118 protein-coding genes, 2 tRNA genes, 3 pseudogenes and 1 other annotated feature (2 of these 124 cut by a window edge) are annotated in these 115,343 nt (G+C 41.3%); of the genes and pseudogenes, 16 read left to right on the forward strand and 107 right to left on the reverse strand.

The window, feature by feature from the left end:
• From sufB to parE, 22 genes and pseudogenes are all read right to left on the reverse strand, one after another.
• Positions 1-1,024, reverse strand: partial view of a Fe-S cluster assembly protein SufB gene (gene sufB / locus D8801_RS06255; RefSeq protein ID WP_125848638.1) — the 5' portion only. 389 nt of this gene lie to the left of the window's left edge; only the first 1,024 of its 1,413 coding nucleotides appear in the window; it begins with the start codon at positions 1,022-1,024; its stop codon lies off the left edge, out of view.
• A 57-nt stretch (positions 1,025-1,081) separates the two neighbouring features.
• The gene (gene sufU / locus D8801_RS06260) at positions 1,082-1,522 is read right to left on the reverse strand and encodes a Fe-S cluster assembly sulfur transfer protein SufU (protein WP_125848640.1); all 441 of its coding nucleotides are present in this window, start codon (positions 1,520-1,522) and stop codon (positions 1,082-1,084) included.
• On the reverse strand, positions 1,509-2,735 hold the full coding sequence (locus D8801_RS06265; RefSeq protein ID WP_125848642.1) for a cysteine desulfurase: 1,227 nt from the start codon (positions 2,733-2,735) through the stop codon (positions 1,509-1,511). The genes sufU and D8801_RS06265 overlap by 14 nt, the downstream gene beginning before the upstream one ends.
• A gap of 10 nt (positions 2,736-2,745) precedes the next feature.
• Positions 2,746-4,008 (reverse strand): Fe-S cluster assembly protein SufD, encoded by a 1,263-nt coding sequence (gene sufD, locus D8801_RS06270; RefSeq protein WP_042768928.1) that lies wholly within the window; start codon positions 4,006-4,008, stop codon positions 2,746-2,748.
• A 27-nt stretch (positions 4,009-4,035) separates the two neighbouring features.
• The gene (gene sufC / locus D8801_RS06275) at positions 4,036-4,806 is read right to left on the reverse strand and encodes a Fe-S cluster assembly ATPase SufC (protein WP_125848644.1); all 771 of its coding nucleotides are present in this window, start codon (positions 4,804-4,806) and stop codon (positions 4,036-4,038) included.
• Between the two features lie 150 nt (positions 4,807-4,956).
• Entirely contained in the window at positions 4,957-5,151 is a 195-nt protein-coding gene (locus tag D8801_RS06280) for a DUF3272 family protein (RefSeq protein WP_125848646.1), read from the reverse strand.
• A 27-nt stretch (positions 5,152-5,178) separates the two neighbouring features.
• On the reverse strand, positions 5,179-6,837 hold the full coding sequence (dnaX, locus tag D8801_RS06285) for a DNA polymerase III subunit gamma/tau (RefSeq protein ID WP_125848648.1): 1,659 nt from the start codon (positions 6,835-6,837) through the stop codon (positions 5,179-5,181).
• On the reverse strand, positions 6,837-7,334 hold the full coding sequence (locus D8801_RS06290) for a GAF domain-containing protein (protein ID WP_125848650.1): 498 nt from the start codon (positions 7,332-7,334) through the stop codon (positions 6,837-6,839). The genes dnaX and D8801_RS06290 overlap by 1 nt, the downstream gene beginning before the upstream one ends.
• Before the next feature lie 82 nt (positions 7,335-7,416).
• On the reverse strand, positions 7,417-8,619 hold the full coding sequence (gene rpsA / locus D8801_RS06295; RefSeq protein WP_001001617.1) for a 30S ribosomal protein S1: 1,203 nt from the start codon (positions 8,617-8,619) through the stop codon (positions 7,417-7,419).
• A 163-nt stretch (positions 8,620-8,782) separates the two neighbouring features.
• A tRNA-Gln gene (locus D8801_RS06300) sits at positions 8,783-8,854 on the reverse strand.
• A 9-nt stretch (positions 8,855-8,863) separates the two neighbouring features.
• Positions 8,864-8,944: transfer RNA gene (locus D8801_RS06305), tRNA-Tyr, on the reverse strand.
• A gap of 49 nt (positions 8,945-8,993) precedes the next feature.
• Positions 8,994-9,224 (reverse strand): DUF2969 domain-containing protein, encoded by a 231-nt coding sequence (locus tag D8801_RS06310; protein WP_000037107.1) that lies wholly within the window; start codon positions 9,222-9,224, stop codon positions 8,994-8,996.
• 112 nt (positions 9,225-9,336) lie between these two features.
• Complete coding sequence (locus tag D8801_RS06315) at positions 9,337-10,374, reverse strand: branched-chain amino acid aminotransferase (RefSeq protein WP_311043421.1); 1,038 nt, start codon at positions 10,372-10,374, stop codon at positions 9,337-9,339.
• A gap of 116 nt (positions 10,375-10,490) precedes the next feature.
• Positions 10,491-12,971: a DNA topoisomerase IV subunit A gene (gene parC, locus D8801_RS06320; protein ID WP_125848652.1), complete on the reverse strand. Its 2,481-nt coding sequence runs from the start codon at positions 12,969-12,971 to the stop codon at positions 10,491-10,493.
• Between the two features lie 52 nt (positions 12,972-13,023).
• Positions 13,024-13,758 (reverse strand): CPBP family intramembrane glutamic endopeptidase, encoded by a 735-nt coding sequence (locus D8801_RS06325; RefSeq protein WP_125848654.1) that lies wholly within the window; start codon positions 13,756-13,758, stop codon positions 13,024-13,026.
• Positions 13,739-14,608, reverse strand: coding sequence for an aminoglycoside 6-adenylyltransferase (locus D8801_RS06330; protein ID WP_125848656.1), 870 nt, complete (start codon positions 14,606-14,608; stop codon positions 13,739-13,741). Before D8801_RS06330 ends, D8801_RS06325 begins: the two co-directional genes overlap by 20 nt.
• Positions 14,598-15,110 carry a hypothetical protein gene (locus tag D8801_RS06335; RefSeq protein ID WP_125848834.1) on the reverse strand — a complete coding sequence of 171 codons (513 nt, stop codon included), beginning with the start codon at positions 15,108-15,110 and terminating at the stop codon, positions 14,598-14,600. The genes D8801_RS06330 and D8801_RS06335 overlap by 11 nt, the downstream gene beginning before the upstream one ends.
• 83 nt (positions 15,111-15,193) lie before the next feature.
• Positions 15,194-15,644 (reverse strand): annotated as a pseudogene (locus D8801_RS09840) (Fic family protein).
• 18 nt (positions 15,645-15,662) lie between these two features.
• Positions 15,663-16,037: a GNAT family N-acetyltransferase gene (locus D8801_RS06345; protein ID WP_125848658.1), complete on the reverse strand. Its 375-nt coding sequence runs from the start codon at positions 16,035-16,037 to the stop codon at positions 15,663-15,665.
• 63 nt (positions 16,038-16,100) lie between these two features.
• On the reverse strand, positions 16,101-16,847 hold the full coding sequence (locus tag D8801_RS06350; RefSeq protein WP_125848660.1) for a DUF6261 family protein: 747 nt from the start codon (positions 16,845-16,847) through the stop codon (positions 16,101-16,103).
• Positions 16,848-17,022: 175 nt separating this feature from the next.
• Positions 17,023-18,270, reverse strand: coding sequence for a YecA family protein (locus D8801_RS06355; protein ID WP_125848662.1), 1,248 nt, complete (start codon positions 18,268-18,270; stop codon positions 17,023-17,025).
• Between the two features lie 51 nt (positions 18,271-18,321).
• Positions 18,322-20,271 (reverse strand): DNA topoisomerase IV subunit B, encoded by a 1,950-nt coding sequence (parE, locus tag D8801_RS06360; RefSeq protein ID WP_125848664.1) that lies wholly within the window; start codon positions 20,269-20,271, stop codon positions 18,322-18,324.
• Between the two features lie 134 nt (positions 20,272-20,405).
• Between parE and plsY the strand changes: the two genes are divergently transcribed.
• Positions 20,406-21,047: a glycerol-3-phosphate 1-O-acyltransferase PlsY gene (gene plsY, locus D8801_RS06365; RefSeq protein WP_049519644.1), complete on the forward strand. Its 642-nt coding sequence runs from the start codon at positions 20,406-20,408 to the stop codon at positions 21,045-21,047.
• A 33-nt stretch (positions 21,048-21,080) separates the two neighbouring features.
• Here the strand turns inward: plsY and D8801_RS06370 are convergent, their stop codons facing one another.
• The 9 genes from D8801_RS06370 to D8801_RS06410 all read right to left on the reverse strand — a co-directional run bounded on the left by D8801_RS06370 (position 21,081) and on the right by D8801_RS06410 (position 29,438).
• Positions 21,081-22,037, reverse strand: coding sequence for an ABC transporter permease (locus tag D8801_RS06370; protein WP_125449344.1), 957 nt, complete (start codon positions 22,035-22,037; stop codon positions 21,081-21,083).
• A 2-nt stretch (positions 22,038-22,039) separates the two neighbouring features.
• Positions 22,040-23,098, reverse strand: a complete 1,059-nt coding sequence (locus D8801_RS06375; RefSeq protein WP_000038676.1) for an ABC transporter permease — start codon at positions 23,096-23,098, stop codon at positions 22,040-22,042.
• Positions 23,091-24,626 (reverse strand): ABC transporter ATP-binding protein, encoded by a 1,536-nt coding sequence (locus D8801_RS06380; protein ID WP_125844265.1) that lies wholly within the window; start codon positions 24,624-24,626, stop codon positions 23,091-23,093. The genes D8801_RS06375 and D8801_RS06380 overlap by 8 nt, the downstream gene beginning before the upstream one ends.
• A gap of 136 nt (positions 24,627-24,762) precedes the next feature.
• Positions 24,763-25,818: a BMP family lipoprotein gene (locus D8801_RS06385; RefSeq protein ID WP_038805409.1), complete on the reverse strand. Its 1,056-nt coding sequence runs from the start codon at positions 25,816-25,818 to the stop codon at positions 24,763-24,765.
• 90 nt (positions 25,819-25,908) lie between these two features.
• A complete protein-coding gene (locus tag D8801_RS06390) occupies positions 25,909-26,298 on the reverse strand; it encodes a cytidine deaminase (protein ID WP_000246099.1) in 390 nt (129 codons plus the stop codon).
• A complete protein-coding gene (deoC, locus tag D8801_RS06395; RefSeq protein ID WP_125848666.1) occupies positions 26,285-26,947 on the reverse strand; it encodes a deoxyribose-phosphate aldolase in 663 nt (220 codons plus the stop codon). Before deoC ends, D8801_RS06390 begins: the two co-directional genes overlap by 14 nt.
• A gap of 19 nt (positions 26,948-26,966) precedes the next feature.
• Positions 26,967-28,244, reverse strand: a complete 1,278-nt coding sequence (locus D8801_RS06400) for a pyrimidine-nucleoside phosphorylase (RefSeq protein ID WP_125844269.1) — start codon at positions 28,242-28,244, stop codon at positions 26,967-26,969.
• Positions 28,241-28,831: a class I SAM-dependent methyltransferase gene (locus D8801_RS06405; RefSeq protein ID WP_125848668.1), complete on the reverse strand. Its 591-nt coding sequence runs from the start codon at positions 28,829-28,831 to the stop codon at positions 28,241-28,243. Before D8801_RS06405 ends, D8801_RS06400 begins: the two co-directional genes overlap by 4 nt.
• Before the next feature lie 202 nt (positions 28,832-29,033).
• Positions 29,034-29,438 (reverse strand): hypothetical protein, encoded by a 405-nt coding sequence (locus tag D8801_RS06410; RefSeq protein ID WP_125848670.1) that lies wholly within the window; start codon positions 29,436-29,438, stop codon positions 29,034-29,036.
• Positions 29,439-29,638: 200 nt separating this feature from the next.
• Between D8801_RS06410 and coaA the strand changes: the two genes are divergently transcribed.
• The 3 genes from coaA (at position 29,639) to D8801_RS06425 (ending at position 31,449) form a co-directional block, all read left to right on the forward strand.
• On the forward strand, positions 29,639-30,559 hold the full coding sequence (coaA, locus tag D8801_RS06415) for a type I pantothenate kinase (protein ID WP_125848672.1): 921 nt from the start codon (positions 29,639-29,641) through the stop codon (positions 30,557-30,559).
• 67 nt (positions 30,560-30,626) lie between these two features.
• Entirely contained in the window at positions 30,627-30,863 is a 237-nt protein-coding gene (rpsT, locus tag D8801_RS06420; RefSeq protein WP_001274000.1) for a 30S ribosomal protein S20, read from the forward strand.
• A gap of 52 nt (positions 30,864-30,915) precedes the next feature.
• Complete coding sequence (locus D8801_RS06425; protein WP_125848674.1) at positions 30,916-31,449, forward strand: DNA topology modulation protein; 534 nt, start codon at positions 30,916-30,918, stop codon at positions 31,447-31,449.
• 16 nt (positions 31,450-31,465) lie between these two features.
• On the opposite strand, the gene metG is transcribed toward D8801_RS06425, so the two are convergent.
• The 4 genes from metG to D8801_RS06445 all read right to left on the reverse strand — a co-directional run bounded on the left by metG (position 31,466) and on the right by D8801_RS06445 (position 36,738).
• Complete coding sequence (metG, locus tag D8801_RS06430) at positions 31,466-33,514, reverse strand: methionine--tRNA ligase (RefSeq protein ID WP_125448526.1); 2,049 nt, start codon at positions 33,512-33,514, stop codon at positions 31,466-31,468.
• A 123-nt stretch (positions 33,515-33,637) separates the two neighbouring features.
• Complete coding sequence (locus D8801_RS06435; protein WP_001180412.1) at positions 33,638-34,897, reverse strand: ABC transporter permease; 1,260 nt, start codon at positions 34,895-34,897, stop codon at positions 33,638-33,640.
• A 1-nt stretch (position 34,898) separates the two neighbouring features.
• Positions 34,899-35,600 (reverse strand): ABC transporter ATP-binding protein, encoded by a 702-nt coding sequence (locus D8801_RS06440; protein ID WP_125848676.1) that lies wholly within the window; start codon positions 35,598-35,600, stop codon positions 34,899-34,901.
• Entirely contained in the window at positions 35,584-36,738 is a 1,155-nt protein-coding gene (locus D8801_RS06445; RefSeq protein WP_125848678.1) for an efflux RND transporter periplasmic adaptor subunit, read from the reverse strand. The genes D8801_RS06440 and D8801_RS06445 overlap by 17 nt, the downstream gene beginning before the upstream one ends.
• A gap of 267 nt (positions 36,739-37,005) precedes the next feature.
• Here D8801_RS06445 and gor point away from each other — a divergent pair, with 267 nt between their 5' ends.
• On the forward strand, positions 37,006-38,352 hold the full coding sequence (gene gor / locus D8801_RS06450) for a glutathione-disulfide reductase (protein ID WP_125848680.1): 1,347 nt from the start codon (positions 37,006-37,008) through the stop codon (positions 38,350-38,352).
• Between the two features lie 143 nt (positions 38,353-38,495).
• Positions 38,496-39,032: a biotin transporter BioY gene (locus D8801_RS06455; RefSeq protein ID WP_125848682.1), complete on the forward strand. Its 537-nt coding sequence runs from the start codon at positions 38,496-38,498 to the stop codon at positions 39,030-39,032.
• Between the two features lie 37 nt (positions 39,033-39,069).
• Here the strand turns inward: D8801_RS06455 and D8801_RS06460 are convergent, their stop codons facing one another.
• Positions 39,070-39,288 (reverse strand): YdbC family protein, encoded by a 219-nt coding sequence (locus D8801_RS06460; protein ID WP_125848684.1) that lies wholly within the window; start codon positions 39,286-39,288, stop codon positions 39,070-39,072.
• A gap of 102 nt (positions 39,289-39,390) precedes the next feature.
• Here D8801_RS06460 and D8801_RS06465 point away from each other — a divergent pair, with 102 nt between their 5' ends.
• Entirely contained in the window at positions 39,391-39,711 is a 321-nt protein-coding gene (locus D8801_RS06465; RefSeq protein ID WP_125848686.1) for a hypothetical protein, read from the forward strand.
• A 24-nt stretch (positions 39,712-39,735) separates the two neighbouring features.
• Here D8801_RS06465 and D8801_RS06470 read toward each other — a convergent pair whose 3' ends face one another.
• The 9 genes from D8801_RS06470 to rpsP form a co-directional block, all read right to left on the reverse strand.
• Positions 39,736-40,074 carry an ATP cone domain-containing protein gene (locus D8801_RS06470; RefSeq protein WP_001196053.1) on the reverse strand — a complete coding sequence of 113 codons (339 nt, stop codon included), beginning with the start codon at positions 40,072-40,074 and terminating at the stop codon, positions 39,736-39,738.
• Between the two features lie 11 nt (positions 40,075-40,085).
• Positions 40,086-40,805, reverse strand: a complete 720-nt coding sequence (trmD, locus tag D8801_RS06475) for a tRNA (guanosine(37)-N1)-methyltransferase TrmD (protein ID WP_125848688.1) — start codon at positions 40,803-40,805, stop codon at positions 40,086-40,088.
• Entirely contained in the window at positions 40,795-41,313 is a 519-nt protein-coding gene (rimM, locus tag D8801_RS06480; protein ID WP_125848690.1) for a ribosome maturation factor RimM, read from the reverse strand. Before rimM ends, trmD begins: the two co-directional genes overlap by 11 nt.
• Before the next feature lie 30 nt (positions 41,314-41,343).
• Entirely contained in the window at positions 41,344-42,132 is a 789-nt protein-coding gene (locus D8801_RS06485; RefSeq protein ID WP_125848691.1) for an alpha/beta hydrolase, read from the reverse strand.
• A gap of 98 nt (positions 42,133-42,230) precedes the next feature.
• The gene (locus D8801_RS06490; RefSeq protein WP_000803904.1) at positions 42,231-43,088 is read right to left on the reverse strand and encodes an alpha/beta fold hydrolase; all 858 of its coding nucleotides are present in this window, start codon (positions 43,086-43,088) and stop codon (positions 42,231-42,233) included.
• A 148-nt stretch (positions 43,089-43,236) separates the two neighbouring features.
• Positions 43,237-44,139, reverse strand: a complete 903-nt coding sequence (locus D8801_RS06495; protein WP_125848694.1) for a DMT family transporter — start codon at positions 44,137-44,139, stop codon at positions 43,237-43,239.
• Between the two features lie 330 nt (positions 44,140-44,469).
• On the reverse strand, positions 44,470-44,805 hold the full coding sequence (locus tag D8801_RS06500) for a MazG nucleotide pyrophosphohydrolase domain-containing protein (protein WP_125848696.1): 336 nt from the start codon (positions 44,803-44,805) through the stop codon (positions 44,470-44,472).
• A gap of 43 nt (positions 44,806-44,848) precedes the next feature.
• Positions 44,849-45,088: an RNA-binding protein KphA gene (kphA, locus tag D8801_RS06505; protein WP_000379617.1), complete on the reverse strand. Its 240-nt coding sequence runs from the start codon at positions 45,086-45,088 to the stop codon at positions 44,849-44,851.
• A gap of 19 nt (positions 45,089-45,107) precedes the next feature.
• Positions 45,108-45,380: a 30S ribosomal protein S16 gene (gene rpsP, locus D8801_RS06510; RefSeq protein ID WP_000268760.1), complete on the reverse strand. Its 273-nt coding sequence runs from the start codon at positions 45,378-45,380 to the stop codon at positions 45,108-45,110.
• Between the two features lie 176 nt (positions 45,381-45,556).
• On the opposite strand from rpsP, the pseudogene D8801_RS06515 reads away from it, so the two are divergent.
• Positions 45,557-45,745: pseudogene (locus tag D8801_RS06515) on the forward strand (hypothetical protein).
• 406 nt (positions 45,746-46,151) lie between these two features.
• Here D8801_RS06515 and D8801_RS06525 read toward each other — a convergent pair.
• The 3 genes from D8801_RS06525 to D8801_RS06540 form a co-directional block, all read right to left on the reverse strand.
• Positions 46,152-46,733 (reverse strand): TMEM175 family protein, encoded by a 582-nt coding sequence (locus D8801_RS06525; protein ID WP_000711074.1) that lies wholly within the window; start codon positions 46,731-46,733, stop codon positions 46,152-46,154.
• A 396-nt stretch (positions 46,734-47,129) separates the two neighbouring features.
• Positions 47,130-47,468 carry a Cd(II)/Zn(II)-sensing metalloregulatory transcriptional regulator CadX gene (cadX, locus tag D8801_RS06535; protein ID WP_000711085.1) on the reverse strand — a complete coding sequence of 113 codons (339 nt, stop codon included), beginning with the start codon at positions 47,466-47,468 and terminating at the stop codon, positions 47,130-47,132.
• 11 nt (positions 47,469-47,479) lie between these two features.
• Complete coding sequence (locus D8801_RS06540) at positions 47,480-48,094, reverse strand: CadD family cadmium resistance transporter (RefSeq protein ID WP_000615745.1); 615 nt, start codon at positions 48,092-48,094, stop codon at positions 47,480-47,482.
• 459 nt (positions 48,095-48,553) lie between these two features.
• Here D8801_RS06540 and D8801_RS06545 point away from each other — a divergent pair, with 459 nt between their 5' ends.
• The 3 genes from D8801_RS06545 (at position 48,554) to D8801_RS06555 (ending at position 49,897) form a co-directional block, all read left to right on the forward strand.
• Positions 48,554-48,715, forward strand: a complete 162-nt coding sequence (locus D8801_RS06545) for a hypothetical protein (RefSeq protein ID WP_111466904.1) — start codon at positions 48,554-48,556, stop codon at positions 48,713-48,715.
• 108 nt (positions 48,716-48,823) lie between these two features.
• A complete protein-coding gene (locus D8801_RS06550) occupies positions 48,824-49,630 on the forward strand; it encodes a peptidylprolyl isomerase (RefSeq protein ID WP_125848698.1) in 807 nt (268 codons plus the stop codon).
• Between the two features lie 27 nt (positions 49,631-49,657).
• Entirely contained in the window at positions 49,658-49,897 is a 240-nt protein-coding gene (locus tag D8801_RS06555) for a zinc-ribbon domain-containing protein (RefSeq protein ID WP_000600214.1), read from the forward strand.
• Between the two features lie 42 nt (positions 49,898-49,939).
• On the opposite strand, the gene D8801_RS06560 is transcribed toward D8801_RS06555, so the two are convergent.
• The 7 genes from D8801_RS06560 to D8801_RS06590 all read right to left on the reverse strand — a co-directional run bounded on the left by D8801_RS06560 (position 49,940) and on the right by D8801_RS06590 (position 56,432).
• Positions 49,940-51,481, reverse strand: coding sequence for an ABC-F family ATP-binding cassette domain-containing protein (locus D8801_RS06560; RefSeq protein WP_000025359.1), 1,542 nt, complete (start codon positions 51,479-51,481; stop codon positions 49,940-49,942).
• Complete coding sequence (locus tag D8801_RS06565; RefSeq protein ID WP_125848700.1) at positions 51,478-51,960, reverse strand: VanZ family protein; 483 nt, start codon at positions 51,958-51,960, stop codon at positions 51,478-51,480. Before D8801_RS06565 ends, D8801_RS06560 begins: the two co-directional genes overlap by 4 nt.
• A gap of 1 nt (position 51,961) precedes the next feature.
• Positions 51,962-53,047, reverse strand: a complete 1,086-nt coding sequence (gene rlmN / locus D8801_RS06570; RefSeq protein WP_000804769.1) for a dual-specificity RNA methyltransferase RlmN — start codon at positions 53,045-53,047, stop codon at positions 51,962-51,964.
• 20 nt (positions 53,048-53,067) lie between these two features.
• The gene (locus D8801_RS06575) at positions 53,068-53,598 is read right to left on the reverse strand and encodes a YutD family protein (protein ID WP_001224368.1); all 531 of its coding nucleotides are present in this window, start codon (positions 53,596-53,598) and stop codon (positions 53,068-53,070) included.
• Positions 53,599-53,751: 153 nt separating this feature from the next.
• Entirely contained in the window at positions 53,752-54,357 is a 606-nt protein-coding gene (sodA, locus tag D8801_RS06580) for a superoxide dismutase SodA (protein WP_000974735.1), read from the reverse strand.
• A gap of 69 nt (positions 54,358-54,426) precedes the next feature.
• Positions 54,427-55,464: a DNA polymerase III subunit delta gene (holA, locus tag D8801_RS06585; RefSeq protein ID WP_125848702.1), complete on the reverse strand. Its 1,038-nt coding sequence runs from the start codon at positions 55,462-55,464 to the stop codon at positions 54,427-54,429.
• Positions 55,465-55,496: 32 nt separating this feature from the next.
• A complete protein-coding gene (locus D8801_RS06590) occupies positions 55,497-56,432 on the reverse strand; it encodes a dihydroorotate oxidase (RefSeq protein ID WP_125848704.1) in 936 nt (311 codons plus the stop codon).
• Positions 56,433-56,637: 205 nt separating this feature from the next.
• On the opposite strand from D8801_RS06590, the gene gdhA reads away from it, so the two are divergent.
• Both gdhA and D8801_RS06600 read left to right on the forward strand, forming a co-directional pair.
• A complete protein-coding gene (gdhA, locus tag D8801_RS06595; protein ID WP_125848706.1) occupies positions 56,638-57,984 on the forward strand; it encodes an NADP-specific glutamate dehydrogenase in 1,347 nt (448 codons plus the stop codon).
• A gap of 31 nt (positions 57,985-58,015) precedes the next feature.
• Positions 58,016-58,501: a GNAT family N-acetyltransferase gene (locus tag D8801_RS06600; RefSeq protein WP_125457252.1), complete on the forward strand. Its 486-nt coding sequence runs from the start codon at positions 58,016-58,018 to the stop codon at positions 58,499-58,501.
• A 160-nt stretch (positions 58,502-58,661) separates the two neighbouring features.
• On the opposite strand, the gene D8801_RS06605 is transcribed toward D8801_RS06600, so the two are convergent.
• From D8801_RS06605 to mecA, 11 genes are all read right to left on the reverse strand, one after another.
• The gene (locus tag D8801_RS06605) at positions 58,662-59,030 is read right to left on the reverse strand and encodes an EXLDI protein (RefSeq protein ID WP_125457225.1); all 369 of its coding nucleotides are present in this window, start codon (positions 59,028-59,030) and stop codon (positions 58,662-58,664) included.
• A gap of 62 nt (positions 59,031-59,092) precedes the next feature.
• Complete coding sequence (locus D8801_RS06610; RefSeq protein ID WP_125457226.1) at positions 59,093-59,995, reverse strand: DUF2268 domain-containing putative Zn-dependent protease; 903 nt, start codon at positions 59,993-59,995, stop codon at positions 59,093-59,095.
• Positions 59,996-60,407: 412 nt separating this feature from the next.
• On the reverse strand, positions 60,408-60,776 hold the full coding sequence (rplL, locus tag D8801_RS06615; protein WP_001196964.1) for a 50S ribosomal protein L7/L12: 369 nt from the start codon (positions 60,774-60,776) through the stop codon (positions 60,408-60,410).
• A 74-nt stretch (positions 60,777-60,850) separates the two neighbouring features.
• Positions 60,851-61,351: a 50S ribosomal protein L10 gene (gene rplJ, locus D8801_RS06620; RefSeq protein WP_125848708.1), complete on the reverse strand. Its 501-nt coding sequence runs from the start codon at positions 61,349-61,351 to the stop codon at positions 60,851-60,853.
• Between the two features lie 38 nt (positions 61,352-61,389).
• Positions 61,390-61,525, reverse strand: a sequence feature (ribosomal protein L10 leader region).
• A gap of 61 nt (positions 61,526-61,586) precedes the next feature.
• The gene (locus tag D8801_RS06630; protein WP_125848710.1) at positions 61,587-62,846 is read right to left on the reverse strand and encodes a TRZ/ATZ family protein; all 1,260 of its coding nucleotides are present in this window, start codon (positions 62,844-62,846) and stop codon (positions 61,587-61,589) included.
• A 104-nt stretch (positions 62,847-62,950) separates the two neighbouring features.
• Positions 62,951-64,699: an ABC transporter ATP-binding protein gene (locus D8801_RS06635; RefSeq protein WP_125848712.1), complete on the reverse strand. Its 1,749-nt coding sequence runs from the start codon at positions 64,697-64,699 to the stop codon at positions 62,951-62,953.
• A gap of 1 nt (position 64,700) precedes the next feature.
• Positions 64,701-66,425, reverse strand: coding sequence for an ABC transporter ATP-binding protein (locus D8801_RS06640; RefSeq protein WP_125848714.1), 1,725 nt, complete (start codon positions 66,423-66,425; stop codon positions 64,701-64,703).
• Positions 66,426-66,484: 59 nt separating this feature from the next.
• On the reverse strand, positions 66,485-67,423 hold the full coding sequence (msrB, locus tag D8801_RS06645) for a peptide-methionine (R)-S-oxide reductase MsrB (RefSeq protein ID WP_125848716.1): 939 nt from the start codon (positions 67,421-67,423) through the stop codon (positions 66,485-66,487).
• Between the two features lie 252 nt (positions 67,424-67,675).
• Entirely contained in the window at positions 67,676-68,545 is an 870-nt protein-coding gene (gene thrB, locus D8801_RS06655) for a homoserine kinase (RefSeq protein WP_125848720.1), read from the reverse strand.
• Between the two features lies 1 nt (position 68,546).
• On the reverse strand, positions 68,547-69,833 hold the full coding sequence (locus D8801_RS06660) for a homoserine dehydrogenase (protein WP_125848722.1): 1,287 nt from the start codon (positions 69,831-69,833) through the stop codon (positions 68,547-68,549).
• Between the two features lie 148 nt (positions 69,834-69,981).
• Positions 69,982-70,722, reverse strand: a complete 741-nt coding sequence (mecA, locus tag D8801_RS06665) for an adaptor protein MecA (protein ID WP_125848724.1) — start codon at positions 70,720-70,722, stop codon at positions 69,982-69,984.
• A gap of 122 nt (positions 70,723-70,844) precedes the next feature.
• Here mecA and D8801_RS06670 point away from each other — a divergent pair, with 122 nt between their 5' ends.
• Positions 70,845-72,323: an oligosaccharide flippase family protein gene (locus tag D8801_RS06670; protein WP_000789709.1), complete on the forward strand. Its 1,479-nt coding sequence runs from the start codon at positions 70,845-70,847 to the stop codon at positions 72,321-72,323.
• A gap of 46 nt (positions 72,324-72,369) precedes the next feature.
• Here the strand turns inward: D8801_RS06670 and D8801_RS06675 are convergent, their stop codons facing one another.
• The 16 genes from D8801_RS06675 to D8801_RS06750 all read right to left on the reverse strand — a co-directional run bounded on the left by D8801_RS06675 (position 72,370) and on the right by D8801_RS06750 (position 90,318).
• Positions 72,370-74,895: an MBL fold metallo-hydrolase gene (locus D8801_RS06675; RefSeq protein ID WP_125848726.1), complete on the reverse strand. Its 2,526-nt coding sequence runs from the start codon at positions 74,893-74,895 to the stop codon at positions 72,370-72,372.
• A gap of 36 nt (positions 74,896-74,931) precedes the next feature.
• The gene (locus D8801_RS06680; RefSeq protein ID WP_125848727.1) at positions 74,932-75,744 is read right to left on the reverse strand and encodes a LicD family protein; all 813 of its coding nucleotides are present in this window, start codon (positions 75,742-75,744) and stop codon (positions 74,932-74,934) included.
• Positions 75,745-75,801: 57 nt separating this feature from the next.
• A complete protein-coding gene (locus D8801_RS06685) occupies positions 75,802-77,961 on the reverse strand; it encodes a LicD family protein (RefSeq protein WP_125848730.1) in 2,160 nt (719 codons plus the stop codon).
• A 21-nt stretch (positions 77,962-77,982) separates the two neighbouring features.
• Complete coding sequence (locus D8801_RS06690; protein ID WP_125848731.1) at positions 77,983-78,954, reverse strand: glycosyltransferase family 2 protein; 972 nt, start codon at positions 78,952-78,954, stop codon at positions 77,983-77,985.
• Positions 78,951-79,787 (reverse strand): LicD family protein, encoded by an 837-nt coding sequence (locus D8801_RS06695; protein WP_125848733.1) that lies wholly within the window; start codon positions 79,785-79,787, stop codon positions 78,951-78,953. The genes D8801_RS06690 and D8801_RS06695 overlap by 4 nt, the downstream gene beginning before the upstream one ends.
• Positions 79,788-79,933: 146 nt before the next feature.
• Positions 79,934-81,229, reverse strand: coding sequence for an LCP family protein (locus tag D8801_RS06700; RefSeq protein WP_125848735.1), 1,296 nt, complete (start codon positions 81,227-81,229; stop codon positions 79,934-79,936).
• Entirely contained in the window at positions 81,226-82,074 is an 849-nt protein-coding gene (gene pheA, locus D8801_RS06705; RefSeq protein ID WP_125848737.1) for a prephenate dehydratase, read from the reverse strand. The genes D8801_RS06700 and pheA overlap by 4 nt, the downstream gene beginning before the upstream one ends.
• Positions 82,071-82,547: a shikimate kinase gene (locus D8801_RS06710; RefSeq protein WP_125848739.1), complete on the reverse strand. Its 477-nt coding sequence runs from the start codon at positions 82,545-82,547 to the stop codon at positions 82,071-82,073. Before D8801_RS06710 ends, pheA begins: the two co-directional genes overlap by 4 nt.
• Positions 82,540-83,823, reverse strand: a complete 1,284-nt coding sequence (gene aroA, locus D8801_RS06715; protein WP_125848741.1) for a 3-phosphoshikimate 1-carboxyvinyltransferase — start codon at positions 83,821-83,823, stop codon at positions 82,540-82,542. The genes D8801_RS06710 and aroA overlap by 8 nt, the downstream gene beginning before the upstream one ends.
• 89 nt (positions 83,824-83,912) lie before the next feature.
• Entirely contained in the window at positions 83,913-84,251 is a 339-nt protein-coding gene (locus tag D8801_RS06720) for a YlbF/YmcA family competence regulator (protein WP_125848743.1), read from the reverse strand.
• A gap of 10 nt (positions 84,252-84,261) precedes the next feature.
• Positions 84,262-85,365, reverse strand: a complete 1,104-nt coding sequence (locus D8801_RS06725) for a prephenate dehydrogenase (RefSeq protein ID WP_125848745.1) — start codon at positions 85,363-85,365, stop codon at positions 84,262-84,264.
• A gap of 9 nt (positions 85,366-85,374) precedes the next feature.
• Positions 85,375-86,541, reverse strand: a complete 1,167-nt coding sequence (aroC, locus tag D8801_RS06730; RefSeq protein WP_125848747.1) for a chorismate synthase — start codon at positions 86,539-86,541, stop codon at positions 85,375-85,377.
• Between the two features lie 9 nt (positions 86,542-86,550).
• Entirely contained in the window at positions 86,551-87,618 is a 1,068-nt protein-coding gene (gene aroB / locus D8801_RS06735; RefSeq protein WP_125848749.1) for a 3-dehydroquinate synthase, read from the reverse strand.
• A gap of 18 nt (positions 87,619-87,636) precedes the next feature.
• Positions 87,637-88,491, reverse strand: coding sequence for a shikimate dehydrogenase (locus D8801_RS06740; protein ID WP_125848751.1), 855 nt, complete (start codon positions 88,489-88,491; stop codon positions 87,637-87,639).
• Entirely contained in the window at positions 88,481-89,158 is a 678-nt protein-coding gene (aroD, locus tag D8801_RS06745; RefSeq protein WP_125848753.1) for a type I 3-dehydroquinate dehydratase, read from the reverse strand. The genes D8801_RS06740 and aroD overlap by 11 nt, the downstream gene beginning before the upstream one ends.
• Positions 89,155-90,318 (reverse strand): class I SAM-dependent rRNA methyltransferase, encoded by a 1,164-nt coding sequence (locus tag D8801_RS06750; protein WP_185758510.1) that lies wholly within the window; start codon positions 90,316-90,318, stop codon positions 89,155-89,157. The genes aroD and D8801_RS06750 overlap by 4 nt, the downstream gene beginning before the upstream one ends.
• Positions 90,319-90,588: 270 nt before the next feature.
• Here D8801_RS06750 and D8801_RS06755 point away from each other — a divergent pair, with 270 nt between their 5' ends.
• Positions 90,589-92,037, forward strand: coding sequence for an alpha-amylase (locus D8801_RS06755; protein ID WP_125848755.1), 1,449 nt, complete (start codon positions 90,589-90,591; stop codon positions 92,035-92,037).
• An 87-nt stretch (positions 92,038-92,124) separates the two neighbouring features.
• On the opposite strand, the gene alaS is transcribed toward D8801_RS06755, so the two are convergent.
• The 11 genes and pseudogenes from alaS to budA form a co-directional block, all read right to left on the reverse strand.
• Entirely contained in the window at positions 92,125-94,743 is a 2,619-nt protein-coding gene (gene alaS / locus D8801_RS06760; protein WP_125848757.1) for an alanine--tRNA ligase, read from the reverse strand.
• Positions 94,744-94,764: 21 nt separating this feature from the next.
• Entirely contained in the window at positions 94,765-95,250 is a 486-nt protein-coding gene (locus tag D8801_RS06765) for an LURP-one-related/scramblase family protein (RefSeq protein ID WP_125848759.1), read from the reverse strand.
• 297 nt (positions 95,251-95,547) lie between these two features.
• A pseudogene (locus tag D8801_RS06770) lies at positions 95,548-95,712 on the reverse strand (PASTA domain-containing protein); the annotation flags it as partial.
• Positions 95,713-95,792: 80 nt separating this feature from the next.
• The gene (locus D8801_RS06775; protein ID WP_125848760.1) at positions 95,793-96,617 is read right to left on the reverse strand and encodes a GIY-YIG nuclease family protein; all 825 of its coding nucleotides are present in this window, start codon (positions 96,615-96,617) and stop codon (positions 95,793-95,795) included.
• 158 nt (positions 96,618-96,775) lie between these two features.
• Positions 96,776-97,846 (reverse strand): ABC transporter substrate-binding protein, encoded by a 1,071-nt coding sequence (locus D8801_RS06780; RefSeq protein WP_125848762.1) that lies wholly within the window; start codon positions 97,844-97,846, stop codon positions 96,776-96,778.
• Positions 97,843-98,616, reverse strand: a complete 774-nt coding sequence (locus D8801_RS06785; protein WP_125848764.1) for an ABC transporter permease — start codon at positions 98,614-98,616, stop codon at positions 97,843-97,845. Before D8801_RS06785 ends, D8801_RS06780 begins: the two co-directional genes overlap by 4 nt.
• Positions 98,613-99,419, reverse strand: a complete 807-nt coding sequence (locus tag D8801_RS06790; RefSeq protein ID WP_125424653.1) for an ABC transporter permease — start codon at positions 99,417-99,419, stop codon at positions 98,613-98,615. Before D8801_RS06790 ends, D8801_RS06785 begins: the two co-directional genes overlap by 4 nt.
• Complete coding sequence (locus D8801_RS06795; protein ID WP_084975022.1) at positions 99,400-100,557, reverse strand: ABC transporter ATP-binding protein; 1,158 nt, start codon at positions 100,555-100,557, stop codon at positions 99,400-99,402. The genes D8801_RS06790 and D8801_RS06795 overlap by 20 nt, the downstream gene beginning before the upstream one ends.
• Before the next feature lie 158 nt (positions 100,558-100,715).
• Positions 100,716-101,621, reverse strand: a complete 906-nt coding sequence (gene murB / locus D8801_RS06800; RefSeq protein ID WP_169446276.1) for a UDP-N-acetylmuramate dehydrogenase — start codon at positions 101,619-101,621, stop codon at positions 100,716-100,718.
• A gap of 111 nt (positions 101,622-101,732) precedes the next feature.
• Positions 101,733-102,488, reverse strand: coding sequence for a YhfC family glutamic-type intramembrane protease (locus D8801_RS06805; RefSeq protein WP_125848766.1), 756 nt, complete (start codon positions 102,486-102,488; stop codon positions 101,733-101,735).
• Positions 102,489-102,497: 9 nt separating this feature from the next.
• Entirely contained in the window at positions 102,498-103,229 is a 732-nt protein-coding gene (gene budA, locus D8801_RS06810) for an acetolactate decarboxylase (protein ID WP_125848768.1), read from the reverse strand.
• A 145-nt stretch (positions 103,230-103,374) separates the two neighbouring features.
• On the opposite strand from budA, the gene D8801_RS06815 reads away from it, so the two are divergent.
• On the forward strand, positions 103,375-104,646 hold the full coding sequence (locus tag D8801_RS06815; RefSeq protein ID WP_125848770.1) for an aminotransferase-like domain-containing protein: 1,272 nt from the start codon (positions 103,375-103,377) through the stop codon (positions 104,644-104,646).
• A 20-nt stretch (positions 104,647-104,666) separates the two neighbouring features.
• On the opposite strand, the gene D8801_RS06820 is transcribed toward D8801_RS06815, so the two are convergent.
• The 14 genes from D8801_RS06820 to D8801_RS06885 form a co-directional block, all read right to left on the reverse strand.
• Positions 104,667-105,482 (reverse strand): ABC transporter substrate-binding protein, encoded by an 816-nt coding sequence (locus tag D8801_RS06820; RefSeq protein WP_125848772.1) that lies wholly within the window; start codon positions 105,480-105,482, stop codon positions 104,667-104,669.
• A gap of 158 nt (positions 105,483-105,640) precedes the next feature.
• Complete coding sequence (gene phoU, locus D8801_RS06825; RefSeq protein ID WP_000946469.1) at positions 105,641-106,294, reverse strand: phosphate signaling complex protein PhoU; 654 nt, start codon at positions 106,292-106,294, stop codon at positions 105,641-105,643.
• An 11-nt stretch (positions 106,295-106,305) separates the two neighbouring features.
• Positions 106,306-107,064 (reverse strand): phosphate ABC transporter ATP-binding protein PstB, encoded by a 759-nt coding sequence (gene pstB, locus D8801_RS06830; RefSeq protein ID WP_000138670.1) that lies wholly within the window; start codon positions 107,062-107,064, stop codon positions 106,306-106,308.
• Positions 107,065-107,076: 12 nt separating this feature from the next.
• A complete protein-coding gene (gene pstB, locus D8801_RS06835; protein WP_000049847.1) occupies positions 107,077-107,880 on the reverse strand; it encodes a phosphate ABC transporter ATP-binding protein PstB in 804 nt (267 codons plus the stop codon).
• A 10-nt stretch (positions 107,881-107,890) separates the two neighbouring features.
• The gene (pstA, locus tag D8801_RS06840) at positions 107,891-108,775 is read right to left on the reverse strand and encodes a phosphate ABC transporter permease PstA (RefSeq protein ID WP_000543055.1); all 885 of its coding nucleotides are present in this window, start codon (positions 108,773-108,775) and stop codon (positions 107,891-107,893) included.
• Positions 108,765-109,682: a phosphate ABC transporter permease subunit PstC gene (pstC, locus tag D8801_RS06845; RefSeq protein WP_001070951.1), complete on the reverse strand. Its 918-nt coding sequence runs from the start codon at positions 109,680-109,682 to the stop codon at positions 108,765-108,767. Before pstC ends, pstA begins: the two co-directional genes overlap by 11 nt.
• Positions 109,682-110,560 carry a phosphate ABC transporter substrate-binding protein PstS gene (locus D8801_RS06850; protein WP_125848774.1) on the reverse strand — a complete coding sequence of 293 codons (879 nt, stop codon included), beginning with the start codon at positions 110,558-110,560 and terminating at the stop codon, positions 109,682-109,684. Before D8801_RS06850 ends, pstC begins: the two co-directional genes overlap by 1 nt.
• A gap of 213 nt (positions 110,561-110,773) precedes the next feature.
• Complete coding sequence (locus tag D8801_RS06855) at positions 110,774-112,078, reverse strand: RsmF rRNA methyltransferase first C-terminal domain-containing protein (RefSeq protein ID WP_125848776.1); 1,305 nt, start codon at positions 112,076-112,078, stop codon at positions 110,774-110,776.
• Positions 112,079-112,852 (reverse strand): inositol monophosphatase family protein, encoded by a 774-nt coding sequence (locus D8801_RS06860; RefSeq protein WP_125848778.1) that lies wholly within the window; start codon positions 112,850-112,852, stop codon positions 112,079-112,081. It lies immediately after the preceding gene.
• Positions 112,842-113,120, reverse strand: coding sequence for a UPF0223 family protein (locus D8801_RS06865; RefSeq protein ID WP_125848780.1), 279 nt, complete (start codon positions 113,118-113,120; stop codon positions 112,842-112,844). The genes D8801_RS06860 and D8801_RS06865 overlap by 11 nt, the downstream gene beginning before the upstream one ends.
• The gene (locus D8801_RS06870) at positions 113,121-113,522 is read right to left on the reverse strand and encodes a Spx/MgsR family RNA polymerase-binding regulatory protein (RefSeq protein ID WP_004246303.1); all 402 of its coding nucleotides are present in this window, start codon (positions 113,520-113,522) and stop codon (positions 113,121-113,123) included. It abuts the gene before it with no gap.
• A gap of 196 nt (positions 113,523-113,718) precedes the next feature.
• Positions 113,719-114,339: a TIGR01906 family membrane protein gene (locus tag D8801_RS06875; protein ID WP_125848782.1), complete on the reverse strand. Its 621-nt coding sequence runs from the start codon at positions 114,337-114,339 to the stop codon at positions 113,719-113,721.
• Positions 114,329-115,102 (reverse strand): TIGR01457 family HAD-type hydrolase, encoded by a 774-nt coding sequence (locus D8801_RS06880; RefSeq protein ID WP_044020524.1) that lies wholly within the window; start codon positions 115,100-115,102, stop codon positions 114,329-114,331. Before D8801_RS06880 ends, D8801_RS06875 begins: the two co-directional genes overlap by 11 nt.
• 10 nt (positions 115,103-115,112) lie before the next feature.
• Positions 115,113-115,343: the final stretch of an acyl-[acyl-carrier-protein] thioesterase gene (locus D8801_RS06885; RefSeq protein WP_125848784.1), read on the reverse strand. Its footprint extends 507 nt past the window's final position; 231 of the gene's 738 nt are visible here — the last part of the coding sequence; its start codon lies beyond the right edge, outside the window; it ends in the stop codon at positions 115,113-115,115.

Here is a 115,343-nt window from a genome sequence, read left to right on the forward strand (position 1 = left end):
GTGGAGCGTTGTGGATCATCTTAGCACCTGTATCTTGGTGTTGTCCTGCATTAGCAAAGGCGATAGAAAGCATGGTTCCACGCGCTCCTTCTCCATCAAGGTAAACAGATGGGTATTTCATGGTTGTTTTAGCACCCAAGTTTCCATCGATCCACTCAACAGTCGCATCTTTCATTGCTTTAGCACGTTTGGTTACCAAGTTATAGACGTTATCAGACCAGTTTTGGATGGTTGTATAACGCATGTAGGCTCCGTCCAAAGCAAAGATTTCTACAATGGCTGCATGCAAGCTATTGCTTGAGTATGTCGGTGCTGTACATCCTTCTACATAGTGGACGCTTGCTCCCTCATCAACGATAATCAAGGTACGTTCAAACTGACCAGTATTTTCGTTGTTGATACGGAAGTAGGTTTGGAGTGGGATATCAACCTTGACCCCTTTTGGTACATAGATAAAGGTTCCACCAGACCATACTGCTGAGTTAAGGGCTGCCAACTTGTTATCAGTCGGAGGGACCAACTTCGCAAAGTATTGTTTAAATAAGTCTGGGTATTCCTTGAGGGCAGAATCTGTATCTGTAAAGATAATTCCTAACTTTTCAAACTCTTCCTTCATGTTGTGGTATACGACTTCTGACTCGTACTGGGCAGAGGCACCAGCTAAGTAAGCACGCTCCGCCTCAGGAATCCCGATACGTTCAAAGGTTGCCTTGATTTTTTCAGGAACTTCATCCCAAGAACGAGCTGGTTTGTCAGATGGTTTTTGGTAGTAGATCAAGTCATCAAAGTCAATCTCTGACAGGTCTGCTCCCCAAGTTTGCATAGGCATTTTCTTGAAGGTTTCATAAGACTTCAAACGGAACTCCAACATCCACTCAGGCTCACCCTTAGCAGCAGATAATTCACGAATAACACCTTCGTTGAGTCCTTTTCCTGTCGATAGGACAGGCTCTACATCATCATGGAAACCAAATTTATATTCACCAAGGTCAATTGGTTTTGGTTCTACTCTTTCTTCAGCCATAATATCCTTTCTTTCATTCTTCATTTCTACTGATTCGTAAGACAAAAGAAACTTGTCTTACTGTTTTTCTTGATCTTCAATTGTTTTCTTAAGGGCATTCCAAGCTAGGGTTGCGCATTTGATTCGCTGAGGGAATTTAGCAACACCTGACAAGAAAGCTGCGTCACCGAGACTATCTTGTCTGTCATCTTTTGTCCCTTGAACCATTTCAGAAAAAATAGTCGCAAGTTCTAAAATTTCTTGTTTGGTTTTTCCTAAAACGGCATCTGTCATCATACTAGCAGAGGCAGTTGAGATGGTACAACCCGAGTTTAGAAAAGCAATATCTTCCAAACGATCGTCTGCATCAAACTTGACAGAGAGGTTGATGACATCCCCACAGGTTGGATTGTTGAGACTGATTTGTTCAGCGTCTTCTAACTTCCCTTGGTGATGTGGATTTTTCGAATGGTCTGCTACCACTGCCATATAAAGGCTATCTAGTTTAGAAAGTGCCATTGAAAAACTCCTTTGTCTTTTGTAGGGCATCGACTAGTTTGTCGCAATCTTCCTTGGTATTGTAGATATAAAAACTTGCACGAGCTGTTGCTGGGACTTCCAAATATTGGAGCAAAGGTTGAGCGCAATGATGACCTGCACGAACTGCTACCCCTTCATAATCAAGTGCTGTAGCTAGGTCATGGGGATGAAGATCACCTAGGTTAAAGGCAATAACACCTGAACGTTGGGCTAAATCCTGGGAACCGTAAATGGTCAAACCTTCAATTGCCTGTAATTTTGGAAAGACATATGCAATCAATTCTTGTTCATGGGCTTCAATGACGTCCATACCAATCTTTTCTAGATAATCCACGGCAGCAGCAAGTCCGATTGCACCTGCCATATTTGGAGTTCCAGCCTCGAATTTCCAAGGCAATTCCTTCCAACTAGCAGACTGCTCATAAACGAAATCAATCATCTCACCACCAAATTCAAGGGGTGACATTTGTTCTAGATACTTTTCTTTGCCGTAAAGAACACCGATTCCAGTCGGACCAGCCATCTTGTGACCTGAAAAGGCAAAGAAGTCCACATCCAAGTCCTGAACATCAACCTTCATATGAGGCGTAGATTGAGCACCATCCACCACCATAATGGCTCCAACTTGATGAGCTAATTGAGTGATTTCTTTGATTGGATTGACCACACCCAGAACATTTGAAGCATGAGCTAGGGAGACAAATTTAACCTTATCAGTCAATTTAGCTCGCAAGTCATCCATATCCAAGGCACCGTCCTTGAGATAAACATAGACAAGCTCTGCTCCAGTCTTACGGCAAGCTTCCTGCCAAGGAATAATATTAGAATGGTGTTCCATGACAGAAATCAAAACTTGATCTCCCTCAGTCAGGATTTCCTCAGCAAAGTGTGCCACCCAGTTAAGGCTGGTTGTCGTTCCTCTGGTAAAGAGAACTTCCTTTGTAGAGCCTGCATTGATAAACTTACCAATGGTTTCACGAGCAGCTTCATAAGAAGCTGTTGCTCGCTCAGCCAAGGTATGAACACCACGGTGAACATTGGCATTTTCCTGCTCATAATAGCGGTTGATTGTTTCAAGAACTGCTAGTGGTTTTTGTGTCGTCGCAGCATTATCCAGATAGACCAGAGGTTCATCATTAACAATCTGGTCTAAAATTGGAAAATCCTTGCGAATCGCTTCTACATCTAACATAGGCTTCCCCTTAGCGTTTTGACAATTTTTCTTCGATAGTTGCAATCATTTCGTCTCGAACTTCTTTGACTGGAATCTCAACGATAACGGATCCAAGGAAACCACGAACAACCAAGCGTTCTGCAGTTGCCTTATCCAAGCCACGACTCATGAGATAGTACATATCTTCTGGATCTACTTGTCCGATAGAAGCCGCGTGACCTGCAGTAACGTCATTTTCATCAATCAAAAGAATTGGGTTGGCATCTGAACGTGCTTGGTCTGAAAGCATGAGAACACGACTTTCTTGTTGGGCATCTGCTCCCTTAGCACCCTTGATGATGTGGCCGATACCATTGAAGGTCAAAGTTGCTTTTTCAAGGATAACCCCATGTTGGAGGATATTTCCGATAGAGTTGCAGCCGTAGTTAGTCACTCGAGTATCAATCCCTTGAACTTGGCGGCCGCTTGAAAGAGCTACGACTTTAAGGTCAGCATGGCTACCATTTCCAATCAAGTCACTATCAAAGTCCGCAACGACGTTTCCTTCGTTCATGACACCGATTGCCCAGTCAATGCTTGCATCGTTGCCTAGTTTACCACGACGGCTAATGTAGGCCGTGACATTTTCACCAAGCCGGTCAATAGCAGCAAATTTCACTTGAGCGCCAGAGCGAGCTATTACCTCTACAGTAATATTGGCAGTTGCTTTGGCACTACCTTCGCCACGAGACTCTAAACGTTCAAGATAGCTTATTTTAGAATTTTTACCAGCGATAATCATAATATGCTTGTTAAATGGCACATCGCTATCACTGTCTTGGTAGAAAATTCCTTCGATTGGCTCTGTAATCTCAACATTATCAGGAATATAAAGAACAGCACCACTGTTAAAGTAAGCTGTATGATAAGCTGCCAACTTGTCGTCATCATACTTAACTGATGACATGAAGAATTCCTCGATAAGTTCTGGAATTTCTTCTAAAGCTGAGTGGAAGTCTGTAAAGACTACTCCTTGTTCAGCCAATTCAACTGGTGTTTGCTCAAAAACAGTCTGCGTTCCTACTTGCACCAACTTCAAGTGATTATCTAGAGCCGTGAAGTCTGGAACATTTGCTGAAGGCTCACTTTCTGTGATGGTTCCATCTCCCAGATTCCAACGGTGAAATTTGACACGCTCAATAACTGGTAATTCCAAACTCTCAATCTTATCAAAAGCTTTTTGACGGAGGTCAGCCAACCAGCTTGGTTCAGCGTGCATTTCTGAAAAAAGTTTAATATTCTCTTTAGTCATTTACTTCTCCTAAAAGATACGAGGGAATTACAATTCTTCCTTGTAGTCATAGCCAAGTTCTTCAGCTAGTTTTGCGTATCCTTCACGTTCCAAACGGGCAGCCAATTCTGGACCACCAGAAAGAACCACACGACCTTCCATCATCACGTGGACCACATCTGGTGTGATGTAGTTCAAAAGACGTTGGTAGTGAGTGATGATCATAGCACCAAAACCTTCGCCACGAATAGCATTGACACCTTTCGATACAACTTTAAGTGCGTCAATATCAAGACCAGAGTCAATCTCATCCAAGAGGGCAAAAGTTGGTTCCAACATCAAGAGTTGAAGAATTTCATTACGTTTTTTCTCACCACCAGAGAAACCTTCGTTGAGGTAACGCTCTGCCATTTCTTCTTTCATGTTGAGCAATTCCATTTTCTCGTCCAGTTTAGTGATGAACTCACGAACTGAAATCTTTTCATCATCTTCTTTACCAGCATTCATAGCTGCACGAAGAAATTCAGCATTGGTAATTCCTGGGATTTCTGATGGGTATTGCATAGCCAGGAAAAGTCCCATACGAGCGCGCTCATCCACTTCCAACTCAAGGATGTTTACGCCATCAAACAAGACCTCACCTTTGGTAACCTCATAGTTAGGGTTCCCCATAATAGCTGCAGAAAGAGTCGATTTACCAGTACCATTTGGTCCCATGATAGCTGCGATTTCTCCTGTTTTCAGAGTCAGATTGACTCCTTTCAAAATTTCTTTTCCTTCAATCTCAACGTGAAGATCTTTGATCTCTAATACTGACATGATAGTTCCTTTCTTTTTCAAACATTTTGCTCAATACTTTAGGAAATTGCTTACAATCCCTAAAAAATAGGACAAAAGGTCAATAAATATACTCTACTAGTATAACAAAAAAAAGCCTAAAAGGCTTTGATTTTGTCTAGAAGCTGGGGGCTAATCCTTGCGGTTTAAGTGTTGATCAATAGCGTCTACGATTTTTCCCATCACGTAACTTAACCTAAAATTTCGAAAGAGTAGAATGGCCCAAAAAGCTGCCATAACATAGCGACCAGTCATCAAAGATTCATTGAAAAAATAAGTCTCAGCAGTCGTGAATAATGCTATTATGATAAATTGTTGTCTATTCATAGGATTATTGTACCATGAAATCCACTTTTAGTCTTCTTCGACCATGACTTTATCAGCCAGAAATTCGAATCCTTCTGGAATCAGGCTCTCTTCTTCAACCTCTTGCTCGGCTTGAGAAGACTTGTTTTTAGCTGAAAATGCTGCTCGAACCTCTTTCCATTCCTCTAGGGAAATAGCCAGAATTTCAGGTGAAAATCCCGCAGCTTGGCTAAGAATATTGCCAAACATGGTATTGAGGTTGTCCCTTTTCATGGTTTGCCCAGCATTGAAATTAGACTCAAAGGCTAAAATAGCATGGTGTTTATTGGCCGCAACTGGTTGAGAACCTACGAGAAGAGCTTTATCAGGTCCAGCTAAGCTTTCGATCACTTCTCCCCATGCATTCTGGAGGCGAACCAAGTTTTGCCGTGCCAAATCAGGATTTTCGACGGCTTCTTGCAGAATAGCCTGAACTTTATTGCGATCCACTCGGTAGACTGTCTTGGAAGGGACTGGACGACTAGGAACAGGCGCAACTTGTTTAGGAGCTGTGCCCACATTAGCAAGTTCTTGTTTGAGCCGTGCAACTTCCTGTCTCAGTGCAGAAATTTCACTTTCAACAGCTCCTGAAAGAGCAGATTCAGGCTTGATTTCAGCTAAACGTATGGTCATCATCTCAGCATAAATCTTGGGTTGCAAGCTAGCCTTCATATCTGCCAAGCTTACTGTTGCTAGACGAATCATTTCAAAGAGACTTTCCTGGGAAAGAGCTAGATTGTCCATAAAAACTGAACTATGATGAGTATTTTCGCCACCTGTCTGAACAACTAGTAGATCACGCAAATACTGCAAGAGATCCGTCACAAAACGAGTCATGCTCTTGCCATTTTCAAACAAAAGATTCAAAGAATCAAGCGCTTTTGGAACATCCTGCTGGGACAAGGCAGCTACATAATCATCAAGTGCTGATAAACTAATAGTACCTGTAATCTCCTCAGAGATGGCAGTCGTGAGCTCATTCCCTTGCGTCAAACTCAAGGCTTGATCCAAAATAGACAAGGCATCCCTCATCCCACCTTCAGCCCGTCTAGCTATAATTTCCACAGCCTCTGGTTCAGAACTGATATTTTCTTTTTCTAAAATATGATGAATATGTGCCGTGATATCTTGCGTTCTGATCGATTTAAACTCAAAACGTTGAACACGGGATAAAATGGTTGCTGGAATCTTGTGCAATTCGGTGGTCGCCAAGATAAAGACAACATTCTGAGTTGGTTCTTCCAAAGTCTTCAAAAGCGCATTAAAGGCTCCTGTAGACAGCATATGAACCTCGTCTATGATATAGACCTTATAACGTGCCAAACTAGGAGCATAGGTGGATTTATCACGAATTTCTCGGATTTCATCAACTCCGTTATTCGAAGCCGCATCCATTTCGATAACATCTTCTAAGCTACCTTCTGTCACAGCCTGACAGATATAACAGTGATTACACGGTTCTCCATCCACTTGATTTGGGCAGTTCATAGCCTTGGCAAAAATCTTGGCTACACTGGTCTTCCCAGTTCCACGAGGACCTGAGAAAAGATAGGCATGACTAATCTTTTCCTGCTCGACCGCTTGTTTTAGGGTTTTAGCCACAACTTCTTGACCTACTAGTTGTGAAAAAGTCTGGCTTCTATATTTTCGATAAAGTGCTTGATACATTAGGCTTTCTCCTCAAACATCGTAAAGTCCCATTCTGTCTTCTCAAGCAAAATAGCGACAAGTTGTTCCAAGTAATCACGGTCAACAGCATTGTAATCATCAATAAGTGAAGAATCCAGGTCTAAGACACCCAGCAATCGACCATTCTTAAGCATGGGAACTACGATTTCACTCTTGGCCATACTATCACAAGAAATGTAGTTTGGATAGGTGCTCACATCCCCAACTAAAACAGTCTCTTGAAACTCAGCAGCTTCTCCACACACGCCTTTCCCAAGTGGGATGCGAATGCAAGAAACGCCACCCTGAAAAGGCCCTAAAACCAACTCGCTTCCATCAAACAGATAAAAACCTGCAAATACAGTATTCGGAAAGCGAGATTTTAGGAGGGCACTAGCATTCGAAAGATTGGCAAGAACGTTGCTCTCACCCTCTAGTAAATAAGAGAGTTCCTCGTTTAACAATTGATATTGTGATTGTTTTTCTGAATCTAACATAGAACTATTATATCAAAAATGAGAAAGAGACAAAAGAAAAATCCCTTGTTTTAAACAAAGGATTTTGAGATTGTCAATTTGATTAAAGTTCGATATCACCGAACAAGTCAGCCATTGAGAATCCTGTTTGTGTTTCTGGAAGTTCGAAATCACGTTTTTCTTGACGTTTTGGACGACGTGGACGAGCAGCACGTTTTTCTTCTTTTTGTCCTTCTTCTTGAGCTGGACGTTCTTCAAGAGCTTTGATAGAAAGTGATACGCGTTCTGCGTCAGCGTTAACATCAAGGACTTTAACAGTAACTTCTTGACCAACAGTAAGAGCTTCTTTTGGATTTTCGATACGTTTGTGTGAAATTTGTGATACGTGAACAAGTCCATCGATACCTGGCAATACTTCAACAAATGCACCAAAGTCAGTCAAACGTTTAACTGTTCCTTCTACTACATCACCTTTAGCCAATTTTTGCTCAACACCATCCCATGGTCCAGGTGTTGTTGCTTTAAGTGAAAGTGATACGCGTCCTTCTTCTTCGTTAAGATCAAGGATCTTCACTTCAATTTCTTCACCAACAGTTACAACTGATTTAGGTGAAACGTTACGTTCGTGTGACAATTCAGTCAAGTGAACCAATCCGTCAACACCACCAAGGTCGATGAAAGCACCAAAGCTAGTGATACGAGCAACTTTACCAGTTACGACATCACCAACAGCCAATTTACCGAATACTTCAGCACGAGCTGCTGCAGTAGCTGCTTCAACAACTTCACGACGTGAAAGGATGAAGCGGTTTTCTTTTGGATCAACCTCTTTGATTTTAGCATCAAATTCTTGACCTACAAAACGCTCAGTGTTACGTACGAAACGAGTATCCAACATTGAAGCTGGGATGAATCCACGAACACCTTCAAATTCTACTGAAAGTCCACCTTTAACGGCACGAGTTCCTTTAACAGTAACAACTTCTTCTTCGCGTCCTACAAGTTTATCCCATGCTTTGCGAGCTTCAAGGCGTTTTTTAGATACAAGGTATGTAACTGTATCAGTATCTTTACCAACTACTTGACGAAGTACAAGAACATCCAATACTTCTCCTACTTTCACAAAGTCATTGATATCTGCATCGCGATCGTTTGTCAATTCGCGAAGAGTCAAGACACCTTCAACACCAGTTCCAGAGATTGCAACGTTAGCTTGAGTCGCATCAACTGTCAATACTTCAGCACTAACAACATCACCAGGCTCAACTTGGCTAACGCTATTTAGCAAATCTTCAAATTCGTTCATCTAAAAAATCCTCCAACAATCAAGTATTTTTCAAAACTTGACATACTTATAATTTTTTTCCTAAGCACCCGCAAGAACATGTTCGTATTGTTCACGTCTTTCAATATAAAAATAAAATACCCTAAGATATTTTTCTTTTTATCTTGAATTTATTACCTAAGAACTGGGGTAGCTGGATTCGAACCAACGCATGAGGGAGTCAAAGTCCCTTGCCTTACCGCTTGGCTATACCCCAATGATGAGATGGAGAGAGAGGGATTCGAACCCCCGAACCCGAAGGAGCGGATTTACAGTCCGCCGCGTTTAGCCTCTTCGCTATCTCTCCAATGCTTAACGAAAACTATTATATCATGAAATTTTCAAAAAAACAAGCATTATTTTGTTAAATTATAGTTTTCAATCAAAATTTCCACAGCTTTCTCAAGTTTTTTATAAAAACTATCGACATTTCCATTCTTTATGATGGCAAATTGACTATCTAATTCGGCAATTTCGCCAATGACCTTTTTTCCAATTGTCAAAACGTAACCTTCATAACTGTCTTTTCCAACAGTCACTTTTGCATCTGTTAATTGGATTTCAATTTTCTTATCTTTTTTACTCATACTGTACCTCTTTTCACTTTTTCTATTGTACAAGAAAATGCTCAAACTAGCAAGAAAAAACTCCATTTCAGCGATTACAACTGCTACGGAGTTCTTCTTTACTTCATGTCTTTTAGTCCACTTTGACAATCCATCCCTCTGGGGCTTCAACATCACCGAATTGGATACCGGTCAATTCATCATAGAGTTTACGTGTAACAGGACCTACTTCTGTTTCACTATAGAAAACATGGAAATCATCGCCGTGTTGAATGCCTCCAATTGGTGAAATAACCGCTGCTGTACCGCAAGCACCTGCCTCTACAAAACGATCCAAATTATCGATTGGGACATCGCCTTCAATCGGAGTCAAGCCCAAGCGGTGTTCTGCCAAGTAAAGCAAAGAGTACTTGGTAATAGATGGCAAGATAGATGGACTCAATGGCGTAACAAATTCATTGTCTGCCGTGATTCCAAAGAAGTTGGCTGATCCGACTTCTTCAATCTTTGTATGTGTAGATGGGTCTAAGTAGATAACATCTGAAAATTGACGTGACTTGGCCATTTTACCTGGGAGGAGGCTAGCAGCATAGTTCCCACCTACCTTGGCCGCACCTGTACCATTTGGAGCTGCCCGGTCGTATTCATCCTGAATCAGGAAATTAGTTGGAACTAAACCGCCTTTAAAGTAATTTCCAACTGGCATAGCAAAGATGGTGAAAATATACTCTTCTGCTGGTTTAACCCCAATAATATCTCCAACACCAATCAAAAGTGGACGAAGATAAAGGGTTCCACCTGTTCCATATGGTGGGACGTATTCTTCATTTGCACGCACAACTGCTTTACAAGCTTCTACAAACATTTCTGTTGGAACTTGTGGCATCAAAAGACGGTCGCAGGTACGTTGCAGACGCTTGGCATTTTCATCAGGGCGGAACAGTTGAATACTGCCATCTTTGGTACGGTAGGCTTTTAATCCTTCAAATGCTTGCTGTCCATAGTGGAGACTTGGAGAAGACTCTGAAATATGCAAGGTTGCATCCTCTGTCAATTCTCCTTGATCCCATTGACCATTTTTATAATGAGCGATGTAACGATAAGGTAATTTCATATAAGAAAATCCAAGGTTTTCCCAATCAATTGCAACTGTCATGTGTTTCTCCTTTATACTATTCAAACTATGTGTTCTATTCTACACTTTTCTAGTAAAATTTCAAGTATTATTTGTAATTTTCTGAAAATTTTTTCAACACAAAAGAAATCAGCCCTCTGGACTGATTCTTTTTACGAATTTGTTTTGTCCTCTTTAAAGACTTCTTTGAGGTAAGCATCGAAAACTTCCTCATCTGAAATGGTATCTGAGATAAAGCTTCCATTGCTAGTACGTTCTGACAAGTTGAGGTCTTGCAATCGACTCTCATAGATTGTTCCCTTGTTAGATTTGACAAGTAACGTTTGGTCGTTTTCTTCTACTTCTGTACTAAAAAGATCACCAACGAAACCTTGCTCTGCAACTGCTCCTGCTAAAAAGACACGGTGCGGTTTGTTTTTCAACTCACGCAAGACTTGTAGGCCTCGTTTGGCACGGCTGGTTGCTGGAATTTCGTCGATAGAAACACGTTTTAAACTACCGCGTTGGGTCAAGAGGTAGAAGGATGAGGTGTTACAGATAAAGGCTGCCCGAAGCGCATCATCTGCTTTCAAGTTCATAGCCTTGACACCCGCAGCCTTGGCACCAACAACCGGAACCTCTTCGATATTGAAACGAAGAGCATAACCATTTTGACTAATCAAGAGAACATCATCCAGTTTGATTGGTGCTACTGCTACAATCTGGTCTGTCTCGTCTTTGAGCTTAGCATACTTGACAGACTTAGACTTGTAGGTCCGCCATGGAGTGAATTCTTTGCGTTCTACACGTTTGATTTGACCAAGACGAGTTGCAGCAAAGTAGGTTGTCGCATCATCAAACTGATCCACGACTTCAGCATAAAGGATTTCTTCATTAGTCTCGAAGTTTGTAATGGTCTGGCTCAGATGCTCCCCGATATCCTTCCAACGAATATCTGCCAATTCATGAATTGGTCGATAGATGACATTTCCAAGAGTAGTAAACATCAAGAGGTGCTGGGTTGTCTTGGCAGATTGAACAAAGATCAAACGATCATCATCACGCTTGCCAATTTCTTCTAGAGTGGATGCCGCAAAGGAACGAGGACTGGTACGCTTGATGTAACCTGCCTTGGTCACGCTGACATAGGTATCTTCCTCGCCAATCAAACTAGCTGTGTCAATCTCGATTGCTTTCGCAGTATCTTCCAAAGTACTCAAACGTGGTGTCGCAAATTTCTTCTTGACCTCACGAAGTTCTTTCTTCATGAGATTGTACATAGTCCGTTCATCACCGATGATAGCCGCAAGCATGGCAATCTTTTCACGCAATTCTGCTTCTTCTTCCTGCAAGACAACCACGTCTGTATTGGTCAAACGGTAAAGTTGTAAGGTCACGATGGCTTCAGCCTGCTCCTCAGTAAACTCATAGCTGACCTTGAGGTTTTCCTTAGCGTCAGCCTTGTTCTCAGAAGCACGGATAAGGGCAATGACTTCGTCCAAAATCGAAATCACGCGAATTAAACCTTCAACGATATGGAGACGTTTCTCAGCCTTTTCCTTATCAAAGCGTGAACGCGCCAGAATCACTTCACGACGGTGGGCGATATAGCTAGACAGGATTGGGACAATTCCAACTTGACGAGGAGTGAAATTGTCAATCGCCACCATGTTAAAGTTGTAATTGATTTGTAGGTCGGTGTATTTGAAGAGATAGTTGAGTACGAGCTCGGTATTTGCATCTTTCTTAAGTTCAATAGCGATACGAAGACCGTCACGGTCAGACTCATCACGAACCTCAGCAATCCCCGCTACTTTGTTATTGACACGAACATCATCGATTTTCTTGACGAGATTAGCCTTATTGATTTCATAAGGAATCTCAGTGATAACGATTTGTTCCTTACCGCCTTTTAGCTTTTCAATCTCCGTCTTAGAACGAACAACCACTCGCCCTTTCCCAGTTTCATAGGCTTTCTTGATTTCATCACGGCCTTGGATGATAGCTCCTGTAGGAAAATCTGGTCCAGGCAAGAATTCCATCAGTTTATCAACCTTGGCAGTCGGATGGTCAATCATGTAAACCGTCGCATCAATAACCTCAGCCAAATTATGGGGTGGTATATCTGTGGCATAACCAGCCGAAATCCCAGTCGAACCATTGACCAAGAGGTTTGGAAAGGCTGCTGGCAAAACAGTGGGTTCTTTCTCGGTATCGTCAAAGTTCCAAGCAAAAGGAACTGTCTTTTTCTCGATGTCCTGGAGAAGGTAGCCTGCAACCTCAGACAAACGTGCTTCGGTATAACGCATTGCCGCAGGCGGATCACCGTCCATAGAACCGTTATTACCGTGCATTTCGACTAGAATCTCACGATTCTTCCAGTCCTGAGACATACGGACCATGGCATCATAGATAGAACTGTCCCCGTGTGGGTGGAAATTCCCCATGATGTTCCCGACAGACTTGGCAGACTTACGGTAGCTCTTGTCAAAAGTATTGCCATCTTTATTCATCGAATAAAGAATGCGACGCTGAACCGGCTTCAATCCATCACGAATATCAGGCAAAGCCCGGTCTTGAATAATGTACTTGGAGTAGCGACCAAAACGCTCTCCCATGATGTCCTCTAGGGACATGTTTTGAATGTTGGACATAATAATTCTCTTTTTAGTGTTTTATTGTAAAGTAAATCTATATTTTATAAATTTAACTGTTTCTTTGTAGGTAGTGAGAAAAGAAGAGCAATCCTACTAATCCTAGAATGAATAAAAGATTAATTTTAATAACAAATAAGCTAAGTAGGGTATTAATTAGGCCGTGAAAAATGGCGCAATAAAGGATCGACTTAGTCTTTTTGAAAACAGCCGCTAGAAGAATACTGAGATAAATTGCAAATAGACTGAATAATATAAAAGGCATCCTACTTTGGGAACTTCCAATCACAAACCATAAAGGTACATGCCATATTGCCCAAATACAACCTGTTATCAAACCGGAAATCCAAAAGGAGAATCTAGTTTCCAAAGTTGGTTGCAAGATGCCTCGCCATCCCAATTCTTCTTCGCCACCATAAACACAGACTGCACTCAAAAAAACAACAAACAAATTTCCTAGTGGAAAAGCCGGATTAAGCTCCTTAGATGAGAAAGCAATGACACCTGTCTGCACGAAAATTAGTAAAAGAAATAACAAAATATATTTCCTTGAGTCCCCTAAGATAAAAGAGACTATGCTTTTAATGGATTTTTGAGGCAAACAAGAAATGGCTGCAATGGTTGGGCCGAAACCTCCTAGTAAATGGAGAAAAACTCCTAGTGGACTTGTTAGACTTAAGAGGCTCATTTGCGTCAGAAAAGCGAGCAATCCCCAACCAAATCCCCAAGAAATGAGAAAACTAATCAGTAAAAATTTTGTTGTCTTATTATTTTGTAAATGTTTCATTTGTTTCGAGTCTCTCCTCAGCATACTCGATCATCCTCTCTGCGGTTACTTTGTCATAGTGGAAGCCGGTTTTAAGAGAGAAGGCCTGCGCTTCTCTGTGGAAAAGGTCCATCGTAGCAAACAAAGACTGAGTGATTTTCTCTTTACTTGAAAAATCAAGCAGATTCGAGAATTCCTTCTCCTTCTCTGCAGGTAAATACTGGAAAAGATACTTGTAGTTCTTGCCGATATCGACTGTTCCATTATCACTTGCAACCTGCCAAGCTAAGATCTTCAAGAGTTCTTGTTGACAAATCCCGTAGAGATGGTCCGTCGCATAGATGAGTTGCTTACGACGAATACCCTTAACCACATAGGCTGATACCCACCAAAATTCATTGCAGGCTTTGTCAAACTCTATTGCACTAGCTGGGCTCGTCCAAAAGCGTTGAGGACTCGGTAGATAAGGTTCAAACAAACCCTTAGGATCTTCTAAAACGGTGAACCCTGCTTCACTATCCACCCACTCTTGAATATACTCCGTAGGACAGAGGGTCAAATCAATCCGATTTCCATCTTCAAATAGCATCAGATAAAGTCGACGGTTGCCTAGGACATTATGCTGCTCAATGGTACGAGTGCCAAACTGGTCTAACCAAGAAAGGTCACTCGTCAGATTATCTAAGTCGTCCACGACATAGACCACGTCGTAATCCTGAAACTCATCTTTTGGTGCTTTTGGATTTGTCCGTGAACCAGACATGGCGACAGCCTCGACTTGTAAAGTTTTAGCAGTCTGTGAAATCAACCTCAGCATTTGCGCTTCACTTCTATGTTGTCTGCACATATCTTTTATAGAGTTATTTTTCATTGCCGTCTTGCTCCTCTTGTTTTTGCATGCCTCGTATTCTTTTCTTCTCAAGCTCTCCTACTATCAATTGGATAGTTGAACAAATCCCCAAAACGATTAAAATAAAATAAAACAAATTAATATCGTTTCTATGATATATTTGAAAGCTTCTCCATAATACAAAAGTATTTACTAATGAAAGAAGGAAAAGTAAAATAGCATTGAATAGGAGTGTTATAGCAAACTTACTCTTAAAATACCTATAATGTTTTCCAATCCGATAGAGGGTATATAGTGAGAAAACAATCATCAAAGGTGTGAAGGCAAGTGCATAAAATAAGATAAACCCTATTCCTGAGTATGGTTTACTTTCCATTGGTAGATCTAATAGACAGATACCAATAGTGAGGATGTTCAATATAAACAAGGATACTGTGCGAGCACACTCTTTTCTACTTTTATTGGTCATTAAATCATATATAATTCCAAAAATGGCTAGGAGAACAAGGAAAAAAGGTAACATTAATAACGTAATCAATACCGCACCTCCAATAGTTTTAGCGATTGTTTACCTAAAAAAAGATAATCATCACCTTTACTTGAACTTTATAACTCCCCTCTCTGGTAAAGGTTATCCCCTTCGTAATAATATGAAGCATCCACACCCTTAAAAAAACGGGCCTAAGTGAGGTCTTCAGTTTGATTATTCAAGAGGAGATATTTGAGTTCGCCAGTCGATACCGCGCTACGCTTCGTGGCTAGGAGGTAATCTTCCTTGTCCACGTGAGATCAGTCCACGACTTGCCCCAACTCAGTCTTGAGGAGATGATCCAGCCAGAGCCTCATATTTCTTCCGTTCCCTTCTCGAAAAGGGTGGGCGATATTTAGCTCAAGGTACTTTTCGACAATCTGCTCAAAGGTCTGTTGAGGCATCCTGTCAATATTTTCTAAGGAAGCTGCTTTTCAAAAAGCTCTTTCGCTCGGGTTTTGCTGATTTTTTCTTCCATCTTGCTAGTTCAAGCGAATCCATCAGACCAAGTTTATTGTCAAGCGTCATAAATACAGCTCTTTTCATTTAGATAGATTTTCTAAGCCCTGTTCCCACAGGTTTAAAACCTACTGTCTGATAAAATCCATCCGCTTCTGATATTAATTCTATGCGAGTCAAAGGATGTTTTTGATGAATTTCAGCGATCAATCGCCGTCCCAATCCTTTTCCGCGATAGGCTTTATCAATGATAATCTCAGCTAAAAAGGTCGTCATGACTTCATCTGTCAAGTAGCGGGCAAAACCAAGGATTTTCTGGTGCTCTTCAACTACCAAGTAATGGGACAGATTTGTTGAAAATAATGAAGTCACTTTTTCCTCTGTAAAAGAAATCCATTTTTCATTTTGATAAAGGGAATAAATAGCTTGACAATCTTTTGTGCTTGCAGGTCTGATTATCATTTTCTACTCCTTTCAAATCCGATGCGACCACTAACAATTTTTCAACTCAAATTTAGTTATATTCTAGTTGCTCTCCGTCGCTTCTTCCCTCGCCTTCTTAGCTGGCTTGTTTTTTTTATAGCGACTACGAATAGCGTTGAGATGGTCACGGAGATCGGCATACTGCTTTTTATCTGGATAAGCATAGGCGTTGATTGCAGTAAAATCCACAAGGAAGTCATAGATTTCTTGTAGTTTCGCACGAACTTCCTTGTTTTGACTAGGTGCCTTGCCTTTTTGCTCAGCCAAACGCTCCTTATAGGCTTTTTCAAACTGAGCCTGCGCCTTTGTCAAGGTTTCTACATGAGTTGTCAAATGCAGGGTTGCAAGGGCAGTTTGGTAGTCAGTATCTTTTAGCTCCTTGAGCAAATGGTTAATAGCTTCTGTCTCTTTTTCGTAGCTCATACTCGTTAGCCCAGCATAATGTTTGAAAAGTTTACTGAGTTTGTCGTAAGCTTCCTTGCTACCTGCCTCTTTGACACGAGAGAAGGCCTTGACCAAACCAGTCAAGGTAGAAAGCGCATCATCACGCTCACGATCAGACGCTTCCAGACTAGCCACCGTTTGACTGGCCTTGGAACGGTGCAAACCAGCTTGCAATCTCTCAAGAAGTTTTTCCATATCCCCAAGCTTCGTTGCATAAACCTGCTCAGACTTATTAGCTTTTGTAAAAGCCCCCAACTCGTCCTTGCTCTCAGATAGAAGTTGGAAGAATTCGTTGTTTTCTAAAGCTTTTGTATCTAAACTGCTAATTCCATAAATTTTTTTCATCTGGATAATCTCCTAATTTTTTATTTTAATATACTTTTTACTTCGTCCGATTTTCGAACAAACAGAATTTGCCATGAAAGGCCTCGTCCGAAAATTGGACGTTCTCACTTTAGATTTGGTTAGCTTGTCAAAAAATCTGACGATGGAAATTTGATGAGTCCAATCTCTCTGTTTTTTAAAACAAATCTATTTTTTCCAGTATATTATAAACAATATTACGTACTTCCTCGTTCTGTACTCCTTTAACTTGAATTAATAGACTATTCGCTTGTAAAAGCCATTCATATTGACTGTTTTTTAGAAGTTTACCTTTTTCATTAAAAAAACAAATTTCTTTATCTCTCAATTCATCAATAATATCAGGAGAAATTATAATATTTTCTGAACTATCAAAAATGTAATATTTTATAATATTTTCAAAAGAAGCAGTATCTTTTTCGTTCTTATAACCATCATACTTATCATTAAGTAACTTCAGCAATTTATCTTTCAAATAATCATTTTCTTCGTTTGGTACAACACAATAAAAATATGCTGGAAAATCTCTATTTTGTGGGATTAAACCAAAACTGCAGCCTAAATGATTCATAACCCCAGTATCGTTATAAGAAAACTCTGTACAGCCGGCACCACACCACTGAATATCGTTTTTCAATTTATAACCGTATACTTTAAAATGTTCATCAATTTTAGCATCACTTGGTAGAGTATGATTCATTACTTGATCAAATTTAATCTTTAATACATCTAAATTTGTTATATTTGTTTTAGTATTTGCAATTTTTGTTGCATTAGCATAAATGGAATTTCTTTTATTTCTTGTATCTGAGGAAAGTGATTTGCCTACTCCTTTTTCTGAGGCAATCACATCATGGTAATCTATTAAGGCATATTTTTCTTTAGAAAAATGGTATAAAAAGAAACGATAAGCATATAAAAATATATATTGTTTTTCGGTAGGAATGGGTTTAAAAGTTTCTATTGGCGAAAAAATCTGATTGTCATGTTCTTCACAAAAAAGTGGCATAGTTCCAGCATCATTTATATTGACTTCATAAAATAATTCACTATATGATCTAGGATTTTGTAGATTACTAACAATATTTTTTATATCGGTCGAAAAAACCGAATATCCATTATCAGTTTTTCTTGCAATCTGCTTTTCTAATATATTTCTAGGAAAAGTGTGTGATTTAATCGGTTTTCTATCACAGTTGGAATATAGGCACTCTTTTCCTTTAGAATCGAAAAGTTGCTTGACTCTATTCCTATCGTGGGATTGAAGTTGTTTTCTCTCACTTTCCGAAATATCACGAAGATTATCCCGTTCCATTTGTTTTCGTAACTTCTCTATTTTTAAATGGCAATGTTTGTATTTTTTGCCTGAATTGCATGGACATTTATCGTTTCTACCGATAGACACCTCCCCACCTCCTTTTTATAATGTATATTTATTTTTTATTGCAGCACACTCCTAAAACACCATCTCCCCACTCTCTTCCAGCGTAAACTTGACATTATCCTCAATCCATTTACGGCGTGGTTCGACCTTATCTCCCATGAGGACATTGACGCGGCGTTCAGCGCGTGCTAGGTCTTCGATCGTAACACGGATGAGGGTACGCGTTTCTGGGTTCATGGTTGTTTCCCAGAGTTGATCCGCATTCATCTCACCAAGACCTTTGTAGCGTTGGAGGGTAGCGCCTTTACCGAACTGCTTGCGAAGTTCTTCTAGCTCTCCGTCCGTCCAAGCGTAGGCCACTTCTTCTTTCTTGCCTTTGCCTTTAGACATCTTGTAAAGAGGCGGAAGGGCGATATAGACATGTCCTGCCTCAACTAGCGGACGCATGTAACGGTAGAAAAATGTTAAGAGCAAGGTCTGAATATGGGCACCGTCGGTGTCCGCATCGGTCATGATAATGATCTTGTCATAGTTGGCATCTTCAATGGAGAAGTCTGCTCCCACACCCGCTCCGATGGTATAAATCATCGTGTTGATTTCTTCATTTTTGAGGATATCTGCCATCTTGGCCTTGGCTGTATTGATAACCTTACCACGAAGGGGCAAGATAGCCTGGAACTTACGGTCACGGCCTTGCTTGGCAGAACCACCGGCAGAGTCACCCTCGACCAGATAGAGTTCATTCTTAGCAGGATTTTTAGACTGGGCTGGAGTCAATTTCCCAGACAACAAGCCCTTATCTTTCTTATTTTTCTTACCATTTCGGCTCTCATCACGCGCTTTGCGGGCCGCCTCACGGGCATCACGCGCCTTGATAGCCTTGCGAATGAGATTGGAAGCCAGCTCCCCATTTTCCATAAGGAAGAAGGTCAACTTATCAGCCACAATTCCATCCACAACCGGACGAGCTAGTGGACTTCCAAGTTTGTCCTTGGTCTGTCCTTCAAACTGAAGGTGCTCTTCAGGAACCAGAATAGAAAGAACAGCTGCTAGTCCTTCACGGTAGTCTGACCCTTCAAGATTTTTATCTTTTTCCTTGAGAAGTCCCGTCTTACGCGCATAATCGTTCATGACCTTAGTAATGGCTGACTTGAGTCCTGTCTCATGCGTTCCACCGTCCTTAGTACGAACGTTATTGACAAAGGATAGAATGTTATCTGAGAATCCATCATTGTACTGGAGGGCAACTTCCACTTGGAAACCATTGTCTTCGCCTTCAAAGTATAGGACTGGCGTCAAGGTTTCCTTGTCTTCGTTCAGATAGGAAACAAAGTCCTGAACTCCGTTCTCATAGTGGAACTCAATCACTTCATCTGTTCGCTTGTCCGTCAATGACAAGGTGACATTTTTTAAGAGGAAGGCTGACTCATTGAGACGTTCTGAAATGGTATTGTACTTAAAGTCTGTCGTAGAAAAAATCGTCGCGTCAGGCATGAAAGTGACTTTGGTACCTGTCTTAGACTTGGGTGCTGTACCAATTTTTTTCAAGGTTGTGACGGGTTTCCCACCATTTTCAAAACGTTGCTTGTAGACTGTACCGTCACGAGTAATTTCAACTTCTAGCCAACTAGAAAGGGCATTAACAACAGAAGACCCCACCCCGTGGAGACCTCCAGATGTCTTATAGCCACCTTGACCGAATTTCCCTCCGGCGTGGAGAATGGTAAAGATAACTTCAACAGTTGGAATTCCCATGGCGTGCATCCCGGTTGGCATTCCTCGACCATGGTCTTGAACGGTTAGACTGCCGTCTTTATTGATAGTCACATCGATGCGATCACCAAATCCAGACAAGGCTTCATCGACTGCATTGTCCACGATTTCCCAGACTAGGTGATGGAGACCTGCTCCGTCGGTCGATCCAATATACATCCCCGGACGTTTACGGACCGCATCCAACCCTTCTAGCACCTGAATGGCGTCATCATTGTAGTTATTAATATTGATTTCCTTTTTTGACACAAGGAACCTCCTATTTGTTCATCTTTTCTATTTTACAGGTTTTCTAGGGATTTTGCAAAGTTTTTCCCGTTCAGCTATCACAATTTTAAAGGATATTCTCATCATTTCTACACTATTCATGGTATAATAGGTCTATGATGACATTTGTATTATTAATTCTAGCTTATCTACTAGGTTCGATTCCGTCTGGTCTATGGATTGGACAAATTTTCTTTCAAACAAATCTGCGTGAACATGGTTCTGGAAACACCGGAACGACCAATACTTTCCGTATTTTAGGTAAGAAAGCGGGTATGGCAACCTTTGTGATTGACTTCTTTAAAGGAACCTTGGCCACTCTCCTTCCAATCCTTTTCCACCTTCAAGGTGTATCACCTCTTGTCTTTGGTCTTTTGGCCGTGATTGGACATACCTTTCCTATCTTTGCAGGCTTTAAAGGTGGTAAGGCTGTCGCAACCAGTGCTGGAGTGATTTTCGGATTTGCGCCTGTTTTCTGTCTTTATCTAGCAATCGTATTCTTTGGAAGCCTCTATCTAGGTAGTATGATTTCACTATCAAGCGTTACTGCTTCTATCGCAGCCGTTATCGGAGTTCTCCTATTTCCACTATTTGGATTTATCCTGAACAGCTATGACCCTCTCTTCATTTTGATTATCCTAGCACTCGCTAGCTTGATTATCATTCGTCACAAGGATAATATCACACGCATCAAAAATAAAACTGAAAATCTCGTCCCTTGGGGATTGAACCTAACTCATCAAAATCCTAAAAAATAAAACGCCAGTTTGAACTGACGTTTTTTTGTATGCTTATTTTGACTTGATGTAGTTGATACCATCTGCCTTAGGAGCAACTGCTTTTCCGAAGAAGGCTGCTAAAACAAGGATGGTCAAGACATAAGGCGCGATTTGAAGGTAAACAGCTGGCACTCCTTGTAGGAAAGGCAATTGAGAACCGATAACTGCCAAACTTTGTGAAAGTCCAAAGAAGAGACTAGAAAGCATAGCACCGATTGGGTTCCATTTACCAAAGATCATCGCAGCAAGAGCGATAAATCCAGGACCGACAATAGTTGTCACTGAGAAGTTAACTGAAATGGATTGAGCATAAATCGCTCCCCCAATTCCACCTAGGAATCCTGAGATAATAACCCCAAGATATCGCATCTTGTATACATTAATCCCCAAGGTATCTGCTGCCTGAGGGTGTTCACCAACAGAGCGAAGGCGAAGACCAAAACGTGTCTTAAAGAGAATAAACCATGCAAAGAATGAGAAGGCAATCGCGATATAACCTAGCAAACTTGTTGACTTAAAGAAGATATCGCCGATTACTGGGATATTGGCCAAAACAGGGAAATCAAAACGTCCAAAAGTCTGGCTTAAGTTATCCGTTTGTCCTTTGTTATAAAGAACTTTAACCAAGAAAACTGCTAATGCAGGAGCCATCAAGTTCAATACTGTACCACTGACAACATGGTCCGCACGGAAATGAACTGTAGCGACTGCATGGATGAGGGAGAACATAGCTCCCACGATACCGGCAACTAACAAGGAAATCCAAGGAGTCGCTGCTCCAAGTTGTTCTGCAAACTCAAGGTTAAAGACAACCCCAGAAAAGGCTCCCATAACCATAATTCCTTCAAGACCGACGTTAACGACACCACCACGTTCAGAGAAAACTCCCCCGATACTCGTAAAAATAAGTGGTGCTGAGTAAATCAGCATAGAAGAGACCAAGAGGGTGAGTAATGTTGTAATAGACATCCTTACTTACCTCCTTTAACTTGTTTTTTCGGTTTGACAAAGCGTTCAATAATATAGTGAACACTGACAAAGAAGATAATAGACGCTGTTACAATGCTAACAAGCTCAGACGGAACTTGCGCAGCGTTCATACCTGGCGCACCAACTTGCAGAACACCAAATAAGAAGGCTGCAAAGAGGATTCCAATTGGTGAATTTCCAGCAAGCAAACTAACTGCCATCCCGTTAAATCCGATAGCTAATGATGACCCCTGAACGTAAACGTTTTGGAAGGTTCCTAGACCTTCGACCGCTCCACCGAGACCAGCCAAAGCACCAGAGATAATCATTGATAGGATGATTGTACGTTTTGCTGAAATACCAGCGTACTCTGAAGCATGGGGATTGAGACCAACTGCACGGATTTCAAAACCGAGAGTCGTTTTCTTAAGCAAGAACCAAATCACCCCAACAGCAATGATAGCAAAGAAGATACCGATATTCATCCGAGAATTGCCAGTCAACTCAGATAACCATGGTGTCTGGTAACTAGCATTGGCACTCACACGAATCGTTGAGTCTGTACTTTGCATAAAGTCTTTCGGGAAAGAATGAATAAAGGCGTTCCCTACATACAATACAATGTAGTTCATCATAATGGTTACGATAACCTCTGACGTACCGAGATAAGCTCTGAGAATACCTGGAATCGCACCAACAATTCCACCTGCGATCAGAGCAATCACTACAGTCGCTAAAATCAACATTGGACGTGGCATGTCTGGATGCGACAAGGCAAACCAACCGCTGAGAATCCATCCCGCTAGCGCTTGACCAGGAAGTCCAACGTTGAAGAAACCTGCCCGACTAGCAACAGCAAAACCAAGACCAATCAAGACTAGAGGTCCCATGGCACGGAAAATTTCCCCAATCCCACGGAGGCTACCAAAAGCTGTATAGAACAACTCCTCATAGCCCCAGATAGCATCGTAGCCGAAGATCCACATGACAATGGCTCCGAGCAAGATTCCTAAGAATACGGAAATCAAGGGAACCGAAATTTGTTGTAATTTTTTAGACATCACTCTTCTCCTTTCCCAAGTCTCCACCAGCCATCAAGACACCAAGTTCTTGTTTGTTAGTCGTTTCTGGCGATACAACACCTTGAATCTTACCATCATGAATAACAGCAATTCGGTCTGAGACATTTAAAATCTCATCCAATTCAAAACTGACAACGAGAACAGCCTTGCCATTATCACGTTCCTCAATCAAGCGTTTGTGAATGTACTCAATGGCACCAACGTCCAAACCACGAGTTGGCTGGCTGACGATAAGGAGTTCAGGATCACGATCAATCTCACGAGCAATAATCGCTTTTTGTTGATTTCCTCCTGAAAGAGCTGCTGCTGGAACAAATTCGCTTGCCGCACGGACGTCAAATTCTTCCATCAATTTCTTGGCATGTGAAGTGATATTGGCATAGTTCAAAATACCATTCTTACTGAGTGGTTCTTTATAGTAGGTTTGAAGAGCGATATTTTCTGAAATCATCATCTCCAAAATCAAACCATCACGGTGACGGTCTTCAGGAACATGCCCTACACTGAGTTCCGTAATTTGTCGTGGGTGCATCCCCACGATTGATTTGCCCTTTAATTCAATACTACCAGACTCAACCTTACGAAGACCTGTAATGGCTTGAATGAGTTCAGATTGACCATTGCCATCAATACCCGCAATACCAACAATTTCACCAGCTCGAACATCCAAAGAAAGATTCTTCACAGCTGGTACACCGCGATTTTCATTAACAACCAAGTCTTTGATAGACAAGACCACTTCTTTTGGTTGAGGTGCCTGTTTCTCCGTTTTAAACGAGACAGAGCGCCCTACCATCATTTCTGCCAAGTCTGCATTGGTTGCCCCTGCAATCTCAACCGTCTGGATTGATTTCCCACGACGGATAACCGTCACACGATTGGATACCGCACGAATTTCATCCAGTTTATGGGTAATCAAAATAATGGATTTTCCTTCTTTGACAAGATTTTTCATGATAGCCATCAACTCGTCAATCTCTGAAGGAGTCAATACAGCTGTAGGTTCATCAAAGATAAGGATATCAGCACCACGATAGAGTGTTTTCAAGATTTCTACACGTTGTTGAGCACCAACAGAAATGTCCGCAACCTTAGCAGCAGGATCTACTGCCAAACCATAACGTTCAGAAAGAGCCTTGATTTCTCTAGTAGCTTCAGCTATATCTAGCACACCATTTTTAGTGATTTCACTCCCCAAAATGATATTCTCGGCTACTGTAAAAGCTTCGACCAACATAAAATGTTGGTGAACCATCCCAATTCCAAGACTAGCGGCTTTAGAAGGGGAGTCTAGTTTTACAACCTGACCATTCACTGCAATTTCACCACTAGTTGGCTCAAGAAGTCCTGCCAGCATATTCATCAGAGTGGATTTACCCGCTCCATTTTCTCCTAAAAGTGCATGGATTTCACCTTTTCGCAGTTGCAAATTGATCTTGTCGTTTGCTACAAATTCACCAAACACCTTGGTGATATCCCGCATCTCAATGACATTTTCGTGTGCCATATGCTCTTCCTTTCAGAGGTTTATTTTATTTCAATAAAACCTGCTAATCACATTAACAAGCTCTATTGAGACAAAAATTGCCTCAATTCTTAAAGAAGCGACCGATGGCCGCTTCCTAAGAAATGACTTTTATCCATTATTTTTCAGGAACTTTTACACTTCCGTCAAGGATTTTAGCTTTTGCATCTTCGACAGCCTTTTTACCTTCTTCTGAAAGGTTTGTTACTGCCAAGTCAACCCCTTTATCTTTCAATGAGTAGACGATAACTTGTCCACCAGGGAATTCACCTTTTTCTGTTTTGTTGGCAATATCTTTTACAGTTGTACCAACTTGTTTCAATGTAGATACAAGAACGAAGTTTGATTCTTTACCATCTTTAGAAGTGTATTTACCTTCTGCTGCTTGGTCACGGTCTACACCAATAACCCAAACTTTTTCGTTTTCATTTTTGCTTTCGTTCAAAGATTTTGCTTCAGCAAAGACACCAGCACCTGTACCACCAGCTGCTTGGTAGACAACGTCTGCACCTGCAGCGTATTGAGCTGCTGCAATTGTTTTACCTTTGGCAGCATCACCAAATGAACCAGCGTAGTCAACTTGTACTTTGATAGATGGGTCTACTGACTCAACACCAGCCTTAAATCCAGCAGCGAAACGTGAAATAACTTCAGATTCGATACCACCTACAAAACCAACTTGTTTTGTTTTAGTTGTTTTCGCTGCTGCAACACCAGCAAGGTAAGCTGCTTCGTTATCAGCAAATGTTACGCTCGCAACATTCTTTTGATCTTTGATCACATCATCAATCAAGACATAGTTTAAGTCAGAGTGGTCTTTTGCTGCCTCTTCAACTGCATTGTGAAGTGCAAAACCAACACCGAAGATCAGGTTGTAACTTCCAGCCGCTTGTTGCAAGTTGTTAGCATAGTCTGCTTCACTTGTTGATTGGAAATAAGTAAAGCCTTTATCTTTAGAAAGATTGTGTTCTTTACCCCAGTCTTGCAAACCTTCCCAAGCTGATTGGTTAAATGATTTATCATCAACACCACCAGTATCTGTTACGATCGCTGCTTTCGTCTTCATTTCAGATGAAGATGAAGCTGCGTTACGAGAAGAGCGGTTACCACATGCAGCAAGTCCAACTGCTGCCACTGCAACTAGACCAAGGCCTAGCCATTGTTTCTTGTTCATTACTGAACCTCCTAAATAAGATGTGCAACGATGTTGCAAGTATAGATCGTTTGGTCACGTAGACCACAGCCACTCAAAGAGTAGCTCAGACTAATTTAAGTCTGTAAATGAGTATGGAAGTAACTCCCCGACCGTCATCTCGACCGTCGATTTATCTTTAGCGACTAAAGTCACTTTTAGATCTTGTTCAAAAAATTCAACCATGACCTGGCGGCAAGCACCACATGGCGAGATGGGTTTTTCAGTTTGTCCGTAGACAATCAACTCTGAAAACTCCCGTTGCCCCTCCGAAACTGCTTTAAAAATAGCAGTACGCTCTCCACAATTGGTCAAAGGATAACTAGCATTCTCGATATTAACACCCGTATAAATGCTACCGTTCTTGGCAACTAAAACAGCTCCGATGGGAAAGTGAGAATAGGGTACATAGGCTTTCTTGCTGGTTTCAATTGCTAGTTCAATCAACTCAGTAGTCGCCATCTGCCAATTCTCCTTTTAAAATCGCAACGCCAGCAGATGTTCCAATACGAGTAGCGCCTGCTTCCACAAAGGCAAGAGCGTCTGCATATGAGCGAGCTCCACCAGCAGCCTTAACTCCCATATCTGGTCCGACTGTTTCACGCATTAATTTAACATCTGCTACCGTAGCACCACCAATTGAAAAGCCAGTAGATGTTTTGACAAAGTCAGCGCCTGCCTTCTGGGATAATTGGCAGGCCACAACCTTTTCATCGTCTGTCAACAAGCAGGCTTCAATAATAACCTTAACCAACTTGTCACCACTTGCTTCTACGACAGCACGGATGTCCGATTCAACTAAATCAAGATTGCCTGATTTGAGGGCACCAACATTGATAACCATATCAATCTCATCTGCACCGTTTTGAACAGCTTCTTTGGTTTCAAAAGCTTTCACAGCTGAAGTTGTTGCTCCAAGAGGGAAACCTACTACTGTACAAATCTTTACATCTGAGCCTTCAAGTCCTGTTTTCGCATGTTTAACCCATGTGGGATTGACACAAACGCTGGCAAAGTCATACTCACGCGCTTCAGATAGCAAACGATCAATTTGTTCTTGGCTTGCATCTTGCTTTAAAAGCGTATGATCGATATATTTATTTAACTTCATATTCGGATTCTCCCTGGTTTTATGAGATAATTTCTATAATTTCTCGTAAACTTTGCACTCCATCATTTATTTTAACATATTTTTGAAATTCTGTAACTAGTTCAGAAGAAATTTTTCCATTTGTATAAACTTTTGCAACAATTTCTCCTTTTTGAACGGAGTCTCCAACTTTCTTTTCAAAAACAATCCCTGTTTCATAGTCCAGGTCATCAGACTTGACTGCACGACCAGCTCCTAGTCTCATGGCATAGAGCCCAAATTCCATAGCTGGAAGAGCTGAAATAACACCTGTCTCTTGAGCTGGAATTTCCACCACATGAGCAACCTTGACGGGGCGATAGAGGTCTTCTAAATCACCGCCTTGTGCTGCTACCATTTCTTCAAACTTAGCCAGTGCTTGGCCATTCTCAAGATGTTTACGGATTTCCTCGATCGTTTTCTCAACATCAGCCAATCCAAGCATAATCTGAGCTAGCTCGCAGATAAAATGACTAATATCTTCTCGGCCTTTTCCTTGGAGAATCTCGATTGCCTCAAGGATTTCGAGACGATTGCCAATAGCTCGCCCCAAGGGTTGGCTCATATCTGTAATGACTGCAACTGTTTTTCGACCAACTGCCTTACCGAGATCAACCATAGTTTGAGCCAATTCGCGCGCCTCGTCAACAGTCTTCATAAAGGCACCCTCACCAACAGTCACATCTAGCAAAATGGCATCCGCTCCTGCAGCAATTTTCTTGCTCATAACAGAACTAGCAATCAAAGGAATCGTGTCGACAGTTGCAGTCACATCACGGAGGGCATAGAGAAGCTTGTCTGCTTTAACCAGCTGATCTGACTGCCCAATGACAGATACACCAATATTCTGTACCTGACGAATAAAATCTTCTTGACTTCGCTCGACTTGATAGCCCTTAATGGACTCCAATTTATCAATTGTCCCACCAGTATGGCCAAGACCACGACCACTCATTTTTGCCACAGGTACACCAAAGCTAGCAACAAGGGGAGCTAAAATCAAGGTCACCTTATCACCAACACCACCTGTCGAGTGTTTATCTACTTTGATACCATCTATGGCTGACAAATCAAACTCCTGACCTGTCTTAACCATATTCATCGTCAGGTCAGAAATCTCACGTGTGGTCATTCCTTTAAAATAAACAGCCATAGCAAAGGCAGACATCTGATAGTCTGGAACAGTTCCAGCCACATAGCCTTCAACCAGCCACTTGATTTCATTTGCAGTCAGTTCTTGACCATCTCGTTTTTTTTGGATTAAATCAACTGCTCTCATTCTTTCACACTTCTAAGGATATAATATCCCTTATCTTTCTTTACGATTTCACAATTTCCAAAAACGTCTTCCATCTTACTTTTAGCACTTGGAGCTCCTTGCTTTTTCTGAATGACGATGGTTAAATCTCCTCCGTCTTTCAAGAATTCTCTGCTCTTTTCGATAATCTCATGAACAACTTGTTTACCCGCTCGAATCGGCGGATTGGAAATAACATGGTCAAACTTCCCTTCAACTTGTTCATAGATATTGGATTGGAAAATCGTCGCTGAAACTTGGTTTCTCTCAGCATTTTGTCGCGCTAGGTCCAAGGCACGGTTATTGATATCGACCATGGTTGCCTGAACTCCATAAGCCTTGACCAAAGAAAGCCCTAAGGGACCATATCCACAGCCTACATCAAGGACCGCTTCTCCTTTGTTAACCTCTAGACACTTCAATAAAAGCTGACTCCCAAAGTCAACCATTTTCTTGCTAAAAACACCCGCATCCGTCAAAAAGGTCATTTTTTGTCCCAACAACTCCACTCTCAACTCATGAATGTCGTGAGCAGCATCAGGATTTTCTGCATAATACATTTTACTCATAAAACTATTTTACCATAATTTGGCTTGAATTGTAAATCGTTTACAAAGTGATGATAAAATGAAAAAGACTGAAGAATCCTAGTCAAAAAACCTTTTCTTCAATCTCTTTCAATTATTAGAAATACATTACAATCGATCGTGAACTACAAATTATCATAGTCAGGAAAAAACAGATCGTCTGTAATCAGGCGCATTTTTATTACTATTGCTTAACCTTAAAACACTTTATTATCAACAGGATTCCCAATATGATGTTTAGATAAAAACCCAACTGATAAGTTTGTGTCAAGATTTCCAAACTTGTCCAAAGTCGTATCAAATCTTCTAGTGACATACGGAATAGATATCCTTCTGTAGCAATCCACAAAATCAAAAATAGATAACTACCAGCAGCAAGCCATTTCATCCACCGTTTTTTTAGTAGCCAAGCAATCAAGAGCGAACAGATAAAGACAACTGTTACAAGGAGATGGTCCATTAAGAAGGTAAAACCGTAATAAGTTTCTACAAAGCGTCTCCCATTATCCGCATTCGCTCCCCTTATAAAAGGTAGTGCAAAACTTAAAATAAAACAGAGTTCCAATAAGTAACATCTCAAGATTTTCATTGTATACCTCCTACAAGTTGCGAACTAAAAAAACACTTTTAATAACTGATAAGTCTTCAGAAACAATTCCCTATCTCATCATTAAATTATTCAACCTCCATCTACCCCTATTATACGATATTGACTTACTACCATCAAGAAACCGCTTTATTTTTTTAGCTTTTTATGGTATGATAAACAAAATATCTAGGGGAAAACAAATGACCAACGAATTTTTACATTTTGAGAAAATCAGTCGCCAGACTTGGCAATCATTGCATCGCAAAACAACTCCTCCCTTGACGGAAGAAGAACTGGACTCCATCAAGAGTTTCAATGACCAGATTAGTCTGCAGGACGTAACGGACGTCTATCTTCCCCTTGTCCATCTTATCCATATTTACAAGCGCACTAAGGATGATTTGGCATTTTCAAAAGGAATTTTCCTCCAACGTGAAAGCAAATCCCAACCTTTTATCATTGGGGTTTCTGGAAGTGTTGCTGTGGGGAAATCGACCACTAGTCGCTTACTTCAGATTCTTCTATCACGTACTCTCCCGGATGCTACTGTAGAACTAGTGACAACGGATGGCTTTCTCTATCCCAACCAAACTTTAATTGACCAAGATATCTTAAATCGCAAAGGTTTTCCTGAAAGTTATGATATGGAAGCCTTGTTGAATTTTCTTGACTGCCTAAAGAATGGGCAAGATGTCGATATTCCTGTCTATTCTCACGAGGTTTATGATATCGTCCCTAGAGAAAAGCAACGTGTCAAAGCCGCTGACTTTGTCATTGTCGAGGGGATTAATGTCTTTCAAAACCCTCAAAATGAGCGCCTTTACATCACTGATTTCTTTGATTTCTCCATCTATGTGGATGCAGCAGTTGAGGACATTGAAAGTTGGTATCTGGATCGTTTCTTAAAGCTGCTCAGCTTTGCCCAAAATGATCCCAACAGCTACTACCACCGCTTTACGCAAATGCCGATTGGAGAAGTTGAAGCCTTTGCACATCAGGTTTGGACCAGTATTAATCTCACAAATCTACAAAACTATATCGAACCGACAAGGAATCGCGCCGAGGTTATTCTCCACAAGACTAAAAACCATGAAATCGATGAAATTTACCTAAAAAAATAATTTCCCCTTGTCAAAACCTAAGTTTTCATATATAATGGTATAGTTAGTAAATATGGAGGTAAGAACATTGGCAAACATTAAATCAGCTATCAAACGCGCTGAATTGAACGTTAAACAAAACGAAAAAAACTCAGCTCAAAAATCAGCTATGCGTACTGCTATCAAAGCTTTCGAAGCAAACCCTTCTGAAGAACTTTTCCGTGCTGCTAGCTCAGCTATCGACAAAGCAGAAACTAAAGGTTTGATTCATAAAAACAAAGCAAGCCGCGATAAAGCTCGTCTTTCAGCTAAACTTGCTAAATAAGAAACAGTCCATAGAGGCTGTTTTTTTGTCCTTGAATACAAAAAGGTAGAAAATGAAAATAGCAATCATCGGATATTCTGGAGCCGGCAAGTCAACTCTAGCTGAAACGTTATCAAACTACTACTCTATCCCCAAACTGCATATGGATACACTTCAATTTCAACCTGGTTGGCAAGATAGTGACCGCGAATGGATGCTGGGCGAGATAAAAAACTTTCTCACAAAGCACGAAGTTTGGGTCATCGACGGCAACTACTCTTGGTGTTGCTATGAAGAAAGAATGCAGGAAGCTGACCAAATCATCTTTCTCAATTTTTCCCCATGGACTTGTCTTTTTCGAGCCTTTAAACGGTATCTCACATACCGAGGCAAGGTCAGAGAAAGCATGGCTGCAGGTTGCCCTGAACGCTTTGACTGGGACTTTATCAGATGGATTCTCTGGGATGGGCGGACAAAGAATGCTAAAGAACGTTATCAACGGGTTCAAGAAACCTATCCAGAGAAAGTAATTGTCCTCCGGTCGCAAAAGGAGATGGACTACTTCTTAGAAAATCTCGTACATAACAAGAAAAACCAACGTGTCTAACGTTGGTTTTTTGCTTTTATCCAATCACACTTCCGTTTGGTACGGATGGGTCAACTGTGAGAAGGGTTAGTTTACCATCATATTCAGCTGAGAGAATCATCCCTTGGCTGACATATTTTTTCATCATCTTACGTGGCTTAAGGTTGGCAACGATTTGTACCTTCTTGCCGACCAATTCTTGTTCGTTTGGATAGTACTTAGCAATTCCTGAGAGGATTTGACGGTCTTCGCAATCACCAGCATCCAGACGGAATTGAAGCAACTTGTCAGAACCTTCCACTTTAGACACTTCTTTGACTTCTGCGACACGGATTTCAACCTTGTCAAATTCTTCAAACTTGATTTCTTCCTTGTTTAGTTTGAGTTCGACTTCATCAGGATTCCATTCTTTTTCGACTGCTGGTTTGTTGCCTTCCATTTGTTCCTTGATATAGGCGATTTCTTCTTCCATATCCAGACGTGGGAAGATTGGAGTTCCTTTGGCAACTACAGTTACACCAGATGGGAAGTCTGCTAGATTCAAGTTCTCAAGGCTAGAAACTTCTGCTAGACCAAGTTGGGTCAAGACTGCACGACTGGTTTCCATCATAAATGGCTCAATCAAGTGAGCGACAACGCGAAGGCTAGCTGCCAAGTGGCTCATAACACTTGCCAATTTGTCACGGAGAGCTTCATCCTTAGCAAAGACCCACGGAGCCGTCTCATCGATGTAACGGAGAGCTTCATCCTTAGCCAAGACCCATGGAGCAGTCTCATCGATGTATTTGTTGGTACGTGAGATCAGAGTCCAGACTGCTTCAAGCGCACGTGGGTAATCCACTGCTTCCATGTTTGTATGGTAGTCAGCGATTGATTGTTCTGCTACGTCAGCAAGAGCTTTGTCAAACTCTGTTACACCCTCTACATAGGCTGGAATTTGTCCATCAAAATACTTGTTAATCATAGAAACCGTACGGTTGAGGAGGTTTCCAAGGTCATTTGCCAATTCATAGTTGATACGACCTACATAGTCCTCAGGAGTAAAGGTTCCGTCTGAACCAACTGGAAGGCTACGCATGAGGTAGTAACGAAGTGGATCGAGACCATAGCGTTCTACTAACATTTCAGGATAAACGACATTCCCTTTAGACTTAGACATCTTGCCATCTTTCATGACAAACCAACCGTGAGCAATCAAGCGGTCTGGCAATTTAACATCCAACATCATAAGAAGGATTGGCCAGTAGATAGAGTGGAAACGAAGAATATCTTTTCCAACCATGTGGAAAACTGTTCCATTCCAGAACTTGTCAAAGTTTCCATGCTCATCTTGACCGTAACCAAGAGCTGTCGCATAGTTAAGGAGAGCGTCAATCCAAACATAGACAACGTGTTTTGGATTTGATGGGACTGGTACTCCCCATGTAAAGGTTGTACGAGAAACTGCCAAATCTTCCAAACCTGGCTCGATGAAGTTGCGAAGCATTTCATTAAGACGACCATCTGGAGTGATGAAATCAGGGTGCGATTTGAAAAATTCAACCAAACGGTCTTGGTATTTGCTGAGACGAAGGAAGTAAGACTCTTCTGAAACCCATTCCACTTCATGTCCTGATGGAGCGATACCGCCCGTCACATTTCCAGCTTCGTCACGGAAAACTTCTGCAAGCTGGCTTTCTGTAAAGAATTCTTCATCCGAGACTGAATACCAGCCAGAGTATTCACCCAAGTAGATGTCACCTTGAGCAAGCAAGCGTTCAAATACTTGTGCTACTACTTTTTCATGGTAATCATCAGTTGTACGGATGAATTTATCATATGAGATATCGAGCAATTGCCAGAGTTCTTTGACGCCAACTGCCATGCCATCAACATAAGCTTGTGGCGTAATGCCAGCTTCTTCCGCTTTCTGTTGGATCTTTTGACCATGCTCGTCAAGACCTGTCAGATAAAAGACATCGTAGCCCATGAGACGTTTGTAGCGAGCTAGGACGTCACAGGCGATGGTTGTATAGGCAGAACCGATATGAAGTTTACCAGATGGATAGTAAATCGGTGTTGTAATATAAAAATTCTTTTCAGACATAATTTTTCCTTTCCAGGCAAATGAAACCTGTTTTTCTAACACTTCATTATATCATATTTTCGGTGATTTTCGATAGGGAAATCCATACAAAAACAAGATAGACAAATGTCCATCTTGTCTATCTTATTCATAGCGAAGGGCTTCAATTGGATCAAGCTTAGACGCTTTATTGGCTGGTAAGACCCCAAAGATCATACCAACGCTAGCCGAAACAGCCAAGCTAAAGAGAGCAATCGGTAGCGAGACACCAATTTCTATTCCTTCCATCATATTTTTTAACAAAGCACCTGCTAGCGTGGTCAAGCCCGCTGCACTTACTAGGCCGATGACTCCACCTAGCAAGGTCAAGATCATGGACTCAATCAAAAACTGTACCAAGATATTAGCTCGTGTAGCTCCCAATGCTTTACGAAGACCAATCTCTCGAGTACGCTCCGTTACAGAAACCAGCATGATATTCATAACTCCAGTCCCTCCCACAAAGAGAGAGATTCCTGCGATAGCACTAATAATAGCGGTCATAAAACCAAAGATTTGCTGAACCTCTGCAAAAGCGGCAGTTTCGTCCACAACCTGATATTCTCCCTGCTGTACTCCTGCAATTTCTGTCATCTTACGTGCGAGTTCTGGCCCCAAAGTCGGAGTTAGACTCGTATCATTCACACGAAAGACAATATTAGAAATTTCCTCCACATTAAAATTAGCTGCTACAGAAGCATTGGTTGTAATCGGTAAGCCACCTACACCAAACATCTTAGCACTTTTAACAGCAGGACTAGAGTAAACACCAATCACGCGATAGCTATATCCATTGGCTGAAATAATTTGATTGAGTGCTGCCTGAGGCGAGTCAAAAAGACTTTTAGCGAGTTCTTCATCTAGCAAAATCACACTTGCAAAATCTCGGTAATCTTGTTCTCTCAGATCCCTACCTGCAATAATTTTATTTTCTACAGCAGACATATAAGTCATATTGCCACCTGTTAGACTTGCTCTCTCTACCTTTTTATCCTTATAGGTCAAAGTAACATTTGTACTATTAGTCACATAATAGCCATCTACACCTTTTAGTTTGGCAGCTTCCTTAACCCACGATTCCTGTGTTTTAGGTGGTTCTACGTGAACATCTTCTTCTTTACCAGATAGTGTTAGTGCAGATTGCTTTTGTGTAAAGGAACCGTCCTTACTTTTAATTGGTGAGAAAAATACCTGAATATTTTTCTGAGATTTTGTCATATTTTTATTGACCTGACGAGACATAGAGTCCCCTAAAGCCATGATGACAACTACTGAAGAGACTCCGATGATAATACCAATCATGGTCAAAAAGGAGCGCATCTTGTGTGCCATAATAGATGAAAAGGCAAATTTCAGATTTTGCATCTTAGTTCTCCTTTCCTTCCAAACGAGCGCTATCAGATGAAATAACTCCATCACGGATTACAATCTGGCGTTTTGCATAGGCTGCAATTTCGGGCTCGTGCGTTACCATAATAATAGTCTTGCCTTCTTCATTTAACTCAACCAAGAGTTCCATGATTTGACTTCCTGTTTTCGTATCCAAGGCACCTGTCGGTTCATCAGCTAGGATGATTGAGGGATCGTTAACAAGAGCACGCGCAATGGCCACCCGTTGTTTTTGACCGCCAGACAACTCCGAAGGAAGGTGATGAATACGATCAGTCAACTCTACTTTACTCAGATATTCCTCTGCTAACTTGCGACGTTGGGCAGCTGGAACTCCTGCATAAATCAAGGGCAACTCAACATTTTGAACAGCATCCATCTTTGACAAAAGAAAGAACTGTTGAAAGACAAAACCAATTTGTTGGTTACGTACCTGTGCCAACTGCTTTTCACCTAGACGGGCCACTTCTTGACATTCTAGATAATATTCGCCGCTAGTTGGGGTGTCCAGCATTCCGATGGTATTCATCAGAGTAGATTTACCCGAACCAGATGGTCCCATAATGGCAACAAATTCACCTTCGCCAATCTCCAAATTAATATTTTTCAAGACCTGCAGTTCCTGTTCACCATTTCGATAGCTCCGGCAGATGTTTTTTAGACTAATTAGTTGTTTCATCAGCCTTCACCTCTTTTCCTTCTTCCAAGGAAGTCGTTGGATTACTGATGACTTTGGTTCCGTCTGTCAAACCAGATGTGATCTCTTGGTTTTCTGCGTCAGCATTTCCTAAGCTAACTTCAACCTTCTTAGCCTTATTCTCTTCGTCAACAACCCAAACGTAGTTTTTCCCGTCTTCAGTAATGACACTGGTTAAGGGTACGAGGATTGATTTCTTGTCACTTTTAACCTCAACACTAACGGTAAAACCTGGTTTTAAATCACCAATCTCACTCGTTACTTCAATCGTATAAGGATATTTAGAACCAGTATTCCCCCCAGTTATAGCATTCGTTCCTTCTCCACTATTTTTAGGGTAAGCTGAAATAAAGCTGATCTTCCCTGTCCAAGTTTTATCTTGGTAAACCTTGGAAGAAAAGGTCACTTCTTGGCCAACAGAAAGGTTGGCAAGATTGTACTCGGAAAGTTCTCCCTTGACTTGTAGATTGTCGTTACTTACTACATGAACCATCACTTGATTTGCAGCAGTTGTGGACTTCGATACATTGCGATTAACTTCTACAACTGTACCTTCTAGCGTACTCAAAACCTTTGTTGCGTCCAATTGGGCCTGCGCCTTTTTAAGTTGCGCCTCTGCATCAGCACGACTATCACGAGCATCACTAATCTGAGAATCTATGGAAGAGACAGAAGAACCCTGCGTTCCATCATCATATTCTTCCGAATCAGCTAGAGTGTTGTTTCGTGATTCCTTCAAGTCATTGATACGACGATCAGCCTTGGCTATGGCACGGTTAGCTGCATCATAAGCAGACTGCGCTTCTGTGCTGTTGTATTTTACGAGTGCTTGTCCTTTGTCAACCTTATCTCCAACAGAAACCAAGATTTCATCCACCTCACCCTTACTTGCATCCAAATAAACATATTGTTCATTTTTTGCGGTGACAGTACCAGATAAAAGAACAGAGGAGGCAACTGTTCCTTCCTTTGCGACTACGAGATGCGAAGTGTCATCCTTACTGGCAGCCTGAGAGGGCTGTCTAAATAGCAAAATACCCACTGCACTGATTATAATAATACTTGCAGCACCAATAGCTGTGTATAGTTGCCATTTTTTAGTTTTCTTATTCCCCTTCATCACAAAACTCCTATTTTATTTTCAATACAAAGACTATTATAGCAAATTTACCTACTCTAAACAATGATTGTTCAGAGAGAAAAGAGAACAATTCAGGAAACATGCTTTGTTTCCATTTGATTTATGCGAAATTGTACTAGTAACATCATACACCTTATTTCTATATTTAGCAAGTGATTTCTGCTATTTCTTTAGGGCGTAGCAGATTTTTGCATTCAAAAAATAAAAACGATAGAATATGACTATCAAAACTATAAGGAGTTTTCCATGAGAGAATATGATATCATTGCCATCGGTGGAGGGAGTGGCGGTATCGCCACTATGAACCGAGCTGGTGAACACGGCGCTAAAGCAGCTGTTATCGAAGAGAAAAAATTAGGCGGAACTTGTGTCAACGTTGGCTGTGTTCCTAAGAAAATCATGTGGTATGGAGCGCAAATCGCTGAAAGCTTCCACCACTACGGTCCTGACTACGGTTTTACGAGTTCAGATGTGCAATTTGATTTTGCAAAACTTCGCCAAAACCGTGAAGCCTACATCGACCGTGCTCGCTCATCTTATGATGGAAGTTTCAAACGCAACGGGGTTGATTTGATTGAAGGGCGTGCTCATTTTGTTGATTCCCACACCGTCAGCGTCAATGGTGAATTGATTCGTGCCAAGCATATCGTTATTGCGACTGGCGCTCGTCCAAGCATCCCAACTATTCCTGGAGCTGAACTCGGTGGTAGCTCAGACGATGTCTTTGCTTGGGAGCAACTTCCTGAATCCGTTGCGATTCTTGGAGCTGGTTATATCGCTGTTGAATTAGCAGGTGTTCTCCACGCACTAGGAGTAAAAACGGATTTGTTTGTGCGTCGCGATCGTCCCTTGCGCACTTTTGACAACTACATCGTTGAAGGTCTTGTCAATGAAATGGAAAAAACAGGCATACCTTTGCACACGCATAAGGTACCCGTCAAGCTCGAAGAAACGGAGCAAGGCATTACGATTCATTTCGAAGACGGTTCTAGTCACACCGCTAGCCAAGTTATCTGGGCTACCGGCCGCCGTCCAAATGTAGACGGTCTTGAGTTAGAAAAGGCTGGCGTTACACTCAACCAACGTGGATTTATCCAAGTGGATGAGTATCAAAATACAGTTGTAGATGGTATCTACGCCCTTGGAGATGTTACTGGTGAGAAAGAACTGACCCCAGTGGCCATCAAGGCAGGACGTACCCTATCTGAACGCCTCTTCAACGGGAAAACAAATGCCAAGATGGACTACACGACTATCCCTACTGTAGTCTTCTCCCACCCAGCAATCGGAACTGTTGGTTTGACCGAGGAGCAAGCTATCAAAGAATACGGCCAAGATAACATCAAAGTCTACAAGTCAAGTTTTGCATCCATGTACTCTGCTGTTACAAGCCATCGTCAAGAATCTCGCTTCAAACTTATCACCGCCGGTGCTGACGAAAAAGTTGTTGGTCTTCACGGACTTGGTTACGGAGTGGATGAGATGATTCAAGGATTCGCTGTTGCCATCAAGATGGGGGCTACCAAGGCGGACTTTGATGCTACAGTAGCTATCCACCCAACCGCTTCAGAAGAATTTGTAACCATGCGCTAATTATCGCAAGAGACCCCATGTGGTCTCTTTTTACTTGCAAAATCGGCTGTTACAAAATTGTTATCTGTGTTTTAAAAATAGGTTGACTTTTGTTCCTGAATCAGTATAATAGTTACTATGATTTTGAAAAGAGGTTAACAGTTTTGAAAAAAGCTCATATCTATGCTATCCCTGCTATCGGTGCTGCTCTCATCGCCGTATTGGCACAAATCAGTCTCCCTATCGGTCCTGTACCTTTCACTCTGCAAAACTTTGCGATCGGTCTGATTGCAACTGTTTTTAAACCTAGGGAAGCCGTTCTATCTGTAGCTCTCTATCTCCTGCTGGGTGCCATTGGTTTACCAGTCTTTGCAGGGGGTGGTGCGGGATTTCACGTTTTAGTCGGTCCAAGTGCAGGCTATCTCTGGTTCGATCTTGTCTATGCAGGACTTACATCTTATCTCATCCATCAAAATAGTGGCTATATTCGCATTTTCCTAGCCAACCTCTTGGGTGATTCCCTCGTCTTTGTCGGAGGTATGCTCAGCCTCCACTTCCTTGCTGGTATGGCACTTGACAAAGCACTTGCTGTCGGTGTCCTTCCCTTTATCCTCCCTGACCTTGGTAAGATCATTACGATTAGCTTCATTGGTCGCCTACTATTACAACGACTTAGGGGACAAGCATACTTCTCAATTTAACCCAAAAAGGATACTGAGTCAAAAACTCAATATCCTTTTATTGATTTCCTTTAAAGGCATCTACCATTACCTGAAATTCTTCATTGGAAAGCGTGATTCCTTTGCCCATTTTGGTATGGTCAGGGCTCCAAGTCCGAATATCAAACTTTGCTGGTGCTCCATTAAAGCTAACGCGATTTAGTTCTTTTGTCCATCCTTTGTCATTTTCAGACAAGGTGAGTAAGTGTTCTTCTATTTCAAATGTAAATTCTGCCATTTTAACTCCTTTATGTGATATGCTTTCTATAGTCTATTCGTAAAATCTTGTAGATTTTACGAAAATTTTATATAATATGGTTATATAAGAGGGGAGAAGCCTATGAGATATACATTCAAGCATGTCTTAGATAAGATACAAGACTTTCTCAGTGGACAGGATGAACGAGATTATTCTGAAAACGACTCCCTCATTGCTACAATTGAACAAGCCATCCAGAAAAAAACTGCTATTCATGTCATACTTGCTGAGACAAGTTTTACGGGTGATATTGTCAAACACGATGCTAATCGCAACCAAATCATCGTCAAGAATTTTTCAAAAAACGTAACTCGAATCATTCGTATCAGTGACATTAAGCGACTTCGTTTCGTTCCCTCAACTGTACAAAAAGCTCAGAAAAGTCTATTTAAGAAAGAGTGAGATGTTTTCATCCCACTCTTTTTCTTAACGAATTTGTTCAAAATGTAGGTGAACTGCGATGTGATCACCGTAACCACTTCTCTCCAAATCACGTTGCAAGCGATAAGAAATGTAGTGTTCTGCGATGGTGATATATCCTGCCCCCAACAAACGATTTTCAACCATTGATTGGATCATGCTAATAGTTGCACGTTCCACTTTTGCTTCTTCCAAGTCCAAGACTACTTTTTTAGTGACTTGAGCTAGGTTTTGACGTAGATCATCTGTCAAAACATAAACTGTCTGAGCTGCTTTTAGGACAGCTTGGTAAATTTTATCTGGATCAAAGTCTGCAACTTCTCCGTTACGTTTGATTACTTGCATAAGGTTCTCCTTTATTCTTTGTTTTCTTTGATTTCAGCCAACATTTTTTCTTCTTCTGCTGTTAGTTGATAGTTTTCTAGCAAATCTGGTCTGCGCTCGTAGGTTTTCTTTAAGCTCTCATAAAGTCGCCACTGACGAATCTTCTCATGGTGCCCACTCATAAGCACATCTGGAACCACCATGCCTCGATAGTCATAAGGACGTGTGTATTGGGGATATTCGAGCAATCCCGAAGAAAAACTATCGTCCTTGTGACTAGACTCCTTGCTAATTACTTCCGGAATCAAGCGAACAGTCGCATCAATCATAGTCATAGCCGCCAATTCACCACCAGTCAAGACATAGTCTCCTAGAGAAATCTCATCGGTTACCAAGGTCTTGATGCGCTCGTCATATCCTTCGTAGTGACCGCAGATAAAGATTAGTTCCTCTTCCTGAGCCAAATCTTCAGCGTAAGCCTGATCGAACTGTTTCCCAGCAGGATCAAGAAGGATGACACGGGGTTTTTTCTTCTCAATGGCATCAAAGGCATCAAAAATGGGTTGAGCGCGGAGCAACATTCCCTGACCGCCTCCGTAGGGCTCATCGTCGACATGACGGGCCTTTTCAGCATATTCTCGAAAATTATGATACTGGATATCCAAGAGCCCTTTTTCTCGAGCCTTTCCAACAATCGAGTGTTCCAGCGGAGAAAACATCTCTGGAAAGAGGGTTAAAATATCAATCTTCATCGTCTAATCCTTCTAAGATATCCACATCAACCCGTTTGTTTGGAATATCAACATTGAGAACTACTGGCGGAATGTAAGGTAAAAGCAAATCTCGCTTACCTTTTCGTTTGACCACCCAGACATCATTGGCTCCTGGTTGTAAGATTTCCTTTATGGTTCCAATCAAGTTATCTCCCTCGTAAACATCCAAACCGATAATCTCGTGATAATAGAATTCACCATCATCTAAGTCATTTAGGTCTTCCTCAGCGACCTTGAGATTATAACCCTTGTACTTTTCAATCGCATTGATATGGTACATGTCTTTGAATTTGATAATGTCAAAATTCTTATGCTTACGGTGGCTAGCAATGGTCACTGTTTGAACAAACTGATCTTTTTCATCAAATAAAGCCAGTTCTGCCCCTTTTTTAAAACGTTCTTCAGCAAAATCCGTCACAGACAAGACTCGCATCTCACCCTGCAAACCCTGCGTATTGACGATTTTCCCAACATTAAAGTAGTTCATCTTGTCTCCTGTACTCTCCTTCTTTCCATCTTATTCTGACAATTCTCGAATAATAGTCGCAATTTTTTCTGATTCTGACCATTGTAAATAGTGGTGATTCCCTCCCAAAATAAGTTTAGTATTGGAAGTCCAATATTCTGAGTCTCTGTACTCTTTTTCTCTATAAGCCTGACAAAAAATAAATACAGGGACATGAGCTTCTATAGATACATTCTCAAAATCTTCCTCAGTAATCTCTCCAGATATTCGAAATTTTGTATCTTGATTTTCCAACTCTGATCTTTTTTCTTGCATTATTTTCCAGATTTCTTTATTAGTTTCAGGACTAAATGTTGCTTGAGTTAAGTTCTTAAAATAAAGTTCAGGACCACACTCGTCAATCAACCTCATCTGCTCTTCCATTTCTGGATAGGGATTTTCTGAAAAATCAGAAAACATTACTTTTTTAGTTGTTGGTTCAATTGCTAGTAAAGCCTGACACTTAATTGATTTGTTGAGCAATTTGCAAGCTAAAATTCCACTAAAACTATGTACACAAAGTATATATTCAGAAATCGCCAATTCTTCAAGTACTTCATAAACCGCGTCTACAAGATTGTCCAGATTTTTTCCAGCTTGGTCATGAATCGGACTCCTACCTGTGTTTGGAAAATCAATTGTCAAATAACCAATTGTGGAAGGAAGTTTTTCAAGTATAAGTGAAAAATTTTCATAACTTGGTAGCAAACCTGCGCCATTTAAACAAACAAGCACTTTCTTTTGCTTTTTATAAGTAACAGAGAGACTGCCAATTTTTGTAGTTACTTCAAACCGTTTCATAAAGAAATCCACTCATTCTATAACAATGATTTATTAAAAACCCTTATCCTTTATTTTATCACGTTCCAGGGATTTTCACAAGTTGGATAGGTCCTATCTTACAAGGCTACTACTTCTTCAAAAAAATCACCAACTATCTGATTAAACTCTTGAGGATGATCATTCATCGGTTGGTGTTTGCTATCTGAAATCGTTACTTGACGCGCATTGGGATTTAAGGCAATGATACCATCATATATTATTTTCAGGTGTTTGGGGAAATCATTTTCTCCTCTTACTAAAAGCATAGGAGGATTTCCTTTATATCCTTCTATCTCATGGACTGCCAAGAAACCTGTGATTCCAAGGTTCAAGAAAACATCTCGCCCAGTTTCTATAATGGCCGTCTTGACCAATTCTCTTGTGATAGGGTTATCAGTACACATTTTTGAGTTTTTATCTGCAATCACCCTCCAAGGAATCGTTTTGTACATAAGAGAACTATATTTGATTCGACCTCTTTCTTTATCTGATAGGTAACGATGCTGTCCCCAACTATCTACCATGACCAAGGCTAGGACTCTTTCTGGATGGCGATAAGTGTACTCTTGAAGTGGATTTCCTCCCCAAGAATGACCAACCAATATCACCTTATCTAGCTGGAAATAGGACAAAATAGCATCTACATCTTGAACAGCGCCTTCCAAGTCGGGAAGGCCAACTTTCATAGGTGATTCCCCCTGCCCTCTAACATTGACAAAGTAAAGGTCAAATCCATCGAAAGCATCATACTGGTGGGCCCACATCTGACTACGGCCACAAGCTCCATGATAAAAAATAATGTGTCCTTTACTTGCGTTTCCAGGACGATGATAAACAACCAAATCACAATCTACGACTGCTATAACGTGACGTTTCAACATCTCGGGTTCTCTGTTATAAAAAGCAATAGCTTCAGCAATATCATTTGGCTTCATTTTTACACTCTCTCCTCTTTATCCTAGTATCATTCTTTTATCTATTTTATCATGCTATATTAAAATCTTTGTTTTCTAAGCCTAATTTCATTAAAAATTTTGAATTTTCTGCATCATTTAAATAAAGAAAAAGACTACTAAGCAATCTTTACTTTTTTCTCATCAGATTCATGCCTAAAATTCCAGCAATAATCAAAGTTGCTCCAATCACATGGTAACTATAAATTGGTTCGTGGAGGATAAGAGCCCCAGCTAGAATGGTCAAAACTGTTCCAAGATTACCAAAGACACTGACGGTTGATGCCCCGAGGCGAACGATAGCATAGATAGAGAGACTACCAGTCACGATAGAGGCTAGTATTCCCAAATAGAGGATGGAAAGCAGATAGGGCACCTGTCCAAGTGGCGCAAAGTAAGCTAATATATTCCCCTCTAGATAGTGCGAGGTCAGGCTTAGCATATTAAAGGTGATGAAGCCAACAAATATCACAACAGCTGTCATATCCATAGCCCGATAGCGGCCTCCTTTAACCTTGCTGAGAATATTGTTTATCGCATTGGCAAGAACAGATCCCAACATCAAGAGAAAGCCCAAGCTAGCAGTTTCAGTGCTAAAGTTTGCTCCTTTGCTAAGGAAAATGAAAACTACTCCTGCTACGGATAAAATTAAAAAGAACTTTTGTAGCAAACCAGTCTTTTCCTTGAGAAAGACCGATGCCAAAAGGAGAGTAAAAATCGGGACAAGCGCTTGTAAAATTCCCGCTTCAGAAGACGATATATACTGTAAAGCAAAGGATTGGAAAATAAAGAAGAGGAGTGGATAGAAAAGACTCATAGGCAGAATTGAAAGAATATCTTTTCTACTTAAACTCACATTGATAAGTTTTGTTTGATGAAGGATGACCAATACCAAAGCAGCGATTGTATAGCGATGTACTAAGTTTGTGAGAGGACTAGCATAGCCCAAAGCAATCTTAGTAAATAAAAAAGAAAAACCAATGATTGCTGAAAAGGATAAGGCTGCTAGGTATGCTTTTGTTTTCTCGTTCATAGATGGTCACTCCATTTAAAAATAGCTATTCTCAAGATTGATTGACTAGAATTCTTTGAGACTGTCTATCCATTTTAGCATAGTAAAATCCTAGATGCTATTTCTAGGATTGGTATTTTATGCCTTCTTTCACCGTTTATCTATTACATTAGTTAAAAAGGATTCAGCCAGTCTGATCTGCTTTTCTCGTTCTTGTCTCACAAGTTCTAACTTGTCTGCCTCTTGGAGATTCCTTACTTTAATAATATAAACTGCCAATTTCATTGCTTTCTCTATACAAGCTAGCATAAACTAGGAGAAACCTTTCATATCAGTGAAAAGAGATTACTCCTAATTCTCTTGGAAGCTATCCAAAAATTCTTCCAAATCTCTTTCATGCTGGTACTTAATGGCAGCTTTCTTATCTTTGTCAAAGATGGTTTTGGTTAGGTCAATATCGTTGATGGCCGCAATTGCGACAGTGTAGTGAATGATATCAGCCAGTTCTTTGGCTAGTTCGTCGTTTGAGTCCTGGACACCCTCTTTTCGACCAGAGCCCCCATTCAAGACCTCGGCTACTTCTCCGACTTCCTCCACTAGCTTGATAAAGAGGCCTTCCTCAGTTCGAGATTGCTGGTAATGTTCGAGTAAGTAAGCTTGTAATTGTCTAAATGTTAAATCCTTCATCTTCTCCTCCTCACAAAAAAGCGAGACATCTGTCCCGCTTTTTTTATTTTTCATCGATAACGATTCTTACTTTTTTGTCTTCAGTTGGGACAGAGTAGACAATCGTTCTTATCGCTGAGATAGTGCGACCCTTACGACCGATTACACGACCGACATCGCTTTGGTCAAGATCCAAGTGATACTCCAAAAACTCTGGTGTGTCTTCGATCTTGATAGTTAAGGCATCTGGTTGTGAAATTAAAGGTTTCACAATCGCAATAATGAGATTTTCAATCGTATCCATCTGTCAACCTACTTTAAACTTATTTTGAGAATTTAGAATCGTGGAATTTTTTCAATACGCCTTCTTTTGAAAGGATGTTGCGAACTGTATCTGAAGGTTGAGCTCCATCAGCCAACCATGCAAGAACGCGGTCTTCTTTCAAAGTCACTTGGTTTTCAGCAACAAGTGGGTTGTAAGTTCCAACTGTTTCGATGAAACGTCCGTCACGTGGTGAACGTGAATCTGCTACGTTGATACGGTAGAAAGGTTTTTTCTTAGAACCCATACGAGTCAAACGAATTTTAACTGCCATTTTTAAAGTCTCTTTTCTTATTTTTTATTTCGGTGAAATAGCTGAGCTATTTAGCACATGTTCTATTATAGCAGATTTCTGACAGGTGTCAAGAAAAAAACTTGACAGAGTTAAAAATTTTTAAATTTTTTAGAAATTTATTAGACTAATAGAGATAAATTAGAAAGAAAAAATTTATGAATACTACTTTTGATAACTACCCTGTCAAGCCCTATATCTCTCTTAATCGTGATGTCGAAGCTTGGCTACTAAATCTCAAGCCCGTTCCCAAATGACACATGGACCTATTAGCAGATGATTTACTAGCAGGAGATATCATTCTCCTATGGAGAATCAACTTTGGCACTTTTACAACCGAAACATGATTTTAAAAACTCCCATTCGAATATGATTCAAAATTCGCTTAAAATCAATGTTTTCCCACTTTTTCAGAAAATAAATTTTCATCTAATTTAAATAACTTTCAATTAAATGGTGTGAATTTTGCTTAAAATCATCAAAAACACCCCATGGTGTGAACCATGAAGTGTTGTAAATGCTGTATTGTAGCTAGTTTTTAACGTTTAGAAAACTACCTAGCTTTACGAGCTTTCTTAAAATCTGGTTTGGAAAGTATGCGTTTCAGTTGAACTAAAAACAGCGAAATATCAAGGATTTTAAGAACGATATCTACTAATTAATTTATAAAATATGAATTAATAGATTCTAAATAGGGGAATAGTTTAGGTCTGTAATCATTAAAATAATACACCTAACTTTGGTCACCGTTTTTTAGTTATTCACTCTTTTTTCAGATAGTGTTTTTAAAGTTATGATGTAAAATGCCGCAATTAAAACACTATACATCATAATCGGAGGATAGAGAATTAAGGATAGAATCAATCCCACTCCTTTAATTATTAGGTCAGGTATCAATAACTTTCTATATTGTGCGGTAGCTTCAAGTAATTCTTTCTGATCTATATTGGGTTTATCAATTACTTTATGTAAAAACCAGTTTGCTACCGTTGAAACAATAACGATCAGTCCATAAAAGAGCTGTGCCGTATGGTTCATGAAATGACTACTAACGATTCCAGTAGCATAGGGCATAAATGAAACAAAAAATAAAAGAAACAAATTCCACCAAACAATTTGTGGGGAAATTTTCTCAACCTTTTCCCATAGTGTGTTTAGTGCCATCCATAACGATCCTAACCAGAAAAAGGAAAGAAAATAAGCAAAGAAATTTTGCCGTAAATCCCAAAAAGCTTGAAGACTTGGTGTCGTTGGTTTTTCTAATTCTAAGATTAGGATAGTCATTATAATTGCTAGAACCGCATCTGTCAATGCAATTAATCTATCTTTCTTCATCAGATTACATCACCTTTCATTTTGTAGCATTCTATCTCATCGTATAATATTTATTAATCTTAAATATTAGATATTCATTTCATACTTTGAGTACAAACAAGATACACTAAAAAACATGTATCTGTCATATTTTATTTAACTTTAGAAATATTCATCCATCTAATTAATAAATATATCATATTTCACAATAAATGACTACTATCAAAGATACATTTTCTTTCAAATTCCTCCCTTTTCAACTTGGCTAACTTGAGCTGCATTACCTAGGTCGATTTGCTTTAAATTATACTTTTTTCTTAAACATTTGATACGAGTAGGTATTTCTTATGGGAAATTTTCATCAAAAAATTTCATATATAATCCCTTATAATCATGGAAAAGTAGTAAAAATAGTTGTTATCCTAGTTGATTAAAAAAATCTCTGATTTCCTCATCTTTTATAAAATAATATATAATTTTCCCCTCTCTTCTAGTGTCCAAGATGTTTTGATTGGCTAGTTTACGAAGATGGTGGGAGGCAGATGCCATACTGAGATTTAGTAAACAGGCTATATCGCAGACACAGAGTTCTTCGACGGCAAGGAGATAAAAGATGATATTTATCTGTTTATTATCGGTAAATTTTGATAAAATGCGAAGTGATTTTTGGACTTTTTCCTTTTCAAGGTAGTTCGTTGCGGTTGTAACATTTTGTTGATTTATAATATTCACTTGGCAGATACTATCTTTTTTCATAATTTTTTCTCCTAGCCGAACACAGTCCTTAGCATGTCAAAGCTGTTGTTTTCAATCAGAATATACATCCCCAATCCTAAATAAACAACGGCAATAAACCATCTGCTATATTTTTCCAAAGTTTCTCCAACAGAAGGGACTTGTGCCAATTTTTGGGCAGAAAAAACCAAGAGATAAATCATGACTAGAAAGGTAAGTAAAGCCACTATCAAATTCGCTAAATTTAAGGTAATAAAATATGGGACAAAAACACCAATATTGTCAGCACCACAACTTGCAAAAGTAATCATAGCGACTAGAAAAATCAGGTTTTTATTATCTTTGCGCAAACCATCTTTTGCAATAGCTTCTCCATCAGAATCTCCTAAAAGCAAAACTTTGAGCCCTAGGAAAATTGGAATCAAACCGAGCAAACCTAAAATCTCTTTACTAGGAATATAATTTAAGACAAATGCAAAAAGTAAACTTAGCAATATTAGACTAACAGAGCCTAGAAATTGTCCTAAATAGATGTTAATGATGTCTTTTCTGCTTTTTCTTTTGGCAAAAAATAACATTAGGATAATAAGTAAGTCTACGGCTGTCCCAGAATACAGGATTATTGAAGTAACAACATTTTGAATCATAAAACACCTCATTCAAATATATTTTTGAATGAATTTTAACATTAAACTTTGTAGATGTCAACTTCAGCTCCATCAAAGTATAGATAAGAAGGTAGAGATTGGACTGAAATATAGTGAAATGTATTAAAATTGAAAAAAGAAAAAACGCTTGAAATCAGAGTTTTTCTTATGTATTGATTCGTATTGAATGCTTACTTCACTTCTGTAAAAATTAACTTCTACACCTACAAAGCCTATTCTGACAGACTTTATAAAAGCCTAAGAAAAAAAGTAGAGATTCATACAGTGTCTAGATTTTCCAAAAATTCTTTATCATCAAATATTATTAACGAAACTATCAAACCAAATACGATGCATTGCTTCAAAGAATTCTTTAGTTGTTTGACTCGCTTGATCATCTAAATACCACTATGAAAGAGAATATCCTCAAAAGTATGGAGAGTTACAGTACTTTCTAAGATGAGGGCTCCAGATTTGGACCAATCCCTTCGTGACAACTTTTCAGGAGAAGAATTAGCAAGTTACTTTTCAATTCGTGGTTACAAATTGACTCCAAAGGGAGAGCAGATACTGGAACAGTACCAGGACATTATCGACCGTCATCCAAAGAAAAATCTCTAAGCAAGCGACTTTCTGGTCGGCTTCCTCTTAAACTACCTTGTCACTAACATTTGAAATCCACTTCCTTTTAGGGTACAATGATAGAAATGAATTTTTGAGAGGAAAACAATGAAAAAACTAGCAACCCTTCTTTTACTATCATCTATTGCCCTTGCTGGATGTACTAGTATCCAACGTGGTCTCCGTGGTGATGACTATGTCGACTCTAGTCTTGCAGCAGAAGAAAGCTCAAAAGCAGCTGCTCAGGCTGCCAAAGATTTAAATGACGCTTTGACCAATGAAAATGCCAACTTCCCTCAACTTTCTAAGGAAGTTGCTGAAGATGAAGCCGAAGTCATTCTCCACACAAGTCAGGGTGATATTCGCATCAAACTCTTTCCAAAACTAGCACCACTAGCAGTTGAAAACTTCCTTACTCACGCCAAAGAAGGCTACTATAACGGCATCACCTTCCACCGTGTCATCGATGGCTTTATGGTCCAAACTGGAGATCCTAAGGGAGATGGTACAGGTGGCCAATCCATCTGGCATGATAAGGATAAAACGAAGGACAAGGGAACTGGATTCAAAAATGAAATCTCTCCTTACCTATACAATATCCGCGGTGCCCTTGCTATGGCTAACACTGGTCAACCAAATACCAACGGTAGCCAGTTCTTCATCAATCAAAACTCAACAGACATTTCAGCTAAACTCCCTACAAGCAAGTATCCAAAGAAAATCATCGAAGCCTATAAAGAAGGTGGAAATCCGAGTCTAGACGGCAAACACCCTGTCTTTGGTCAAGTCATCGATGGCATGGACGTTGTTGACAAGATTGCCAAAGCTGAAAAAGATGAGAAAGACAAACCGACTTCTACTATCACCATTGATAGTATCGAAGTGGTGAAAGACTACGACTTCAGCAAGAAATAAACCATCAACAGATAAGGAGACGATGATATGATTCTATTTTGGGGTTCTAAAGGTTATCAAAAAGATTTGGGACATACGCAAACTGCTATCGAGTGCGGTCACTGTAACAATGTCGACACATGGGAAATTGTTGAAACAGGGCGCAAATTCACCCTCTACTGGATTCCACTTTTCCCTTATGGTAAAAGTTACTTCGTTTCTTGTCCGATTTGCCACTACGGTAAAGAAATTGAGAAATCTGAAGTTGAAAACTATTTAAATTACTAGTCAAAAAAGCCAAGTCATTTCGACTTGGCCTTTTTAGCGCTTTTAAGTTAACTTGTTAAAGTCCCAGATTTGGTCCATCCAGCCTTCATAGAAGTCTGGTTCGTGACAAACCATGAGGATTGAACCCTTATACTCTTTCAGAGCACGTTTGAGTTCATCCTTGGCATCCACATCTAGGTGGTTGGTTGGCTCGTCCAGCACTAAGACGTTATTTTCACGATTCATCAAGAGACAGAAACGAACCTTGGCTTGTTCTCCACCTGACAAAACCTGAATTTGGCTTTCGATATGCTTGGTTGTCAGACCACAACGAGCAAGAGCAGCCCGAACTTCTGCCTGATTAAGGGCAGGAAAGGCGTTCCAGACAGCCTCTAGTGGCGTTTGACGATTACCCCCTTCTACTTCCTGCTCAAAGTAGCCAAGTTCAAGATAGTCACCACGTTCGACTTCTCCAGCGATTGGCGGAATAATTCCCAAGAGAGACTTCAAGAGGGTTGTTTTCCCGATACCATTGGCTCCAATAATAGCGACCTTTTGATTGCGTTCAAAGGTGAGGTTTAATGGTTTGGTGAGTGGACGGTCATAACCAATCTGCAAGTCCTTGGCTTGGAAGATAAAGCGCCCAGGTGTACGAGCCGGTTTGAAATCAAAGGATGGCTTTGGCTTCTCACTTTGAAGTTCAATGATGTCCATCTTGTCCAATTTCTTTTGACGGGACATGGCCATATTACGCGTTGCGACACGCGCTTTGTTTCGAGCGACAAAGTCTTTGAGGTCTGCAATCTCTTTCTGTTGACGTTCATAGGCCGCTTCTAGCTGAGATTTCTTCATAGCATAGACTTCTTGGAACTGGTAGTAGTCACCAGAATAGCGAGTCAATTGTTGATTTTCCACATGGTAGACAATATTGATCACGTCGTTGAGGAATGGAATATCGTGCGAAATAAGGACAAAGGCATTCTCATAGTTTTGGAGATAACGCTTGAGCCAGTCAATGTGTTCAGCATCCAAGTAGTTGGTTGGCTCGTCAAGCAACAAGATATCTGGCTTTTCAAGGAGGAGTTTAGCCAAGAGTACCTTGGTTCTTTGTCCGCCTGACAAGGCTGTTACGTCTGTATCCATACCATAGTCCATGACACCGAGGGCGCGCGCTACTTCATCAATCTTGGCATCCAAGGTATAGAAATCTCGACTCTCCAAACGGTCTTGGAGTTCGCCAACTTCTTCCATCAGTGCATCGATATCCGCTCCGTCTTCGGCCATTTCCATATAGAGGTCATTGATACGTGCTTCTGCTTTGAAAAGCTCATCAAAGGCTGTACGGAGCACATCACGAACAGTTTGACCTTCCTTTAGCACAGCGTGCTGGTCCAGATAGCCAGCAGTCACATACTTAGACCACTCCACCTTTCCTTCGTCAGGTAACATCTTACCAGTCACGATACTCATAAAGGTTGATTTTCCTTCACCGTTGGCACCGACTAAACCGATGTGCTCTCCCTTGAGGAGTCGGAAAGAAACGTCTTCAAAAATTGCACGGTCACCAAAACCGTGACTCAAATTTTTAACTTCTAAGATACTCATTCTAATTCCTTGTCTTTTTTATATAGTAGTTTATAGAGGACCCAAGCCAGGTAACCACCTAAAGTATTGGTCCATAAATCATCAATCTCAAATACCCGATTAAAATCAAAGAAAAAGTCTAAAACTAGTTGTGTGCACTCGATTCCCAAGCTCAGTATAAAACTGAGAAGAAGAACCCTTTTAGTTTTTCTTAGAGAGGGCAAGAGATAGAGCAGTTGGAAAATCAGAGGGAAGAGCAAGAAGATATTTAAAATGTTCTGCAAAAAGATCCAAATGACTTGGCCAAAACTAGTCACTTCCCCCAGATTCCAAAGGGAGTTTAAGGGAGTTAAAAGAAAAACCAGGCGTCCAAAAGTTTGAATACCTGGAGTTTCCACTCCTGTAGGAAGTTGAGGCTGGGGAGTAAAACAAAAACAGACAATGCATAGACTATAAACAGCCACTCCCAATTTCAAGATTAATTCTCTTTTTTTAGTCATTTTATGGATTTACCGCTGCAACTGCCTTCTGGCGATCACGTTTCATTGTATTGGAGCGCAATTGTCCACAAGCTGCATCAATATCTGTACCATGCTCTTGACGGACAACACAGTTAATCCCTTTTTTCTTGAGGGTATCATAGAAGGCCATCACGCGTTCTTTAGGACTACGGCTATATTGGTCATGTTCACTAACTGGGTTATAGGGAATCAAGTTGACATAAGACAATTTCTTGATGTTCTTGAGCAATTCAGCCAACTCCAAGGCTTGTTCAACACCGTCGTTGACTTCATTGAGCATGATATATTCAAAGGTCACACGGCGATTGGTTGTTTCGATATAATACTCAATAGCTGCAAAGAGCTTTTCAATCGGAAAGGCACGGTTAATCTTCATGATGCTTGAGCGCAATTCATTATTGGGTGCGTGAAGAGACACAGCCAGATTGACCTGTACGCCTTCATTAGCAAAGTCACGAATTTTATGGGCCAAACCAGAGGTTGAAACCGTGATGTGACGAGCACCGATTGCCATCCCCTTATCATCATTGATGGTACGGACAAAATTCAAAACATTGTTGTAGTTATCAAATGGTTCACCAATTCCCATAACAACGATATGGCTGACACGTTCATCCTGACCACGTTCATCAAAGTATTTCTGAACTAGCATGATCTGCGCTACGATTTCCCCGTTATTGAGGTCACGTTGCTTCTTGATCAAGCCTGACGCACAGAAGGTACAACCAATATTACAACCGACCTGAGTGGTCACACAGACTGACAAACCGTAGTGTTGACGCATGAGTACTGTCTCAATCAACATGCCATCTGGCAACTCGAAAAGATACTTAACGGTACCGTCAGCCGACTCTTGTACGATACGTTGTTTCAATGGATTTACCACAAACTGCTCATTGAGCTTGACAATCAAATCCTTGGAAAGGTTGGTCATTTCTTCAAATGACTGGACACGTTTACGGTAGAGCCATTCCCAGATCTGATCTGCCCGGAATTTCTTTTCTCCTTGTTCTAATACCCATTCTTGCATGGTTTGACGTGTTAAACTGTAAATGGACGGTTTCATCTCTTCTCCTTATTCTCTATCTATTTCTGACGAATGACAAAATGGCGCTGTCCCTTATCCTCTTTCTGAGACTTTTGGTCCTTGTGACGACGTCTATTTCTCTTATCCGCATTTGATTTTCTCTTGTTTTGCGAAGGTTTCTTTCCTCTTCTAGGAAGGTTTTCCTCTTCCTTTTTACGCATTTTCTTGTCAAATGAAGCCCGCTTAGGTTCTTGGTTTTCTAAGACAAAATAAGCACAACCATAACTACAGTACTCCAAAAGATAATCTTGTAAGCGACTGATCTTTTCAATTTTTTCCTCTGTTCGGTCATCTTTGTAAAAACCACGTAGGCGAAGCTGTTCATTGCTCCAGTCCCCCACGACATAATCAAACTTGGTCAACACTTCTGAGAAGCGTTGATTAAAGACTGTCACATCGAAGGCATCCTTGATATTTTCAACCAAGGTAAAAGCAATTCCTTCAGTCTCAACCTTATCCCCATTTACATGAAATTCTGGGCCAGGAAACTTGTTATAGTTGTATAATTCAGGTGCAATTTCTTTACGCATAGTCTTCCTTTTCCACGATTACTTAACACTCTATTTTACCATAATTTCTAGCAGTTAGCACGTTTCTCATAAAAATGAAAAAAGTCTGACGATTTTGTCAGACTTCTGCCTTATAAAGCAAAAAGAGAAGATTGACTCTTCCCTCCATATTTTTTATTTAGCTACTGCGTAAAGCTCATCTACTTTGTTCCAGTTAATGACTGAGAAGAAAGCTTTGATGTAGTCAGGACGAACGTTGCGGTATTTCACGTAGTAAGCATGTTCCCAAACGTCCAAGCCCAAGATTGGTTTTTTACCTTCTGAGATTGGTGTGTCTTGGTTTGCTGTTGAAGTTACTTCAAGCTTCCCTTCTTTGTTGACAACCAACCATGCCCATCCAGAACCGAAGCGAGTTGTAGCTGCTGCTGTAAAGGCTGCTTGGAATTCTCCAAATGAACCAAATGTTGCGTCGATTGCTGCTGCAAGTTCTGCTGATGGAGCTGTTTTTTCAGGAGTCATCAATTCCCAGAAAAGAGCGTGGTTCAAGTGCCCACCACCATTGTTGATAAGTGCTTGACGGATATCAGCTGGGATAGATTCTACATCAGCAAGCAAAGCTTCAAGGTCTTCACCGATTTCAGGGTGTTTTTCAAGAGCTGCATTAGCATTGTTGACATAAGTTTGGTGGTGTTTGTCATGGTGCAAGTGCATTGTTTCTGCATCGATGTAAGGTTCCAAAGCGTCATATGCGTATGGAAGGTCTGGTAAGATAATAGCCATCTGTAATACCTCTTTTTCTTTCTATATGAAAATGATAACGCAAACATTCACTTTTTTCAAGTTTTTTGCTCAATTCGCCTCTGTCGCAATCTGCAAGAGTACCTTTTCAAACAGGTACCCTTTTTCATAGACACCTGTCTTAATCTGGTAGTCTGTTTCAATCAAATAAGAAATCGCTCGCTTGAGAAAACCCAAGGAAATCCCTCTCGAATCTCTCAATGCAAACTTGATTTGATAAGGATTAGGATTGCGCCCCAAATAAGTTCCCAGACTGCTTGCAATCTGTGATTCCGTCTGACCGCTCTCTGATAAAATCTTCACTTGGGTAAAGGTACGAAATTGTCCTAACATGACAGCTATGAGCTTGATTTCGTCTTCCCCTTGCAAGGTCAAATCTCTAACTAAGTCACGCGCCTGGTCAATCTTTTTGCCCAAGATAAACTGAGTCAAATCAAAAATATTGTCCCGCAGAGTCTTTGGAATAGCCTCGACAATGTCCTTCTCCTCAATCATGCCGTCTGACTTATAAGACTGTAAAAAGAGGAGATTTTTCTGGATTTCGCTAAATTGAAAACCGGATTTGATAAGTAGATTTTCAAAGGATTGCCCCACAAACTGCAGACCTTGTTTTTGGCTCCATTTTTGGAAATACTGGCGGAGTTCTTGTTCCTTAGCCTCGATAGCATCAAATACTGTCGCGTCACGCTTGAGCAGTTTGACCAATCGTCTCTTGCTATCCAGTTTTCCTTCTGCAAAAATCAAAAGTTTAGTCGTCGGTGAAGGATTATCAAGGTATTCCTCAAATGACTTGAGCTCATCATCTGTTAAAAAGCGTTTCTTGGCTGTTGTGATATCGACAAAATGATCTAATATCACGATTTTTTCATCCGCAAAGAAAGGGAGACTGACCAACTCCAACTCCAAGTCTTTATAAGCTACTTCTTTCATATCAAAGTAAGCAAAGTTTAGATCAGCTGGATCATAACCAATCTGCCTCAACACTTGACTCTTCAGAACTTCAAACTGGCCCTGGTCTGTCCCTGTAAATAGGTTCAAGCTAGATAGACTTGATAAAGTCAACTTCTGACTGTCTTCAATGGCTAGCATCTTCTCTCCTTTCTTCTGATTTTTTATTAAACTTAATCAATATAGCGCAATTTCCCACGGAAATCTTCTAGGTTCTCATAACCTTTTTCTGCCATGATTGCTTTTAGTTCATTGGTAATGCGTTCAAAAGCACCGACACCTTCTTTGTGGAGCGTCGTTCCTACTTGCACCATACTAGCACCGCAAAGGATGTGTTCAAAGGCATCACGACCCGTTAGAACACCACCCGTTCCAATGATTTGGATTTGAGGATTTAAGCGTTGATAGAAAGCATGAACATTAGCGAGAGCAGTCGGTTTGATATACTCTCCACCAATGCCACCAAAACCATTTTTAGGACGAATCACGACCGACTCGTCTTCTATATAAAGGCCGTTTCCGATAGAGTTCACACAGTTAACAAACTTAAGAGGATATTTGTTGAAAATAGCTGCCGCTTGGTCAAAGTGAACGATATCAAAATATGGTGGCAACTTGATTCCAAGAGGTTTGGTAAAGTAGGCAAATACCTCTGACAAGATACGGTCTGTTGTCTCAAAATCATAGGCAATCTGAGGCTTACCTGGAACATTAGGACAAGAGAGATTGAGCTCGGTCAGTCCTTTAAACTCACTCTCTTGAACTTTTTTCAAGATGGTATGTGTTTCTTCTGGAGACATGCCAACTAAAGATAGGAAGAAGGTACGGTTTGGCTCTTTTTCCTGCAAGTCCAAAAGATAGTTTAGATAATAGTCTAAACCATTATTTGGCAAACCCATGGAGTTGATGGAACCAAGTGGAACATCCTGATAACGTGGTTCAGGATTGCCCTGACGAAAGTCCAAGGTCGCAGTCTTCGTAACAAAGGTTCCTGCTGCTGAGTCTTTGACACCCTCCAACTCAGCTATTGTCATACAGGCAACACCCGCTGCATTCATCAAGCAATTGTTAAACTCAAAGCCAGCTATTTGCGTTTTTGTTGATACCATGATTCTAATCCTCCAGATTCCTTTTATTTCTAATATTATACCATACTTTAAGATTTTCTCTTTGAGAAACTAATTTCTATATAAAATGTTCGGTTTTGTGAATTGAAAGAATTTTTAGAAAATTTCTGTTTTTTTCTTTACACTCAAAAAAAATTCTGCTATAATGGCTCATGTAATAAAATATAACAACAAAAAGGAGAACGATATGACATCTGCTAAAGACTATATCCAAAGCGTGTTTGAAACTGTAAAAGCTCGTAATGGGCATGAGGCTGAATTTCTCCAGGCGGTTGAAGAATTCTTCAGCACTTTGGAACCTGTATTTGAAAAACACCCTGAGTATATCGAAGAAAATATCTTAGCACGAATCACTGAGCCTGAGCGCGTGATTTCTTTCCGAGTTCCTTGGGTTGACCGTGATGGAAAAGTCCAAGTCAACCGTGGCTACCGTGTTCAATTCAACTCAGCTGTTGGACCATATAAAGGCGGACTTCGTTTCCACCCAACTGTTAACCAAGGGATTTTGAAATTCCTCGGATTCGAACAAATCTTTAAAAATGTCTTGACTGGACTTCCAATCGGTGGAGGTAAAGGGGGATCAGACTTCGATCCTAAAGGCAAAACTGATGCTGAAGTGATGCGCTTCTGCCAAAGCTTCATGACTGAATTGCAAAAATACATCGGACCATCACTTGACGTCCCAGCTGGCGATATCGGTGTTGGTGGACGTGAAATTGGTTACCTTTACGGACAATACAAACGTCTTAATCAATTTGATGCGGGTGTCTTGACTGGTAAACCTCTTGGATTTGGTGGTAGCTTGATTCGTCCAGAAGCAACTGGTTATGGATTGGTTTACTATACTGAAGAAATGCTCAAAGCTAATGGTAACAGTTTTGCTGGTAAGAAAGTGGTTATTTCAGGTTCTGGTAACGTAGCTCAATATGCTCTTCAAAAAGCGACTGAACTTGGTGCGACTGTTATCTCTGTATCTGACTCAAACGGTTATGTCATCGATGAAAATGGTATCGACTTCGATCTTTTGGTTGATGTTAAAGAAAAACGCCGTGCTCGTTTGACTGAGTACGCAGCTGAGAAAGCAACTGCTACTTACCATGAAGGTTCTGTATGGACTTACGCTGGAAACTACGACATCGCTCTTCCATGTGCGACCCAAAACGAAATCAATGGTGACGCAGCTAAACGTTTGGTTGCTCAAGGCGTTATCTGTGTATCTGAAGGTGCTAACATGCCTAGTGACCTTGATGCGATTAAAGTCTACAAAGAAAACGGAATCCTTTACGGACCTGCCAAAGCTGCTAACGCTGGTGGTGTAGCTGTATCAGCGCTTGAAATGAGCCAAAACAGCCTTCGCCTTTCATGGACTCGTGAAGAAGTTGATGGACGCCTCAAAGACATCATGACCAACATCTTCAACACAGCTAAAACAACTGCTGAAACATACGGACTTGGTACCGACTACCTTGCAGGAGCAAATATCGCTGCCTTCGAAAACGTAGCAAACGCTATGATTGCACAAGGTATTGTTTAATTAGTCAATACATCCTATCGGAGGACAAATGATGAACTTACGGCCAATGGAAGTAAAAGACAATCCAGCTGTAGCACAACTCATTCGAGCTAGCCTTGAAGAATTCGGGCTTGACAAACCAGGAACTGTCTACTTTGATTCTCATCTAGATCATTTGGCCGACTATTATCAACAGCAAGAGAGAGCAGCTTACTTTGTTCTGGAAGATGAAGATCAGCTGGTAGGCTGTGGTGGCTTTGCACCAGTGTCCGATAAGATTGCTGAATTACAAAAACTGTATGTCACTAAAAACAGTCGTGGCAAAGGTTATTCCAGCAGGTTGATAAAGCGGATATTCCAGGAAGCCCGTCTAGCTGGTTATGAACAGCTTTATCTAGAAACCTCTACTGAGCTGGTTACGGCTGTGGCCATCTATCAACACTATGGTTTTACAGCATTGCAACAACCACTTTCTAACGCCGCCGGCCACCCAGCTATGAATATCTGGATGATAAAATCTCTCTCATCAGGTGAATAGATGGCAGTATACTATGGTCGACTTGAGGACATCAGTATCAAGCTCCTCAAGACAGCTAAAACAACTTTTAAAAATGTAGCCAAGGCTATGATAGTAAAGGTATTGTTTCAGCACTATCACACTAGAATAAATCCGACTGCTTATAAAAGCAGCCGGATTTTTATATATCTAATTTTTCAAAAAATTTGCCTGCAGACTGCTTTTCTTTTAGCTTCTCAAGCAGCTCATTTTCCAGAAAAGGACTTAGTTCGTCAAAATCTTGACAAACCTTAAAAACAGTCTCTCTGTCCAACTGACCATAAACTAGTTCGTAATAGTCCTTATTATGCTGCCAGTTCTGGTCATAGTTGATATCTGTCCGTTGATAGTAAACGATGTTTTGCTTCGGTGTCAGGTAAATCTTCTGTGTTAGAATGCTTTTCTGATCTTTAGATAACTTGCTACGGCTGAAAATCTTAACACCTTGAAAAATCTTACGCTCATGAATTCCTTGATCTGTCAGCTTCAATTCAATTCTTTTATAGTGCATACTATCACCTCCTGAAATCACCTACATTATATCATGTTCTGGCAAATTTTCAAACAAAAGTGTCATTTCCAAAAGTCTTTCGTCGCCTCTAAAATCTCTTCTGTTGGTGTTACTGTGGCCTCAACAATGCTCTTGCCTGTCCTTTTCAGATAAGCTTGTATCAGATGATAGCCGTAAGCATAGCCCGCAGCATAAGGCATACCAACTGGTATCTGACCTTGAAGCTCTGCAATTTCATCACCGTAGAGATAAGGGGCTATTTCCGCCATCCCTGTTAGCTGAAGCTGACTTGAGATGATGGGCTTAATCTCTTCTAACTGCTCTGGACTGGTTGAAGTGACCCAGGGCCCAATGAGATCTTTGCCATAGAGCTCAGCAGCAAAAGACTCTGCCAATCCTTCACTGACTACCCAGTCTGCTAATGTTGTCTGCTGATTCCATTTGACAAATTGGAAACGGACATTGTGATTGCACTCGTGAGCCAACGCAGCCTGCACACGTGGTAAAGTATAGTCAGTTGGTAGTAGACTAAGCATGAGGTAGCCTGGAATTCCGCCATCTCCGCTATAACCCTTATTGAGCTGTAACATAGGTTTTTCTGGATTGCCCAATAAAATAGTAAAATGGTAATCCTCAACCTCTAAGTCATAACCAGCCTGCTCAAAAAGACCGATACTCCTCTTGATGGTATCTTGACAATTTTGCCAGAGTTGATCAGTGCTCAGAGCGTCGATAGCTGGTCTATCCTTTTCTGAGAGAGTTGAGGGTAACTGATTCATAAAACCAAGTAGGAAAAGAGCATCAAATCCTCCAGGATACTTTGCTTTCAGAGGAATGTGTTGCGTTTGGTATTTGGTTGCAAAAGGTGCTAATATTTTAGCTCGAAAGTAACCTTCTCTCTTTTCTAAAGGAAGCTCGAGCATCTCTTGGTAAACTTTATCTGAACGAATCATATTGATTTGCATGGTAATCTCCTTTCTTATCTATTATTAGTATAATCCCTTACCTAAGGTCAGAGTCAAGAAGAAAATTGAAATATCTATTAAAATTTCATTGAAATTACCTCAAACCGTTCGAAAATTACCTTCAATAAAGTTCTTTAATACTGAGATTATAATATCCGGAGTATCAATAAATTAAAAACTTACTTTTCTACTGTTCATAGGAATGATGATACCAGAAAAAAATAAATCCTGAATGGTAAAAACTTGTATCATTTTTTATGGAAAGCCTATTATTCAAAACTTGTTTGTCTCCTAGATAAACTATATAATTAGTTCGCCCCATTTGTGCCCCATGACAGATAAAAAGAAAAAACCGCTACTCCTAAGAATAGCGGTTTTATACGTTTTTTAAGCTACTAATGTAGTTGCTCTATTATTTAAGAGTAACTGAAGCTCCAGCTTCTTCCAATTTAGCTTTGATTTCTTCAGCTTCTGCAGTTGGAACGCCTTCTTTGATGACACCTGGTGCACCATCAACAAGTTCTTTAGCTTCTTTAAGTCCAAGACCAGTGATTTCACGTACAACTTTGATAACGCCAACTTTTTTGTCACCAGCAGCTGTCAACTCAACGTCAAATGAGTCTTTAGCAGCACCAGCGTCAGCAGCACCAGCTGCAGCAACAGCTACAGGAGCAGCTGCAGTTACACCAAATTCTTCTTCGATAGCTTTTACAAGGTCGTTCAATTCAAGGATTGAAGCTTCTTTAATTTCAGCAATAATGTTTTCAATGTTCAATGCCATTGTTATTTCCTCCAAATAAGTTTTTAATTTTATAATAGTTTTTTCGTAGCTAAGCTACGCTGCGTAGCTTAAGATTAAGCTGCGTCTTCTTTGCTGTCTGCAACCGCTTTGACTGCAAGAGCAACGTTGCGCACTGGCGCTTGAAGTACAGAAAGGAGCATAGAAAGAAGTCCTTCGCGGTTTGGAAGAGTTGCAAGAGCAACGATTTCTTCTTTAGATGCGACAGCGCCTTCGATTGCACCACCTTTGATTTCAAGTGCTTCAGCGTTTTTAGCAAAATCGTTCAAGATTTTCGCTGGTGCGATAACATCTTCGTTAGAAAATGCTACTGCAGATGGTCCAACAAAAACAGATGCAAGATCTTCAAGACCAGCTTTTTCAGCTGCACGACGTAAGATTGAGTTTTTAATAACTTTATACTCAACTTCGCTTCCACGAAGCTCACGACGAAGAACTGTATCTTGCTCAACTGTCAAACCACGAGCGTCTACAACGACGATAGATGCAGCAGCTTTCATTTTTTCAGCCACTACGTCAACTAGTTCCGCTTTTTTAGCAATAATTGCTTCACTCATTAGTGTGTTCACCTCCGTAATTATTTTGCTTGGGGAATTTTTCCAAAAGAAAAACGCGCCCAAACCTAGACACGAAAGTACAATACGCTTCTTTTTACATGATACGTTTTGTCCTCGGTAGGATCTTTATGAGTCGAGCTCCCCTACTGTCTTAGGCAGTTTTTTCAAACCGTATATAAGTATAGCATAGACAAAAAAAGAATGCAAGATTTTTGCAAACTTTTTTTAAATTTTTTTAAATCTCTACTGTCAAAACTTTGCCTTGCTTAACCACCTGTTCTCCAGCGATATAAACATCATCAACATCATTGGATTTGACAGCATAAACCAGATGAGAGAGCATATTTTTCTGAGGTTGAAGATGGATTTTTCCTTGTGGTTGAATGACCAGAAAATCCGCTTGCTTGCCAACTTCTAGGCTTCCTATCTGCTTTTCCATTCCTAGAACCTTAGCTCCTTCGATTGTCAGTGCCTTAAGGGCTGTTTCGATAGGGAATTGACTGGCATCTCCACTTTTCATCTTTTGAAGAAGGGCTGCGGTCCGTCCTTCCTCAAACATATCTAGATTGTTGTTGGAAGCAACGGAATCAGTCGCAATTCCCACAGCAATTCCTGCTTTTTGGAGTTGGATGATTGGAGCGATTCCTGAGGCCAGTTTTAGATTACTGATAGGATTATGGGCGATTGCCACTTGAGAGGTTGCCAAACGTTCAATTTCTCGTTCGTTTAGCTCGACCCCATGAGCAAAGACAGACGGATGATCTAAATAACCCAGTTTTTCTAGAAAGGCGAGGGGGCGTTTGCCGTAGCGTTTGAGGATAATTCCTGACTCCTCCTTGGTCTCCGCTACATGGATATGGATAGGAATGTCCAGCTCTTTTGCCATATCTAAGCTTGCTTCCAACAAATCTTTACTACAACTATACGGAGAATGTGGAGCTACCATAACCTTGAAATTTGGATTTTCATATCCTAAGATTTCTTCTATAATGGATCGTGTTCTGCTTATGGTCTCAGCAGTTGTTTCTGCCTCTGAAGAAAAGAGGGTCGGTGAGAAATAACAACGCATCTTAGATGCCTTGACTGCCTGATAAATTCTCTCAATATCCACACCATTGGGATTATACATATCGTTGAAGCTTGTTGTCCCTGACTGGAGCATCTCTGTCAGAGCTTCTTTGACTGCCTTGGTAGTCATATCGGGAGTAAATCCTGCTTCTGCTGGCCAAATATAATCATTGAGCCATTCGTGGAGATTGCTGTCATCCCGGATCCCTCGCAAACCTGTCATAGCAGAATGGGTATGGCAATTAACCAAACCAGGCATGATCCAGGCTCCCTGATAGTCTATAATCTGCTCAGCTTGCTCTAAAATCTCTGGTTTCTCTTGACCGACATAGACGATTTGAGAATCCTTAACAACCAAGATACCATCCAGATGCACATGAAAAGCTTGGTCACAAGTAACGATATTTACATGCTGATAGACTTTCATTGTTTTCTCCTTCTAAGACCTTGATTTTTTCTAGCTATTGTAACAAAAAAGTCACCCGAAGGCAACTTTTAGTGTCATTAAGACTTTAAATGGACAGGGATGACTTATTCAGAGCTAAAAACTGCAGCTCGCTGCATTTGGTAATACCTGCCCTTTCTAGCCATGAGGTCCTGATGGTTACCATACTCAACAATATCACCATCTACCAAGACAAGAATCAAATCCGCATCCTGAATGGTAGACAAGCGGTGAGCAATGATAAAGCTTGTTCGCCCCTTCATGAGTTTGGCAAAGGCGTCCTGGACCAGCACTTCTGTCCGCGTATCAATGGATGAAGTCGCCTCGTCTAAGATAAGAATCTTAGGAATAGCCAGAAAGACTCGGGCGATGGTCAAGCGCTGGGCTTGACCGACAGAGAGAGATTCTCCTGCATTTTCCAACTTGGTATCGTATCCCTGCGGCAATTGTTGGATGAAAAAGTCTGCATTGGCTGCTTTTGCAGCAGCAATCACCTGCTCTCGACTGGCTTCAGGATTGCCAAAGGCAATATTGTCATGAATAGTTCCTTGCTTGAGCCAGGTTTCTTGGAGCACCATGCCAAACTGCTGTCTCAATGACGCTCGAGTATAATCATAAATGGAACGACCATCTAAGAAGATATCCCCAGAGTTAATGGAGTAAAATCGCATGAGGAGATTGATAAGAGTTGATTTTCCAGCACCTGTCGGACCAACGATGGCCACCTTGCTACCAGCTGGGATATCGATGGATAAGTCCTTAATCAAGATCTTCTCAGGATGGTAGCCAAAAGAAACATGTTTAAAGGAAATAGCCCCCTTCACTTGGTCACTGGTCAAGACTTCCTTACCTGTTTCAGCAATCTCAGGACTCTCTAAGACAGCATAAACACGCTCTGCACAAGCGAGAGCACTTTGCAATTCGGCTAGAACTGAGGAAATATCGTTAAAGGGCTTGGTATACTGCTGAACATAGTTCAAAAAAGTTACTAAACGCCCAATAGTCAAGGTGGATCCCATCATGATACGATAGGCCCCTACTCCAGCTAGAAGGGCATAAATGAGCGAATTTACAAATCGAGTCGAAGGATTGACCGTTGAAGAATAAAAGATAGCTGACTGAGAATAGCCTGAGTAGTTGGCATTAGCCACATGTAGTTTTTGGATAAACTCTGTCTGAGCATTAAAGGACTGGATAATAGTCTGCTGGCTAAGCGATTCTTCTATCAACTGAGTCTGAATCCCCCTTGTCTCTGTTTGCTTTTGAAAGAGGTGATAAGATCTCTTGGCAATAAACCGTGAAATCACCATGGATAGTGGCGTCAACAGCAAGACCAAGAGGGTCATGAGGAGGTGGATTTGGAGCATGGCTAGAATACTAACCAAAATCATCAAGACACCAATGAAAAATTGGTTAAAAATCATGGTCAAGCCAGCTGCCAACTGTTCGATATCCGTGGTTACACGACTAACCATCTCCCCACTACCTTGTCTATCTACAAAGGCAATCGGTAAACGATGGAGTTTATGGATGATTCGCTCTCGCAAGTCTTTGGTATAAGAAAAGATTAGGCGATTATAGAGGAGAGGATTGGCCCATTGAACTAGGGTATTTCCTATGACCACCAAGATCATCTGGAGAAAAATCTGCCAAAAAACTGGTGAAGAACCAGCCACCAGGACTTGGTCAATGACTTGCCCAATCAAGATAGGAAGATAAATTGATAAGCCAACTTGGGCAATAGTTCCTAGAAAGGCTAGGAAAAGGAGGAAGGGATGGCTTGCTAAATCTACGGCTAAACGTTTGAGCGTCTGGTTTGCAGTTTGTCGTTTCATTCTAGTTCTCCTTTCCATGTTGGGATGCATTGATTTCACGATAGACTTGGCTAGTTTTCATCAAATCCTCGTGCTTGCCAACAGCTAGTAACCCACCTTTTTCCAAGAGGAGAATCTGGTCTGCCATCTGTAAAGTCGAGGTTCGTTGAGAGATCAAGATTAAACTTGTATTTGGCAGGTTTTCTCGGATTGCTTTCAAGAGCTTAGACTCGGTAATGGTGTCGAGGGCTGAGGTCGCATCATCTAGGATGAGAAATGGAACTTGTCGCAAGACCGCTCGTGCGATAGACAGCCTTTGTTTTTGACCGCCTGAGAAATTTCTCCCTCCTGCTTCAACAGTGGCATCCAAGAGCCCTTCCTTTTCACTGACAAAATCCTTAGCTTGCGCAATCTCCAAGACCTGCCAGAGTTGCTGGTCCGATACTTCTCGATTGAAACCTAGAGTCAAGTTGTCACGAATGGTGCCCTTAAAGAGTTCGACCTTTTGGGGCACATAGGCAATCCAAGATCGCCACTGCTCAAGATTACGAGGACTACATCCATCTCGATAAAGGTCAATGCTTCCCTTATCTGCTGGATAAAGACCAAGTAAGACTTGCACCAAGCTTGATTTTCCAGAACCCGTTCCCCCAATGATACCAAGGATTTGCCCCTGCTTCATATCAAAGGAAATGTCTCTCAGAGAAGGTTGGGCTGCGTCAGGATAGGTAAAGGTCAATTCTTGGACTTGTAAAACCTGATTACTGATAGCTTGCTTTTGTTCTAACTCCGAATAGATGTCTTCTGGAGCCTCAGCAAAGACTTCCTGGATTCGCTTAGCTGATATATAGGACTGGTTGAGAGAATTAATCAGCATGGCGAGCTTAACCAATTCCACCAAGATTTGCAAGAGATAGTTGATAAGGGCAATCAGGGCACCTTGACTGAGTAAACCTCCTTGAATTGAAATATAACCCTGCCAGATGATAACAAGGAGAGTTCCATTGACAATCAGGAAGGTCAGAGGGGTTAATAAACTAGACCAGAAACCCGTCTTTTCTTGTAAACTGGCATAGACTTGGTTAAGGGTTTGAAAAATCTGTAACTCTCGTTTTTCTTGCCCAAAAGCACGAATCACCCGCATCCCTTGTAATTGCTGTCGCGTTTCCTGAACCAGCTGATCCGTTTTCTTTCTGAGACTGCTGTAGAGAGGATTGACCAGTCGAGAGAGCCCCACAATGACAATCGTCAAAATCACAACCATAACTAAAAACCAGAAAGTCAGCTCAGCTGAGATTCGATAGGCCATAAAGATTGCACCAAAAACGATAATAGGCGCTCGCAAAAAGAGACGCAGGAATTGATTGATACCAGTCTGAATCTGGTAAGTGTCCGAAGTCAAGCGAGTCACCAAGCTAGAAGTTGTCAAACGGTCTCTGCTGTCCTTGGGTAAAGAAAGAATATGACGATAGAGGTCATTTGTCAGTTCTTTGGCAAAACCTACCGCTGCCTTGGATGAATAGAATTGAGCAATCAAGGCTACTAAAACGCCAATCACTGCAAAGATAAGGAGCAGGCCAATCTGCATCCAGAGATGCCCTTGATCTCTCTGAGGCAAGGATTGGTCAACAATCCCAGCAATCACCATGGGAACCAAGAGTTCAAAAATAGCTTCTAGCAACTTGAACAGGGGTGCTAAAATCGACTCTTTGATGTAGGGTTTGAAGTAAGATAGTAAGTGTTTCATAAGTCCCTTCTATTCTTATTCTGGAAATGAAGAAAGTGGGAAGCCCCACCCTCTCAGTTTTATTTGTTTAAGTAAGGTAATAGATAGCCATATCCTGCTTTTTCCATCTCATCCTTGGCTACAAAACGCAAGGAAGCCGAATTGATACAGTAACGAAGGCCACCTAACTCCTGAGGTCCATCTGTGAAAACATGACCCAAGTGAGCATTGCCTGACCGAGAACGAACCTCGATTCGCTCCATTCCATGGCTCAGGTCTTTGTAATAATGAATCAATTCTTTGGAAATCGGACGACTAAAACTTGGCCAACCACAACCTGAAGCAAACTTATCCTTGGCGAAAAAGAGTGGTTCACCCGTCGTGATGTCTACATAAATTCCTTCTTCAAAGGTTTGATCATAGGCATTACTAAATGGCGCCTCTGTAGCATCTTCTTGGGTGACACGATAAGACTCTTCGGATAAACTTTCCTTTAACACTTCTTGACTAGGCTTTTCATAATTTGATGCATCAACTAATGGCTTCTCCGCATCGGTCACATTGATATGACAGTAACCTGAAGGATTTTTCTTAAGATAGTCTTGATGGTAGTCTTCTGCTAAAATGTAGTGACGAAGTTTCTCCACTTCTACTGCAATCTTTCGACCCAGCATACGCTCCTGCTCCTGCACCACTGTATAGATAGCTAGCAAGTCTGCTTCATCCTGATAATAGATCCCCGTTCGATATTGGCGACCACGATCATTCCCCTGCTGGTTAATAGACAAGGGATCGATGACTCGGAAATAATAGAGCAAAATCTCTCGAAGTGACACTGCTTTCTCATCATAAATCACTTGAACCGTTTCTGCATGGTCTGTTTCCTTGAGCAGCTGATAATTGGTCGTTTCGACTTGCCCATTAGCGTATCCAACACTGGTTGCTAGCACTCCAGAAACTCGGGAAAAATACTCCTCTAAACCCCAAAAACAACCACCTGCTAGATAAATTTCTGCCATCTTTATTTCTCCTTTATCAAGTTTTTAACTAATACTCTTCGAAAATCAAATTCAAACCACGTCAGCGTCGCCTTACCGTAGGTATGGTTACTGACTTCGTCAGTTCTATCCACAACCTCAAAACAGTGTTTTGAGCAACCTGCTGCTAGCTTCCTAGTTTGCTCTTTGATTTTCATTGGGTATAAACTTCTTTTCAAAAAAAGGATGGGAAGCCCTCTGGTCAAGAGTTTCCCCATCCTATCTTCTATTTCTTTATTTTGCTTGGACACGGACACCTTGGGTATCAACTTTCAAATCATGCAGTTTGCCTTTGAAGGGTTGCTTTTGCAATTCTGCCTTAATCGCTGGCATCTTGTCATGAGAAGCCAAGACCATCACCGTTGGTCCGGCACCAGAAAGGTAGGTCGCATAGGCACCATTCTCTTTGGCTACTTGCTTAATCGTCGCAAATTCACGGACCAGACTTTGACGATAGCGCTCATGGAAGAGGTCCCCCTCGATTGCTTGACCAGCAGTCACCATGTCTCCTGCCAACAAGGCTGCAACCGCCACATTGGCGATAGAACTAGCTGCAACGGCTTCCTTGTAGGACAATTTTTTAGGCAAGACACCACGGCTATCGCGAGTGCGCAATTCATAGTTGGGAATATAAGCTAGAAAATCACACTCTGGGAAGTCAGCCACAATCGCTGAAACATTTCCTTCAACGGAACTCGCAACAACAAGATTTCCATAGATAGCTGGAGCCACATTGTCAGGATGTCCTTCAATCTTGGTAGCCAACTGCAATTTGTCGTGGTTAGATAAGTTGAGATTGCCCAGTTGGTTGGCCAGTTCAATCCCAGCAACGATAACCGAGCTAGAAGAACCCAAACCACGCGCCAAGGGAACATCACTGGTCATTTTCAAGCGTCTCGGTTGCAAGTCAGGCGCAATTTGCAAGGCAATCTTAAGCAAAAGATTACGCTCGTCATGGGGAATCCATTTGCCAATCTGGTGTTCAATCAACCACTCATCCCGTTCTTCACAGACCTCAATTTGAAGATACTTGGTAACAGCTACACCGACCGAATCAAAACCTGGCCCAATATTGGCACTGGTTGCAGGTACAATAATCTTCATCCTATTCTCCTAACACCTTGAAGGTATTCAAGAGGTCAAATTCTGAAGCTTTGGCCAACTCAGCTGAAACATTCTCAAGTTGTGCTTTATTAATCTTATGAGTGATAATCACTACACGCGCCTTGTCACCCTCTTTGCCATCTTGGAGAATTTGCTTGAAGGAAATATCTTGAGCATTAAAGATTTCAGCAAGTTTCAAGACCTGACCTTTTGAGTCTGGTGCCAAGATTGAGAAATAGTAGTTTGCTTTAACATCTTCTGGATTAGCCAAGACCAAGTCACGGCTGTATTCGTTGAAGTCTTTACCAATGGTACCATCATTCAAGCGACGAACGATACGGACAATGTCCGCTACCACACTTGTTGCAGTCGGTTTTTGACCCGCACCTGGTCCGTAATACATAGATTCACCGATACCGATAGATTCTACAAAAACAGCGTTCATTACCCCATTCACACTGGCAAGTGGGTGCGCTTTAGGTAGGAAGGTTGGAGTCACTTCTGCAGCAATACCTGAAGGAGTTTCCTCGATAGAACCAACCAATTTCACTACATAGCCAAGGTTTTGGGCAACAGCTACGTCTTCTGGCGTGATGTTGCGGATTCCCTTGTGGGCTACATCGTCAAAGGCAACCTTCATCCCAAAGGCAAACTGGCTCAAAATGACCATTTTGTAGGCTGCATCAATCCCATCAACGTCATTTGTGGGGTCACTTTCTGCAAAACCTAATCTTTGTGCTTCAGCAAGAGCATCATCATAAGACCAGCCTTCTTCGACCATCTTGGTCATCATGAAGTTAGAAGTTCCGTTCACCACACCAAGGACACGAGTGATTTTGTCAGAAGCCAGCGAATTTGCCAAGGTACGAAGAATTGGAATCCCACCAGCTACTGCTGCTTCGTAGTAGAGTGCCACATTGCGCTCTTTAGCGATTTCTAGCAATTCTGCTCCATGGACAGCCAAAAGATCCTTGTTAGCAGTAACAACGTGTTTCCCAGCTTCCAAGGCACGAGTGATAAAGGTCTTAGCAGGCTCAATACGCCCCATCAGTTCCACTACGATTGTAATGTCCTTGTCTGCTAAAATATCATCTACATTAGTCACAAAGTTAAAGTCATTTCCTGCTGCAAGCAAGCGGTTCTTTTCATCTTCATCCTTGACCAATACCTTGGCCACTTCAATCTCTGAATGAGCTGACTGAACGATTTTTTCTCCATTTTCCTTTAGGAGGAATGGCACACCACTTGCAACGGTACCAAATCCAAGTAAAGCAATTTTAACTGTCATGTTTGTCTCCTCGAAATTTTCTGATATAGCCATTATAACAGAATTTTTCGAAAATTCCTATCCAAGGAAACCACTATTTATCGATAGAAAAGAAAAAACGAATCATGGGATTCGTCTTTTCTGATAAGTAAAAATTGATTTCTAAAAACTATGAATTAACTTTTTGAAGACCGAGCACAGCGTCGTGATTAATCAAGATGCGACCATACTCTTGTAAGACCGAACGACTGATATCACTGTCGTCTGCGAATTCACGCATACGAGCCAAGAGCCAGGCTGGGTATGGACTTGGATGATTTTCAATATCGACTAAAATTGTCAAATAATAGTGGTCATTCATCTTATAGAGTTCAGATGTTTCCATCTCAAAAGCCACTGTTTTAGCAAAAGCAACTAGGTCAGCAAGATTTGCGAAACGCAAGATATAGTAGATATAAGGTTCTTTCTTGTTCTCCGTTTCCTTTTCTGTTTGCTCTTGCTCTTCTTCTTTAGCTTCTACCTGTTCTAGAGACTGAATAGCTTCAATATCGTCCTTGGTCTTTTCTGCGATACTCTTTTCCAAGGTTTTGAGAAATTCGTCCGGCGACATTTGGGCCAACTCTTCCATGTCAGGTAGGTCCGCCAAATCTTCAAAATCCAGATTTTGGTCAATCTTAGACTTGGTCACAAAGACATCGACCTTATCTGGTTTTGGCGTCACACGGAAACTCAGCATGCCACTATCCAAGAAATTGTCTGGCATCTCTAACTCATCTAAAATAGCATAGAAAAACTCTTCGGTTTTTTCCTGAGGAACGAGAAAGTCTGCAATCTCCATTCCCCGATCCATCAAATCATCTAAAGTCATCGTGATTTTCAGTGTTGTATCACTAATTTGTTTCATCTTCATATCTAGTAACCTCATACTTTCAGTCTATCTATTATACTAGATTTTTACGATTTTATCAAAAGAATGAAGCGAGAATGTGATATAATACTAGATATGATTTTAGATTTAAGAAAGAAAGTTCAATGAAAAATATAAAAGTAAATGCCTTGGCCAGCTTGCTGGTCAATATTCTCAATATCGTTTTTCCACTGATAACCAACCCTTATCTGACGCGGATTCTCAGCAAATCCAATTACGGTTATTTCAATACAGCCAATACCTGGGCAAGTTTCGTTATTCCACTAGCTGCCTTTGGAATATACAACTACGGGATTCGAGCTATTAGTAAGGTCAAGGACGACAAGAATAAAATCAACTACGTCTTTTCTAAGTTGTTTTATATCTCGGTTTTCACCTCCCTCCTGACCACTGGTATCTACTTCCTCATTATCTTCTTTGACACCAGCATTGAGAATCTGAAAGTCCTCTACTACATCCTAGGGGCCCAAGCACTCTTCCAATTTCTCAATATCGAATGGATGAACGAGGCTTATGAAAATTATGCCTTCATCCTCTACAAAACGTTAATTATTCGAATTACCATGCTGGTCGCTATCTTCGCCTTTGTTAAAACGGCAGATGATATTGTTCCTTATGCTATCGTTATGACAGCGACCACTATCCTCAACTACCTGCTCAGTTTTCTTTGGATTAAGAGAGAAGTTTCTTTTGTTAAGATTGGTTTCGTCGAATTAGCTAAAGCTTCTAAACCACTCTTCACTATGCTTCTCTTAGCAAATGCTAATATGCTTTATACCTTGCTAGATAGAATGTTTATCACCAAGGGACCAGATGAAAACTACATTTCTTATTATACAATTGCCTATAGTATCGTCATGTTGATTGCCAGTGTCTTGAGTGGAGCTATCAACGTCAGTATTCCACGCCTTGGCTACTATCTCGGTAAAAAGGATTACAAGTCCTATAATTATCTCGTGAATCAAGCGGCATCCTTATTCTATTTCCTTATGGTTCCAACTAGTATCGGGATTATGATATTGGGACGGTACGCAACTGTTATTTATTCTTCTGAAAAATATCTTGAAGCGGGTATCGTAACTAGCGTCTTCGCTTTTCGTACCATCATTTGGGCTATTGAGTTGATTCTTGGTAAACAGATTATCTTTATCAACGACCATGAAAATCGCTTAACTGCCTTCTACTTCCTTGGTGGTGGTGCCAATATACTATTAAATAGCATCTTGTATTTCAATAATATTTTTGCACCTGAGTATTACATCGCTACGACCATTATCGCAGAAACTATCGTTGTTTTACTTGAAATTCATTTTATTAAGAAACACCAACTGATTAGTTTAAAAGAAATTTTTATAACCTTAACACGTTATAGCCTCATATCCCTTGGTTTTATCCCAATCTTCTATATTTTCAAGATGATTTTCCAAATCAATTCCTACACAGTAAACTTCAATATGATTCTCATGGTTCTTTCTACCGTAGCAACTTGTGGTATCTATTACCTCTTGACCCTCTTTATCACCAAAGACAAAACACTCCACTATGCACTGAACCTTGTACTTGCTAAATTAAAACGAAATTAAAAAAATCCCCTACTGATAAATTAGTTGCCAGTAGGGGATTTCTTCTTTATTCTTTTTCTTTCTTTTCAGAAGCGTTGGCTTCTAGATTTGAATCTTGTTTAGGTTGTTCAACAATAGAGGAATTAGCTTCTTGTTTCTGTTCTGGCTTGACTGCATCGCTATTTACAGCAGCAACAGCCTGTTTCCAGATTCCTTCTTCGTATACTTTGTAACCATCAGGTGTTGTTGCGTTCTTCAACAAAGAACCATCAGCTTGGAAATAGTACCAATTACCATCAAGCTGTTTCCAACCTGTTTGCATAGCTCCTGACTCATCAAAGTAATAATGTTCACCATTTACTTTATGAAGGCCAACCAACATGGTTCCATCTTCAGGATTTAGATAATACCAGACGCCTTTGTCTTTTATCCAACCAGTTTTCATGGCTCCATTTGATTCAAAGTAACGATAATGATTATCAAACCATTTCCAGCCTGTTTGCATGGCTCCTGATGCACTAAAGTAATATTGCTTACCATCTACTTGTTGGAAACCGACCAGCATGATACCTTCCTGAGATTCAAGGTAATACCATTTCTCATTATCCTTAAACCAACCAGTCTTCATAGCCCCTGAGTCAGCGTAGTAATGCCAGTGTTTATCAAGCCATTGCCAGCCTGTTTGCATTGCACCGCTGGTGTTCAAATAGTAGCGCGTACCATTGATTTCTTGTTTCCCGGTCTGCATAATACCATCTTGATTTAGGTAATACCATTTCTCATTATCCTTAATCCAGCCAGTTTTCATAGCTCCTGAGTTCGCATAGTAATACCAATTGTTCTCTAGCCATTTCCAGCCCGTTTGCATTGCACCGCTAGCGTTTAAATAGTAACGAACACCATTTATATCTTGTCTGCCAGTTAACATGATGCCATCTTTATCCAGATAATACCAAGTATCCTGATCCTTGATCCAGCCAGTTTTCATAGCTCCAGAACTTGCAAAATAGTTCCAGTGACCATCAACAAAGGCCCAACCGGTTTGCATGACACCTTCTTGATTAAAGTAATATGTACTTCCATTGATATTCTTTTTACCAACGGTCTTTAGACCATCCTCATCATAGAAATACCAATTTGAATCAATCTTTTGCCAAGTTAAAGGGTTACCTGCTGTTTGGAGTGCACCACTGTCTGCAAAGAACATCTTCTTGCCATTAAAGAATTGATTTCCTGTTAGCATCTTTCCATCTGCTGCAAAGAGATATTTCTTCCCTCCAATTTCAGAAAGCTCACTAAATCGTCTAGCACCATTTGATTGGATATAATACCAATGACCATCCAGCTTGAACCAACCACCAGTTTGCATTTTACCATTTTGGTTCAAATAGTAGTCATTTCCCTTGGCATTTTCTCCCCAATCATCATTAAGGTGAAGCCAGCGTCCTGCTTGCATTTGCCCTTTTCCATTAAAGAAGTAAGTGGCTCCGCCAATCTCTTTCCAACCGATAGCCATTTCCCCGTCAGCCAAGCGATATTTCCAGTAGCCACCTTCTTGATACCATTTTTCGTCAACTACAGGGATGTCCGGGAAGAGATTAGAAACATTGGCAAATCCGCTATCACTAATATCAAAAACGGTAGCATCTTGAGTTTGACTAGAAGCTCTGAGAACTTGAATATTTTTCTTTTGGAGATATTCTCTGGTTGAAGCAACATTAATATCACCACCAGTTGTCTGAATAATCATCTTTGGAGATAGGTTTTCTAGAAAATTAATCGTATTTGAAATTGTCGCATCATAATGATGATTCCATTTCATCATATCAACCTTGCCGATAACTGGGCCTAACTTATCTTCCGCTCCTTCGGCATTATCCAAATCTCCACCAAGGTAGATTCTCTTTCCTGCCACAGTCACCACTGAAACGATAGAGTTGGAGTTATCATCTAGAACTTTTTTCAGATTCCCCTCAGCATCATATTCATTCTTATAATTATAGAGTTGGATATCCATATCACCTAATTTAAAGCGACTATCCTCGTCTGTAATATTCTGAATAAGAGTAACTCCTCGTTTGTGTGCGGTTCTCAAAGCATTATCATAATTGAAAAGATTATCCCAGAGTCCCCAGTGTGAGGTGATCCGATCATCTGAATATTTTTTTAAATAAAACTTACCAACTTGGTAACGATTAAGTATCTCATCTGCTCCGCCGATATGGTCACTATGTACATGGGTTCCCAAAATAAAATCTAATTTTTCAACACCAATCTGATCAAGATGGCGAATCAAACGGTCTTCCAAGACTTGATAATTTCTCATGGAAATTCCCCAGCGGCTTGGATAGCGTGGGTCACTCCCATCAGGAAAGTCATAATCTTCCCCCATGTCAATCAAGGCATAATGACCATTGCTTTCCAGAAGGATAGCATCACTCCCGGATTTTGCTTTAGTATTTATGAAATGGATACGATTACCTGAACCAGCAGTAATGGTGTCTGCATTAACTTGTTGTGATAAACCAATCAACACAAAAAGGAAAGCAAGTAAACTATAACTGACTGATTTAACTAATCTTTTATTCTTCATCTTGAACACTCCTTTCTCGATGAAAACAATCTCTTACTAATCAATCCAATAATTCTTATCAGTTCCTGGAACCTGCTGTTCAACAGGTGGTGGAGTCATATAGTCTGCTCCAAATTCGTAGACAAGAATTTCATGGTATTTTCTCGGAGCCTTCACTACGATGTTTTCGTATGGCATATCCATCAGATCATAGAGCCATTCTTTTTTGATTCCCTCTGGAAAGCTTGGATCAAATATCGTACAGGTAAGATCTGTAGCTTGATTTACACTATATTTCAAAGCAAGGTTCTCTAATTTTTGATTCCAAGTTTGTGGAGAGCTTAGACGGAAAATAGCTGACCCAATATAACGAGGCAGATTTTTAAGTCCACCATTCTCAGACTTGATCCCTTTAAAATTCAAAGAAGAAAGGCGGACAAAGTGTTTATAGAGCTTCATTTTCTTACAATCACTTTCCTCCGTCACGACACCATCGTATGGAAAAATATCAACGCAAGTTCCCAATACGACTGTCGGGTCCAGAAGATTGGCGTCTCTACGTGTTCTAATGTCATGAACACGCATATAACTGTACGGATAGCCTTTTGTTTCTCTAAATGAAATCAATTTGTAGTAGGGATGATTCTCATTTTTTAAAACCTTATAAAGCTTTTCAAATTCATCTCGCGCCAAGGAAATATCCGTATCATCATCCCAAGGGATAAATCCTTTATGTCGGACAGCTCCTAGTAAGGTTCCAAAATCAATAAAATATTTAATCTGGTGCTGTTCACATAATTCATGTAGATACTTTAAAATATCCAACTCCACTTGTTTTATTTCTTCAAGACTTAAAACTCTCTCAGACATACGTTTTATTCTCCTAATTTCGACTAATTTTTTAAACGATTTTTAACTGCGATTTGCTTACTTAGAACTTTTAGTGATTTTCCACAGTTTGAAATCATGGTGAGATACTCTTTGTTCAAGAGGGGGCAAGTGCATATAATCTCCATAGTCAGAGGTCAAAATTTCATGGTAGTGTTTTGGAATCATAAATTCCTTGCCTTCAAACGTTCCCACAATCACTTGTTCCAACCACTCACGTTTCCAAACTGGCTTATTCATATCCTTGTAAATCAAATAGTCAACTTGCTCATAGTCAGCAACTGCTCTAGATTTAGCAAGCTCATCAATTTGCTCAACATACTTATTCGTATTTGTAAAATAGAAAATGACAACAGAGATATAACGGATCAAAGAATTTAGTAGACTTTTCGTGTTGGTAATTCCTTTAAAAGTGTAACAACTCAATTGACGTTTCTTTATGAGTTTCGTCATCTTGTTTTTAAAATCTGAATCATCTTCATAACCATCTACAGGGAAAATATCCACATAAATTCCCATATTGGAATCAATTCGTACATCTTCTTCTAGCAAGTAGGTATGGTTATCCTGCACTTTCATAAAAGGATAGACATAATTGAGATTATTTTTATAAGACATGACCTCATAACGTTCATCAGGGTTAGCGATAAGGTAATCTTGTAGTTTCTCATAATCTTCTCGTAACATGCAGATATCCATATCATCGTCCCAAGGGATAAAACCTTTATGGCGAACCGCACCAATTAGACTTCCATATGCTAGGAAATACTTGACACCAATTTTCTGACAAACTTCATGAATGTACTCCATGATTCCAAGTTCCATCTGTTGAATTTCACTGACATCTGTTACTTCTTGATACCGAACTCCTTCATCTCGTTTACAAACCACTAGTCCATAACCGATTGCCAACCAAAAGATGATATTGATAAAGTTGGTAGAGTACATAATCTGACTTTCAAATAATTGACCAAACAAGATACCGAAGAAAAGAATCATGATCAATTTATCAGTATTCTTCTTGGAAACAATCAAATACGTTAAAAAGCGCTTGATAACATAGCCCAGTATAAGAAGGAAGGATACTAATCCTAGAACTCCCGAACTGACAAATATGGTTACAAAAATGTTATGGAAATTCCCACCGATAAGGGAATTTTGAATCTCAAATTTACTGAAATATTCTGTGTAATAATCTGGGACATTACGTACACCGTAACCAAAAATTGGTTTGGCACTTCCCATCTTGATGGCATTTTTCCAGATATAGGTTCTACCACTTGGTGTTGTTTCAATCAGATGGAGCTCACCGTTCTTCTTAGTAACAGATGAATCTGTCTCAGCGTAGGACTGTCCTTTGTTTAAGTCAAAAACAGTCGCGGTTTCAGATGAGATATAAATTGAAGTTGCATAGCTTAATCCAATGTTGGTAGCAGTAACCAGCGAACCAGCAACAATAAAAGTAAGAAATCGTTTAATGAGACTTCCTCTAGTAGCAAAGAAACTATAAAGTCCAATCATAAGGAGTAAAGAAAGTAAGGCTCCTCGACTTTGCATAGTAGCAAAATATACTAATTGAATCACATTGTTCAGTTTAAGATATACAGAATATTTACTTCCTTTATGGATCAAATACATAGCCAAAATAATGCTAATGTATGAAAATATCGCACTAGCATTTGGATTGACAATCCCCCACAGACGTCCATTCATAACACCATAGTAATAAGATTGTTCGCCAATCTTAAATAGGATAAGGACTCTACTTACCAATAAACCAAACGCAAAAATTGCTGAAGAAAAAGATACAATTTGAACCGTATAGGCAATCCAGTCAAATAATTTTTTAAGTTGCCCTGATTGTAACATGGTAAATAATAAAACATAGGTTACCATGAAAAGGATTTCAATCACATTTCCAATCAAATGTCCAGAGCGATTGAATACTGCCGATAGCAGATGACTCCCAGATAACAAGCCAAATAAGGCCAAAAACTTTCGATCTACTGTAATCTGTTTCCACTTAAACAACAATGTGTAGCAAATATAAAGTACAACAATCGCTGACAATCCCTTATAGATTGGATTTGCTACCTTATAAACCAGTGAACTCATACTTAAAATCGAAATAAAAACAAATAGATATGCAATCCATAGTTTTGATTTTTCAAAGTATTCATCCATTTTTGAAAAATTCATTTTCAACTCCTTCTCATGATATTAGTTTTTTAATCCAACAATTTTCTTATATAGCCATGGAGAAATGACAAGTGAAAGGATCGCTACCTTGCGAAAAGTAGTGAAATAAGCATCCTTCCAAATTTCGCGTCGATGCTGAACAATCCAAGTCCTCAACTCAGCTTTCTCCTTTTGATACTGTTCAGATGAAGTAAAGATAATTTTATCGTAAACTGTGATGTACGACCAACATTCTCTATTTTTTAATTCAGGTTTTAAATCAGGAAAGACTTGTGATACTTGAGCGATTATTTGCTGATAAACTTCTATCGTGTCAAATACATGCTGATTAACAGATGTTGTTGCACTTCCCTCACGATGATCATAATAATAAATTGGTTTGTCAATAAACACACTATTACATCTTGTTTTTAGCAGAAACTCTGTCAAAAATAAAGCATCTTCAGCTAGATGATAATTTGTATTAAACTTTTCATCCGCAAGCAGGTCTCTCTTAAACAGTTTAGCGACTGGAAAAAATGACGTTCTAGTGGTCATCAGTAATTCCTTCATGGTTTCTTCTGTTGACCAGATTTCTTTTTTTCCAGAATGAGGAGGTAAGTCTGTCAAAATGCCGTTTTTAATATGGTGCAGAGGAGCGATTGTAAATCCTACGGACTCCTTATCATCAACTGCACCAATCAAGATTTCCAGATAATCTTTAGTAACGAAATCATCGCTATCAATAAAGGTAACCCAAGAACCCGTCGCTAGCTGAATTCCCATATTTCTAGCATTTGAAACAGCAGCATTTTCTATATGATAAACCTTGATATTCTCATACTGAGATGCTAAGTGATCACAGATCTGTCCGCTGGAATCGGTAGAGCCATCATTGATTAGAATTAGTTCAAAATTGGCATAAGTTTGATGAAGAATTGACTCTACACATCGTTCCAGATAGGCTTCTACATTGTAGACTGGAACGATAACGCTAATTTTTTCTCCCATCATGCCCCATATTCTCCCTTGTACTCCGTGTAGCTCTTGTCCATGTCTGCTATAATGGCATCATGATGCGGTACTTGCTTGTCTGCTGGTGGTGGTGTCATATAATCCCCAAAAGCAGTGCTGAGATAGGCATCATAGCCGACTGGGATGGGCATCTCTGTTTCTTCAAATGGCAAGAAGAGATTATCTTCAAAGGATGCGATTGGGTACTTGTTTCGCATGTAGCCAGGACCTGAGCATAATTCCGTGATTCCATCGCTCTCAGCTAGATTGTACTTGGTCATTTCTTTCTCAGCTTTTTTCCAAATGCGATAGCGTAGAGATTTGGGAGTCAAACCGAGTAAGATACGACTTCCCCATTTCATGACTGCACCATGCTTTTCTGGGATAGTTTGGGCGCAAAAAAGGGAATAAATCAAGGCCCAGCGAACCTGTTTCTTACGCTCAGCTGGATTTTTAGGATAATAATCCAAAGGCAAAACGTCCAAAGCCAAACCATGTGGCAAATCCAAATCCTTCTGATAAGGCTTGATACAGGTCGTTTCCTTATCACGAATAGTAATAAAAAGGTTACGGTCTACAAAATCCTTGTGACTTTTTGATAAGAAATAGCGCTCATCTGCATAACGAGGCCATAGTTCTGCCAACTTTTCATAGTCCTTGCGAGGCATGAAAAAATCTAAGTCATCATCCCAAGGAATGAAGCCCTTATTACGAAGGGCACCGATAGCACCCCCACCACAGAGATAGCACAACAAATCATGTTCTTTACAAAATGCGACAAAATATTCAGCCATTTCCAGACTACGAGCCTGAATCGCTTTCAAATCACTCATGTCTCTCCTCTTCTGTCCAATAACGAGTTATATCGTTTTATTATACCATAAAAAAGTCTTAAAAATCCATCAGATACCGTAAAAAATCAAAGCCAATCCACCATTTTTACTGGTGAATGAAGCTTTGATTTTCATTTATTTACCTCTTATCTCATTCCCATTTGGGCGAGTTTAGCCCGGTATTTGTTTTGGTCGACAAGTAGACCTTGTCCTCCGTAGACATCATAAGCATCTACCCAATCGCCAAGTTCTGGCACTGTCAATCTTTCAATACCGTTCTGTGCGCCTTCGATAACTGACAAACCATTAGTCAGCAGGAAGGTATAAGGTAGATTGGTTGAGGTCATTCCAAAGACCTTTCCAAGTGCCTCTGATCCTGTAAAGAGTTTGGTTGGATCTTTGATTTGCTCAAGAACAGCTGACATGACCTGCTGCTGACGTTTGGTACGACCATAGTCTCCTTCATCATCATCACGGAAGCGAGCGTAATTGAGCAAGGTCGAGCCATTCATCTGCTGTTTCCCAACTTTAATAGTTTGAGTTGGTGATTCCGTTTCTGTTGCATGTAGGTCATCTCCAACTGTGGCTTCTGTCAGAGGCTGACCATTTAACGTTGAAAACTTAGCGTCTATAGTCACCCCATCAGGAAATAGCGTATCAATAGCAGTTGCAAACGCTTGGAAATCTACCAGAGCATAGTACTTAATGTCCAAATCAAAGTTGTCTTTTAGAACCTTGCGGACCATTTCTGCCCCTTTTCGCCCTTCTTGTTCCCCGAGTTCATAGGCAACATTTAGTTTATTATCTGTTTGTTTCTTGCCATTCACAATCTGGCTGTAGCCATCAATATAGACTAAGTTATCACGCATAAAGCTGACTAGCTTGATCTTCTTATCTGATCCACTGACATTCAGTACCATGATTGTGTCGGTACGAGTCTCCGCACTATTTTGACCGATACGGCCATCTGTCCCCATGACAAGAATATTCACGCCATCTTTGGTATCCTGACCGTTAAAGACCTCTACTTGAGCCGCCTTGGCGTCAGCTGGCTTATTTGTTGGATTGGCTGCTGACTGGAACCCTCGAAGAAACATAAAAATCATCCCTGCAACCACACAGGTAATCAACAGCAAGAACCAAGTCAATATTCGTTTGAAGCGAATTCTTCTCTTTTTCTTTTTGACTTTAGGTTGAGGAGCTACCTTTTCACGTTTCTTAGACCGGCTTCTACTGCCATAAGTCGGAAGATCAATATCTCTACCCCAAGATTCTTCTTTTTCTTCTTGGTAGAAATGGTGAACTTCAGAGTTGGGACCTGCCATTTTCTGTTGCAGATAATCAAACTCCCTCCGTTCACGGTCGTTGAGGTAATGAATATTTTTGAAGAGATAGTCATAACGTAACTGCTCGTGATGACTTAAAGGATTTTCTTTGCTCATTGACTCTCCTTTTCTAAATCAGTTATGGTAAAAATTGGGTAGGTTCCCAGGATCTTGTGCTGGATTCCAATAGCTTCTAGTTCTTGTCTTGCAAAATGAACCAGTTCTTTGTCACTATAGTCTACATCGATAATGAAAAAGTATTCTCCCAAGGCTGTTTTAAGGGGGCGACTTTCAATCTTTGTTAAGTCAATCCCTCTCCAAGCAAAAGTCGAAAGTGCCTTGTAAAGAGCACCAGGTAGGTTGTCTGGTAAGGTCAAGGCCAAACTCATTTTTTCAGCTTGCGAGTTCAAAGGAATCTTCGGTATCTCTGCCCCTAACACCCAAAAACGTGTGAAATTGGCTTCCATTTCCTGAATATCCTCTGCAATTAATTCCAAGCCATATTCTTCAGCTGAACTTCTAGGAGCAATTGCTGCATAAGGCTGATCTGGATGTTCCGAAATAAAGCGAGCTGCATAGGCGGTACTGGCGGTTACCTCGATTTGAGCCTCTGGATAGTGTTTGTCGATGAATTTCTTTCCTTGAGCCAGAGCCTGAGGATGAGAAAAAATTTTCTCAATTTTTGACTGACCTGGAACTGCCATCAGCTGCTGGTGAATGGGTTGAACGATTTCTGCCACTGCTTGGATGCGAGCCTGGTGAAAAAGGTAATCCAAACTTTCATGGACACTACCTTCAATGGAGTTTTCAACTGGTACCACAGAATAGTCCACCAAGCCCTGTTCATAGGCCTTGATAACATCAGTGATATTGGCAAAAGCCTGCAATTCCTCATGAGGAAAAGCTGTCTGCACAACATGATGCGAAAAAGATCCCTTGGGACCTAGATAGGCAATTTTCATCTCAATTCCTCTATAATTTCCTCTGGGCTTAGCTTGGTCACATCTAGAACCCGACTGGCTACTTCCTCATACCAAGCCTGTCTTTCATGGAAAATAGCTGCTAGTTCTTCCTTACTTTTGTTAAGAAAGAGCGGGCGCTGATTGTCCTTATCAGCTGCGATACGTTGGTAGAGGGTTTCAAAATCTGCTTTTAGGTAGATGTTATCAGGATTGGTTTTGAGCAAGTCACGATTTCGCTGAGAAATGACAACCCCTCCGCCAGTTGACACAACTCGGTCAGTTTTTAGTAAGTCAGCTAGGACTTCTGACTCTACTTGGCGAAAGGCCACTTCTCCTTTTTTAGCGAAGAAATCCGCAATGGACATGCCTAAGCGTTCCTCGATTAAGGTATCCATATCGATGTAGTCTGGGTCCAATCCTCTAGCGATTGTTGACTTGCCCGCCCCCATAAATCCGAGTAATACCTTAGCCATGAATCAGGTTCTCCAAATCATCAAAGAAGCTAGGATAGCTGGTATTGATGGCTTCAGCACGGTCAAGTTCCACTTCTCCATCTGCAACCAAGAGGGCTGCGATGGCTGTCATCATTCCGATACGATGGTCACCAAACGTATTGACTCTAGCGCCATGAAGGGATGATTTCCCTTTGATAATCATCCCATCTGCTGTAGGAGTGATATCCGCCCCCATACTATTTAAAGCATCTGCCACCACCTGAATGCGGTCAGTTTCCTTGACCTTGAGTTCCTCAGCATCCTTAATGACCGTTACACCATGCGCTTGGGTCGCTAGAAGGGCAATAATCGGCAACTCATCAATCAATCGTGGAATCAAGGCTCCACCAATTTCCGTTCCTTTCAGATTTGAAGTTTCAACCGTCAGAGTTGCGGATTTAGCGACTGGATCAATTTCTGCCATTTCCAATTTTCCACCCATGGCACGAATGACATCAATAATACCAGTACGCGTTTCATTGATGCCCACATTCTGCAGCACCACACGAGAATCTGGCACAATCAATCCAGCGACTAACCAAAATGCAGCACTGGAAATATCTCCTGGAATGATAACCTTTTGTCCGGTCAGTTTTTGCGGTCCTTGGACTGTGATTTTCTTGCCATCCACACTTAAATGGCCACCAAATTGCTGCAACATGTCTTCTGTATGGTTACGAGTACACTCTTTTTCAATAATGACTGACTCCCCCTGAGCCTGCAAGGCTGCAAACATCAAGGCAGACTTGACTTGTGCAGAGGCTATTGGCAACTCATAGTGAATCGGTCTTAAATTTTTCGTCCCTTTGAGGCGAAGAGGAGGCAGGTCTCGCTCAGTTTGCCCCGAAATGCTAACGCCCATTTTTTTCAGAGGAATCGTCACGCGATCCATAGGACGTTTAGAAAGACTATCATCTCCAAACATCTCTACTTCGAAGTCTGCACCAGCAAGTACACCTGAAATCAGGCGAATCGAGGTGCCAGAATTCCCCATATCCAAGGCATTTTGCGGCGCTTTTAAGCCATCTATGCCAACACCTTGAATGGTAATAACCCCATCTTTATCCTCAATTTTAACACCAAGGTCACGAAAAACCTGCATGGTTGAGAGCACATCCTCTCCACGCAGAATATCATAAACCTTAGTCTCGCCCTCAGCCAAACTTCCAAAAATAATCGAACGGTGGCTGATAGACTTGTCACCTGGAACCCGGATACTGCCATGTAAGTGGCGAATGTTTGTTTTTAGTTTCATAGTTGACCTCATACTTGCAATACTTTTTCTTATTTTATCACAAAAAAGCCAGAAATTCCTGAAATTTCTGGCTTTTATACAGATAAATACTATTTCAATAATTCTGAAACAGGTTCAAAGACAATTTTTTCAATGTCTGAAAGGTAAATGGACAATTGTTGCTGTTTGGCAAAGAAATCTGACAAAAGAGCGTTCTCTTGGATTTGCTTGCTGAAAGACTGCATCTTTTCTTGGAAAGAGGCATCTGGCATTTGTCCCGTTTGCGCCATGACTTGGATTTCTTGCTGGAAGGCGATATAGTCTGCAAAAATCTCGCTAGCTTGTTCATCAGCTTGGATGGCATCTTTGGCTACCTTAACCGCCTTGTATTCTGGTAATTCGCGTAACCCGCGACTGAGTTCGTTTGCACTATCGTAAATATTTGACATGATTTTCTCCTTATTTGATGACGACTGTGTAGTCCGTATTTTCTGTAATTAAGCGCTCAGCTCGTTCTAGATCCTGAGCATTTTTAAAGGAAATTTGTAGAATCCCGTGAATATCCTCACGGTTTTCTTCGTTGATGTGAATGTTGACCAAGGAAGTCCCACGTAGCAATTCCAAAATCCGCAAGATAACATCTTCTTCATCGGGAACATCGACATAGAGGTCATAAGAACTATCTACGCCACCCCGTTTATGGATTTCCATGGCCTGACGTTGCTCACGCGCTTGGTTGAAAAAGTTCCAAATCTGCTCTTCTTCCCCCTTGCTAATAGCCTGACCAATCTCATCTAAGCGTTCCTTGAAATCCTCAATCCGCTCTAGGATGGTCTCGCGATTGGACAAGAGAATAGAAGTCCACATACCTGGCTCGCTTTCCGCAATTCGAGTCATATCTCGAAATCCTCCCGCCGCAAAGCGCCTTGCCATTTCATGTTCCTGAGCATAGATTGCTGTCTGCTCCATGAGACCTGATGCCAGAATATGTGGGAAATGGCTAATCTGAGAAGTCACCCGATCATGCTCCTTGGCATCAATCTCGATAAAACGAGCATGAAGGCCTGAAAGCAAGTCCTTCATTTCCTCAAGTGTGTCAGGACTTGTCAGGCTCGAAGGTGTGAAGATATAATAGGCATTTTCAAAGAGATTAACATCTGAAGAGGCGGCTCCTGTCTTGTGGCTACCAGCCATGGGATGGGCCCCAACAAAGCGAACAGGCTTGCCAGCCAAATACTGCTCCGCTGTATCCACAATGGCTGACTTGGTCGAGCCAGCATCCGAGATAATGACGCCTTCTTTCAAGTCTAAGTTTGCCAGCTCCTTAATAAAAGCAATGGTCTGTTTGATTGGTAAGGTCAGGATGATGACATCTGCTAGGGGAGCGAAACTGACAAAATCATCCGTCGCACAGTCAATCATCCCCCGCTCCAAGGCAATGTCTCTCGAAGCCTGACTACGATTATAACCTAAAATTTCATAGTCCGGATGATCACGCTTGATACCGAGCGCCATCGAAGCACCAATCAATCCAAGACCTGCTATATAGACTGTTTTTGCCATAGGAACTCCTTAATAGTTCTTTGTATACTCACGGTGTTTGGCTGCCGCTTCTTTTAATTCCTCTAGGTTGTCCGATGAGAATTTTTCAAGAATTTCCTGCGCTAGAACTGTTGCCACAACGGCTTCCATGACCACACCTGCTGCTGGAAGAGCGGTTGGATCACTTCTCTCCACGGTTGCCTTGTAAGGTTCGTGGGTTTCGATATCCACACTCATAAGTGGTTTATAAAGAGTTGGAATGGGTTTCATGACACCACGGACAACGATTGGCTGACCATTGGTCATGCCTCCTTCAAAACCACCTAGATTATTGGTACGACGGGTATAGCCGTCTTCTTTAGACCAGAGAATTTCATCCATAACTTGGCTGCCTTTTCGGTAACCAGCTTCAAATCCAAGACCAAATTCCACCCCTTTAAAGGCATTGATAGAGACAACTGCCTGAGCCAATCGCGCATCCAATTTTCTGTCCCATTGAACATAGGATCCAAGGCCAACTGGAACACCTCCGACGACTGTCTCCACAACTCCACCGATGGTATCACCATCACGCTTGATTTGATCAATATAGTCCTTGATTTCCTGTTCCCGTTCTTGATTAACAATAGAAACTTCAGACTGGGCAGCTCGTTCCTTAATCTCCGCAACAGTCAGATTTTCAGGTACATCGATTTCCTTACCACCAAAGACCACGACATGATTAGCAATCTCCATATCCAGCTCAGCCAAGAGACGTTTGGCTACTGCTCCCACTGCTACTCGCATGGTTGTTTCACGAGCTGATGAACGCTCCAAGGAATTTCGCAAGTCATCAAAACGATACTTGATACCCCCTACCAAGTCGGCGTGGCCTGGGCGAGGATGGGTAATTTTTCGTTTGCTTTTAAGACGGTCTTCAATGTCCTCAGCAGACATGATGTCTAGCCATTTTTGGTGATCTTTGTTGATGACATCCATGGTAATGGGAGCTCCTGTCGTCTTCCCGTGGCGAACGCCCGATGTAAAGACAACCTGGTCGCTCTCAATCTTCATACGACCACCACGACCGTAGCCACCCTGACGGCGTTTAAGGTCCTCATTAATATCCTCTGCTGTCAAAGGAAGTCCAGCTGGAATTCCCTCGATAATTGTCGTCAGACGCGGACCGTGTGATTCTCCTGCGGTTAAATATCTCATACGTTCTCCTTATTTTACCAAGTAGTCTCTCATCTCTTCCAGAGAAACTGGGTGAATGGTCGCTGAACCAAGCTCTGGCACCAAGACCAATTTCAAGGTGTTCCCACGCGCTTTCTTGTCATGAGTCAAAGTCTGATAAAGCTTGTCAACATCCCAGTTTTCATAGTCAACAGGTAAGCCAAACTTCCGGCACATCTCTGTAATGGACTGGGTTATTCCTTCTGGCATGAGGCCTTTTTCCTCAGCAACCTTGGAAATCTGCACCATGCCTATGGCCACAGCCTCACCATGCATGACCTTGCCATAACCGGCAGTCGCTTCAATAGCATGGCCAATAGTGTGACCAAAATTGAGGTAAAGGCGAACACCATTATCCAACTCATCCTCAACTACCATCTTGCGCTTAACCTGACAAGAATGTTCAATCAAAGTCTCTGCATGTTCCAGTATACTCTCAACAGAACCATCCAGCTCCGTTAAGAGAGCCCAAAGTTCTGGATCCTCGATCAAGCCATACTTGATGACCTCACCCATCCCTTCAATCAGCTCTCTTTTTCCAAGCGTTTCTAGGACAAGCGGGTCAATCAGAACCCCATCTGGTTGGGCAAAAGTCCCCACCATATTCTTAGCAAAAGGAGTATTAACACCCGTCTTACCACCGATAGAAGAATCTACCTGAGCTGTCAAACTAGTCGGAATCTGAACAAAGTGAATGCCCCGCATATAGGTGGAGGCTACGAAACCAGCTAGGTCCCCAACGACACCACCACCAAGAGCCACGATTCCATCGCTACGAGTCAACCCCTGCTTGACTAAAAATTCATAGACTTTCTGAACAGTGGTTAAATTTTTTCGTTCTTCGCCTTCTAAGAAATCAAAAACAGCTACCTGAAAACCAGCATCTTCTAGGCTGAGTTTGACTTTCTCTGCATAGAGAGAAGCTACATGGTTGTCAGTTACGATAACCACTTTTTGAGGTTGCCAGAGTTCTAGCAACCATTGACCTGCTTGCGATAGACAACCTTTTTCAATCTGAATATCATAAGGATGATGCGGAATATCGATTCTGATTTTCATAGTAGGGTCTCCTTTTCATTATTGGTATTTTTCTGTTAAGGACTGCCAAATCTCTTCAGTCGGCATCTCTTTACCTGTCCACAGTTGAAAAGCTTCAGCAGCTTGATAGAGCAACATCCCCAGGCCATTGACGGCTGGATTACCCTGACTTCTAGCCCATTTCAAAAATGGCGTTTCAAAGGGTTGGTAAATGACATCGGCCACCAAAAGATTTTCTGGTAAATTGATTCTTTCTGGAACTGGTGACGACTGACCGTCCATTCCCACACTAGTCGCATTGACGAGCAGGTCCGACTTGGCAATCTTTTCTTGCAGTTCAGAAACATCTTCTAAAGCACACAAGTGCACTTTAAAACCTGTTTGCTCCTGCAACTTGTCTAGGTAAGGTCTTGTTTTTTTCATGGAAACTGACCGAACAAAGACTGAAATCTGACTGACGCCATCCAAAATAGCCTGTGCCAAAATGGATTTGGCCGCGCCCCCTGCTCCCAGAATAGTCATTTTCTTATCCGAGATTGTAAAAGAAGGCAAGCTCTTAAAGAATCCCTTGCCATCTGTATTATATCCAATTAACGTTCTGTCTTGATTAACAACTGTGTTGACCGCCCCAATCAAACGAGCCTCATCACTCAACTCATCCAGATAAGGAATCACTTGCTCCTTATAAGGCATGGAGAGATTGATTCCAAACATCTGGTAACGGCGAATATTGGCGACTGTTTCTGCCAAGTCACCCGCTTCAATCTCCCAAGCCACATAGACACCATTGGTAGCTGTCGCCTCAAAGGCCCTATTGTGGATAAAAGGTGAGATGGAGTGTTTAATGGGATTTGCAACGACAGCCGCCATACGTGTGTAGCCATCAAGCTTCATCCAAAATCTCCCTGATTTTTTTCATGTTTGATAGAGAAATCTGACCGGGGGCACTCGCTTCATCTAGACTAGCAAATGACCAACTCGAACCCGTCACATCTGAAGTAATGCGTGATACCTTGCCCATTTTCCCCATGGAAATGGTCACGTACTCTTGTTCAGGATTGAGTGTTTTAAATCCTCGTGTGTAGTTCATCAGGTCTAAAACATCCTGCTCCGTATGGGCCATAACTGATACCTTGACCACTTTCGGAGAGAGACTGGTCAACTCAGACAAAATCTCCATCATGTTTTCAGGTGTCTCTTGGAAATTATGGTAACTCAAAACGAGATTTGGAAAATCCAACATCTCCTCAAAAACGTCCTTGTAGCTGAAGTACTCAAAATCTACATAATCCGGTTGATAGAGCTGGGTAACTTCCTTGATGATTTGAACATACTCTTCAGAAGACAGTTCGATTTCTCCTCCCTCTGTGCGAGTCCGAAGGGTAAAGACAAGTTCACGTCCTGCGAATTTCTCAAAGATAGCGGGTGCTACCTGTAAAATAGCGTCCTTGGCAAGAAAGTCCGCACGCCACTCAATGATATCGGCATCTTCATACCGTGTGGCATCCAGCTCTTGCGCTTCTTCTAAACTTCTTGGCATCACTGAAACGATTAATTTCATCTACTAACCTTCATACTAATCACCTTGAGGTAATTACTGCTTTCATCTTTTTTATTATAGGCAAAGTCTGCTGGAAGTCCGTATTTATTCAAGACTTGATACCTTCTTCCTGCAAAACCTTTATCAATTTGTTCTGTAAATTTCTGGCGGGAAACATTGGCAGCATTGGTACTAGCAATGATAATGCCTCCCGGATTTAAAATTTCTAGACTCTGGGAAATCAGCTTGTGATAGTCCTTAGCCACAGAAAATGTTTGTTTTTTATTGCGAGCAAAGCTCGGCGGATCCAGGACAATCACATCGTAGGTCAGACCTTTTCGCTTGGCATACTTGAAATATTCAAAGACATCCATAACGATAAAACGATGGTTTTCTGTGCTGAGTCCATTTGCCTGAAAATGAGCTTCTGACAGCTCTCTGGACCGTTTGGCCAAGTCGACAGAAGTCGTCTCACTTGCACCTCCCATAGCTGCAGCAACTGAAAAGGCAGCTGTATAGGAAAACATATTGAGCAAGGACTTGCCCATGGCTAAACCGTCAACCAAACTCCCACGAACCTCATGCTGATCTAAGAAAATCCCTGTCATCAAGCCATCATTCATAAAGACTTGATAGAGCACGCCATTCTCAAGAACAGTAAAGTAGTCTGGCGCTTCCTCACCATAGACATGAGCAGACTCGTAATCTAGATCTTTAAAACGAATCTTCTCATAAGCCCCCAAGACCTCAGGAAAGACTTCCTTAAAAGCCTTTACAATAACCTTACGAATCTGGTAAACATAGGAGTTATACCAAGAAAAGACCACATAATCTCCGTAGAGATCAATAGTCAGACCACCAAAACCATCCCCCTCTTGGTTAAAAAGGCGAAAGGCAGTGGTCAAGTCATCCTGATAATATGGCTTTCTAGCTTCCTTGGCCTTACGAAACAGAATTTCAAAAAAGGCTTGATTGAAACGAACCTTTTCCTTGCTGACCAACCAACCAATGCCCTTGTTCTGCTGAGAAAGATAGGCACTCCCTAAAAACTTCCCATCTTGACTAAGAACTTCTACTTCCTGATCCGTCAGATCAATATCTGTTAAATCACTTGCTTCCAAAAGAACTAGACCCTTAGCTAGCTTTTTTTCAACACGTCTGCTGACCCTAATTCTATTCATAGCTACTATTATAGCAAATTTTATGACAATTCTCAAAAAAGAAACCGTTTAACCATCTATACTTTAGTTTATTAAGTGTCATTTTTGTTAAAATAAGTTTACTCAATTTATTTTTTCTCCTAAACATTATTTCTCTAGCAATGGGAAGGAAATAGTGTCTTTAAAAATAGACAATTTCAGAAATGAGTATAGAATCTTGCGCAAACGTTTGCGTAGTTCTGGACTTTATGGTAGAATAAAACACAACATTGATAAGCAAGAGGAAAAACAATGCAAAATCAGACACTTATGCAATACTTTGAGTGGTATCTGCCTCATGACGGCCAGCACTGGACGCGTCTGGCTGAAGATGCTCAACACCTAGCAAATCTTGGTATCAGTCATGTCTGGATGCCCCCTGCCTTTAAGGCGACCAATGAAAAAGATGTGGGATATGGTGTTTATGATCTTTTTGACCTAGGCGAATTTCACCAAAAAGGTACTGTCCGTACCAAGTATGGTTTTAAGGAAGATTATCTCCAAACGATTCAGACACTCAAGGAGCATGGAATCCAACCAATGGCTGACATCGTGCTCAATCACAAGGCTGCAGCAGATCATATGGAAGCCTTTCAGGTTATTGAAGTGGATCCTGAGGATCGTACCGTTCAACTAAGCGAGCCCTTTACTATCAATGGCTGGACTCACTTTACTTTCGATGGTCGCCAAGATACCTACAATGACTTCCACTGGCACTGGTACCACTTCACAGGTACAGACTACGATGCCAAACGCCGTAAGTCTGGCATTTACCTGATCCAAGGAGATAATAAAGGTTGGGCAAATGAGGAATTGGTCGATAACGAAAACGGTAACTACGACTATCTCATGTACGCTGACCTGGACTTTAAGCACCCTGAAGTCATCCAGAACATCTATGACTGGGCTGACTGGTTCATGGAAACAACTGGTGTAGCTGGTTTCCGTTTGGATGCCGTCAAACACATCGACTCTTTCTTTATGCGCAATTTCATCCGTGATATGAAGGAAAAATATGGTCAAGATTTCTATGTTTTTGGTGAATTTTGGAATCCAGATAAAGAAGCCAACCTAGACTATCTCGAAAAAACAGAGGAACGTTTTGACCTTGTCGATGTTCGTCTCCACCAGAATCTCTTTGAAGCCAGTCAAGCTGGAGCAAGCTACGACCTTCGTACTATCTTTACTGATAGCTTGGTGGAACTCAAGCCTGACAAGGCTGTCACTTTCGTTGACAACCATGATACTCAACGAGGACAGGCCCTTGAGTCTACTGTTGAAGAATGGTTCAAGCCAGCAGCCTATGCCCTCATTCTGTTACGTCAAGATGGGCTTCCATGTGTCTTTTACGGAGACTACTATGGAATTTCAGGAAAATACGCCCAAGAAGATTTCAAAGAAGTCCTTGACCGTCTCCTAACCATCCGAAAAGACAGGGCTTATGGAGAGCAAACAGACTACTTTGACGATGCCAATTGTATCGGATGGGTTCGTTCAAGCGCTGAAAATCAATCCCCAATCGCAGTCTTGATTTCAAATGATCAAGAAAACAGCAAGTCTATGTTTGTTGGTCAAGAATGGGCTGCCCAGACCTTTGTTGACCTCCTTGAAAATCACCCAGCACAAGTTATGATCAATGCTGAAGGTTATGGAGAATTTCCAGTAGCAGCGGGTTCAGTCAGTGTCTGGGCAGCAAAATAAACCTATCAGTTACAAGCCAGATCCAACCGGATTTGGCTTTTTTGTATTCACAAAAAGACCTACCCAAATGGATAGATCTTTATTGTCTTACAATTTACCTGCTACTGCCTCCAAGAGTTCTTGGATTTTCGCTTGGTTGCTTCCTCCTGCCATGGCCATGTCTGGTTTACCACCACCACGTCCATCGACGATTGGAGCCAATTCTTTGACAAGGTTTCCTGCATGTACATCTTTTGACTTGCTAGCTACAAGGACATTTACTTTGTCGCCAATAGCTGCGACTAAGACAAGCACGTCAGAGTAGTCTTTTTGTTTCCAGTTATCCGCAAAGGTACGAAGGGCACCTGCGTCTGATACAGAAACTTGACTTGCAATGTAACGGTGTCCGTTGACTTCCTTCACATCCTTGAAGACATCGCCTGCGGCGGCGGCTGCTGCTTTTTCTTTCAATTCTGCATTTTCTTTTTGCAATTGACGGAGTTGCTCTTGAAGACCTTCGACCTTGTGAGGTACTTCCTTGAGTTGAGGTGCTTTCAAAGTCGCTGCCACTGCTTTAAGAGCGTCTTCTTGTTCACGGTAAGCTTCAAAGGCTTCCTTACCAGTCACTGCCAAGATACGGCGAGTTCCTGATCCGATCCCTTCTTCTTTGACAATCTTGAAGAGGCCAATTTCAGAAGTGTTGCCAACGTGGGTACCACCACAGAGTTCCACAGAGTAATCACCGATGGTGACAACACGGACTTCCTTGCCATATTTCTCACCAAAGAGGGCCATAGCTCCCATTTCTTTAGCAGTGTCAATATCTGTCTCAACAGTTTCTACTGCGATTGCTTCCCAAATTTTCTCATTGACTTGTTGTTCAATGGCGCGCAATTCTTCAGAAGTCACTGCTTGGAAGTGTGTGAAGTCAAAGCGAAGGAATTCGACCTCATTAAGTGAACCTGCTTGAGTTGCGTGGCTACCAAGGATATTGTGAAGAGCCGCATGGAGCAAGTGAGTCGCTGTGTGGTTTTTCATGACACGAAGGCGACGGTCTGTATCGATTGCCAAAGTATATTCTGCATTCAAAGCCAGCGGTGCAAGAACTTCAACTGTATGAAGTGGTTGTCCATTTGGAGCTTTTTGAACATCTGTCACAGTAGCCACGACATTTCCAGCAGCGTCCAAGATTTGTCCATGGTCAGCTACCTGTCCACCCATCTCAGCGTAGAATGGAGTCTCCGCAAAGATGAGAGAGGCAGTTCCTTCAGAAACAGCTTCTACTTCTGCATTGTCCGATATGATAGCCACCAATTTAGAAGACAATTGTGATGCTTCATAGTTAAAGATGCTCTCAACAGTGATATTTTGGAGGGTTTCATTTTGCATACCCATTGAGCCACCTTTAACAGCTGACGCACGCGCGCGTTCTTGCTGTTCTTTCATGGCTGCTTCAAAGCCTTCACGGTCTACAGTCATCCCAGCTTCTTCAGCGATTTCTTCTGTCAATTCCACTGGGAATCCATAGGTGTCATAAAGCTTGAATACATCTGAACCTGCAATCACTGATTGACCTTTTTCTTTCAAGTCTGCTACGATACCTTGGGCAAAGTGTTGACCTGAGTGAAGGGTTCGAGCGAATGACTCTTCCTCGCTCTTAACGATTTTCTCGATAAAGTCACGTTTCTCAAGTACTTCTGGGTAGTAGCTTTCCATGATTTTTCCAACAGTTGGAACGAGTTTGTAAAGGAAAGGTTCGTTGATTCCCAATTTTTGACCATGCATAGAAGCACGACGGAGGAGACGACGAAGGACATAACCACGGCCTTCATTTCCTGGAAGGGCACCATCACCAATGGCAAATGAAAGAGAACGGATGTGGTCCGCAATGACCTTGAAGCTCATATTATCGCCATCTTGGTCATAAACCTTGCCAGACAACTTCTCAACTTCACGAATAATCGGCATGAAGAGGTCTGTTTCAAAGTTTGTCTTAGCACCTTGGATAACGGCTACCAAACGCTCTAAACCAGCGCCCGTATCAATGTTCTTGTGTGGCAATTCCTTGTATTCGCTACGAGGAACAGCAGGATCCGCGTTAAATTGTGATAAAACAATGTTCCAGATTTCGATATAACGGTCGTTTTCGATATCTTCTGCAAGCAGACGAAGACCAATATTTTCTGGGTCAAAAGCTTCCCCACGGTCAAAGAAGATCTCAGTATCAGGTCCAGAAGGTCCCGCACCGATTTCCCAGAAGTTGTCCTCGATTGGGATCAAGTGACTTGGGTCTACTCCTACTTCAATCCAGCGGTTGTATGAATCTTTATCATCTGGATAGTAGGTCATGTAGAGTTTTTCAGCAGGAAAATCAAACCATTCTGGGCTTGTCAAAAGCTCATAAGCCCAAGTGATAGCTTCATCACGGAAGTAATCCCCGATAGAGAAGTTCCCCAACATTTCAAACATAGTATGGTGACGCGCAGTCTTCCCTACGTTTTCGATATCGTTAGTACGGATCGCTTTTTGCGCATTGGTAATACGTGGATTTTCAGGGATAATAGTCCCGTCAAAGTATTTCTTAAGGGTTGCTACCCCAGAGTTAATCCACAAAAGAGTTGGGTCATTTACAGGAACCAAGCTGACTGATGGTTCTACAGAGTGGCCTTTGCTTGCCCAGAAATCAAGCCACATTTGGCGAACTTGAGCACTAGATAGTTGTTTCATAATATCTCCTTGTTTACTTGTTTAATTTGATTGGCTTTCCAGCATCTCCACATAGTCAATCGCGACACAGAGGGAAATGACCAGGTCTGCATAAGAATCTTCATAGACGGTTACGGTGTAGGTTGAGGTCAGATGGAAAATTTCTTTCCGAATCTCGGCGACAAGCTGATCACGATCATCTAGCAATTTGAAATTCAAATCCCAGATATTGCCCTCAATACGAAGCCCTAGATCATCAAACTCATACTTATCTCGCCAGAAGGTCAACTTCTTACGAATGACGAAATTTGACCCGTCCCGTAGCTGAATGTTAAAGCGAGGAAGCAAGGTGAAAAATTCTTTACTAATCTCACTGACTTGCTCACCATAGGCGTCATAGATGGTAAAGATTTTAGGAATTTGGAAAAATGATCCCTCCACCTGATAGTTCACTACCCCTCTATCATCCTTGATATCAAAACGTTCACCACCAAGGCGAAATTTTTGTTTGACATGAAATGTTCTCATAAACACCTCCAAAAATCAAAAGACAAGCTCACATCACGAAGGGCGAAAAACCGCGGTACCACCTTCATTCAATGAACTTGTCATTCTCTTATTCTTATGCAATTGTTAGATTGAGTAGCATGACTTCCTAGCTTAGATGGCTCGCAGCACCGCCAATTCTCTGGGCTAAGACAAGTGAAAATCAATTCTCAACTTTCTTATTATATCGTTTTTTTGAGTTTGAGTCAACTGGGAAAGATTCTTAACTAATAGTAGTGAGTTAGCTTTCTAAATTAACGTTTTAATTTATCTAGATCTACTTTGTGATGTTTGATGAGTTTTAGGCTTATAAATTGAAATTTTAACTCGTGTACGTTTCAAATCAACTTCCTCTCCTACTTTCGGACTTTGATCTACTACAGTCCCCTCCGAGGTACCTTCAGAAGCAGTTGAAACTTCTACTATTTCAATATTTCCTGCTCTCTAACAATTTCTCTATTTTCATCTCTTCACCATTCCTATTTTATAAGACGATTTCTTTCCCACTGTTCTATTTTCTCCTCCTAATTTGCATTATAACCATGCTCCTTTGATTTTAAAACTTCTTTCCACCATGATTCACGCCTCAAAACAAAATTATCATCAATCTTACCATTGTAGTTTTCCAATACAGAGTATTGAAAATTTTCTTTAACGTAATTTAACCCTTGTTTTTCAACTAAAATCCTAAGTTCTTTATTGCCACCATGTCCATTATCCACATAGGATTGCCAACGTTGTAAAAGCATACCATAGTTTGAAGTTGCTGAGCCTATATATAATTTACCATTCTGCTTATCCGTAATAAGATAAACAGCTTTTTGATTTTGTAAAGCAGTTATCCAATCTTTTTTTCTCAAACGTAAAATCAATTCTAATTCTTTGTAAGATAAAGAAATATTATCATATCCCGGAAATTCTTCTCCTCCAAATGAATCTGATAACAATTGTTCTATCACAAGTTTTTCCTTACAAGTTGTATACTTTAGAACTGAACCTCTAGATTCTTTTCTGTACCGAATAATTAGACGACCAAAAAGGGCTGAATATTCTTTTAGTTCAATTCCTTCATAATTTTGTCCTTCAGTAACAAAAAGTTCCTTACTCACTTCTTTTATAGTAGTTAATAACCATTTGTTATTATCAATCTTAATGAAATTTATGACAATATCTCCAACATTGAAATATCGCTTATTTGTTCTCCAAAACAAGTTGTAGTTATTAATTATTTCCTCGTCTCTCAAATAGGTCTGAATTGGATTTTCACCCGTCCAATTATTAAATTTCACCTTGAATTTTCTTTTATCTTGATCACTTATATTCAAAATATCGTTTAACTTTAGATCCATGACAAACTCTTTCCCCATAATATTTGCTTAATTTTACACCCCTCATATATTATTATACAAAAAGGTGTGGTTAGGCGCAAACTTTTATAAGTTTGATTTATTAATTTCATCATAAAAAACGAAGCAGCTTGACTGATTCGTTTTCTTTGTATCTACTCCTACTTCCGATACATTTTAAACTGTAGGAAGAGGTCGCTATATTTGCCTGTCCATTTATGGTCAAATTTCTCATAAACTTCTAGGTTTTTCATGGTATCAGCGTCTGGATAGAAGGACTTGTCTTCTTTGGTCTCCTCTGGGAGCAGTTCCTTAGCCGTGTTATTTGGTGTTGCATAGCCGACATATTCCGCATTTTTAAGGGCATTTTCGGGTTTCAACATAAAGTTGATAAAGGCATAGGCGGCATCTTGGTTTTTCACGGTTTTTGGAATGACCATGTTATCAAACCAGAGATTGCTAGCCTCAGTAGGCACAACATATTTGAGGTTAGGATTTTTCTCCAACATCTGGCTGGCTTCCCCAGAGAAGGTCACGCCGATAGCAGCATTATTCTGAATCATGTAGCCCTTCATCTCGTCAGCAACGATAGCCTTAATATTTGGAGTCAGTTTATATAGTTTGTCTACTGTCTCTTCCAACTGCTGAGGATCCTTTGAGTTGAGACTGTAGCCCAGCGAGTTAAGCCCGAGTCCCAGCACCTCACGCGCCCCATCAAAGAGCATAATGGAATCCTTATACTCTGGCTTCCAGAGATCATCCCAATGCTCAGGAGCCTCATCTACCATGGTTTCGTTGTAGACAATTCCCAAGGTACCCCAGAAATAAGGAATGGAGAATTTATTGCCTGGGTCAAAAGACTGGTCGAGGAACTCTGGTCCGATATTTTCGATTCCTTCAATTTTTGAATAATCAAGAGGAACCAAAAGGTCTTCATCCTTCATCTTGTTGATCATGTATTCACTCGGTATGGCGATATCGTAGGTTGTTCCACCCTGCTTGATTTTCGTGTACATGGCTTCGTTAGAGTCAAAGGTCTCGTACTGAACTTGGATTCCCGTTTCTTCTGTAAATTTCTCCAAGAGTTCGGGATCAATGTAGTCTCCCCAGTTGTAAATAACCAGTTTTTGACTATCTCGACTGTTGATTTTACTATCTAGATGGTGGGCAATCCCCCACAAGACAAGGATAATCGCCGCAATTCCTGCTAAAAATGAATAGAGTTTTTTCATGCTCGCTCCTCCTTCTCACGTGAGATAAAGTAATATCCAACAACTAGGATAATACTAAAAAGAAAGACGAGAGCAGACAGGGCATTGATTTCTAGCGAAATTCCCTTACGAGCACGAGAGTATATCTCGACTGACAGGGTTGAAAAGCCATTTCCCGTCACAAAGAAGGTCACAGCAAAGTCATCCAGCGAATAAGTAAAGGCCATGAAATAACCTGCAATAATAGACGGAGTCAGGTAAGGAAGCATGATTTCCTTGAACATCTGAAACTGGCTGGCACCAAGGTCATAAGCCGCATGAATCATGTCATCATTCATCTCCTTGAGACGAGGCAAGACCATCAAGACCACGATAGGGATGGAAAAGGCCACGTGACTAGATAGAACCGTCAAAAAACCAAGAGAAAACTTAAGCTGGGTAAAGAGAATCAAGAAGCTAGCACCAATCATAACGTCAGGCGCAACCATGAGGATATTATTAAGCGATAGAAAGGCTTCTTGGTATTTCTTACGAGACTGATAGATATAGATGGCTCCGAAAGTCCCGATAATGGTCGCAATCAAGGCCGATAGAAAGGCCAAGAAGAAGGTTTGGGTGAGGATCAACATGAGACGACCGTCACCAAACATGGTTTTAAAATGGTTCAGGCTAAAGCCTGTAAAGCTGTTCATATCATCGCCAGCATTAAAGGCATAGCCAATCAAGTAAAAAATTGGCAAATATAGGATGATGAAGACAAAGGCTAGGTAGAGATTCGCAAATTTTTTCATCGTTCTCTCCTTTCCTTGGTTACCCACATGGTGATGAACATGGTCAGGATGAGGATCACACCGATGGTTGAACCCATACCATAGTTATCATTGGTCAGAAAGTTCTGCTCGATAGCCGTTCCCAAGGTAATAACGCGGTTCCCACCAATCAAACGGGTCAACATGAAGAGACTCAAGCTAGGGATAAAGACCGACTGAACCCCACTTCTCACTCCGTTCATAGACAGAGGGAAGATGACATGGCGGAAGGTCTCCCACTTGGTCGCACCGAGGTCATAGCTGGCATTGATAAGATTGTTATCCATATCGTCCAAGACATTGAAGATCGGCAAAATCATAAAGGGAAGCTCGATGTAGCTTGCTACAAAGATAAAGGAGAAATCCGTAAAGAGCAACTGCTGCGAACCGATTCCGATGAATTCCAAGAATTGGTTAATAGAGCCATCTTGACCAAAAATCCCGATAAAGGCATAGGCCTTGAGGAGCAGGTTGATCCATGTTGGCAGGATAATCAGCATGAGCCAGAGCTGACGGTGCTTGAGACGAGTCAAAAAGAGGGCTGTCGGATAGCTGATGAGAAGCGTCACCATGGTTACAATCCCCGCATAGAGCACAGAGTTGAAGCTCATCTTAAGGTAGGTTAAGTTTTGTGACGCAAAGTAAGATTTATAGTTTTCTAAACTGAACTGGCCTTCAATGTTGAAAAAGGATTGACCGAAAATCAAGACCAAGGGTGCGAGGACAAAGAGGGCAATCCAAAGCATGTAGGGCACTACAAAGAGTTTAGAGGTTGTTTTCTTCATCTCTTTCCTCCTCAATCGCGTTAATCAGACCTGCTTCTTGCTCTTCGATTTCTACATACTCCTCGATACGAGCATCAAACTCTTCTTCAGTTTCGTTAAGACGCATGATGTGGATGTCTTCTGGTTCAAAGTCCAGACCGATTTCCTCACCCACAATGGCCTTACGAGTCGAGTGGATCATCCATTCATTTCCGAGTTCGTCATAGGCGATAATCTCGTAGTGAACCCCACGGAAAAGCTGGGTATCAACCTTAACTTGGAGCTTGCCTTCTTCAGGAAGGGTAATGCGCAAGTCTTCTGGACGAATGACAACCTCAACAGGCTCATTTGGCTTCATCCCCCCGTCGACCGCTTCAAAGCGTTTGCCATTGAACTCGACCAAGTAGTCCTCAATCATGTTTCCTGGCAAGATGTTGGACTCACCGATAAAGGTGGCAACAAAGTGGTTGATCGGCTCATCGTAGATGTCCACAGGCGTTCCAGACTGAACAATCTCGCCATCATTCATAACAAAAATCCAGTCACTCATAGCCAAGGCTTCCTCCTGATCGTGAGTGACAAAGACAAAGGTAATCCCCAATCGTTGTTGCAGTTCACGCAGTTCGTACTGCATGTCTGTTCGCAACTTCAAATCCAGCGCTGACAAGGGCTCATCCAACAAAACCACACGAGGTTGGTTGATAATAGCACGGGCAATGGCCACACGCTGACGTTGTCCTCCAGAGAGTTTACGGATGGAACGTTTTTCATAACCTTCCAACTGAACCATCTTGAGAACTTCCGCTACGCGTTGCTCAATTTCTTTCTTGTCGATTTTACGTAAGCGGAGCGGAAAGGCAACATTTTCAAACACATTCATATGTGGAAACAAGGCATAGGATTGGAAGACCGTATGGACGTCTCGCTTGTTGGTTGGAATGTCGTTGATCCGTACCCCATCCAACAAAATATCTCCTGTCGTCGCATCCAGTAAACCTGCAATAATATTCAGGATAGTTGATTTCCCAGAACCAGATGCGCCTAAAAGAGTATAGAATTTCCCCTCTTCCAACTCAAAGTTAATGTCTTTGAGAACCTTGGTGTTGCTGTCTTCAAAAACTTTAGAGACGTTTTTGAATTCGATAATTGGTTTTTTCAATTGGCATAAATTCCTTCTTTTTCATAAATTAACAGATCAGGGCTCTGTCAGGCCGCCACTACCTCTTGCAGGGAGTAAAACCACCTGCATATATCTTCGCTACCGATAGGCTTTCACCCCCTTTCCATTGACATAGCAGCAGCTATTCTGGTGAAACCTTACTCCTTCTCACCCAGGATTCGGACTTCCCTCTCAAGGGTGACGCCTGAATGTTCCTTTACCTTTTCAATAACAGATTGAATCAAGTCCTCGTAGTCTTTAGCTGTTCCGTTAGCAACATTGATCATGAAACCAGCGTGCTTTTCAGATACTTCAACACCACCGATACGATAGCCTTTCAATCCAGCCTCTGAAATCAACTGACCTGCAAAATGCCCCACTGGACGCTTAAAGACTGAACCACAAGATGGGTATTCTAGAGGTTGTTTGAGTTCACGGAGATGCGTCAAGCGATCCATTTCCTGTTTGATAGCCTGATGATTTCCTGGAGCTAGGGCAAATTTAGCTGACAAGACAATGGCCCCAGAATCCTGAATAGCTGAATGGCGGTAACCAAAAGCCAAATCCTTGGCTGACAAGGTTTCGATTTCCCCTTCCTTGGTCAGAATCTTACAAGACTGCAAGATGTGAGCAATCTCTCCTCCATAGGCACCCGCATTCATAAATACAGCGCCACCTACGCTCCCTGGAATCCCGCAAGCAAACTCAAAACCAGTCAAACTATGACGAAGGGCAATGCGTGTTGTTTCAATCAAGTTAGCACCAGCTTCTGCTTCAATAGTGTAACCATCAACTGAAACGTTATTGAGTTTGTCACACAAGATAACAAAACCACGGATTCCACCTTCACGAACGATGATATTGCTGGCATTTCCTAGCACCATCCAAGGAATATTCTCCTGATTGGCAAATTGGACAACACGCGCCATCTCATAGCGATTGCGTGGCAAAACTAGATAATCCGCTCGACCTCCTACCTTGGTATAGGTATAAGTCTTCAAGGGTTCCTTAAAACGAATATCGATTCCTTCTAATTGTTCTTGTATTTTAGTTACGAATGTCATATCTCTCATCCTTTTGTAAAGTCATTTCATTATACCATTTTTAAGGGCTTTTGACGACAGGAAAATTCTTGGTGTCAAAGCATTGCGTTAAAAAAAGAGGTTTCCCTCTTTTTATGATGATTTTTTCCAAAATGTAGATTTTGTTAGCCAGATAAAGGCTAGTACTTCTAAAAGAAGAATGACCTCCACTAGAAGTGGATTTGCAATCCAGCCTACCTGAGATAAAGCTGGAGCCAAGTCAAACAAGGCATGCAAACCATAGGCAGCAAGGAGGTAGATCCATTTCTTTTGACGAACACTTTGATAGACCCAGATAGAAAGACCGATTTGCAGAACTAGGGCAAGCACTCGCTCAACTCCTAATAAATAAACCTGCCATATCGATAGAGACTGAACCGTTTCGAGGGTAGCCTTTGGAAGGAGATTGGCTACATCAGTATTTGAAGACTGGATGAGTGAAAAGAGGATCAACAAACTGATTAAGCTTCCCATCCCAAGATAGAGCAACTCCAAACCTCCATGTCCCAAGCCGTAAGCCAAAGCATCTTTCTCTTCTAGACTTCTCTTTTTCTCCAACCATTTAAAAAAGACAAGGCGGGCAGTTTCCTCAAAAAGGGCAGCTATGGCAATCGCATAAAGAACATATAGGAAGGGTTGCTCCTGCATGAGCACAATGGTTCCATCTTTTTGTGGATGAAGTACCAGAAGGTGAACCATCTTCTCTAACACTTGAGAAGAAACAAAAAATGCGATTGCCCCCAAGCCCATCACTGCAAGAGAGATTTTAAAGCGTTTTTTGGCATACCAAGTTCCACCTACTAGAATGAGAACTAAAGCGATTATGGTGAGGATAATATGTACTGTCATCTTTTTCTCCTATTCTGACTTATCAATATCTTTCTTCATCTCGTCAACGTTAAATTTGGCAAATAAATACTGGCGATCTTGGACTGGAAAACGTTGGTCCAATTGGTCGACTGGTCCAACCTCGATTATTCCTTCTTTGATAACAAAGTCCATCACATGCCCGCCAAAGGTCAAATCGTCTGAGATAAAATGCAGATGGTAGCCTGCAACACTGACCCCATGGAAAATCTCTGGTGTCCAAAATCCAACAATGGTCCCCGATACATTTTCACGGCTATACTCAGGCTGGTGTGTCGCGACATCAGCAAACTTGGTGTCTGTTGTTGACTTGGGAATCATCCGTACATGCATGTGGGCGAATTCCCCATGAATCTTGATGGAGCGAAAGAGATTTTCCCCATCATAGTAGGACTCAATCCGCTTTTCTAATTCCTTGTCCGTCATCTCAAAGCGCTGGCGGAAAATCACTTCTGCCTGATGGGGGACCACTGCTGCATAAGGGATAAGAGCATCGGGTGCGACTTCTACAATTTCAGGTTGCTCCCCTGATCCTTTGGCTTGATAAGCCTTGCCATCAAGGACAATCAACTCCCCATCAATCGAATCAAGGGTTCCCAAACCAAGGTCGCCATGTTCCAACAATTCTCCCACTGTCATGGTTCCACCATAGAGACCAGCCATTAGGGCACCTAGAGTATTGTATTGAAATAATTTAACTGGTTCCTGCACTTTTCTATCCATTCTCTTTCTTATCTTCTATTCAATGAATCATTATACTTTCTAAGTATACCACATTTGCTCCTAGTTGTGAAAGGGAGAAATACTTTTCCCATTGCAAAGGAGGCAAAAAAAAGGTACAATGTAACAAAATCAAGGGAGGTCTGGAATGAAGAAAGAAAGTAAATACCAAGCAGTCGTTTCCTTTCTCAAAAAAGGTATCGAATCAGGAAAATTTTCAACAGGTAGCCGGCTTCCCTCCATCCGTCAATTGAGCCAAGACTTCAGCTGTAGCAAGGACACTATCCAACGAGCCCTACTGGAATTACGCCATGAACAATACCTCTATGCCAAACCCCAGAGTGGCTATTATGTTCTGGAACAGGGACAGCACCAAGACTTGGAAATCGAAGTCACTGACGAACATGCCAGTGCTTATGACGACTTCCGACTCTGCGTCAACGAAACCCTGATAGGCCGAGAAAACTACCTCTTCAACTACTATGACAACCAAGAAGGCCTTGAGGAACTGAGAAAATCTGTCCATCAACTTCTTTTCAACCAAGCCCTCTACTGCAAGCCCGATCAACTGGTTCTAACTTCTGGCACCCAGCAAGCTCTCTTTATCCTTTCTCAGATTAACTTTCCGAGCGAGGGAGAGGAGATTTTAGTTGAACAGCCGACTTATCACCGAATGAACCGCCTCTTGGTCGCTCAGGGGCTAGCCTACCAGACCATTGAACGCCGAATCGACGGGATTGACCTTGACGAACTAGAAGAACAGTTCAAATCTGGAAAAATCAAGTTTTTCTATACCATTCCTCGCTTCCACTATCCTCTTGGCCATTCCTACTCTGATCAGGAAAAAAGGGCTATTCTGGATCTAGCAAACCAGTATGGTGTATACATCGTCGAGGATGATTATTTAGGGGACCTAGATCCTAAAAAAGGACAGACCTTCCACTATCTGGATACAGAGGATCGCGTCATTTATATCAAGTCCTTCTCAACCAGTCTTTTTCCAGCCCTTCGTATTACCGCTCTCATTCTCCCAAATGCCCTAAAAGAGGCCTTTGTTTCCTACAAAAATATCCTGGACTATGATAGCAATCTCATCATGCAAAAGGCTCTCTCTCTTTACATCGATAGTCAGTTATTTGAAAAAAATCGACTGGCTCGACTGATCCTTCAAGAGAACTATCAGGCTCAGATTAAGGAAGTACTTGAAAAAAACACCTGTCTCTTGCCCCACTATCCTCTACATGATGGCCTTCTGCTTGATTTGAGAAACTATCCTAAGATTGCCAGTTTGAAACACGGCTCACTCAAACTAGACTTTTTTGAGAAGGCTTATTTGGACGCCTGCCCTTATCAGTTTGCCAAAGTCTCTCTCGAAAATCTAGAAGAGCTATTAGAATACATAAAAGCAGAATTGGATTAAAGTCCAACTCTGCTTTCTTTTTATTGTTCAACTTCTGTTAGTTTCGCTGCCTTTTCAAGATAAGTTTGATAGGTTCCGTCATCTTTCAGTTTTTGGATAACCTTATCTACTACTGCTTTCAAGTCTGATTGATCCTTCTTGATAGCAACGGCATTGGCTTCGCCATCTTTCATTGTCAAGTTAACAGATGCAACGACAAGGTCTGAGTTTTTACCTGCGTAGCTAAGAGCAACTGGTTCATCCATATGAACAGCATCCACTTTTCCAGCCTGCAACTCATTGACTGCTTCCCCCATATTGATCAAAGATGTCAACTGGGCATTTGGCAATTGTTCCTTGACCATGGTTTCTGGTACAGTTCCCTTTTGAGCTGCGATATTGGCACTTGCGAGGCTTGTAAGATCCTTGTATTTGTCTAAATCGGCTTTTCTAACCAAGAAGCTCATTTTGTTTTCATAGTAAGGGATTGAAAAGTCAAAGACTTCCTTTCTCTCATCTGTAGCACTAATACCAGCAATAGCTAAGTCAGCCTTTCCAGTTTGAAGACTGGTCAAGACATTGTCAAAACTCATGCTAGAGATTTCAAGTTTAACTCCAAGTTCATCCGCAATCGCTTGAGCCATATCAATATCTGCACCAACCACTTGGTTTTTACCATCTACTAAGGCTTGGAATTCAAATGGTGCATAGTCTGGGCTGGTCGCAACGACTAGCTTGCCTTTTTGTTTGATAGCCTCCACAGCAGACTGAGAACTATCCGTACTTGATTGACAAGCTACTAAAATCATGCTGGCAAGCATACTACACACCACTAACATCCATTTCTTAAACTTCATAAATAAACGACCTTTCTGTTATTTCTGAATAATTATAACTCATTTGAAAATACTTGTCAACATTTTCAGAATTTTCATTTCAAAAAATTCCTTTTTATTCAAAAATAAAGACTAATCTGAGTTGATTAGCCTTTTTTATTGCATATTTAATCCGTTTCTTAGAGTTCGACAATCTTACCTGTTTCAAAGTAAACAACCCATTCACAGATATTTTTTGCGTAGTCTCCGATACGTTCCAAGAAAGAAATGACCTGGAAGTAATCACGGCCTGTAACAATAGCTTCAGGATTTTTCCTAATTTCTTCTGTAGCCAAATCACGAATGCTATCAAAGTAATGGTTGATTTTTTCGTCCATAGCTGCTACTTCGTAGGCTTGATCCACAGAACCGTTGAGATAGAGATCTAGGGCTGCTTCAACGAAGTTTTTCACGTCGCGTCCCATCTTTTTGATTTCTTCTTCAACAGAAGGGATACGTTGCTCCCCTTTCATACGAATGGTCGCCTCAGCGATAGACACTGCATGATCTCCCATGCGTTCCACATCTGACACTGCCTTGAGAACGGTCAAGACGGTACGAAGGTCTTGCGAAACAGGTTGTTGGAGGGCAATCATTTCAAATGATTTCTTTTCCAACTTCACTTCATACTCATTTACTTCCGCATCGTCTTCGATGACTTCTTTTGCCAAATCACGGTCATGCGTAACAAAGGCACGCACTGTACGATTGATTTGTGAGAGCACTTCTTGTCCCATGGCGTAGAACTGGTTGTGCAATTTCTCCAAATCTTCTTCAAATTGTGATCGTAACATCTTTCAACTCCTTATCCAAATTTTCCTGTAATATAATCTTCTGTTTCCTTGTTTTGAGGGGAAAGGAACATCTTCTTTGTATCGTTAAACTCGATTAAATCTCCATCTAGGAAAAAGCCAGTTTTATCAGAGATACGAGAAGCCTGCTGCATGGAACGCGTTACCAAGAGCATGGTGTATTTGTCTTTTAGGCCATACAAGGTTTCTTCAATCTTACCAGCCGAGATAGGATCCAAAGCTGAAGTTGGTTCGTCCAAGAGGATGATTTTAGGGCTGGTTGCCAAAACACGGGCAACACAGACACGTTGCTGTTGACCCCCTGAGAGACCAATGGCCGAATCATGCAAACGATCCTTGACTTCATCCCAGATAGAAGCACGTTGCAAGGCCTTTTCTACTGCTTCATCAAGGACCTGTTTATCCTTGACCCCATTGATACGTAGTCCGTAAACAACATTTTCGTAAATAGACATAGGGAAGGGATTGGGCTGTTGGAAAACCATGCCGATTTCCTTACGCAATTCAACCGTATCGGTACGTGGACTGTAGATATTGTGGCCATTATAAATCACTGTTCCAGTTGTTGTCACCTCAGGATTTAGATCGCCCATGCGGTTGATGGCTTTGAGCAGGGTGGACTTTCCTGATCCAGAAGGACCAATCAAGGCTGTTATTTCCTTAGGTTGGAAAGAAAGGGAAACACTATTCAAGGCCTTCTTTTTATTGTAATAAACGGACAGGTCTTTAACCTGCAAAATCGGTTCTGTCATACTGCTTCCTTTCTAACCAAAGTGTCCCGTTACGTAGTCATTGGTAGACTGTAGTTTCGCATTTTGGAAAATATTGGATGTCTTATCATACTCGATCAAATCGCCCAAGTAGAAAAATCCTGTGTAGTCACTTGCACGCGCAGCCTGTTGCATACTGTGGGTAACGATGATGATGGTAAAGTCTTTCTTCAATTCCAACATAGTCTCTTCCAGCTGGGCTGTCGCAATCGGATCCAAGGCTGAAGCAGGCTCATCCATCAAGAGGATGTCTGGCTTGACAGAGATGGCGCGAGCGATACAGAGACGTTGTTGCTGTCCACCAGAAAGCATCAAGGCTGATTTGTGGAGGTCGTCTTTGACCTGATCCCAAAGGGCAGCCTGTCTTAGAGAGGTTTCTACAATTTCATCAAGTACTTTCTTATCCTTAACACCTGCACGTTCATGAGCAAAAGTGATGTTGCGGTAAATAGACTTGGCAAATGGATTTGGACGTTGGAAGACCATTCCAATATGCTTGCGCATCTCATAGACATTGATTTCTGGACGGTTAACGTCAATTCCTTGGTAAAGAATTTGACCTGTGACCTTGGCAATGTCAATGGTATCATTCATCCGATTGAGACTACGGAGATAGGTAGATTTCCCAGATCCTGATGGACCAATCAAGGCCGTTATTTTATTTTTTTCAAATTGCATATCGATGCCCTTGATGGATTCATTTTTACCATAGTAAACATGTAAATCCTTGGTTGAGAGGGCCACTTTTTCTTCAGGGAAGGTGATGATATGCTTTTCATCCCAGTTATATTTTGACATGGCTTCTCCTTTAGGCAGCGGTTAATTTCTTGTGTAGATAGCTTCCGAGTTTGCGAGCTCCAAAGTTAAAAATCAAGATAAAAATGAGGAGCACGGCGGCAGAACCAGCAGATACAATGGTAGCATCAGGAATGGTTCCTTCACTGTTGACCTTCCAAATGTGGACAGCCAAGGTTTCTGCTTGACGGAAGATTGAGATAGGGCTGGTAACACTAAGGATATTCCAGTTAGACCAGTCAAGGGCTGGAGCGGACTGTCCTGCCGTATAGATAAGAGCGGCGGCCTCACCAAAGATACGGCCAGAGGCCAAGACAACACCCGTTACGATACCTGGAAGGGCTTCTGGAATGACGACATGAACCACAGTCTCCCAACGAGAAATTCCAAGAGCTAAGCCAGCCTCGCGTTGCGTATGGTGAACATGTTTCAAACTGTCCTCAACATTTCGAGTCATCTGAGGGAGGTTAAAGACCGTCAAGGCCAAGGCACCTGAAATGATTGAAAATCCATACTCAAACTGGACTACAAAGATCAAGTAACCAAAGAGACCCACTACGACTGATGGTAGAGAAGACAAAATCTCAATACAGGTACGAATAAAATTGGTCACAGGTCCTTTTTTGGCATACTCAGCAAGGAAAACGCCAGCTCCCATAGATAGGGGAACAGAAATGATCAAGGTAATGACCAAAAGGAAGAAGGAATTATAGAGCTGAATCCCGATACCCCCACCTGCTTGATAAGAGGAGGATTTTCCAGTCAAGAAAGACCAAGAGATGTGCGGTAACCCTCTCACCAAGATATAGAGAATCAAAGATGCCAAAATGGTCACGATGATACCCGCGATGGTATAGAGGACAGCTGTTGCAAGTTTATCTAATTTCTTAGCGTGCATAGTTTTTCTTTCCTCTTTCTTTCGTAATCAATTTAATCACACTGTTAAAGGCCAAACTCATCAAGAGCAAGACCAAGGCCAAGGACCAGAGAACGTTATTATCAACCGTTCCCATGACGGTATTTCCGATACCCATAGTCAATACAGATGTCAAGGTCGCAGCTGGTGTTGTTAACGAAGTTGGGATAACTGCTGAGTTTCCGACAACCATCTGAATAGCAAGGGCTTCACCGAAGGCACGCGCCATCCCAAAGACCACTGCAGTGAAAATACCTGAACGTGCTGCTTTCAAGGTCACACGCCAGATGGTTTGCCAGCGAGTGGCTCCCATAGCTAAACTAGCTTCACGGTAATGACGAGGAACAGCACGCAAGCTGTCTGTTGTCATAAAAGTTACAGTTGGTAGGATCATGACAAAGAGAACGAAAATCCCTGACAAGATCCCAAAACCAGTTCCACCAAAGACGCTACGAACAAAAGGCACCACAACTTGCAAACCGATAAATCCATAAACGACTGAAGGAATACCGACGAGAAGTTCAATGGCTGGTTGCAAAATCTTTGCGCCCTTTGGTGATACTTCTGTCATAAAGACTGCTGCTCCAATGGCAAAGGGTGTTGCGATGAGGGCTGATAAAATCGTCACAATAAAGGAACCCAAAATCATCGGAAGGGCACCAAATTGTTTCCCTGAAGGATTCCAAGTTTGTCCAAAGAGGAAATCAAAGATATTCACTCCATTGACAAAGAAAGTTGACAAGCCTTTCTGGGCTACAAAAATCAAAATCATGGCCACAATGATAACAATCAAAGAAAGGCAAGTGAAGGTCAAACCTTTACCGAACTTCTCAAGGCGGGAGTTCTTTGAAGGAGAGAGTAATTTTTTTGATAATTCTTCTTGATTCATTATTGACCTCCTTCTACTGCTGTAACAGTACCTGAAGCATCCTTTTGGACTTTCATTTCATTGATAGAGATATAGCCCATGCCCTTAACAATTCCAGTTTGGGCTTCATCTGAGAGGACGAAGTTCAGGAATTCAGCAGCTAACTCATTAGGCTGACCTAGAGTGTACATGTGCTCATAAGACCACAAAGGCCAGTTGTTGGTCGTTACATTTTCAGACGTAGGCTCATACCCATTCAGTTTCATGCTTTTCACGGAGTCATCTACATAGGCAAAAGCCAGGTAAGAAATGGCTCCTGGAGTTTGCGAAACAATTGACTTGACCATTCCATTGGAATCCTGCTCTTGGCTCTGCATTGCCGCTTGGCCATTCATAACAACATTGTCAAAGGTTGCTCGTGAACCAGAACTTGCCGCTCGGTTGATGATTGAAATTGCCAGGTCTTTGCCCCCAACTTCTTTCCAGTTGGTCACTTCACCAGTAAAGATTTTGCGAAGTTGCTCGGTTGTGAGATTTTCAACAGCCACTTCTTTGTTCACAATCACTGCCAGACCAGCCACTGCAACCTTGTGGTCTACTAGAGCTGAAGCATCAATTCCATCTTTTTCCTCTGCAAAGACGTCAGAGTTCCCGATGTCTACTGCTCCAGACTGCACCTGAGAAAGTCCTGTTCCCGAACCTCCACCTTGAACGTTGACTGTTTTTCCGATATTTTTTGAACCAAATTCGTCTGCTGCGGCTTCAACCAAAGGCTGAAGAGCAGTTGAACCGACGGCTGTCATGGTTTCTCCACGATCAATCCAGCTTGCACATCCTGCTAGAGAACCTGCCAGCAAAAGAGCAGCAAGAGATAGGACGAGCTTTTTTCTTTTTTTCACTATTTTTCTCCTTGAACATAATGATGAATGCTCTGATTTCTTTCTGTTCCTATCATATCAATCAGTGATGATAAGATTTGGTTTACGATTTATAGACTGGAAGCCCCATTGAGGACCAGTCAGTTCATCACATCATATAAGTAAAAATGAAAGACTATCAGAAAAAACTCATACTTCCAATATAACATAGAATAGATTCTTTGACTAGCTTTTTCACTTGAATCTGAGCCCTTTTGGATAATAATTTTTCAAAACATTTCCCGTTACTTTTGCAAAGCCCAGACCGTTTCCTTGAACCACAACTTGATACCAGCCATTTGGTAGACTTTCAGCTAGCTGAACTGTCTCCCCAGCCACATATTTTACAAAATTCTCATCCTTGATTTCGACTGTTTGCAAAACTTGACTTGGTTTTAAGGCTAATCCCAGAGCAAAGCTTGGTTCGAAGCGTTTCTTCTTAAAAGTACCCAGATGAAGTCCATTTCGGGCAATTTTGAGTTTCCCTAGATCAGGTAGCCTCTCTGGCAAGAGATAGAGTTGGTCTCCAAAAGTTTGCAAGATACCAGTTAAGGACGTTTTGAGATGTTTTTGGGCAAATTCTTGCCACAAGTTCTGCTGTTCACTACTGAGATTGATCTTGCTGGCTTTGAATTTAGGTGCTGGATTTTCTCCCTTAAACTGTAGGTGGGCTACAAACTGGCCTTCTCCCTTGAAATGATGAGGGTACATTCGAGCCGTTTCAGGAAGATCAATTCCTGCTACCATACCGTTCACATGCTCGACTGGAAGCAGTTCAAAATCATAAGTATCTAGTAACCAGTGAACGATCTCTTCGTTTTCCTCTGGCGCCCAGGTACAGGTCGAATAAACCAGACGGCCACCTTCTGCAATCATGGTGACTGCATCTTCTAAAATCTCTCTTTGGAGACTGGCACATTGGCTCGGATAGTCGAGGTTCCAATAGTCCATGGCATCTGGTTGTTTACGGAACATCCCTTCACCCGAGCAAGGGGCATCTAGGACAATCACATCAAAATAACCTTTAAAAACCTTGACCAAGCGGTCAGCAGATTCATTGGTCACGACAACATTCGTCGCTCCAAATCGCTCCATATTTTCCACTAAAATCTTAGCCCGCTTGTTTGAAATTTCGTTGGAAACAAGGACTCCCTGATTAGCCAGATAGGCTGCCAATTGAGTGGATTTCCCACCTGGCGCTGCCGCCAAGTCCAAGACCTTCATACCAGGAAGGGGCTGAGCTACCTGTGCGACCATTTGGGCTGCAGGCTCTTGCGAATAAACGAAACCGGTCACGTGCTCTGGTGACTTCCCTGAGACCTTGCCATAGTGTCCCCAAGGTGTATGGGGAATGGCATCAGCAAACGACAACTGACTTTCTTTTAAGGGATTAACCCGAAAAGCCGATACCGCTTCCTGTTTAAAAGAGGCAAGAAAATCTCTTGCCTCATCTTCTAGTATCGCTTCATATTTTTCAACAAATCCTTCTGGAAATTGCATTTAATTTTCTTTCCTTTCATAAATGTAGGACTGAATCTCTTCTTGCATCTCGATTGGCACCATCATGACCGGCTGACGCGTTTGAAAATCAGCGGGCTCACCCGATACCGTAAGAAGGCGATAACCCAGACTTTCCCCTAAAATACTAGCCGCAGCGTAATCCCAAGGTTGCAAATAGGTGATATAAGTCAGCAGACGACCTGATAAAACCTTGGCAAAACTAATGGCCGCACTGCCGTAGACACGGACTCCCAAAGCTGCTCGGCCCAAATCAGCCAAGCCCCACTCATTGCTTTCAAACATACCTGAGTTACCAGCCACTAAAAATTCTTGAAGAGGTTTCTTTTTAAAAGTTGGTAAGGGATCATTATTACGACATGGAGGAAAGGCACCACCACCATGGTAACAATCCCCTTTCATGACATCATAGATGACACCAAATTTGCCCACACCATTCTCAAAATAAGCCAACATCACAGCAAAATCTTCCTGCTGAGCGACAAAGTTATTGGTACCGTCAATGGGATCAATCACCCAAACGGAACCTTGACCGACCGCAGCACGTAAACAGCCCTCTTCCGCGCAAATCAAATCCTCTGGATAAGATGCCAAAATTCTCTGAACTAAGAGATCCTGAACTTCCTTATCCAAACGCGTCACCAAGTCTGTAGGGGAAGACTTTCGCTCAACCTGCAAATCTTCTTGCATGTGAGCCAAAATGTACTCAGCAGCTTCCTGCACAATCTGTTTAGCAAATTCAAATTTAGTTTCCAAGAGAAATCTTCCCTTCTCTTTTTTCTTTTGCTAATTGAACTGCACGATAGAAGGAATAACCGCTAGCCGTTTCAAATTCGCGACCTAGGCGCTTTTCTTCACTTTTGCTCGGAACGATAGACTTAAATTCCTTATAAGAATCTAGCAGTTTTTTTGCTTCTACCTTATCTTCATAGGCAGCTTCAACATCATTAAAAAAAGAAAGCACTGAAGCAAGTTCTTCAGTGCTCCACGACAAATCTAGTGGGTAACTATACTGTTTGTTCATCTATCCAATACCAGCTCTCAATGTTGCTTCTTTCAATTCTTGTTTACGGTAACTACGAGGGAGAAAAGCACGAATCTCATCTTCATTAAAACCGATCTGCATGCGTTTGGTGTCTATAATAATTGGGCGACGCAAAAGACTAGGATATTGCTCAATCAACTGAAGCAACTCCGATACTGAAATACTCTCTACATCAATATCCAATTTTTGAAAAATTTTTGAACGAGTTGAAATGATGTCATCAGTACCATTTTCGGTCAAGGAAAGAATGTGTTGTAATTCTTTTCTTGTTAAAGGACTGGTCATAATATTGTGCTCCTCAAAAGGAACTTTATGCGTCTCTAACCAGGCCTTTGCCTTACGACATGATGTACAGCTCGGTGATAAAAATAGTGTAATCATGCTTTTCTCTTCTTATCTATACTTTGTTGCTTCTATTATACAAAAAAATAAAGCGCTTGACTAGGGATTTTTAGAAAAAAAGCCTATTTTTTCAAGAAAAATAGACTGTATGCGAACGATTTACTCAATTCCGATGAAGTTAATTCACTCCTCGTAAGAATTTTTAACTTCATCTCTGTTTTATCAATGCAACACATTAAAGTATTCTACGACTTTTCAAATAAAGAAAACCAAAGAAACTTTCATAGAGTCCAAAGAAGAGAAGGAAAGCATGGAGGAAGAAGGTCTCTGGTAAAATCAAAATAACGGGATCCTTTACGGGATCAAAAAGCCAGGTATCGTCTCCCACAAAGAGAATCTGATGGAAAAGAGTAAAGAATTGCTCAAAACCAATCAACACTTCTACAAGCCCAATGAATAGAGGTAATAGCACTAGAATCAGGATACTTTTACGATATAGGGGCAAAAAGCCTTTTTTCACTATCTTTCTAACAAAGAAATAGAAACTTGGAAGTGTCACCAAAGTGACTAGCTGAACCAAGTGGAAGAGATTCTTCACCACCGCAAAGTGGTGTATACCAGCCGCTGATGAACGAAAATCCGGCATCTCTAAGACCTGACTAAAGGGATTGGTCAGGTAATTCATCAAGATATGAAAATTGTACTGAATGGTTTCGGACTTTAGATAGACTCGATTCGCTAAGTTCAGCCACTGAATCTCCATGGGATAGAAAATCCAAGCCAGATAAATGGTTAAGAGGATAGACAGTGAGAGGAAAAAAAGCATACTTCCCCAAAAGGTCAGTTTAGTTTTCATCAAAATTCCACTCCGCAAGGCTAGAAACTACATGAGTTGGTGCAATTGGCAGGTCCGCCACTTCTTCTGCCTTAGTAAAACCTGTCGTCACCAAGAGCGTTGGAATGCCATTGTCAATCCCTGCTCGGATATCTGTCAGGTAGTTGTCCCCAACCATGAGCAACTCTTCTCTTTTCAAACCTAGGTGCTCAACCGCCTTGTCCATAATGATAGCATTCGGTTTTCCGATATAAACTGGTTTTACCCGAGTTGCTACTTCAAGAAGGGTTATCAGTGAACCAGCACCTGGCAAAAGGCCACGTTCCGTCGGAATATTGAGGTCTGGATTAGTTCCGATAAAATGAGCACCCTTTTGGATTGCTAGGGTCGCCGTAGCAAATTTTTCATAGTCGACTTGCCAGTCCAGTCCAACTACCACATAGGCTGGATTTTCCTTGTCTTCGACATAACCAGCTGCCTGAATGGCATCCTTGAGCCCAGCTTCGCCGATGACATAGACTGTCTTTTCCAGTCCCAAGTCGTTCATATAGTCTATGGTTGCCAGAGTTGCCGTGTAGACAGTTGATAGAGGGGTATTAATGTTAAAATTCTGAGCCAACATCTCTTGAACACTCTCAGGAGTACGAGTTGTATTATTAGTCACAAAGAGATAGGGAATTTCTCGCTTTTGCAGTTCATGCACAAAAGCCTCACCCGCGGGAATCCGGTCTTTTCCCTTGTAAATGGTTCCGTCTAAATCAATTAAATAACCTTTATAAGCCATATCGTCCTTTCTAATTGCCTTTAATTTCTTGCCATGTAATCATAGCTTGGGCATTGATCTCGCCATCACTGATGATCTCATGCTTGCTTTCTAGTCCATTGAGTTCATATGCTGAAGCAATCATACCACCTGGTCGCACTTCTTTGACATATTTGAGATTGATTTTCTTTGGAATATACTTGGTTAGAAAATCTGCTCCCATGACCTCAAAAATCCAATCCAGGTATTTGCTATTATTGAC

This window comes from Streptococcus oralis, assembly GCF_003943415.1.
Taxonomy (GTDB): Bacteria; Bacillota; Bacilli; order Lactobacillales; family Streptococcaceae; genus Streptococcus; species Streptococcus oralis_BJ.

What these genes read in the sequence shown, in the direction of transcription:
- sufU (WP_125848640.1), bottom strand. Translation starts at nt 1,522, where the DNA reads ATGGCACTTTCTAAACTAGATAGCCTTTATATGGCAGTGGTAGCAGAC.
- D8801_RS06265 (WP_125848642.1), bottom strand. Translation starts at nt 2,735, where the DNA reads ATGTTAGATGTAGAAGCGATTCGCAAGGATTTTCCAATTTTAGACCAG.
- sufD (WP_042768928.1), bottom strand. Translation starts at nt 4,008, where the DNA reads ATGACTAAAGAGAATATTAAACTTTTTTCAGAAATGCACGCTGAACCA.
- sufC (WP_125848644.1), bottom strand. Translation starts at nt 4,806, where the DNA reads ATGTCAGTATTAGAGATCAAAGATCTTCACGTTGAGATTGAAGGAAAA.
- D8801_RS06280 (WP_125848646.1), bottom strand. Translation starts at nt 5,151, where the DNA reads ATGAATAGACAACAATTTATCATAATAGCATTATTCACGACTGCTGAG.
- dnaX (WP_125848648.1), bottom strand. Translation starts at nt 6,837, where the DNA reads ATGTATCAAGCACTTTATCGAAAATATAGAAGCCAGACTTTTTCACAA.
- D8801_RS06290 (WP_125848650.1), bottom strand. Translation starts at nt 7,334, where the DNA reads ATGTTAGATTCAGAAAAACAATCACAATATCAATTGTTAAACGAGGAA.
- rpsA (WP_001001617.1), bottom strand. Translation starts at nt 8,619, where the DNA reads ATGAACGAATTTGAAGATTTGCTAAATAGCGTTAGCCAAGTTGAGCCT.
- D8801_RS06310 (WP_000037107.1), bottom strand. Translation starts at nt 9,224, where the DNA reads ATGAGTAAAAAAGATAAGAAAATTGAAATCCAATTAACAGATGCAAAA.
- parC (WP_125848652.1), bottom strand. Translation starts at nt 12,971, where the DNA reads ATGTCCAACATTCAAAACATGTCCCTAGAGGACATCATGGGAGAGCGT.
- D8801_RS06325 (WP_125848654.1), bottom strand. Translation starts at nt 13,758, where the DNA reads ATGAAACATTTACAAAATAATAAGACAACAAAATTTTTACTGATTAGT.
- D8801_RS06330 (WP_125848656.1), bottom strand. Translation starts at nt 14,608, where the DNA reads ATGAAAAATAACTCTATAAAAGATATGTGCAGACAACATAGAAGTGAA.
- D8801_RS06335 (WP_125848834.1), bottom strand. Translation starts at nt 15,110, where the DNA reads ATGTTACCTTTTTTCCTTGTTCTCCTAGCCATTTTTGGAATTATATAT.
- D8801_RS06345 (WP_125848658.1), bottom strand. Translation starts at nt 16,037, where the DNA reads ATGATAATCAGACCTGCAAGCACAAAAGATTGTCAAGCTATTTATTCC.
- D8801_RS06350 (WP_125848660.1), bottom strand. Translation starts at nt 16,847, where the DNA reads ATGAAAAAAATTTATGGAATTAGCAGTTTAGATACAAAAGCTTTAGAA.
- plsY (WP_049519644.1), top strand. Translation starts at nt 20,406, where the DNA reads ATGATGACATTTGTATTATTAATTCTAGCTTATCTACTAGGTTCGATT.
- D8801_RS06370 (WP_125449344.1), bottom strand. Translation starts at nt 22,037, where the DNA reads ATGTCTATTACAACATTACTCACCCTCTTGGTCTCTTCTATGCTGATT.
- D8801_RS06375 (WP_000038676.1), bottom strand. Translation starts at nt 23,098, where the DNA reads ATGTCTAAAAAATTACAACAAATTTCGGTTCCCTTGATTTCCGTATTC.
- D8801_RS06380 (WP_125844265.1), bottom strand. Translation starts at nt 24,626, where the DNA reads ATGGCACACGAAAATGTCATTGAGATGCGGGATATCACCAAGGTGTTT.
- D8801_RS06385 (WP_038805409.1), bottom strand. Translation starts at nt 25,818, where the DNA reads ATGAACAAGAAACAATGGCTAGGCCTTGGTCTAGTTGCAGTGGCAGCA.
- D8801_RS06390 (WP_000246099.1), bottom strand. Translation starts at nt 26,298, where the DNA reads ATGGCGACTACTGAGTTGATTGAACTAGCAATTGAAACCAGCAAGAAA.
- deoC (WP_125848666.1), bottom strand. Translation starts at nt 26,947, where the DNA reads ATGAAGTTAAATAAATATATCGATCATACGCTTTTAAAGCAAGATGCA.
- D8801_RS06400 (WP_125844269.1), bottom strand. Translation starts at nt 28,244, where the DNA reads ATGAGAGCAGTTGATTTAATCCAAAAAAAACGAGATGGTCAAGAACTG.
- D8801_RS06405 (WP_125848668.1), bottom strand. Translation starts at nt 28,831, where the DNA reads ATGAGTAAAATGTATTATGCAGAAAATCCTGATGCTGCTCACGACATT.
- D8801_RS06410 (WP_125848670.1), bottom strand. Translation starts at nt 29,438, where the DNA reads ATGAAAATCTTGAGATGTTACTTATTGGAACTCTGTTTTATTTTAAGT.
- coaA (WP_125848672.1), top strand. Translation starts at nt 29,639, where the DNA reads ATGACCAACGAATTTTTACATTTTGAGAAAATCAGTCGCCAGACTTGG.
- D8801_RS06425 (WP_125848674.1), top strand. Translation starts at nt 30,916, where the DNA reads ATGAAAATAGCAATCATCGGATATTCTGGAGCCGGCAAGTCAACTCTA.
- metG (WP_125448526.1), bottom strand. Translation starts at nt 33,514, where the DNA reads ATGTCTGAAAAGAATTTTTATATTACAACACCGATTTACTATCCATCT.
- D8801_RS06435 (WP_001180412.1), bottom strand. Translation starts at nt 34,897, where the DNA reads ATGCAAAATCTGAAATTTGCCTTTTCATCTATTATGGCACACAAGATG.
- D8801_RS06440 (WP_125848676.1), bottom strand. Translation starts at nt 35,600, where the DNA reads ATGAAACAACTAATTAGTCTAAAAAACATCTGCCGGAGCTATCGAAAT.
- D8801_RS06445 (WP_125848678.1), bottom strand. Translation starts at nt 36,738, where the DNA reads ATGAAGGGGAATAAGAAAACTAAAAAATGGCAACTATACACAGCTATT.
- gor (WP_125848680.1), top strand. Translation starts at nt 37,006, where the DNA reads ATGAGAGAATATGATATCATTGCCATCGGTGGAGGGAGTGGCGGTATC.
- D8801_RS06460 (WP_125848684.1), bottom strand. Translation starts at nt 39,288, where the DNA reads ATGGCAGAATTTACATTTGAAATAGAAGAACACTTACTCACCTTGTCT.
- D8801_RS06465 (WP_125848686.1), top strand. Translation starts at nt 39,391, where the DNA reads ATGAGATATACATTCAAGCATGTCTTAGATAAGATACAAGACTTTCTC.
- D8801_RS06470 (WP_001196053.1), bottom strand. Translation starts at nt 40,074, where the DNA reads ATGCAAGTAATCAAACGTAACGGAGAAGTTGCAGACTTTGATCCAGAT.
- trmD (WP_125848688.1), bottom strand. Translation starts at nt 40,805, where the DNA reads ATGAAGATTGATATTTTAACCCTCTTTCCAGAGATGTTTTCTCCGCTG.
- rimM (WP_125848690.1), bottom strand. Translation starts at nt 41,313, where the DNA reads ATGAACTACTTTAATGTTGGGAAAATCGTCAATACGCAGGGTTTGCAG.
- D8801_RS06485 (WP_125848691.1), bottom strand. Translation starts at nt 42,132, where the DNA reads ATGAAACGGTTTGAAGTAACTACAAAAATTGGCAGTCTCTCTGTTACT.
- D8801_RS06490 (WP_000803904.1), bottom strand. Translation starts at nt 43,088, where the DNA reads ATGAAGCCAAATGATATTGCTGAAGCTATTGCTTTTTATAACAGAGAA.
- D8801_RS06495 (WP_125848694.1), bottom strand. Translation starts at nt 44,139, where the DNA reads ATGAACGAGAAAACAAAAGCATACCTAGCAGCCTTATCCTTTTCAGCA.
- D8801_RS06500 (WP_125848696.1), bottom strand. Translation starts at nt 44,805, where the DNA reads ATGAAGGATTTAACATTTAGACAATTACAAGCTTACTTACTCGAACAT.
- kphA (WP_000379617.1), bottom strand. Translation starts at nt 45,088, where the DNA reads ATGGATACGATTGAAAATCTCATTATTGCGATTGTGAAACCTTTAATT.
- rpsP (WP_000268760.1), bottom strand. Translation starts at nt 45,380, where the DNA reads ATGGCAGTTAAAATTCGTTTGACTCGTATGGGTTCTAAGAAAAAACCT.
- D8801_RS06525 (WP_000711074.1), bottom strand. Translation starts at nt 46,733, where the DNA reads ATGAAGAAAGATAGATTAATTGCATTGACAGATGCGGTTCTAGCAATT.
- cadX (WP_000711085.1), bottom strand. Translation starts at nt 47,468, where the DNA reads ATGAAAAAAGATAGTATCTGCCAAGTGAATATTATAAATCAACAAAAT.
- D8801_RS06540 (WP_000615745.1), bottom strand. Translation starts at nt 48,094, where the DNA reads ATGATTCAAAATGTTGTTACTTCAATAATCCTGTATTCTGGGACAGCC.
- D8801_RS06545 (WP_111466904.1), top strand. Translation starts at nt 48,554, where the DNA reads ATGAGGGCTCCAGATTTGGACCAATCCCTTCGTGACAACTTTTCAGGA.
- D8801_RS06550 (WP_125848698.1), top strand. Translation starts at nt 48,824, where the DNA reads ATGAAAAAACTAGCAACCCTTCTTTTACTATCATCTATTGCCCTTGCT.
- D8801_RS06555 (WP_000600214.1), top strand. Translation starts at nt 49,658, where the DNA reads ATGATTCTATTTTGGGGTTCTAAAGGTTATCAAAAAGATTTGGGACAT.
- D8801_RS06560 (WP_000025359.1), bottom strand. Translation starts at nt 51,481, where the DNA reads ATGAGTATCTTAGAAGTTAAAAATTTGAGTCACGGTTTTGGTGACCGT.
- D8801_RS06565 (WP_125848700.1), bottom strand. Translation starts at nt 51,960, where the DNA reads ATGACTAAAAAAAGAGAATTAATCTTGAAATTGGGAGTGGCTGTTTAT.
- rlmN (WP_000804769.1), bottom strand. Translation starts at nt 53,047, where the DNA reads ATGAAACCGTCCATTTACAGTTTAACACGTCAAACCATGCAAGAATGG.
- D8801_RS06575 (WP_001224368.1), bottom strand. Translation starts at nt 53,598, where the DNA reads ATGCGTAAAGAAATTGCACCTGAATTATACAACTATAACAAGTTTCCT.
- sodA (WP_000974735.1), bottom strand. Translation starts at nt 54,357, where the DNA reads ATGGCTATTATCTTACCAGACCTTCCATACGCATATGACGCTTTGGAA.
- holA (WP_125848702.1), bottom strand. Translation starts at nt 55,464, where the DNA reads ATGCTAGCCATTGAAGACAGTCAGAAGTTGACTTTATCAAGTCTATCT.
- D8801_RS06590 (WP_125848704.1), bottom strand. Translation starts at nt 56,432, where the DNA reads ATGGTATCAACAAAAACGCAAATAGCTGGCTTTGAGTTTAACAATTGC.
- gdhA (WP_125848706.1), top strand. Translation starts at nt 56,638, where the DNA reads ATGACATCTGCTAAAGACTATATCCAAAGCGTGTTTGAAACTGTAAAA.
- D8801_RS06600 (WP_125457252.1), top strand. Translation starts at nt 58,016, where the DNA reads ATGAACTTACGGCCAATGGAAGTAAAAGACAATCCAGCTGTAGCACAA.
- D8801_RS06605 (WP_125457225.1), bottom strand. Translation starts at nt 59,030, where the DNA reads ATGCACTATAAAAGAATTGAATTGAAGCTGACAGATCAAGGAATTCAT.
- D8801_RS06610 (WP_125457226.1), bottom strand. Translation starts at nt 59,995, where the DNA reads ATGCAAATCAATATGATTCGTTCAGATAAAGTTTACCAAGAGATGCTC.
- rplL (WP_001196964.1), bottom strand. Translation starts at nt 60,776, where the DNA reads ATGGCATTGAACATTGAAAACATTATTGCTGAAATTAAAGAAGCTTCA.
- rplJ (WP_125848708.1), bottom strand. Translation starts at nt 61,351, where the DNA reads ATGAGTGAAGCAATTATTGCTAAAAAAGCGGAACTAGTTGACGTAGTG.
- D8801_RS06630 (WP_125848710.1), bottom strand. Translation starts at nt 62,846, where the DNA reads ATGAAAGTCTATCAGCATGTAAATATCGTTACTTGTGACCAAGCTTTT.
- D8801_RS06635 (WP_125848712.1), bottom strand. Translation starts at nt 64,699, where the DNA reads ATGAAACGACAAACTGCAAACCAGACGCTCAAACGTTTAGCCGTAGAT.
- D8801_RS06640 (WP_125848714.1), bottom strand. Translation starts at nt 66,425, where the DNA reads ATGAAACACTTACTATCTTACTTCAAACCCTACATCAAAGAGTCGATT.
- msrB (WP_125848716.1), bottom strand. Translation starts at nt 67,423, where the DNA reads ATGGCAGAAATTTATCTAGCAGGTGGTTGTTTTTGGGGTTTAGAGGAG.
- thrB (WP_125848720.1), bottom strand. Translation starts at nt 68,545, where the DNA reads ATGAAGATTATTGTACCTGCAACCAGTGCCAATATTGGGCCAGGTTTT.
- D8801_RS06660 (WP_125848722.1), bottom strand. Translation starts at nt 69,833, where the DNA reads ATGACAGTTAAAATTGCTTTACTTGGATTTGGTACCGTTGCAAGTGGT.
- mecA (WP_125848724.1), bottom strand. Translation starts at nt 70,722, where the DNA reads ATGAAGATGAAACAAATTAGTGATACAACACTGAAAATCACGATGACT.
- D8801_RS06670 (WP_000789709.1), top strand. Translation starts at nt 70,845, where the DNA reads ATGAAAAATATAAAAGTAAATGCCTTGGCCAGCTTGCTGGTCAATATT.
- D8801_RS06675 (WP_125848726.1), bottom strand. Translation starts at nt 74,895, where the DNA reads ATGAAGAATAAAAGATTAGTTAAATCAGTCAGTTATAGTTTACTTGCT.
- D8801_RS06680 (WP_125848727.1), bottom strand. Translation starts at nt 75,744, where the DNA reads ATGTCTGAGAGAGTTTTAAGTCTTGAAGAAATAAAACAAGTGGAGTTG.
- D8801_RS06685 (WP_125848730.1), bottom strand. Translation starts at nt 77,961, where the DNA reads ATGAATTTTTCAAAAATGGATGAATACTTTGAAAAATCAAAACTATGG.
- D8801_RS06690 (WP_125848731.1), bottom strand. Translation starts at nt 78,954, where the DNA reads ATGATGGGAGAAAAAATTAGCGTTATCGTTCCAGTCTACAATGTAGAA.
- D8801_RS06695 (WP_125848733.1), bottom strand. Translation starts at nt 79,787, where the DNA reads ATGAGTGATTTGAAAGCGATTCAGGCTCGTAGTCTGGAAATGGCTGAA.
- D8801_RS06700 (WP_125848735.1), bottom strand. Translation starts at nt 81,229, where the DNA reads ATGAGCAAAGAAAATCCTTTAAGTCATCACGAGCAGTTACGTTATGAC.
- pheA (WP_125848737.1), bottom strand. Translation starts at nt 82,074, where the DNA reads ATGAAAATTGCCTATCTAGGTCCCAAGGGATCTTTTTCGCATCATGTT.
- D8801_RS06710 (WP_125848739.1), bottom strand. Translation starts at nt 82,547, where the DNA reads ATGGCTAAGGTATTACTCGGATTTATGGGGGCGGGCAAGTCAACAATC.
- aroA (WP_125848741.1), bottom strand. Translation starts at nt 83,823, where the DNA reads ATGAAACTAAAAACAAACATTCGCCACTTACATGGCAGTATCCGGGTT.
- D8801_RS06720 (WP_125848743.1), bottom strand. Translation starts at nt 84,251, where the DNA reads ATGTCAAATATTTACGATAGTGCAAACGAACTCAGTCGCGGGTTACGC.
- D8801_RS06725 (WP_125848745.1), bottom strand. Translation starts at nt 85,365, where the DNA reads ATGGCAAAAACAGTCTATATAGCAGGTCTTGGATTGATTGGTGCTTCG.
- aroC (WP_125848747.1), bottom strand. Translation starts at nt 86,541, where the DNA reads ATGAGATATTTAACCGCAGGAGAATCACACGGTCCGCGTCTGACGACA.
- aroB (WP_125848749.1), bottom strand. Translation starts at nt 87,618, where the DNA reads ATGAAAATCAGAATCGATATTCCGCATCATCCTTATGATATTCAGATT.
- D8801_RS06740 (WP_125848751.1), bottom strand. Translation starts at nt 88,491, where the DNA reads ATGAAGCTTGATGGCTACACACGTATGGCGGCTGTCGTTGCAAATCCC.
- aroD (WP_125848753.1), bottom strand. Translation starts at nt 89,158, where the DNA reads ATGAAATTAATCGTTTCAGTGATGCCAAGAAGTTTAGAAGAAGCGCAA.
- D8801_RS06750 (WP_185758510.1), bottom strand. Translation starts at nt 90,318, where the DNA reads ATGAATAGAATTAGGGTCAGCAGACGTGTTGAAAAAAAGCTAGCTAAG.
- D8801_RS06755 (WP_125848755.1), top strand. Translation starts at nt 90,589, where the DNA reads ATGCAAAATCAGACACTTATGCAATACTTTGAGTGGTATCTGCCTCAT.
- alaS (WP_125848757.1), bottom strand. Translation starts at nt 94,743, where the DNA reads ATGAAACAACTATCTAGTGCTCAAGTTCGCCAAATGTGGCTTGATTTC.
- D8801_RS06765 (WP_125848759.1), bottom strand. Translation starts at nt 95,250, where the DNA reads ATGAGAACATTTCATGTCAAACAAAAATTTCGCCTTGGTGGTGAACGT.
- D8801_RS06775 (WP_125848760.1), bottom strand. Translation starts at nt 96,617, where the DNA reads ATGGATCTAAAGTTAAACGATATTTTGAATATAAGTGATCAAGATAAA.
- D8801_RS06780 (WP_125848762.1), bottom strand. Translation starts at nt 97,846, where the DNA reads ATGAAAAAACTCTATTCATTTTTAGCAGGAATTGCGGCGATTATCCTT.
- D8801_RS06785 (WP_125848764.1), bottom strand. Translation starts at nt 98,616, where the DNA reads ATGAAAAAATTTGCGAATCTCTACCTAGCCTTTGTCTTCATCATCCTA.
- D8801_RS06790 (WP_125424653.1), bottom strand. Translation starts at nt 99,419, where the DNA reads ATGAAGAAAACAACCTCTAAACTCTTTGTAGTGCCCTACATGCTTTGG.
- murB (WP_169446276.1), bottom strand. Translation starts at nt 101,621, where the DNA reads ATGACATTCGTAACTAAAATACAAGAACAATTAGAAGGAATCGATATT.
- D8801_RS06805 (WP_125848766.1), bottom strand. Translation starts at nt 102,488, where the DNA reads ATGACAGTACATATTATCCTCACCATAATCGCTTTAGTTCTCATTCTA.
- budA (WP_125848768.1), bottom strand. Translation starts at nt 103,229, where the DNA reads ATGGATAGAAAAGTGCAGGAACCAGTTAAATTATTTCAATACAATACT.
- D8801_RS06815 (WP_125848770.1), top strand. Translation starts at nt 103,375, where the DNA reads ATGAAGAAAGAAAGTAAATACCAAGCAGTCGTTTCCTTTCTCAAAAAA.
- D8801_RS06820 (WP_125848772.1), bottom strand. Translation starts at nt 105,482, where the DNA reads ATGAAGTTTAAGAAATGGATGTTAGTGGTGTGTAGTATGCTTGCCAGC.
- phoU (WP_000946469.1), bottom strand. Translation starts at nt 106,294, where the DNA reads ATGTTACGATCACAATTTGAAGAAGATTTGGAGAAATTGCACAACCAG.
- pstB (WP_000138670.1), bottom strand. Translation starts at nt 107,064, where the DNA reads ATGACAGAACCGATTTTGCAGGTTAAAGACCTGTCCGTTTATTACAAT.
- pstB (WP_000049847.1), bottom strand. Translation starts at nt 107,880, where the DNA reads ATGTCAAAATATAACTGGGATGAAAAGCATATCATCACCTTCCCTGAA.
- pstA (WP_000543055.1), bottom strand. Translation starts at nt 108,775, where the DNA reads ATGCACGCTAAGAAATTAGATAAACTTGCAACAGCTGTCCTCTATACC.
- pstC (WP_001070951.1), bottom strand. Translation starts at nt 109,682, where the DNA reads ATGAATCAAGAAGAATTATCAAAAAAATTACTCTCTCCTTCAAAGAAC.
- D8801_RS06855 (WP_125848776.1), bottom strand. Translation starts at nt 112,078, where the DNA reads ATGCAATTTCCAGAAGGATTTGTTGAAAAATATGAAGCGATACTAGAA.
- D8801_RS06865 (WP_125848780.1), bottom strand. Translation starts at nt 113,120, where the DNA reads ATGAACAAACAGTATAGTTACCCACTAGATTTGTCGTGGAGCACTGAA.
- D8801_RS06870 (WP_004246303.1), bottom strand. Translation starts at nt 113,522, where the DNA reads ATGATTACACTATTTTTATCACCGAGCTGTACATCATGTCGTAAGGCA.
- D8801_RS06875 (WP_125848782.1), bottom strand. Translation starts at nt 114,339, where the DNA reads ATGAAAACTAAACTGACCTTTTGGGGAAGTATGCTTTTTTTCCTCTCA.
- D8801_RS06880 (WP_044020524.1), bottom strand. Translation starts at nt 115,102, where the DNA reads ATGGCTTATAAAGGTTATTTAATTGATTTAGACGGAACCATTTACAAG.